At 72.6% G+C, this 113976-nt stretch carries 97 protein-coding genes, 1 tRNA gene and 3 pseudogenes (2 of these 101 cut by a window edge); 45 read left to right on the plus strand and 56 right to left on the minus strand.

Translation table 11 applies throughout. The features are described from left to right. Window positions 1-785: the 5' portion of a dioxygenase gene (locus ACGH7X_RS16675; protein ID WP_399886116.1), read on the minus strand. 1 nt of this gene lie to the left of the window's left edge; 785 of the gene's 786 nt are visible here — the first part of the coding sequence; it begins with the start codon at window positions 783-785; its stop codon straddles the left edge of the window (only 2 of its three bases are visible, at window positions 1-2). A gap of 95 nt (window positions 786-880) precedes the next feature. Here ACGH7X_RS16675 and ACGH7X_RS16680 point away from each other — a divergent pair, with 95 nt between their 5' ends. Continuing rightward, complete coding sequence (locus ACGH7X_RS16680; protein ID WP_399886117.1) at window positions 881-1372, plus strand: MarR family winged helix-turn-helix transcriptional regulator; 492 nt, start codon at window positions 881-883, stop codon at window positions 1370-1372. Between the two features lie 101 nt (window positions 1373-1473). Here the strand turns inward: ACGH7X_RS16680 and ACGH7X_RS16685 are convergent, their stop codons facing one another. Together ACGH7X_RS16685 and ACGH7X_RS16690 are read right to left on the minus strand one after the other, a co-directional pair. Further along, window positions 1474-3018, minus strand: coding sequence for an MFS transporter (locus ACGH7X_RS16685; protein WP_399886119.1), 1545 nt, complete (start codon window positions 3016-3018; stop codon window positions 1474-1476). Window positions 3019-3211: 193 nt separating this feature from the next. Then, window positions 3212-3865: a TetR/AcrR family transcriptional regulator gene (locus ACGH7X_RS16690; protein ID WP_399886121.1), complete on the minus strand. Its 654-nt coding sequence runs from the start codon at window positions 3863-3865 to the stop codon at window positions 3212-3214. Window positions 3866-4204: 339 nt separating this feature from the next. Here ACGH7X_RS16690 and ACGH7X_RS16695 point away from each other — a divergent pair, with 339 nt between their 5' ends. From ACGH7X_RS16695 to ACGH7X_RS16705, 3 genes are all read left to right on the plus strand, one after another. Further along, the gene (locus ACGH7X_RS16695) at window positions 4205-5503 is read left to right on the plus strand and encodes a M6 family metalloprotease domain-containing protein (RefSeq protein WP_399886123.1); all 1299 of its coding nucleotides are present in this window, start codon (window positions 4205-4207) and stop codon (window positions 5501-5503) included. 109 nt (window positions 5504-5612) lie between these two features. Beyond that, complete coding sequence (locus ACGH7X_RS16700; RefSeq protein WP_399886125.1) at window positions 5613-7295, plus strand: IclR family transcriptional regulator C-terminal domain-containing protein; 1683 nt, start codon at window positions 5613-5615, stop codon at window positions 7293-7295. 67 nt (window positions 7296-7362) lie between these two features. Continuing rightward, window positions 7363-7435 (plus strand) — tRNA-Arg (locus tag ACGH7X_RS16705). A gap of 107 nt (window positions 7436-7542) precedes the next feature. On the opposite strand, the pseudogene ACGH7X_RS16710 reads toward ACGH7X_RS16705, so the two are convergent. The 3 genes and pseudogenes from ACGH7X_RS16710 to ACGH7X_RS16720 all read right to left on the minus strand — a co-directional run. After that, a pseudogene (locus ACGH7X_RS16710) lies at window positions 7543-7744 on the minus strand (site-specific integrase); the annotation flags it as partial. Continuing rightward, a pseudogene (locus ACGH7X_RS16715) lies at window positions 7675-7980 on the minus strand (hypothetical protein); the annotation flags it as partial. The pseudogenes ACGH7X_RS16710 and ACGH7X_RS16715, both read right to left, overlap by 70 nt. A 48-nt stretch (window positions 7981-8028) precedes the next feature. Beyond that, window positions 8029-8664, minus strand: coding sequence for an SMI1/KNR4 family protein (locus tag ACGH7X_RS16720; RefSeq protein WP_399886127.1), 636 nt, complete (start codon window positions 8662-8664; stop codon window positions 8029-8031). Window positions 8665-8871: 207 nt separating this feature from the next. Between ACGH7X_RS16720 and ACGH7X_RS16725 the strand changes: the two genes are divergently transcribed. Beyond that, on the plus strand, window positions 8872-8973 hold the full coding sequence (locus ACGH7X_RS16725; protein ID WP_399886129.1) for a helix-turn-helix domain-containing protein: 102 nt from the start codon (window positions 8872-8874) through the stop codon (window positions 8971-8973). Here ACGH7X_RS16725 and ACGH7X_RS16730 read toward each other — a convergent pair. Beyond that, window positions 8934-9149 (minus strand): annotated as a pseudogene (locus ACGH7X_RS16730) (helix-turn-helix domain-containing protein); the annotation flags it as partial. The gene ACGH7X_RS16725 and the pseudogene ACGH7X_RS16730 overlap by 40 nt on opposite strands. Window positions 9150-9219: 70 nt before the next feature. Between ACGH7X_RS16730 and ACGH7X_RS16735 the strand changes: the two are divergent. Further along, window positions 9220-9486: a hypothetical protein gene (locus tag ACGH7X_RS16735; protein ID WP_399886131.1), complete on the plus strand. Its 267-nt coding sequence runs from the start codon at window positions 9220-9222 to the stop codon at window positions 9484-9486. Further along, the gene (locus tag ACGH7X_RS16740; RefSeq protein ID WP_399886133.1) at window positions 9483-9929 is read left to right on the plus strand and encodes a hypothetical protein; all 447 of its coding nucleotides are present in this window, start codon (window positions 9483-9485) and stop codon (window positions 9927-9929) included. Before ACGH7X_RS16735 ends, ACGH7X_RS16740 begins: the two co-directional genes overlap by 4 nt. 56 nt (window positions 9930-9985) lie before the next feature. Here ACGH7X_RS16740 and ACGH7X_RS16745 read toward each other — a convergent pair whose 3' ends face one another. Then, window positions 9986-10882, minus strand: a complete 897-nt coding sequence (locus ACGH7X_RS16745) for an SDR family oxidoreductase (protein WP_399886134.1) — start codon at window positions 10880-10882, stop codon at window positions 9986-9988. 128 nt (window positions 10883-11010) lie between these two features. On the opposite strand from ACGH7X_RS16745, the gene ACGH7X_RS16750 reads away from it, so the two are divergent. Further along, entirely contained in the window at window positions 11011-11604 is a 594-nt protein-coding gene (locus ACGH7X_RS16750; RefSeq protein ID WP_399886136.1) for a TetR/AcrR family transcriptional regulator, read from the plus strand. Window positions 11605-11647: 43 nt separating this feature from the next. Here ACGH7X_RS16750 and ACGH7X_RS16755 read toward each other — a convergent pair whose 3' ends face one another. The 3 genes from ACGH7X_RS16755 to ACGH7X_RS16765 form a co-directional block, all read right to left on the minus strand. Next, the gene (locus ACGH7X_RS16755; RefSeq protein WP_399886138.1) at window positions 11648-12088 is read right to left on the minus strand and encodes a VOC family protein; all 441 of its coding nucleotides are present in this window, start codon (window positions 12086-12088) and stop codon (window positions 11648-11650) included. 283 nt (window positions 12089-12371) lie between these two features. After that, window positions 12372-14120: an oxidoreductase gene (locus ACGH7X_RS16760; protein ID WP_399886140.1), complete on the minus strand. Its 1749-nt coding sequence runs from the start codon at window positions 14118-14120 to the stop codon at window positions 12372-12374. A gap of 111 nt (window positions 14121-14231) precedes the next feature. Next, on the minus strand, window positions 14232-15725 hold the full coding sequence (locus tag ACGH7X_RS16765; RefSeq protein ID WP_399897086.1) for an MFS transporter: 1494 nt from the start codon (window positions 15723-15725) through the stop codon (window positions 14232-14234). A 568-nt stretch (window positions 15726-16293) separates the two neighbouring features. On the opposite strand from ACGH7X_RS16765, the gene ACGH7X_RS16770 reads away from it, so the two are divergent. After that, window positions 16294-17496 carry an IS110 family transposase gene (locus ACGH7X_RS16770; RefSeq protein ID WP_399883154.1) on the plus strand — a complete coding sequence of 401 codons (1203 nt, stop codon included), beginning with the start codon at window positions 16294-16296 and terminating at the stop codon, window positions 17494-17496. Between the two features lie 370 nt (window positions 17497-17866). Here the strand turns inward: ACGH7X_RS16770 and ACGH7X_RS16775 are convergent, their stop codons facing one another. Further along, window positions 17867-18997 (minus strand): PP2C family protein-serine/threonine phosphatase, encoded by a 1131-nt coding sequence (locus tag ACGH7X_RS16775; RefSeq protein ID WP_399886141.1) that lies wholly within the window; start codon window positions 18995-18997, stop codon window positions 17867-17869. A 158-nt stretch (window positions 18998-19155) separates the two neighbouring features. Next, on the minus strand, window positions 19156-20373 hold the full coding sequence (locus ACGH7X_RS16780) for an MFS transporter (protein ID WP_399886143.1): 1218 nt from the start codon (window positions 20371-20373) through the stop codon (window positions 19156-19158). A gap of 96 nt (window positions 20374-20469) precedes the next feature. On the opposite strand from ACGH7X_RS16780, the gene ACGH7X_RS16785 reads away from it, so the two are divergent. From ACGH7X_RS16785 to ACGH7X_RS16795, 3 genes are all read left to right on the plus strand, one after another. Beyond that, window positions 20470-21441, plus strand: a complete 972-nt coding sequence (locus ACGH7X_RS16785; protein WP_399886144.1) for an ArsR/SmtB family transcription factor — start codon at window positions 20470-20472, stop codon at window positions 21439-21441. Window positions 21442-21467: 26 nt separating this feature from the next. Next, on the plus strand, window positions 21468-21998 hold the full coding sequence (locus ACGH7X_RS16790; protein ID WP_399886146.1) for a glutathione peroxidase: 531 nt from the start codon (window positions 21468-21470) through the stop codon (window positions 21996-21998). Between the two features lie 120 nt (window positions 21999-22118). Further along, entirely contained in the window at window positions 22119-23021 is a 903-nt protein-coding gene (locus ACGH7X_RS16795) for a MerR family transcriptional regulator (protein ID WP_399897089.1), read from the plus strand. Window positions 23022-23120: 99 nt separating this feature from the next. On the opposite strand, the gene ACGH7X_RS16800 is transcribed toward ACGH7X_RS16795, so the two are convergent. The 3 genes from ACGH7X_RS16800 to ACGH7X_RS16810 form a co-directional block, all read right to left on the minus strand. Further along, a complete protein-coding gene (locus tag ACGH7X_RS16800) occupies window positions 23121-23312 on the minus strand; it encodes a DUF397 domain-containing protein (protein ID WP_007388670.1) in 192 nt (63 codons plus the stop codon). A 217-nt stretch (window positions 23313-23529) separates the two neighbouring features. Next, the gene (locus ACGH7X_RS16805; RefSeq protein WP_399886148.1) at window positions 23530-24387 is read right to left on the minus strand and encodes a helix-turn-helix domain-containing protein; all 858 of its coding nucleotides are present in this window, start codon (window positions 24385-24387) and stop codon (window positions 23530-23532) included. Between the two features lie 314 nt (window positions 24388-24701). Continuing rightward, window positions 24702-25460: a GPP34 family phosphoprotein gene (locus ACGH7X_RS16810; RefSeq protein ID WP_059301329.1), complete on the minus strand. Its 759-nt coding sequence runs from the start codon at window positions 25458-25460 to the stop codon at window positions 24702-24704. A 189-nt stretch (window positions 25461-25649) separates the two neighbouring features. Between ACGH7X_RS16810 and ACGH7X_RS16815 the strand changes: the two genes are divergently transcribed. The 3 genes from ACGH7X_RS16815 to ACGH7X_RS16825 all read left to right on the plus strand — a co-directional run bounded on the left by ACGH7X_RS16815 (window position 25650) and on the right by ACGH7X_RS16825 (window position 32201). Next, a complete protein-coding gene (locus ACGH7X_RS16815; RefSeq protein WP_399886150.1) occupies window positions 25650-28211 on the plus strand; it encodes a D-alanyl-D-alanine carboxypeptidase in 2562 nt (853 codons plus the stop codon). Between the two features lie 254 nt (window positions 28212-28465). Then, window positions 28466-30397: an MFS transporter gene (locus ACGH7X_RS16820; protein ID WP_399886151.1), complete on the plus strand. Its 1932-nt coding sequence runs from the start codon at window positions 28466-28468 to the stop codon at window positions 30395-30397. A 217-nt stretch (window positions 30398-30614) separates the two neighbouring features. Then, a complete protein-coding gene (locus ACGH7X_RS16825) occupies window positions 30615-32201 on the plus strand; it encodes a sodium:solute symporter family protein (RefSeq protein WP_399886152.1) in 1587 nt (528 codons plus the stop codon). Between the two features lie 275 nt (window positions 32202-32476). On the opposite strand, the gene ACGH7X_RS16830 is transcribed toward ACGH7X_RS16825, so the two are convergent. Both ACGH7X_RS16830 and ACGH7X_RS16835 read right to left on the minus strand, forming a co-directional pair. Continuing rightward, window positions 32477-32887 (minus strand): VOC family protein, encoded by a 411-nt coding sequence (locus tag ACGH7X_RS16830; RefSeq protein WP_399886154.1) that lies wholly within the window; start codon window positions 32885-32887, stop codon window positions 32477-32479. A gap of 81 nt (window positions 32888-32968) precedes the next feature. Continuing rightward, complete coding sequence (locus ACGH7X_RS16835; RefSeq protein WP_399886155.1) at window positions 32969-34084, minus strand: ADP-ribosylglycohydrolase family protein; 1116 nt, start codon at window positions 34082-34084, stop codon at window positions 32969-32971. 237 nt (window positions 34085-34321) lie between these two features. Between ACGH7X_RS16835 and ACGH7X_RS16840 the strand changes: the two genes are divergently transcribed. Further along, window positions 34322-35557 carry a serine hydrolase domain-containing protein gene (locus ACGH7X_RS16840; RefSeq protein WP_399886156.1) on the plus strand — a complete coding sequence of 412 codons (1236 nt, stop codon included), beginning with the start codon at window positions 34322-34324 and terminating at the stop codon, window positions 35555-35557. A gap of 101 nt (window positions 35558-35658) precedes the next feature. After that, window positions 35659-36165, plus strand: a complete 507-nt coding sequence (locus ACGH7X_RS16845; RefSeq protein WP_399886157.1) for a DUF2165 domain-containing protein — start codon at window positions 35659-35661, stop codon at window positions 36163-36165. Here ACGH7X_RS16845 and ACGH7X_RS16850 read toward each other — a convergent pair. Together ACGH7X_RS16850 and ACGH7X_RS16855 are read right to left on the minus strand one after the other, a co-directional pair. Beyond that, window positions 36149-36712 (minus strand): hypothetical protein, encoded by a 564-nt coding sequence (locus tag ACGH7X_RS16850; RefSeq protein ID WP_399886158.1) that lies wholly within the window; start codon window positions 36710-36712, stop codon window positions 36149-36151. The genes ACGH7X_RS16845 and ACGH7X_RS16850 overlap by 17 nt on opposite strands. A 93-nt stretch (window positions 36713-36805) precedes the next feature. Beyond that, the gene (locus ACGH7X_RS16855) at window positions 36806-39409 is read right to left on the minus strand and encodes a bifunctional FO biosynthesis protein CofGH (RefSeq protein WP_399886159.1); all 2604 of its coding nucleotides are present in this window, start codon (window positions 39407-39409) and stop codon (window positions 36806-36808) included. A 207-nt stretch (window positions 39410-39616) separates the two neighbouring features. Here ACGH7X_RS16855 and ACGH7X_RS16860 point away from each other — a divergent pair, with 207 nt between their 5' ends. Beyond that, window positions 39617-41140: a CehA/McbA family metallohydrolase gene (locus ACGH7X_RS16860; RefSeq protein WP_399897092.1), complete on the plus strand. Its 1524-nt coding sequence runs from the start codon at window positions 39617-39619 to the stop codon at window positions 41138-41140. On the opposite strand, the gene ACGH7X_RS16865 is transcribed toward ACGH7X_RS16860, so the two are convergent. Then, a complete protein-coding gene (locus tag ACGH7X_RS16865) occupies window positions 41112-41972 on the minus strand; it encodes an endonuclease/exonuclease/phosphatase family protein (RefSeq protein WP_399886160.1) in 861 nt (286 codons plus the stop codon). The two genes, ACGH7X_RS16860 and ACGH7X_RS16865, sit on opposite strands and share 29 nt — an antisense overlap. A gap of 93 nt (window positions 41973-42065) precedes the next feature. Here ACGH7X_RS16865 and ACGH7X_RS16870 point away from each other — a divergent pair, with 93 nt between their 5' ends. The 3 genes from ACGH7X_RS16870 (at window position 42066) to ACGH7X_RS16880 (ending at window position 45966) form a co-directional block, all read left to right on the plus strand. After that, complete coding sequence (locus ACGH7X_RS16870) at window positions 42066-42488, plus strand: nitroreductase/quinone reductase family protein (protein WP_399886161.1); 423 nt, start codon at window positions 42066-42068, stop codon at window positions 42486-42488. A gap of 107 nt (window positions 42489-42595) precedes the next feature. Next, on the plus strand, window positions 42596-45574 hold the full coding sequence (locus ACGH7X_RS16875; RefSeq protein WP_399886162.1) for a BTAD domain-containing putative transcriptional regulator: 2979 nt from the start codon (window positions 42596-42598) through the stop codon (window positions 45572-45574). A gap of 200 nt (window positions 45575-45774) precedes the next feature. Continuing rightward, a complete protein-coding gene (locus ACGH7X_RS16880) occupies window positions 45775-45966 on the plus strand; it encodes a hypothetical protein (RefSeq protein ID WP_399886163.1) in 192 nt (63 codons plus the stop codon). A 94-nt stretch (window positions 45967-46060) separates the two neighbouring features. On the opposite strand, the gene ACGH7X_RS16885 is transcribed toward ACGH7X_RS16880, so the two are convergent. From ACGH7X_RS16885 to ACGH7X_RS16900, 4 genes are all read right to left on the minus strand, one after another. Beyond that, a complete protein-coding gene (locus ACGH7X_RS16885; RefSeq protein ID WP_399886164.1) occupies window positions 46061-46642 on the minus strand; it encodes a hypothetical protein in 582 nt (193 codons plus the stop codon). 33 nt (window positions 46643-46675) lie between these two features. Then, window positions 46676-47233, minus strand: coding sequence for a hypothetical protein (locus tag ACGH7X_RS16890; protein WP_399886165.1), 558 nt, complete (start codon window positions 47231-47233; stop codon window positions 46676-46678). Window positions 47234-47309: 76 nt separating this feature from the next. Beyond that, window positions 47310-49694 (minus strand): PQQ-binding-like beta-propeller repeat protein, encoded by a 2385-nt coding sequence (locus ACGH7X_RS16895; protein WP_399886166.1) that lies wholly within the window; start codon window positions 49692-49694, stop codon window positions 47310-47312. Window positions 49695-49892: 198 nt separating this feature from the next. Beyond that, window positions 49893-50672, minus strand: coding sequence for a VOC family protein (locus ACGH7X_RS16900; RefSeq protein ID WP_399886167.1), 780 nt, complete (start codon window positions 50670-50672; stop codon window positions 49893-49895). Window positions 50673-50794: 122 nt separating this feature from the next. Between ACGH7X_RS16900 and ACGH7X_RS16905 the strand changes: the two genes are divergently transcribed. From ACGH7X_RS16905 to ACGH7X_RS16915, 3 genes are all read left to right on the plus strand, one after another. Beyond that, window positions 50795-51442 carry a TetR family transcriptional regulator gene (locus tag ACGH7X_RS16905; protein ID WP_399886168.1) on the plus strand — a complete coding sequence of 216 codons (648 nt, stop codon included), beginning with the start codon at window positions 50795-50797 and terminating at the stop codon, window positions 51440-51442. 243 nt (window positions 51443-51685) lie between these two features. Then, window positions 51686-52111 (plus strand): pyridoxamine 5'-phosphate oxidase family protein, encoded by a 426-nt coding sequence (locus ACGH7X_RS16910; RefSeq protein ID WP_399886169.1) that lies wholly within the window; start codon window positions 51686-51688, stop codon window positions 52109-52111. 43 nt (window positions 52112-52154) lie between these two features. Then, a complete protein-coding gene (locus ACGH7X_RS16915) occupies window positions 52155-52847 on the plus strand; it encodes a pyridoxal 5'-phosphate synthase (protein WP_399886170.1) in 693 nt (230 codons plus the stop codon). A gap of 195 nt (window positions 52848-53042) precedes the next feature. Here the strand turns inward: ACGH7X_RS16915 and ACGH7X_RS16920 are convergent, their stop codons facing one another. Then, on the minus strand, window positions 53043-53660 hold the full coding sequence (locus ACGH7X_RS16920; RefSeq protein WP_399886171.1) for a GNAT family N-acetyltransferase: 618 nt from the start codon (window positions 53658-53660) through the stop codon (window positions 53043-53045). A gap of 98 nt (window positions 53661-53758) precedes the next feature. Here ACGH7X_RS16920 and ACGH7X_RS16925 point away from each other — a divergent pair, with 98 nt between their 5' ends. Then, on the plus strand, window positions 53759-54964 hold the full coding sequence (locus tag ACGH7X_RS16925) for a flavin-containing monooxygenase (protein WP_399886172.1): 1206 nt from the start codon (window positions 53759-53761) through the stop codon (window positions 54962-54964). 253 nt (window positions 54965-55217) lie between these two features. Here the strand turns inward: ACGH7X_RS16925 and ACGH7X_RS16930 are convergent, their stop codons facing one another. Beyond that, a complete protein-coding gene (locus ACGH7X_RS16930; protein WP_399886173.1) occupies window positions 55218-55877 on the minus strand; it encodes a hypothetical protein in 660 nt (219 codons plus the stop codon). A gap of 197 nt (window positions 55878-56074) precedes the next feature. Continuing rightward, complete coding sequence (locus tag ACGH7X_RS16935) at window positions 56075-57427, minus strand: MFS transporter (protein WP_399886174.1); 1353 nt, start codon at window positions 57425-57427, stop codon at window positions 56075-56077. A gap of 71 nt (window positions 57428-57498) precedes the next feature. Here ACGH7X_RS16935 and ACGH7X_RS16940 point away from each other — a divergent pair, with 71 nt between their 5' ends. Further along, window positions 57499-58515: a GlxA family transcriptional regulator gene (locus tag ACGH7X_RS16940; protein ID WP_399886175.1), complete on the plus strand. Its 1017-nt coding sequence runs from the start codon at window positions 57499-57501 to the stop codon at window positions 58513-58515. Between the two features lie 347 nt (window positions 58516-58862). On the opposite strand, the gene ACGH7X_RS16945 is transcribed toward ACGH7X_RS16940, so the two are convergent. The 3 genes from ACGH7X_RS16945 to ACGH7X_RS16955 form a co-directional block, all read right to left on the minus strand. Beyond that, window positions 58863-59339, minus strand: a complete 477-nt coding sequence (locus tag ACGH7X_RS16945) for an ATP-binding protein (RefSeq protein WP_399897095.1) — start codon at window positions 59337-59339, stop codon at window positions 58863-58865. 526 nt (window positions 59340-59865) lie between these two features. Further along, window positions 59866-60378, minus strand: coding sequence for a calcium binding protein CalD (calD, locus tag ACGH7X_RS16950; RefSeq protein WP_399886176.1), 513 nt, complete (start codon window positions 60376-60378; stop codon window positions 59866-59868). A 123-nt stretch (window positions 60379-60501) separates the two neighbouring features. Next, window positions 60502-60882, minus strand: a complete 381-nt coding sequence (locus tag ACGH7X_RS16955; RefSeq protein WP_399897098.1) for an STAS domain-containing protein — start codon at window positions 60880-60882, stop codon at window positions 60502-60504. Between the two features lie 351 nt (window positions 60883-61233). Between ACGH7X_RS16955 and ACGH7X_RS16960 the strand changes: the two genes are divergently transcribed. Both ACGH7X_RS16960 and ACGH7X_RS16965 read left to right on the plus strand, forming a co-directional pair. Continuing rightward, entirely contained in the window at window positions 61234-61827 is a 594-nt protein-coding gene (locus ACGH7X_RS16960) for a sigma-70 family RNA polymerase sigma factor (protein WP_399886177.1), read from the plus strand. Beyond that, window positions 61824-63098, plus strand: a complete 1275-nt coding sequence (locus ACGH7X_RS16965; RefSeq protein ID WP_399886178.1) for a zf-HC2 domain-containing protein — start codon at window positions 61824-61826, stop codon at window positions 63096-63098. Before ACGH7X_RS16960 ends, ACGH7X_RS16965 begins: the two co-directional genes overlap by 4 nt. 373 nt (window positions 63099-63471) lie before the next feature. On the opposite strand, the gene ACGH7X_RS16970 is transcribed toward ACGH7X_RS16965, so the two are convergent. The 3 genes from ACGH7X_RS16970 to ACGH7X_RS16980 form a co-directional block, all read right to left on the minus strand. Continuing rightward, window positions 63472-66216, minus strand: a complete 2745-nt coding sequence (locus ACGH7X_RS16970; RefSeq protein ID WP_399886179.1) for a sigma-70 family RNA polymerase sigma factor — start codon at window positions 66214-66216, stop codon at window positions 63472-63474. A 154-nt stretch (window positions 66217-66370) separates the two neighbouring features. After that, entirely contained in the window at window positions 66371-67264 is an 894-nt protein-coding gene (gene purU, locus ACGH7X_RS16975) for a formyltetrahydrofolate deformylase (RefSeq protein ID WP_399886180.1), read from the minus strand. Window positions 67265-67311: 47 nt separating this feature from the next. After that, entirely contained in the window at window positions 67312-67758 is a 447-nt protein-coding gene (locus tag ACGH7X_RS16980; RefSeq protein WP_399886181.1) for a hypothetical protein, read from the minus strand. Between the two features lie 170 nt (window positions 67759-67928). On the opposite strand from ACGH7X_RS16980, the gene ACGH7X_RS16985 reads away from it, so the two are divergent. Beyond that, a complete protein-coding gene (locus ACGH7X_RS16985) occupies window positions 67929-69254 on the plus strand; it encodes an ABC transporter substrate-binding protein (protein WP_399886183.1) in 1326 nt (441 codons plus the stop codon). A 63-nt stretch (window positions 69255-69317) separates the two neighbouring features. Here the strand turns inward: ACGH7X_RS16985 and ACGH7X_RS16990 are convergent, their stop codons facing one another. Together ACGH7X_RS16990 and ACGH7X_RS16995 are read right to left on the minus strand one after the other, a co-directional pair. After that, a complete protein-coding gene (locus ACGH7X_RS16990; protein ID WP_399886184.1) occupies window positions 69318-71063 on the minus strand; it encodes a hypothetical protein in 1746 nt (581 codons plus the stop codon). A 201-nt stretch (window positions 71064-71264) separates the two neighbouring features. Further along, window positions 71265-72650, minus strand: coding sequence for a transcriptional regulator (locus ACGH7X_RS16995; RefSeq protein WP_399886185.1), 1386 nt, complete (start codon window positions 72648-72650; stop codon window positions 71265-71267). Window positions 72651-72969: 319 nt separating this feature from the next. On the opposite strand from ACGH7X_RS16995, the gene ACGH7X_RS17000 reads away from it, so the two are divergent. From ACGH7X_RS17000 to ACGH7X_RS17010, 3 genes are all read left to right on the plus strand, one after another. Beyond that, on the plus strand, window positions 72970-73623 hold the full coding sequence (locus ACGH7X_RS17000; protein ID WP_399886186.1) for a bifunctional DNA primase/polymerase: 654 nt from the start codon (window positions 72970-72972) through the stop codon (window positions 73621-73623). 86 nt (window positions 73624-73709) lie between these two features. Further along, a complete protein-coding gene (locus ACGH7X_RS17005) occupies window positions 73710-74486 on the plus strand; it encodes an ABC transporter ATP-binding protein (protein ID WP_399886187.1) in 777 nt (258 codons plus the stop codon). Next, complete coding sequence (locus tag ACGH7X_RS17010; RefSeq protein ID WP_399886188.1) at window positions 74483-76126, plus strand: transporter; 1644 nt, start codon at window positions 74483-74485, stop codon at window positions 76124-76126. Before ACGH7X_RS17005 ends, ACGH7X_RS17010 begins: the two co-directional genes overlap by 4 nt. Window positions 76127-76260: 134 nt before the next feature. Here the strand turns inward: ACGH7X_RS17010 and ACGH7X_RS17015 are convergent, their stop codons facing one another. Beyond that, complete coding sequence (locus ACGH7X_RS17015; RefSeq protein WP_399886189.1) at window positions 76261-77163, minus strand: alpha/beta fold hydrolase; 903 nt, start codon at window positions 77161-77163, stop codon at window positions 76261-76263. A 598-nt stretch (window positions 77164-77761) separates the two neighbouring features. Beyond that, on the minus strand, window positions 77762-78454 hold the full coding sequence (locus ACGH7X_RS17020) for a metal-dependent transcriptional regulator (RefSeq protein WP_399886190.1): 693 nt from the start codon (window positions 78452-78454) through the stop codon (window positions 77762-77764). Window positions 78455-78654: 200 nt separating this feature from the next. On the opposite strand from ACGH7X_RS17020, the gene ACGH7X_RS17025 reads away from it, so the two are divergent. Continuing rightward, window positions 78655-79410: an SIS domain-containing protein gene (locus tag ACGH7X_RS17025; RefSeq protein WP_399886191.1), complete on the plus strand. Its 756-nt coding sequence runs from the start codon at window positions 78655-78657 to the stop codon at window positions 79408-79410. A 117-nt stretch (window positions 79411-79527) separates the two neighbouring features. Here the strand turns inward: ACGH7X_RS17025 and ACGH7X_RS17030 are convergent, their stop codons facing one another. The 3 genes from ACGH7X_RS17030 to ACGH7X_RS17040 form a co-directional block, all read right to left on the minus strand. Further along, window positions 79528-80931 (minus strand): PAS domain-containing protein, encoded by a 1404-nt coding sequence (locus ACGH7X_RS17030; RefSeq protein ID WP_399886192.1) that lies wholly within the window; start codon window positions 80929-80931, stop codon window positions 79528-79530. A 145-nt stretch (window positions 80932-81076) separates the two neighbouring features. Beyond that, entirely contained in the window at window positions 81077-81949 is an 873-nt protein-coding gene (locus ACGH7X_RS17035) for a GNAT family N-acetyltransferase (RefSeq protein ID WP_399886193.1), read from the minus strand. A 342-nt stretch (window positions 81950-82291) separates the two neighbouring features. Then, window positions 82292-83392 carry a citrate synthase 2 gene (locus tag ACGH7X_RS17040; protein WP_399886194.1) on the minus strand — a complete coding sequence of 367 codons (1101 nt, stop codon included), beginning with the start codon at window positions 83390-83392 and terminating at the stop codon, window positions 82292-82294. A gap of 259 nt (window positions 83393-83651) precedes the next feature. On the opposite strand from ACGH7X_RS17040, the gene pdxH reads away from it, so the two are divergent. Continuing rightward, on the plus strand, window positions 83652-84338 hold the full coding sequence (gene pdxH, locus ACGH7X_RS17045; RefSeq protein WP_399886195.1) for a pyridoxamine 5'-phosphate oxidase: 687 nt from the start codon (window positions 83652-83654) through the stop codon (window positions 84336-84338). Window positions 84339-84374: 36 nt separating this feature from the next. Here the strand turns inward: pdxH and ACGH7X_RS17050 are convergent, their stop codons facing one another. From ACGH7X_RS17050 to ACGH7X_RS17085, 8 genes are all read right to left on the minus strand, one after another. Next, window positions 84375-85013, minus strand: coding sequence for a TetR/AcrR family transcriptional regulator (locus ACGH7X_RS17050; RefSeq protein ID WP_399886196.1), 639 nt, complete (start codon window positions 85011-85013; stop codon window positions 84375-84377). Beyond that, window positions 85001-85744, minus strand: a complete 744-nt coding sequence (locus ACGH7X_RS17055; protein ID WP_399886197.1) for an enoyl-CoA hydratase family protein — start codon at window positions 85742-85744, stop codon at window positions 85001-85003. Before ACGH7X_RS17055 ends, ACGH7X_RS17050 begins: the two co-directional genes overlap by 13 nt. Then, window positions 85741-87309 carry a 4-coumarate--CoA ligase family protein gene (locus ACGH7X_RS17060; RefSeq protein WP_399886199.1) on the minus strand — a complete coding sequence of 523 codons (1569 nt, stop codon included), beginning with the start codon at window positions 87307-87309 and terminating at the stop codon, window positions 85741-85743. The genes ACGH7X_RS17055 and ACGH7X_RS17060 overlap by 4 nt, the downstream gene beginning before the upstream one ends. Window positions 87310-87346: 37 nt before the next feature. After that, entirely contained in the window at window positions 87347-88489 is a 1143-nt protein-coding gene (locus tag ACGH7X_RS17065) for an acyl-CoA dehydrogenase family protein (protein ID WP_399886200.1), read from the minus strand. A gap of 96 nt (window positions 88490-88585) precedes the next feature. Continuing rightward, entirely contained in the window at window positions 88586-90433 is a 1848-nt protein-coding gene (locus tag ACGH7X_RS17070) for a biotin carboxylase N-terminal domain-containing protein (protein WP_399886202.1), read from the minus strand. A 34-nt stretch (window positions 90434-90467) separates the two neighbouring features. Beyond that, on the minus strand, window positions 90468-92075 hold the full coding sequence (locus ACGH7X_RS17075) for an acyl-CoA carboxylase subunit beta (protein WP_399886203.1): 1608 nt from the start codon (window positions 92073-92075) through the stop codon (window positions 90468-90470). Continuing rightward, the gene (locus ACGH7X_RS17080; RefSeq protein WP_399886204.1) at window positions 92072-93742 is read right to left on the minus strand and encodes an acyclic terpene utilization AtuA family protein; all 1671 of its coding nucleotides are present in this window, start codon (window positions 93740-93742) and stop codon (window positions 92072-92074) included. Before ACGH7X_RS17080 ends, ACGH7X_RS17075 begins: the two co-directional genes overlap by 4 nt. Continuing rightward, a complete protein-coding gene (locus tag ACGH7X_RS17085) occupies window positions 93739-94542 on the minus strand; it encodes a TIGR03084 family metal-binding protein (protein ID WP_399886205.1) in 804 nt (267 codons plus the stop codon). Before ACGH7X_RS17085 ends, ACGH7X_RS17080 begins: the two co-directional genes overlap by 4 nt. Before the next feature lie 152 nt (window positions 94543-94694). Here ACGH7X_RS17085 and ACGH7X_RS17090 point away from each other — a divergent pair, with 152 nt between their 5' ends. Then, window positions 94695-95066, plus strand: a complete 372-nt coding sequence (locus tag ACGH7X_RS17090; RefSeq protein WP_399886206.1) for a VOC family protein — start codon at window positions 94695-94697, stop codon at window positions 95064-95066. 36 nt (window positions 95067-95102) lie between these two features. Here the strand turns inward: ACGH7X_RS17090 and ACGH7X_RS17095 are convergent, their stop codons facing one another. Both ACGH7X_RS17095 and ACGH7X_RS17100 read right to left on the minus strand, forming a co-directional pair. Then, window positions 95103-97046 (minus strand): protein kinase, encoded by a 1944-nt coding sequence (locus ACGH7X_RS17095; protein ID WP_399886207.1) that lies wholly within the window; start codon window positions 97044-97046, stop codon window positions 95103-95105. Window positions 97047-97137: 91 nt separating this feature from the next. Beyond that, window positions 97138-98127, minus strand: a complete 990-nt coding sequence (locus ACGH7X_RS17100; protein ID WP_399886208.1) for an EamA family transporter — start codon at window positions 98125-98127, stop codon at window positions 97138-97140. 195 nt (window positions 98128-98322) lie between these two features. Between ACGH7X_RS17100 and ACGH7X_RS17105 the strand changes: the two genes are divergently transcribed. Both ACGH7X_RS17105 and ACGH7X_RS17110 read left to right on the plus strand, forming a co-directional pair. Beyond that, complete coding sequence (locus ACGH7X_RS17105; protein WP_399886209.1) at window positions 98323-98775, plus strand: NUDIX hydrolase; 453 nt, start codon at window positions 98323-98325, stop codon at window positions 98773-98775. 100 nt (window positions 98776-98875) lie between these two features. Further along, on the plus strand, window positions 98876-99493 hold the full coding sequence (locus ACGH7X_RS17110) for a dihydrofolate reductase family protein (protein WP_399886210.1): 618 nt from the start codon (window positions 98876-98878) through the stop codon (window positions 99491-99493). A 19-nt stretch (window positions 99494-99512) separates the two neighbouring features. On the opposite strand, the gene ACGH7X_RS17115 is transcribed toward ACGH7X_RS17110, so the two are convergent. Beyond that, window positions 99513-100040, minus strand: a complete 528-nt coding sequence (locus ACGH7X_RS17115) for a DinB family protein (RefSeq protein WP_399886211.1) — start codon at window positions 100038-100040, stop codon at window positions 99513-99515. Window positions 100041-100295: 255 nt separating this feature from the next. Between ACGH7X_RS17115 and ACGH7X_RS17120 the strand changes: the two genes are divergently transcribed. Then, a complete protein-coding gene (locus ACGH7X_RS17120; RefSeq protein WP_399886212.1) occupies window positions 100296-100937 on the plus strand; it encodes a dihydrofolate reductase family protein in 642 nt (213 codons plus the stop codon). Between the two features lie 49 nt (window positions 100938-100986). On the opposite strand, the gene ACGH7X_RS17125 is transcribed toward ACGH7X_RS17120, so the two are convergent. Together ACGH7X_RS17125 and ACGH7X_RS17130 are read right to left on the minus strand one after the other, a co-directional pair. After that, entirely contained in the window at window positions 100987-102516 is a 1530-nt protein-coding gene (locus ACGH7X_RS17125; protein WP_399886213.1) for an FG-GAP and VCBS repeat-containing protein, read from the minus strand. A gap of 68 nt (window positions 102517-102584) precedes the next feature. Further along, a complete protein-coding gene (locus ACGH7X_RS17130; RefSeq protein ID WP_399886214.1) occupies window positions 102585-102845 on the minus strand; it encodes a GntR family transcriptional regulator in 261 nt (86 codons plus the stop codon). A 156-nt stretch (window positions 102846-103001) separates the two neighbouring features. Between ACGH7X_RS17130 and ACGH7X_RS17135 the strand changes: the two genes are divergently transcribed. From ACGH7X_RS17135 to ACGH7X_RS17145, 3 genes are all read left to right on the plus strand, one after another. Beyond that, a complete protein-coding gene (locus ACGH7X_RS17135; protein WP_399886215.1) occupies window positions 103002-103253 on the plus strand; it encodes a hypothetical protein in 252 nt (83 codons plus the stop codon). Next, window positions 103250-103534, plus strand: coding sequence for a hypothetical protein (locus ACGH7X_RS17140; protein ID WP_399886216.1), 285 nt, complete (start codon window positions 103250-103252; stop codon window positions 103532-103534). Before ACGH7X_RS17135 ends, ACGH7X_RS17140 begins: the two co-directional genes overlap by 4 nt. Window positions 103535-103639: 105 nt before the next feature. Next, window positions 103640-104800 (plus strand): alpha/beta hydrolase family protein, encoded by a 1161-nt coding sequence (locus ACGH7X_RS17145; protein ID WP_399886217.1) that lies wholly within the window; start codon window positions 103640-103642, stop codon window positions 104798-104800. Between the two features lie 36 nt (window positions 104801-104836). Here ACGH7X_RS17145 and ACGH7X_RS17150 read toward each other — a convergent pair whose 3' ends face one another. Then, entirely contained in the window at window positions 104837-107698 is a 2862-nt protein-coding gene (locus tag ACGH7X_RS17150) for an FAD-binding and (Fe-S)-binding domain-containing protein (protein ID WP_399886218.1), read from the minus strand. 111 nt (window positions 107699-107809) lie between these two features. On the opposite strand from ACGH7X_RS17150, the gene serC reads away from it, so the two are divergent. After that, the gene (gene serC / locus ACGH7X_RS17155; protein WP_399886219.1) at window positions 107810-108928 is read left to right on the plus strand and encodes a phosphoserine transaminase; all 1119 of its coding nucleotides are present in this window, start codon (window positions 107810-107812) and stop codon (window positions 108926-108928) included. A 76-nt stretch (window positions 108929-109004) separates the two neighbouring features. On the opposite strand, the gene ACGH7X_RS17160 is transcribed toward serC, so the two are convergent. Beyond that, complete coding sequence (locus tag ACGH7X_RS17160; protein ID WP_399886220.1) at window positions 109005-109874, minus strand: hypothetical protein; 870 nt, start codon at window positions 109872-109874, stop codon at window positions 109005-109007. A 258-nt stretch (window positions 109875-110132) separates the two neighbouring features. On the opposite strand from ACGH7X_RS17160, the gene ACGH7X_RS17165 reads away from it, so the two are divergent. The 3 genes in view from ACGH7X_RS17165 to ACGH7X_RS17175 are tightly spaced (each overlapping or abutting the next) and all read left to right on the plus strand, a layout consistent with a single transcriptional unit that may run on beyond the window. Continuing rightward, a complete protein-coding gene (locus ACGH7X_RS17165; protein WP_399886221.1) occupies window positions 110133-110939 on the plus strand; it encodes a hypothetical protein in 807 nt (268 codons plus the stop codon). Beyond that, on the plus strand, window positions 110936-113209 hold the full coding sequence (locus ACGH7X_RS17170) for a hypothetical protein (protein ID WP_399886222.1): 2274 nt from the start codon (window positions 110936-110938) through the stop codon (window positions 113207-113209). The genes ACGH7X_RS17165 and ACGH7X_RS17170 overlap by 4 nt, the downstream gene beginning before the upstream one ends. Further along, window positions 113206-113976, plus strand: partial view of a hypothetical protein gene (locus ACGH7X_RS17175; RefSeq protein ID WP_399886223.1) — the 5' portion only. The gene runs 870 nt beyond the window's last position; only the first 771 of its 1641 coding nucleotides appear in the window; its start codon is at window positions 113206-113208; its stop codon lies off the right edge, out of view. Before ACGH7X_RS17170 ends, ACGH7X_RS17175 begins: the two co-directional genes overlap by 4 nt.

Consider the following 113976-nt stretch of genomic DNA (forward strand, 5'->3'; position numbering starts at 1 on the left):
CAGCCGAACTGCACGGACCGCTTGGCCAGCCCCATCCAGAACCCGTCGATCACGGACCGCCGCAGGTCCAGCTCACCGGCCGCGTCCGCCGCCCCCATCGTCACGAACAGGGGCGCGAAGTGCTCGGTGCGCGGGTGGGCGAGCCGGCCCGCCGGGGACTTGCGGTCGAAGTCGAGCAGCCCGTCCACGTCACCGGCCTTGAGCGCGCGCCTGCCCCAGTCGTCGAACTCCGCGGACCAGGAGGGGATGCCTCCCTGGCGCAGCGCGGCCAGGTTGTGGGTGAAGAACCCGGAGCCGATGATCAGCACGCCCTCGTCGCGCAGCGGCGCGAGCCTGCGGCCGATCTCCATGAGCCGGGCCGGGTCGAGGGTCGGCATGGAGACCTGGAGGACGGGGATGTCGGCACCTGGGTACATCTCGACCAGCGGCACGTAGGCGCCGTGGTCGAGGCCACGGTCGGGGACGTCCTGCACGGGCGTGCCGGGGGCGCGCAGCAGCTTGCGTACGGACTCGGCGAGCGCGGGGGCGCCGGGGGCCTCGTAGCGCACCTGGTAGTAGTGCTCCGGGAAGCCCCAGAAGTCGTAGACCAGGGGGACGGTCCGGGTGGCGCCGAGGGCGAGCGGGGCCTCCTCCCAGTGGGCGGAGACGACGAGGATCGCCCTGGGGGTCGGCAGCCCGGCGGCCCACGCGGCCAGCTCGCCGGGCCAGACGGGGTCGTCGGCGAGCGGCGGGGCGCCATGACTGAGGTAGAGGGCGGGCATGCGTTCCCGGACGGTGGCGGTCATGACTACTCCGATACTTGAACTCTCAATCTTCACTCGCCATCAATCTATGCCGACTTTGTTTAAAATTCAAGGAATTGTTTCGTACAGTGGGGCACATGAACGACGAACCCCGTTGGCTCACCGCCCAGGAGCAGCTCGTCTGGCGCTCCTACATCGAGGCCGCCACCCTCCTCGAGGACCACCTCGACCGGCAGCTCCAGCGCGACGCGGGCATGCCGCACGTCTACTACGGCCTGCTGGTCAAGCTCGCCGAGTCACCGCGTCGCCGGCTGCGGATGACGGAGCTGGCCAGATACGCGAAGATCACCCGCTCCCGGCTCTCGCACGCGGTCGCCCGCCTGGAGAAGAACGGCTGGGTCCGCCGCGAGGACTGCCCCTCCGACAAGCGCGGCCAGTTCGCCATCCTCACGGACGAGGGGTACGAGGTGCTGCGCCGGACCGCGCCGGGTCATGTGAACGCCGTACGCCAGGCGGTCTTCGACCGGCTCACCCCCGAACAGCAGAAGTCCCTCGGCGAGATCATGCGGATCGTCGCCGAGGGACTTCAGCCGAGCGAAGCGGGTGCGGACCTGCCCTGGCTGCGCTGAGCGCGCGGCCAGGGCAGGTCCGGGGGAACCGTGCGTACGAGGCGTCCCCTCCCCGTACGCACGGGTGGATCAGGGGCCCGAGCGGGTGTCCGGTTCCGGCGTCAGTGGGCGACGACCGGCACCGGCAGCTCGTCCTCGGCCGCGTCGCCCGCACCGGAACCGGTGACGGCGCTGCCGCCCGGACGCCCGGCGTTGACGAAGGTCAGGGCGATCGCGGCCGCCACGACCAGGATGCCGACGGCGACCCAGATCGCGCTGGTGTAGCCCTGCACCTGGCCCTCGAGCTGGACCAGCTGCTGCTGCGACCGGGAGCCCGCGCCGCCGATGTGGTCGGCGATGTAGGACGTGGTGGCCGAGGCGGCGATCGTGTTCAGCAGCGCCGTACCGATCGCGCCGCCCACCTGCTGCGAGGTGTTGACCATCGCGGAGGCGACACCGGCGTCCCGCGGCTCCACACCCATGGTGGCCATGGACATGGCCGGCATGAACGCCGTACCCATGCCGAGGCCGAGCAGCAGCATGCCGGGCAGCAGCACCGCGGCGTAGGAGGTGTCGAGCTCCAGCTGGGTCAGGAACAGCATGCCGACGGCGGCGACCAGGAAGCCGGGGCCCATCAGCAGCCGGGGCGCGACCCGGGTCATCAGCCGGGCGCCGATCTGCGTGGAGCCCGTGATCATGCCCGCGATCATCGGCAGGAAGGCGAAGCCGGTCTTCACCGGCGAGTAGCCCTGCACGATCTGCAGGTAGTAGGTGAGGAAGAGGAACAGGCCGAACATCGCGATGATGGCCAGGCCCAGCGAGAGGTAGATCCCGCCCCGGTTGCGCTCGGTGATCACGCGCAGCGGCAGCAGCGGGGCCTTGACCCGGGACTCGACCAGCACGAACGAGAGCAGCAGCACGGCCGCGCCGACGAACATGCCGACCGTCACCGAGTCGCTCCAGCCCTCCGACTCGGCGCGGGTGAAGCCGTAGACGAGCGCGACCAGACCGAGGGTGGACAGGATCACGCCGGGGATGTCGAGCGGCGAGCGGTTGCGGCCGCCCTTCGGCTCACGGATGACGAGGTACGCACCGGCCGCGGCGACGATCGCGAACGGGATGTTGACGAAGAACGTCCAGCGCCAGTTCAGGTACTCGGTGAGGAAGCCGCCGAGGATCAGACCCACGGCGCCGCCGCCACCGGCGATCGCACCGTAGATGCCGAAGGCCTTGGCGCGCTCCTTGGCGTCCGTGAACATCACGGCGAGCAGGGACAGCGCGGCGGGCGCGAGCAGGGCGCCGAAGACGCCCTGGAGGGCGCGGGAGCCGAACATCATCGCCTCGTTGGTGGCGGCGCCACCGAGCGCCGAGGCGACGGCGAAGCCGGACAGACCGAGGACGAAGGTGCGCTTGCGGCCCCACAGGTCGGCTATCCGGCCGCCGAACAGCAGCAGACCGCCGAAGGCGAGGGCGTAGGCCGTGACGACCCACTGCCGGTTGCCGTCGGAGATGCCGAGGTCCTGCTGGGCGGAGGGAAGGGCGATGTTCACGATGGTGGCGTCGAGGACGACCATCAGCTGGGCGAGCGCGATGAAGACGAGCGCTTTCCAGCGGCCGGCATCCGGGGCGTCGATGACGCCGGAGGCCTTGACGGCTGATTGAGACATGGGGATACCCACTTCGGGACTTCGTGACGGAAAAAGGTGAGTAAAGGGACGACTTGCCCGGGGCGACGGCCGCAGAGGGCCGCCGTCCACTGTTCAGGCGATCAGATGTTCGTACGGTCGGATGTCGCGGAACTGGACGGTCGGGCGTCGTGGAGCTGAACGGTCAGGAGTCGGAACCACTGGCTACTGGTCGCTACTGGTCGCAGGGCCGGCGCAGGTCCTCCAGGGTCACGGCCGTGCCCGGCAGGGCGGAGCGGGCGGGAGCCCGCAGCCCGTCCAGGAACAGCTGCAGATGGCGATGGACGAACCTGTCGGCGCTCACGCACCCCGTACCGGCCGGAGGCCGGCTGAGCTGGGCCGCGGCGATCATCAGATCGCCCACACCCACGTCACTACGGAGCTGACCGGCCGCCTTCGCCCGGTCCATGACCTCGGCGACGAGTCGTTCGACTCGTTCGCGCGCCGCTTCCAGGTCTGGGTGGTGCTGGTCGAACGTGCTGGACACCATGGGGCACAGGGCGCTGATCCGCTCGTCGGCGGATACGTGCACGAAGCGCTCCAGCGCCTCGAACGCGTCGCCGGTCTCCGCGAGGGCCAGCTCGGCCGCCCGTGCCGTACGGTCCATGACCGAGCAGACGACCTCGCGGGCGAGGGCGTCGCGGTCGGGGAAGTTGCGGTACACCGTGGCATTGCCCACGCCGGCCCTGCGGGCCACGTCGTCGAGCGGCACCTCGGGGCCGTGCTCGACGAACATCTCCCGGGCGGCGGCGACGATCCGCTCCCGATTGCGCAGAGCGTCGGCGCGCGGCCGGGCCACCTTGCGCTGCTCGGGGACTGCGGTCTGCACGGCGTACTCCTGGATGAGTGCGATCACCGCGAGGGACTCGCGACGACTGAGTGCGATCCGGGGAGCAAATCCCCGTTTCGCTCGGACACACGTCTAAACGGGGAAACGATCCCCGGTTATTTCCCGGATCCGAGAAACCTCACCGTGACCTGAGTCACACCACCCGTCCAGCCTGTTCCCTCACCCTCCGTGGCCCTGGACGCCCGTCCCCCGGTCGGCGGCTACCGGCGAGAAACCCACGATCGGCCTCTCCAGCGCGCGCCCGCCCACCCCTCGGCACAGGGTGAATCGCAAGGGTGCAGCCGGTGCCGGGCGGCTGCCGTGGTCCGGGAGGTCCGCATGCAGCCGCAGCCGCAGGCGCAGCCGCCGAGCCGGCGCATACGCCCGCGCCGGCTGGCCGCGTTCGGGACCGTCGCCGTCCTGACCCTCGCGCTCAGCACCTCGGCGGGCACCGGCCGGCTCGCGCCGGGCACCACCGGGGCGGGCCCTGGCCCGGCCGCCCTCGCCCGTTCCTCCGCGCACGGTCCCTGCCTGATCAGCGGCGGCTCCGAGATCCAGATGTCCGAGGGCGTGCCGACCTCCGCCGGCTACGCCCGCTCGACCGGCACCGTCCGCGCCCTGAACCTGATGATCGACTTCTCGGACGCGCCCGGCGAGGGCAAGGCGCTCGACCGCTACGCGGAGTTCTTCCCGCAGACCCGGGAATGGTTCCGCACCAGCTCCTACGGCCGCCTCGACTACCGCCCCGAGACACCGATCCGCGACTGGCTGCGCATGCCGAAGTCGTTCGCCGAGTACGGCATAGAGCGCGGCGCCCCCTTCGAACCCGGCTACCGCAAGCTGGTCCAGGACCTCGTCGCCGAGGCCGACGCGAAGGTGGACTTCCGCGCGTACGACCTCCTGAACGTCCTGGTCACCCCGAACGCGGGTCCCTCCGCCCTGGACACGGTCCTGTCCGTCACGTTCGCCGGCAACGCCGAGGCCCCGGTCGCCGACGGCGTCCCGGTGGCCAACGCCTCCTTCGTCTACTCCCGCCAGGACGACGGCTCCGGCTCCTACGACGAGACCGGCTACCGCGTACTCCCCCACGAGAACGGCCACGTCTTCGGCCTGCCCGACCTCTACACCCAGGAGGGCGGGGGCGCCGTCGGCCACTGGGACATCATGAGCGAGGACTGGGGCGCCAACAACGACCTCCTGGGCTGGCACAAGTGGAAGCTGGGCTGGCTCGACCCGTCCCAGGTGCACTGCGCGTCCGCACCGGGGACGACCGACTACACACTGACGCCGCTGGCCCGCAAGGGCGGCGACAAGCTGGTGGTCCTCCCGCTGAACGGCAAGTCCGGCTACGCGGTCGAACTGCGCACCCGCGAGGGCAACGACGAGACGGTGTGCCGCCCCGGCGTACTGATCTACAAGGTCGACGCCGACGTGGACACCGGCATGGGCCCGGTGCGCGTCTACGACTCCCTCCGCGACAGCGGCGGCTGCACCCGCAGCCCGAACGTCCACGCCGAACTCTCCGACGCCGCCTTCACCCCGGGCGAGACCTTCAAGGACCCGCGCCACGGCATCACCGTCAAGGTGTCGGAGGCGGACGCGAAGGGGGACATGCGGGTGCGGGTCACGCGGGGGTGAGGGGCGGGGCGGCTGGGGATCACCGAGGGGTGCGGATCACCGAGAGGCAGGGACGGTGGTCGGGGCTACCGTAGGCCTGCCGTGACCGCCGTACCGGAGAGCCGAGCCGATGCCCGCCAACACCACGAACGACGCCGCCCACGACGGGGGCGCCGCCTCGCCGGCCGCGGATGTGCCGCCCGAGGTGACGGCACCGGTGGAGGCGGCCGCACGGTCGGAGGCGATCGCACGGTCGGAGGCGGTCGCACCGGCCGAAGCGGTCGCGCCGCTGCTCCGCGGGATCGCCGTACTGCGGCGGCTGACCGAGGCGGACGGCGGCACCCTCAGCCTCAGCGGGCTGGAGCGGGCCACCGGCCTGGCCCGCTCCACGGTCGACCGCCTCACGGCGACCCTCGCCCGCATGGGATACGTCCGCCTGGACGGCCGCGACGTAGCCCTGGCCCCCCGCCTGATGGAGCTGGGCAACGCCTACCTCGCCGCCCTCCGCCTCCCCGCCCTCCTCTCCTCCCGGGCCGACGAACTGGCCGACGAACTGGACGAATCGGTGTCGCTGGCGGTCGGCGACCGGGACGGCATCCGCTTCATCCACCAGGCGACGCGCCGCCGCGCGATGTCCCTGAGCTTCCGCATCGGCGATCTGCTCCCCGCCGAACGCACCGCGCCGGGCCCGCTGTTCGCCACCGAGTGGACGCGGTCCGACTGGCACCGCTGGCACGAGCGCCGCGCGACCGACCCGCAGGACCGCTCCTTCCCCGCCGTCCCGCCACGGGAACACGGCACCCCGGACGAGGACTTCGAGCACCGTACGGCGAGCGCGGCGGCCGACGGCTGGGCACTGGACGACCAGTTGATCGAACCGGGCCTGGTCGCGCTCTCGGTCCCCGTACGGGACCCCCGCACCGGGCGAGTGTCGTGCGTGGCGAGCGTGGTGAGCCACACCAGCCGCCACACGGCACCGGACCTGAGGGCGTCGCTGCTCCCCCGCCTGTGCGCGGCGGTGGCGACGATGGAGGACGACCTGCGCACCGCCCCGCCACCACAACCGGGACCGCCCCGCGCCGGCCTGGCCACCTGGACGGGAGCGTCGAAGCAGGAACTGGGCAGGGAGTTCGTCGAGTCACTGGCCCGCGGGCTGACCGTACTGACGGCCTTCGGCGAGGGTCGCTCCGCGTTGACCCTCACGGAGGTCGCGAAGGCGACGGGCCTGGCCCGCGCGACCGCCCGCCGGGCCCTGATCACCTACGAGCACGCGGGCCTGGTGACACCGACCCCGGACCGCACCTTCACCCTCACCCCCCGAGTCCTGTCCCTCGGCTTCCCACCCCTCTCCCGCACCTCCCTCCCCGAGATCGCCCAGCCCCACCTGACCGCCCTCGCCAACCGCGTCCACGAGTCGACGTCCCTCGCCGTCCTGTCGGACTCGGGCAAGGAGATCCAGTACACGGCCCGGGCGTCCACGACCCGCGTCCTGAGCGCCCGCGTCACGGTCGGCACCCGCCTCCCGGCGCACGCGACGGCACTGGGCCACGTCCTCCTGGCCCTCCCCGAGATCCGGGAGCGGGGCTACGCCCTGGTCGACGAGGAACTGGAGGCCGGCCTGCGCTCCGTCGCGGTCCCGGTCCGCGACCGCACGGGCCGGGTGGTGGCAGCGGTGAGCGTCGCGATGCACGCGGCCCGCCGCACGACGGCAGCGTGCGAGACGGAAATCCTCCCGGAGCTGTCCCGAACGGCCGGCCACATCGAGGCGGACCTCCGCGTGGCGGGCCGCTTCGTCACCGTGCCCCCGACCTAGCCCCTCCCCACACCCTCCCCCGCATCCGCTAACCTGTTGGCACCGCCGCCCACAGCGGCACGCCTTCGCCTTCGTAGCTCAGGGGATAGAGCACCGCTCTCCTAAAGCGGGTGTCGCAGGTTCGAATCCTGCCGGGGGCACAGCGATAAGGGCCAGTTCAGGAGGGTTTCCCTCCCAGGCTGGCCCTTCGTCCTGTCCGGGGTCGTGCCACACGCGTGCCACTAATGCCACGCGGATGCCACATCCCCTAGCCGAAGGCCCCTCCCCCACCACCCCGGATCATGGCCCCGAGCCGGTCGGCGATGGCCCGGTCACGGTCGCTGGTCATGTGCTGGTAGATCAGCGCGGCCCGCGAGCTGCTGTGCCCCCATGCGAGTCATCAGCTCCCGCGTGCTGGCCCCTGCCGTCGAGGCCAGCGTGTCGCCCGTGTGCCGAAGATCGTGAAAGTGCCGTGGCGCTGCTGCCCGTTGAACACAGACTCCCACGGCCGGGCGATGAGCCCAGGCAGCGAGACCGGAGCCCCGAGGTTCAGTCCCTCGGAGACACCGCCTTCCGGGACGGTGACCTTGATCAGCGAAGACTCGCCGTCCTCGATGTAAACGACGCCGATGGTCATCAGCGCCTCGCCGCTGACGGCGTCCTTGGCGATCTCGCCGGTCTGCCGGTCACGGACCTTCGGCTCGGGAACTCCCTGCTTGGGTGCACGACTTCAAGCCCTACGCAACCGGCTGAGTCAGGGCGCCGGCCATTGCAGGAAGTCTTGAATGACGGGGTCCGGTTCGCCCGTCGCAGGGTCGAGCCCCGCAAGCCAACGTCGTTGCTGCTCGCGCCAGTGCACGAAAGGAGCCGTTTTACCCCACAGCGAGGCGTCGCCAAGAGGGCACTCGTCGAATTGGGCGCGCATCATTCTGACCAGGAAGTCGACCATGCCACAGTCGAAGAGCTTCCATCGCGAGTCGCCGTAGCTGATTTGTCGACGCCAAACCACCACGGGCCACTTGTCCGGGTCCGGGTCGAGCATGAGCCATCCCAGCTCATTGGCATTGCAACCGGAGCCCCAGGGCAGGAGCGATCCTCCGTCGGCCACGATGCCGGGAACGCCACTCTCGCTGTTCCACAGGTCTTGGAACTCAGGCGCGACCTCGAGGATGTTGTCGGGATCCCATTGCAAACCCTCAACGGGCAGCGGCCCCAGAATGCTGAGGTCTCCGAGGCCACCTGCGCCGTAGACAGACATGAAGGCTGTGTAATCGCTCGGCAGACGCACACCGAGCGCCTCATGGACCGCACGCCAGTCCACTTCCTCGTTGGCCCCATGCACCGATGGCACAAGACTGAGCAGCGGCGCCAACAGCCTCTCAGCAGACACGAACGCTCCTTCGGTCACCTCGGGAGCCACACCGTAACTGCACACACTGACAACCCAGAGTCTAAAACTGCCGATCATCGTTGACACCTGGGTCTCTGATCACTAGGAGATCCACATGTCGAAGACACCCCCGCTCGATCGCGAGGCCAAGCGGCGCTTGGCCGTCATACGCCATGTCGAAGAGGTCACCGGCAACGTCGCCATGAGTTGCCGGTACTCGGCATCAGCCGGCAGGCGTACTACATCTGGTATCGCCGCTACCAAGCCGAGGGCATCGAGGGGCCCTCCATCCGGGAGACCTGCGGCTGAGTCATCCCGGCCCGCTCGGCCAGCTCCGTCTGGGAGATGCCGAGCTCGATCCGCCGGTTGTAGACCGCCTGCCCGAGATCGCCGGCCAGCCGTGCGTCGACGTACTCCTGGTCGTACTCCACCGCCTCACCCGCAAGCTGCCGAGCCCGGCGCGTCTTCCACGTGTTGTGATCCATCAGCTCTCCCTCCCCGTCGGAGCCGACATCTCCGGGAAACCAAGCCATGCCACCATGGCATACTTAAAGTATGGCAACTCGGAAGATCACCATCACCGTGCCGGAAGAACTGGTGGAGTCGATCAAGGAGCGGGTCGACGCGCGTGGGGTGTCCGGCTACATCGCGTCCGCCGCCGCTCATCAGGACGGCATGGACCGACTGCGCGAGTTGGCCGAACGTCTCGAAGAAGAGCACGGCGCCGTGACGGACGACGAACAGCAGGCAGCGCTGGACCGCATCGCCGCGATCGACGGGTGGCACGACGAGCAGCGGTTGAGTTCGGACGACGCCGCGTGAGCCGCACCGCCCGTGCGAAGCTGCACCGGCCGCGCCGGCGTGTCTTCGTGTTCGACTCCGAGGCGCTCTCCAAGGCGGTTCAGGGTGATCGTGAGGTGGCCGCGCTGGTCAAGACGGCTCCGCGGCTCGACATCCCGATCGTCACCTCGGCGCTCACGACCTTGGAGGCATGGGATCCTCGCGAAACGTCGAAGCAGGCACTGTGGAACTGGACGCTGTCCCGGATCCGCGTCGTCCACTCCGACGACCAGGTGATCGCTATGGCGCGCGACATGCTCAGGGCGACCGGCCTGCACGGGCACAAGTACGCCATTGATGCCGTTCTGGCGGCTGTGGCCGGGAGGGAAGCCGCGCAGGGTGCTCAGGCAACCGTCTTCACCTCCGACACCGACGACATGGATCAACTGCTCGCCGGACACTCCGTGCGAGTCGAGAAGGTCTGACGTAGGCGGGTCGCGAGGGTCCGGCTCACGGGGCCGGACCCGTCGCCGCCGCCGCGTCACCGCCCCCCGTACGCCCCCGCGTCGATGTCCTCCAGCAGGGTCGGGCCGGTGGGTGTCCAGCCCAGCAGTTCCCGGGTTGCCGTGCTGGTCGCGGCGAGGTCCAGGCTGAAGAAGGTGCCGAGCCAGCCGAAGTGGTTCTGGGCCTCGGCCGGGTCGATGGAGGTGACGGGGAGGTCGTAGGCGCGGCCGATGGCCTCGGCGATGGCGCGGCTGGTGACGCCCTCCTCGGCGACGGCGTGCAGGCGGGAGCCCGCGGGGGCCTTCTCGAGGCCGAGTCCGACCATGCGGGCGGCGTCGGTGCGGTGGACCGCGGCCCAGCGGTTGGTCCCGTCGCCCGGGTAGGCGGAGACGCCCTTCTCCCTGGCCACCGAGGCGATGATGGAGACGAAGCCGTGGTCGCCCGCGCCGTGCACGGTCGGTGAGAACCGCAGGCTCACGCTGTGCACGCCGCGCTCGACGAATTCCAGGGCGAGGTTCTCCGTGCCGCCGCGCGGCGCGTCAGGGCCGTGCGCCGGGCTCGCGTCACTCTCGGTGGCGGGCCGGCCCGGCGTGAGGCCCGCGACCCCCGACGCGAGCAGGAACGGCCTCCCGCTCCCGGCGAGCGCGTCGCCGATGGTCTGCACGGCGCCCCGCTCGGCCGCGTTGGTCGCGACCTGGTCCGCCCAGTCGTGCTTGTTGGCCAGGTGGATGACGGCCTCGGCGGCCTCGGCCCCGAGCCGGATGCCGTCCAGGTCGTCGAGGTCGCCGCGACGGACCAGGGCGCCCTTCGCCTCCAGCGCCGCGGCGGAGGCGTCGGACCTGGCCAGCCCGGTGACCTCGTGACCGGTGGCGAGCAGTTCGTCGACGACGGCGGAGCCGATCCAGCCGGAGGCTCCCGTGACGAAAACGCGCATGACGTGCTCCTCGGGTTCAGTGTTCAGACGTGCAGTGATGTCTGTGACTGACGTCAGTCACAGACATCACTGTACGCCTCGACGTCAGTCGCTGCCATCACCGCGCTCGCCGTGTCTAGACTCACCGCATGGCGAGATGGGAACCCGGAACCCCCGAGCGGCTGCAGGCGGCCGCGCTGGAACTGTTCGCGACCCGCGGCTACGAGCGCACGACCGCCACGGAGATCGCTCAGTCCGTCGGTCTGACCGAGCGCACGTTCTTCCGGCACTTCAGTGACAAGCGCGAGGCCCTCTTTCACGGGCAGCAGCTGCTGGCCCAGGCGTTCCTGGAGGGGGTGAACGGGGCGCCGCCCGACGCGTCCCCCCTCGACACCGTCGCCCGCGCCCTGCGGTCCGCGGCGTCCCACTTCTCGGCGGAACGCCGCCCCCACGCCCGTGCCCGCAAAGCCGTGATCGACGAGAACCCCGCGCTCCAGGAACGCGAGCTGCGCAAGATGGCCGACCTCGCCACGACGGTCGCCGACTCCCTCCGCGCGCGCGGCGTCGACGAGCTGGCGGCCACGGTGGCGGCACAGACGGGCGTCGCGGTGTTCGGGGTCGCGTTCGGGCGCTGGGTGAGCGACGGCGAGGAGCGGTCCTTCGAGGACATCGTGACGGAGGTGTTCCGGAAGCTGCTGCACCTGGCCGGGGATGCGGCCCCGGCGCCGCAGGAGACGCGGTGATGCCGAGGCCGCGTGGCCCTCGGGGCCGGTCGGCGCCTCCTTCTCAGCGCAGCTGTTCGGCCAGGCCGACGATGATGCCCTCCGGGCCGCGGACGTAGCAGAGGAGATAGACGTCCTCGAAGCGGGCGATCTCGCCCATGATTTCGGCGCCGTGCGGGCGCAGGCGGGCGACGGTGTCCTTCAGGTCGTCGACGGCGAACATGACGCGGTGCGTGCCCAGGATGTTGTGCGGCCGGTTGCGCGGGCTCGCGCTGATCGCCTCGGGGGTGCGGTACTTCGACAGCTCGAGCCGGCTGTGGCCGTCCGGGGTGCGGAGCATCGCGATGTCGCAGTGGACACCTTCGAGGCCGGTGCACTGGTCGGCGACGGGGCCCTGGACCTCCGTCCTGCCCTCCAGCTCCATGCCCAGTTCCACGAAGAACGCGATGGCGGCGTCCATGTCCTCGACCACGATGCCGACGTTGTCCATCCGCTGAATCGCCATGCCGGTTTCTCCCTCTTCCGCGTACGGCTTGTACCTCGTACGGCTTGTACCTCGTACGGCTTGTACCTCGTACGGCTTGTACCTCGTACGGCCGGTGGTGGCCGCCGATGTGCCTGGGACGGAGCCGGTGGTTTGTTCTCGACATCCCCGGGCCGTCGAATTTCGGGCCCGGATTCCTTACTGCGGCAGGATGTGGCCGGCCTCTGTTCCCAGGGCGTTCAGCAGGGCCAGGGTGTCGCAGTCGACGGTGGCCTTTCCGACGGCCCGACGGCGACACCCGCAGTCACTGGCGGCTGAGCGCGCGGGACACGCCGGCCGTGACCGCGGTGGCCAGGATCCAGCCGCACGCGATCAGGCCGTAGGCCAGCCACTGCGCGGTGTCTCGGGGCGCGAAGGCGCCTTCCTGTCCGAAGGTGATGATCGGCACCAGCAGATCGAGGGTGTAGAAGACGGCGTTGAACTGCGGGGCCTTGCCCGCTTCGAGGGGAGCCGGGGGATGCAGGGCGAAGAACAGGGTGCCGCAGGCGAGCAGGGCCGTCAGCCACAGGCCCGCGCGGGCGGGCCGGTAGCCGTAGCCGACGGCCACGTCCTGGACGTGGCCCCAGAGACGGGTGTGCGGGGAGAGGGTGCCGCGGCGGTGGCGCTGTTTGGCGAGGAGCACGGTGCGGGCCTCGTCCTCGTGCCCGAGCCGCCGGTAGGCCGCCGCGAGTTGCTCGTAGGGCTGGGGGAGGTAGCCGCCGGCGGTGCGCCGGATCCAGCGGACCCGTTCGGTGGCGGGCAGGGGGAACGCGAGGGCGTCGTACGTCGCCTCGGCCAGCCGGAGGTCGGCGGGCCAGGTGTCCTGGGCGTCGTACAGCGTCCCCAGCCGGGCGTTGCGCGCGTCCACGACTCCGTCGATCGGCCGGCGGGTGCGCAGGTCGGTTTCCCGGGCCTGGGTCGCGCGCAGGGAGAGGGCGGTGCCGTCGGTGTGGGTGAGTCGGGCGTCGCGGAAGCTGAGTTCCGTACCGACACGTGTGCCGTCGAGTTTCACGCCGCCGTCGACGGTGAGTCCGCGGCCGAGGTCGAAGTTGCGGGCGACGGTGACGTCGACCGCTTCCAGGGCGAGGTCACCGGCGTTGCTCAGGCGGGCCCCGCAGAAGCCGATGGCCGCCGCGACCGTGGCGCCGGAGAGGATGATCCGTCCCTCGGCACTGAAGCCGGGGTGGAAGGTGAAGTCCTCGGTGATGTGGACGTGATAGGCGTCCAGGGCGTGACCGCCGGGATTGTGCAGCGAGGCGCCCTCCAGGTCGAACTCGCCGTCGACGGACGCACCGGACAGGCGGAATCCGCCCTCGAGAGCCAACTTCCGGCACAGCGCGTCGCCGCCCACCCTCACGTGGATGGCGGATATCGCCTCGCCGTCGGGGAAGCTGATCGCGGTGTCCCGGAGGTCCAGGTCTCCGTTGATCTGAGCGCGGGTGAGCACGAGGGGCCCCGTCATACGGCAGCCGGAGAGCACCAGCCGGGCGTCGATCTGCGCCGTGTCGGCGACGAGACCGGGCAGGGCGCAGCCGGTCATCACCAGCTCGCGGGTCCGGGCGCCCTGGAGCAAGGGGGCTTCGTCGAAGCGGCAGTCGGTCAGGACGACCGGCACGGTGATCTCGGTGAATCGCAGGTCCAGACGGCCCGTGATGTGCGCACCGGTCAGGCGCAGTGCGGGGCGGTCGCCGGGGGCCTGGTCGACGGCGCCGAGCAACAGCGCCGCGATGACGTCGGCCCGGATCGCGGCGTCGGCCCGGACCGCCGGGTCGGCCGACGATACGGGACCGGCCGACGATGCCGGATCGGCCGACGGTGCCGGATCGGCCGACGATGCCGGATCGGCCGACGATGCCGGATCGGCCGACGATGCCGGATCGGCCGACGATGCCGGATCGACCGACGATGCCGGATCGACCGACGATGCCGGGTCGGCCAGGACGTCGACGGCGCGCCCTGCGGAGTAGGAGTCCCACAACCGCCGTTCGGGAGCGTTGAGTTCGTTGAGGCGCACGATCGCCGATCTTCCTGCGGCGACGGTGTGCCGGGCAAGTGCTTTCGACGCCCCGGCTGCGCTCGGCGCGGGGAAGTCACGGCGGGGAAAGTCACGGCGGGGACGGGGAAGTCACGAGCCCGCCCGGCCCCCGGGGTGTCGCAGGGCGCAGAAGTATCCGACGGCGAGGGCGATGGCCATGCCGTAGAAGACCCACTGGTTGGCCTCGGCGAAGTCGAGGCGGATGGCGGGCATCGCGTCCCGCATGGCCGTCTCGGCCGGGCCGTCGCCGGTGGGGGTACGGGCGTCCGCGTTGCCCGTGATCGTCTCCGTGACGTCACGGGCCAGGGAGTGCTCGGCGTCCGGCGGCACTCCGCGTGCGCGGAGGGTCTCCGCGACCCGGTCGGTCATGGTGTGCGTCAGCATGGTGCCGTAGATGGCGAGACCGACGCTCGCCGCGTAGTTGCGGACGGTCTGGGTGATGCCGGTGACCTCGCCGTAGGAGGAGTTGATCGAGCGGTTGACGGCGTCCGTCGACGCGGGGGCCAGGACGAAGCCGATGCCCGCGCCGGCCAGTGCGGCGTAGGGCCACTGGTCGTGCATGGACAGGTCGGTCAGTTTGCCGGCCCACAGGGCGAAGCCGACGGCGCCGAGGGCGCAGCCGATCCGCATCGCCGGCCGGGCGCCCCGCTTGTCCAAGATGCGGCCGCCCCACTGGGAGGCGATGGCGAACCCGGCGAAGAAGTACAGCAGGTACAGGGCGGCCTGGTTGGGTGAGGCGCTGAGCGAGACCTGGGCGTAGACCGAGGCGAAGAAGAAGAGCGGGACGAACGCCAGCATGGCGAAGAAGAGCACCAGCATGTCCACCGTGAAGGCACGGTCGCGGAAGACCGCGAGGTTGACCAGCGGGTGGTGGGTGCGCAGTTCGTAGCGGCAGAAGACGTACAGCACGGCCAGGCCGCCCGCGATGCAGGCCCAGGTCGCCGCGCTGTCCCAGCCCCAGGAGCCCGCCTGCTGGAAGCCGAGCACGCTCAGGCCCATGCCGGCGACGATCAGCAGGGCGCCCTTGACGTCCAGCGACTCCTCGCGCCGGCGGTCGGAGATGCCGGCCAGCATGGTGAGGACCAGCGCGACGATCGCGACGGGGACGTTGACCCAGAAGATCGCCCGCCAGGTCCAGGCGATGAGCCAGCCGCCGAGCAGGGGTCCTACGGCGGTGAGGGCGCCGGTGAGGCCGAAGAAGAGGGCCAGCGCGCGTCCCCTGCGCTCGAGGGGGAACACCGCGACGACCACGGCGAGCGCGGCCGGGAAGAGCAGCGCGGCGCCCAGGCCCTGGGTGGCGCGGAAGACGATGAGCCAGGTCAGCGCGTAGTCCCCGGAGGGCACGCAGCCGCAGAGCACCGAGGAGACGACGAAGATCAGGGTGCCCAGCACCACGACCCGGCGCGGACCCCACAGGTCGGCCAGCCGCCCGCCGAGGGCGAAGAAGGCGGCCAGGGCCAGCAGGTAGGCGTTGATCACCCACTGCATGCCCGTGGAGGAGAGGCCGAGTTCGGAGACGATGTCGGGGGCCGCGATCGAGACGATCGTCTGGTCGATGAACGTCATCGCCACCGCGAACATCATGGCGGCGAGCGCCAGCGACTGGGAGGTGGCGTGACCGGCACCGACCGTGCTCTCGTCCCGCTTCGGATGCGTTCCGCTCACCCGCTCAGTCTGCGCTCGCGCCGGTGACCGCGCATCCGGACCCGAGTCCGGGGCACGCACCCCGAACGACGGGACAACCAGGCGCGCCCGTATTCCGCGAGGGCCGGTGTCAGCAGGTCGAACGCCAGTGGCGCCTCCCGCGTCTAGCACCCGCGCGATCTCCGGATTGGCGCGCCCCGCCGACGTCAGTTCCTGGATGCGGGTGAACAGAACGCGGCGGACTCCCCGTTATGTTTTCCGCGGTCCTGCAAGAGGGCCGCTGGCCTCCGAGCCCGGCATGACTGTGTCCCCCTGTTGAACCGTATGACCTGGGGGGTGGTGTTCACCGGGCCCGAGAGGTGCCGTCGGAGACGCTGATGAGAGGTCCGGCCACCGTCCGGTCCGGTGCAATACCGGGCAGTTCACGGGCGGCAGGTCTGCATAACGTGGATGCGCGCGTACGACACCGATGCCCAGGCCAGCCGTGCCAAAGGAAGTGGAGAGCACGATGTTCGACACCGGCGACGTGGACGTCTTCCTCGGCCTGGACGTCGGCAAGACCGCCCATCACGGCCATGGACTGACCCCGGCCGGCAAGAAGGTCTTCGACAAGCCCCTGCCCAACAGCGAGCCGAAGCTGCGGGCCGTCTTCGACAAGCTGGCCGCGAAGTTCGGCACCGTCCTGCTGGTCGTGGACCAGCCCGCCTCTATCGGAGCCCTGCCGCTGACCGTCGCAAGAGACGCGGGCTGCAAGGTCGCCTACCTGCCGGGCCTGGCGATGCGGCGGATCGCCGACCTCTACCCGGGCGAGGCCAAGACCGACGCGAAGGACGCCGCGGTCATCGCGGACGCCGCCCGCACCATGCCCCACACCCTGCGGTCCCTGGAACTCACCGACGAGATCACCGCCGAGCTGACCGTCCTCGTCGGCTTCGACCAGGACCTCGCGGCCGAGGCCACCCGCACCTCCAACCGCATACGCGGTCTGCTCACCCAATTCCACCCCAGCCTGGAACGCGCCCTCGGCCCACGCCTGGACCACCAGGCCGTCACCTGGCTGCTGGAACGCTACGGCTCCCCCGCCGCACTGCGAAAAGCCGGACGCCGCAGGCTCGTTGACGGAGTCCGGCCCAAGGCCCCGCGCATGGCCCAGCGGCTGATCGACGAGATCTTCGACGCGCTCGACGAGCAGACCGTCGTCGTTCCCGGCACCGGCACGCTCGACATCGTCGTCCCGTCGCTGGCCCGCTCGCTCGCGGCTGTTCACGAACAGCGCCGAGCTCTGGAAGCACAGATCGGGCAGCTGTTGGAGAAGCACCCTCTTTCCCAGGTCCTGATCTCGATGCCGGGGATCGCGATCAGGACCGCTGCCACCTTGCTGGTCACCGTCGGCGACGGCACCAGCTTCCCCACCGCCGCCCACCTGGCCTCCTACGCCGGCCTCGCACCCGCGACAAAGTCGTCGGGAACCTCGATCCACGGCGAACACGCACCACGAGGCGGCAACCGGCAGCTCAAACGCGCGATGTTCTTATCCGCGTTCGCCGCCCTGCACGATCCCGCCTCCCGGACCTACTACGACCGATGCCGAGCCAGAGGAAAGACCCACACGCAGGCTCTTCTCCGCCTCGCCCGACAGCGGATCAGCGTGCTGTTCGCGATGCTCCGAGACGGCACTTTCTACGAACACCGAACCCCACGCCTCGCTTGACGAAAGACATAGAGGCACCCCCCCAGCAGGGCCGCGGTCAGCGCCTCCTCCCGCCGGTGGTGCAGGCCCCGCAGGCACGAGGTGAGGGTGGGGGCTGTCGGCGATCATGCGGGTGAAGGCCTCGCCCCGCGAAACCCGCGAAGCCCGCGAAGCCCGCGAAGCCCGCGAAGCCCGCGACGGGGTCCTGGGCCGCCACGGCCGCCAGGAAGGCACGGCGGCGGTGCGTGCGGTGACCTCCGGGTCCCGGCGATCTGGATCAGCAGCAAGGCCCCGAAGCTCGGCCGGTGCCGGGAGGGGCCAACCCGCACACCTGGCTCGGCACGGCGTCCGACGGAGCGCGCCACGCCTGAACGCCGGGCCCGGTGAGCGCTCACGCCGGACCGGTCGCTCCCCCGCCGCCCTGGCCCTGACCGGGGTCTCGGCCCTGCTCCTGACCCTGGCCCTGGCCCTGGTACCGCAGCAGCAGCATCGCAGCGTCGTCGTGGTGAGGCCCCGCCGCGTGCCGCACCAGGTCCTCGCGCAGGGCGTCCAGCGCGCGGTGGACGTCGGGGTCCTTGAGGAGGTGGGCGCGGTCGGCCAGCGGATAGAAGCCGCCCTCCTCGTCCCGGGCCTCCGTGACGCCGTCGGTGTAGAGGAGCAGTTGGTCACCGGGGCGGAAGGGCACCGGGAACGGGGCCGGGCCGGGGCCGCCGTGCGCCGCGAGGCCCAGCGGGAGGGCGTACGCGGGCGGCTCGGGGAAGTCGGCGGTGCCGTCGCCGTGGACGAGCATCGGCGCCGGGTGGCCGTAGTTGAGGAGGACGACCTGGTGGTCGTAGCCGATCTCGGCGAGGATCGCGGTCACGAACTTCTCGTCCTCCAGCTCCCGGGCGACGCTGCGCTCGAGCCGCTCGCCGAGCTTGACCAGGTCCTTCTCGTCGTACGCCGCCTCCCGGAAGGCGCCGAGGACCCGGGCCGCGGTCTCCACCGCCGCCAGCCCCTTGCCCTGGACGTCGCCCACGATCACCCGGACGCCGTGCGGCGAGGCCACCACCTCGTACAGGTCGCCGCCGATCCGGGCCTCGGCGAGCGCCGAGGTGTACGAGACGGCCGCGTGCAGCGGTCCCGCGGTCAGCGGTACCGGGCGCAGCAGCACCCGCTGCGCCGCCTCCGCGATCGAGCGCACGCTGGCCAGTTCCGCCTCGCGGCGCGAGCGCATCACGGCCGCCGCGATGCCGACGCCGGTCACGCCGGCCACCGACAGCATGGCGGTGTAGCCGCGGGGACGGTCGAAGAGCCCGTTGTACATCCCGAGGCCCACGCACAGCAGCAGCGCGACCAGTCCGATCACCGCGGTGCGCCGCCAGCCGCCGACCAGTCCGCCGAACGCCGGTCCCAGCGACACCAGCGGCAGCAGCCCCACCCCGGGCCCCATCGTGAGGTCCACGACGGCCACCACGGCCATGGCCGCGACGGGCATCCAGGACAGCGCCGCGGAACCGGACGGCGACTTCTTCACGGTCATGACTACTCCGGTGTGGCAGCGCTCAGGAGCCGCCCTCTCCCTGTCCTCATCAGGCGTCCCTCCCCAGTCTCTTAGACTATGCAAGGGTCGGAGCGCGCAGGAGTTCCCGAGCGGTCCTTAACCCAATCGAGGCCGAGTCGCACCCTCGGAGGGGCACGTCACGCGGACCGCAGCGCCGCCCGCGTCGGCAGCAGTCCGCCGTCGGTCGCGCCCCGCCGGCTCGCCACCGTCAGCGTGAGCGTCACCGCGAGCGAGGCGAGGGCCATCACGGTCATGGCCGTCGCCGGGGAGCTGAACTGGGCCACCGTGCCGGCCAGGGTCGCGGCGACGCCCTGCATGGTGAGCATCCCGGCGGAGTGCAGGCCGAGGGCGTGCCCGGAGAGTCCGTCGGGGGTCAGGGCGACCAGGCGCTCCTGCTGCACCAGGCTCGAGCCGAAGCCCACCGACGCCAGCGCGACCAGTACGGCCGTCAGCGGCAGCGGCGGGCGCAGGATGAGGACGAGGTACGGGGCGGCCAGCAGCACCAGCAGCGGGATGCCGAGGCGCGGGCGCAGCCGGGCCGGCAGCAGCCGGCCGATCGTCACGTCCCCGGCCAGCATGCCGAGGGCGGCGCAGGCGAACAGCGTGCCCGCGGCGCGGGGGTCGTAGGAGACGTACAGGGACTCGCAGCCGACGACGAGGCCGTTGGGGATCCACAGGGCCAGGTACACGTGGCGGCGCGGACGGGCGGACCACAGCAGGGCGTTGGCGCGCCAGGTGGCCTTCACGGAGGGGCGGCCCGCCGCGCGCGGCGGGCGGCGGGTCAGCCGGAGGGCGAGGACGGCCGCCGCGCCGAACAGAGCGGCCGCGAGCAGCAGGCACAGGCGCGCCGGCAGCAGGGCCACCAGGACGCCGCCGGCCGCGTAGCCGGCGATCTGCATGATGCCGCTCATCATGTTGAAGAGCGAACGCCCCGACAGGTACCCGTCCTTGGAGAGGATCTCGGTCAGCAGGCCCCAGCGGACACCGCCGCCGAGGGAGGCGATCAGGCCCTCGGCGAGGACGATGGCGAGCATCCCCCAGACCGGCAGGCCGGGCAGCGCGAGGGCCGCGGTGGCGACGGCGAAGGAGAGCGAGAGGCCCGCCAGCGTCGCGCGCGGGGCCAGCCGGTCGGCCCCGGAGAGGAAGAGCGTGGCCCCCAGCACCTGGGCCAGCGCGGGACCGAACATGCTGACCGCGGACAGCAGCGGCGAGTTCGTGGCCCGGAACACCAGCGTGCCGAGCGCGAGGCCGCTCACCGTCTGAGCGGCGATGTTGGCCGAGGAGGAGAGGAAGAGAGGACCGAACTCGGGGGTGCGGAAGAGGTCCGCGTAGCTCTTGCGGCTCGTGTCTGGCATGCGGGGAGTGTGAGGTGACGGCGGGAGGGGCCGTTAATGTTTCGCGTGGGCGCGAAAGGTGAGGGGGGAGCGGGGGAAAGTACGGGAAGGGGCCGCATGGGCTGGTGGGAGATCGACGCCGACACGCTCGCCCGCAGCCGTTTCGTCGTCTCGCCGCTCGACGAGACCCTCGCCTGCCTGAAGATGCTGCACGCCGGAGTGGCCGGGCACCCCGGCGAACGGGCCTGGCTCGACACCCACCGGCCCGCGCATCTGCGCCGCATGGCGGCCGACCCGGTGGCCGCGCTGCTCGTCGGCTCGGGTCTCGGCCGGGAGTGGAACGCCGACTTCCTCACCCCCACCCCGTACGAGGGCGAGAGCTTCGAGGAGGGCGTCGCGCGGGTCCGGGCGGCCCGCCCCGACGAGGCCCGCGCGGACCTGGCCGTCTCGCTCGGGGGCACGCTCCCCGCCGCCCTGGACCGCGACGACCTGCCCGAGCGGGCCGCCGCGCTGCTGGAGGACGTCTGGACGGAGGCGGTACGGCCGGACTGGGACCGGCGCCGCCGGGTCCTGGAGGCGGATGTCGTCGCGCGGATCGCGCAGGTGAGCCGGGGCGGCTGGGCGGCCGTGCTGGACGCGCTGCGGCCGGGCACCCGCTGGCTGGGCGCCAGCCGGCTGCAGATCAACCTGAACCCGTACCCGCCCCGCGATCTGTCCGGCGCCGAGCTGATCCTGGTACCGATCACTCCGCAGCGGCACGGCTGGGTGGCGTGGGAGGAGCCCGAGCGGTACGCGGTGGTCTACCCGTGCACGGGCGCGCTCGCGGACGACGGTGCCCGTGCCGTGCCCGCGGCGCTGGGCGCGCTGCTCGGTCCGGCGCGGGCGGGGGTGCTGATCCTGCTCGGCTCCCCGATGAGCACCAGCCAGCTGGTCGGCGTGACCGGGCAGACCCTCGGCTCGGTGGGCCGGCATCTGCGGGTGCTGCTGGACGCGGGTCTCGTGGAGCGGCGGCGGGCGGGGCGGTCGGTGCTGTACTCGCGGACGGCCGCCGGAGAGGTACTCGTCGAGGCGGGCGAGGGGCGGGCGTGAGCCGCGCCCGGACTAGCATCCGTTCCATGACGACCTCACAGAACACGCGCGACAACGGCAACGACGACAGCCTCCCCCTCGACGTCGAGATCGGTGCCCTCCAGGGCGGTACCGCGGACCTCTCCCAGTACGCGGGCCGGGTCGTGCTGGTGGTCAACGTGGCCTCCAAGTGCGGGCTGACCCCGCAGTACTCCGGCCTCGAGCGGCTGCACGAGCGCTACGCGGAGCAGGGCCTCACCGTGCTCGGCGTGCCCTGCAACCAGTTCATGGGCCAGGAGCCGGGCAGCGCCGACGAGATCGCCGAGTTCTGCTCGGCGACGTACGGCGTCACCTTCCCGATGACCGAGAAGGTGGAGGTCAACGGGGAGGACCGGCATCCGCTGTACGGCCGGCTGACCGGATTCGCCGACGCCGAGGGCCACAGCGGGGACATCCGCTGGAACTTCGAGAAGTTCCTGATCGGGCGGGACGGCAAGGTCGCCGCCCGGTTCTCCCCGCAGACCGAGCCGGAGGCGGCGGAGGTCGTGGCGGCGGTCGAGGCACGGCTGGCGGGTTGAGTGCGCGAGTCCGGGCGAGTGCGGGCGAGTCCGGGCGGAGCGCTTGACCTTGACCCTGGGGCAGACCCGAGCGTCGTCGTCGCCGGGCGGACCAGCCGCCCGGTGACGGAGGACTACGACGTGGACGACGCGAACGACGCGAACGACGCGAACGAGGACGCCGACGACGCTCGCGACGACGCGTTGCTGACCATCGGGGCGTTCGCCGCGCGGGCCCGGCTGTCGGCCAAGGCACTCAGGCTGTACGACCGGATGGGCCTGTTGGCGCCCGCTCATGTGGACGAGACCACTGGCTACCGCTACTACCGCGCCGGCCAGACCGAGCGTGCCCGGCTCGTGGCGCTGCTGCGCCAGCTGGACATGCCGCTCGCGAGGGTCGCGGAGGTGGTCCACGCGGACGGGCCGGGGGCCGCCACCGCTCTGCTCGACGCCTACTGGGCGGGAGTGGAGACCCGGGTGGCGGGTCAGCGCACGCTCGCCGAGTACCTCCGTGGACGGCTTTCGGGGAGGAGCTCCGAGGTGTACGGAAAGTTCGTGGTGGAGACGGTGGACGTGCCCGAGCAGGTGGTGCTCAGCGAGACCCGGCACACGACGGCGGCCGAACTGCCGACGTGGATCGGTGCCTCGCTGGGGCGTCTTGAGGAGGCGGCCGGGGGGTGCGGGGGTGTGACGGCGGCGCCGTTCGTCGTCTACCACTCCGAGGTGTCGACGGAGAGCGACGGTCCGGCCGAGTCGTGCGTGCCGGTCGCCGACGAGGCGGCCGCGCGGGCGTGGGGCGAGGAGCGCGGACGCGCCTGGCAGACGCGGGTGCGGGTGGAGCCGGCCGGGCGGCTGGCCTACACCCGGATCACCAAGGCCCAGGTGGCCCATCCGCAGATTCTGGCCGCCTTCGAGGCGGTGGAGGAGTGGATCGCCGGACAGGGTCTGACGGTGGCGGGGCCGTGTCGCGAGGTGTACTTCGCCGACTGGGACGCCGCGGGCCCCGAGGACCCGGTGTGCGACGTGGCGTTCCCGGTGAGGTGAGTGACGGACGGCCGGGACTGAACAGAGCCCTCTCGGCAAGGTCGGCGAACTGGTCGAGAGGGCTCCGTCGGCGGTACTGACGGATGACGCGTGGAGGCGTTACTCCTTGACCGAGGTCACGAAGGTGTTCCACGCGTCGGCGGGGAACGCCAGGACCGGGCCGCCGGTCACCTTGGAGTCGCGGACGGCGAGTGCCGCCACGACCGGTGACCGGACCTCGACGCACGCGCCGTTCCCTCCGGAGTAGGAGGACTTGGTCCACGATTCCTGGGCGCCCTGAAGAATTGCCATGTCTGCTCCGATGGCGAGTTGCTGAGTGCGGTTTACGCCAATGACGTGTGATCTTTGGCGTGATCGACGCTACTCGCTGGCCTTCCCGTGCGGAGCAGCCATTCACTCGACCGGATGGCATATTCCAGGTGAGTCTTCCAGTACATCGTGGCAGGGGTGTACTATCCCGCCCCCACCATCCCGAATGGCCTCAGCGACCGCGCCGGCCTCGCCCGCCTCACCGTGCGTACTCCTTCGCGACGTCCTCGATGCGCTGCCGCGACTGCTCCACGTTCAGGGCCTGCGCCCGCAGGTGCTCGTACATCACCGTGTACTTCTGCACGTCCAGCGCCTTCTCCAGGTACAGGTCGCTGGTGACGCCCTCGATGTACACCACGCTCGAGTCGGCGGCGTCGGCGAACTCCAGGATCGAGTACTGGCCGTTGATGCCCGGGTGCGCCCCGACGTCGAACGGCAGCACCTGCACGGTGATGTGCGGCAGCTGCGACATCTCGGCGACGTGCTCCAACTGCTCCCGCATCACCTGCTTGCCGCCCACCGTCCGGCGCAGGCAGGCCTCGTCGAGGACCACCCACAGCCGCAGCGGGTTGTGGTCGGCGGAGATCCGCTCCTGGCGCCGTATGCGGACCTGCACCCGCTTCTCGATGTCGGCGACCGACGTCTCGGGCAACGCGCCCTGGATGAGGGCCTCCGCGTAGGGCCGGGTCTGCAACAGGCCCGTGATGATCTGGGGTTCGTAGGTGCGCAGCGACTCCGCGTCGGTCTCCAGGCCGATGTAGACGCTGTACGGAATGTCCCCGAAGGCGTGCCACCAGCCCTGCTGGCGCGAGTCCTTCGCCATCTGCATCAGCGAGTCGACGATCCGCTGGTCCTCGACCTCGTACACCCCGCACAGGTCGCGGACGTCCCGCTGGCTGATGCTGCGGCGGCCGTTCTCCAGGCGGCTGATCTTCGACTGCGAGACCAGCAGCCGCTCCGCCACCTCCTCGGCCGTCATGCCCTTGAGCTCACGGAGCCGGCGCAGCTCCTGGCCCAGCCGACGCCGCCTTACGGTGGGATTGACACTCGACGCCACGGGACGTGCACCTCCGGCTGCGTGACTCATACTTGCCACTTTGTGTATCTGCTGCTGAGCAGACTGCCACCAAGGTGCTTTCTACCGCTGGGAAACGGTCGATATGCGCCGCGTACACGCCAGTTCGGGGCGCCACCCCCGCATGCGGCCGCGCGGGGCGGCGGGGGCCTGCCGTCGCCCGGACATGCCGGACGTACGGTCGGGCCCCGCCGCCCCGCGCGGACCTGCGGCTCCCGTGACCGGGCTTGGGGACTGGCGGTGCGGCGGTGCGGTACTGCCTGTACGCGTGTTCGGGTACTCGGGTGTTCAGGTGCTCAATGGGCCACCGCTCGCGCCATGGATCCGTGACGTGGTTGCGCCGGAACACCGCGAGCGGGTTCCGGGGCCGGCCTGGCACCCGGTCCCGGGGCCTGGCGGCCGGCCGGGGCCGGACTGCGGCGTGGCTGGGCCACGGCGCCGTTCTGGACGTCCATCACCGCGTGCGCCACCAGTCCGCCCATGGGGTCGTGCCTGATGAGGTCCCGCAGCCGGGACCGCGACGAGCGTCCTTCGTTGCCCGGGTAGAGGTGCTTGCCGAGACCGACCGCGTGGGCCAGCGCGGCGAGCGCCGCGGTCCGCGGATCCGGCGGGACGCCGGTGCGGATCGCCGAGTCCAGCCGGGCCTTGATCTCCCTGCTGATCGCCGTGTCCGTCGCCTGGTAGCGAGTCGTCGGCAGCACCCCGCACATCTGGCCCTCCACGGCATGCACCATGCCGCATCGCTCCAGATGCGAGAGATAGGTCTGGCGCAGCCCCAGGCGGGGTCCGCCAATCCAGTTGACCGCCCGTACGGGAGCGCCACGCCTTCGCAGCAACTCCAACGCGCAGTCGAGTGTTGGATCTCCTGTCGGCCGTGGGGCCACCACGGCGATACGATCCCCGTCTGGGGCTATCCGTCCGGCCAGCGCCAGCTCCACCAGCTGTGCTCCGGCCAGACCGAGGTCGAGCGACTGCGGCTGTGCGGTGGTACCCGTGGTCGGGTCCAACGCCAGCAGCAGAAGCTCCTCCGGAAGTGTTCTGCGGCTCCTGCCCATCCATGCCTCCCCGCGTGGATGACAGACAGGGTGACCCCTCTCACATTGGTCTGTCGAGGGTGCGTGACCGGTTCGTAGTGGAACCAGTAGGTATGTCGTTCTCGTCTACCGCGTGGGTTCCACCCGTACACAGGACACTGGTAAATGGTTTCGGTACGGGTTCGGTAGCGCGCACAGGACGTGCGGCGCATGGAGGAGGCATCGGTGGCGGGCGAGTCCCCCGACAGTTCGAAGCAGCGCGAGTCGTCGGAAGAACCGACGTCGGGGAGCGCGGGTCCGGTTCCCGAAGCCAGGACCGAGGCGAGCGAGCCGCGTGATCCGCGGCTGGCGGTGGCACGCGAGGACGCGAAGCGCTCGGCGTCCGCCCGGGGCGGCGTCGACACGGCGACGCGCGTGCTGTCGGTCCGCGAGGCGGAGGCGGACGCCGAGGCCGACGCGGAGGCCGACACGGAGACGGAGGCCGCGGACGCCGGCCCGGAGGACGCCGCCGAGCCGTCCGGGACGTCCACCGAGTCCGAGGCGGGCGACATCCCGGACACACCGGATGCGTCGGATACATCAGAGAAGTCCGACACGCCCGAGGGCGACGACGCGGAGCCCGCTGCCGCGAACAACGGCCGGCTGCGGGACGCCGTCGCGGCCTGGGTGGCCACCGCGGACGAGCGAGCCGCGGCCAACGCGCGACTCGAGGACGCGGGGGCCCCGGAAGCCGCGGGAGACACGACGGAGGACGCCGACACCACGGCGAAGACCGCTCGGGACAGCGGCGCCGACGCGCCCGAGGACGCCGAGGACGCCGAGGACGAGGCGACCGGCCCGCAGCAGGGCGCCGCGCAGCGCGAGAAGGCCGACAGTGGCTCCGCCACGGCCTCGGCCGCAGGCTCGGACACCGACACCGACACCGACACCGACACGGACACGGACCCGGCCTCCGGGTCGGGCGCGAGCGCAGCGGTCGGCTCGGGTTCGACGTCGGACGAGGCGTCGGGCTCCACGCCGGACGCTCCCTCGGGCTCGGTCGCGGACACGGCTTCGGACTCCGAGCCGGACGCAGCCTCGGACACGGACACGGACACGGACGCGGGCTCCGGCTCCGGCTCGGACCCCGAGGGCGGCTCCGACGGGGGTGAGGAGCGGCGGGTTGATCAGCCCACCGCCGTGTTCAAGTCGCTGCGGCCCGCGAAGCCCGGTGTCGATCAGCCGACGACCATGCTGAAGCTGGGCGACGCCGCCGCCGCGGCCGAGAAGGCGCCGCGGTCCGAGGGCGATGCCGAGCGGACCAGCAAGTTCGTGGCGCTGCGGAACCCGGACGACCCGTCGACCCGCAAGCCCCCGCAGTCGTCGAAGGCCCCGCAGGCCCCGGCGCCCCCGTCCGAGGCCCCCAAGGCCCCGAAGGCGCCCCGTACCGGGACCACCGCCGCCGTATCGCACGTCGGGCCCGACCGGACCACCCAGCAGCCGCTGCCGCCGAAGCCGCCGCTGGACCTGCTGGCGGAGCTGACGAACACCCCGCCGCCCCCGGAGACCCCGCTGCGGACGACGGTGCGCCGGGTCAAGATCTGGACCCCGCTGGTCGTCCTGCTGCTGATCGTCTTGGGCGTCGCGCAGTCCATGCGCCCGCTGCCCGCGCCGACGCTCGACCTCACGGCGCAGGACAGCTTCACGTTCGACGGCGGCAAGCCGGAGATCCCGTGGCCGTCCAGCGGACAGGCCGCGCTCGACGTGCAGGGCATCGGGACGTTCGGCTCGTCCGGCGACCAGAAGCCGGTGCCGATCGCGAGCGTCGCCAAGGTCATGACCGCGTACGTCATCCTGCGCGACCACTCGCTCAAGAGCGGCGCCGAAGGCCCGAAGATCAAGATCGACCAGGCGGCGGAGGACCAGTCGCAGGCCGGTCAGGAGTCGACGGTCGACGTGTTCGAGGGCGACTCGATCTCCCAGCGCGAGGCCCTGGAGAGCATCCTGATCGCTTCCGCGAACAACGTGGCGCGGCTGCTCGCCCGCTGGGACGCGGGGTCGGAGAAGGCGTTCGTGGAGAAGATGAACGCCGCCGCGAAGGACCTCGGCATGACCAACACGACGTACACCGACCCGTCGGGGCTGAACAACACGACGGTGAGCACGGCCGTGGACCAGGTGAAGCTGGCCAAGGAGGCGATGAAGCAGCCCGCGTTCCGCGAGGTCGCCGCGATGATGTCGTACGACGACTACAAGGGCGAGAACCACTCCAACTGGAACCACCTGGTCGGCCACAACGACGTCGTCGGCATCAAGACCGGCACCACCACCTCCGCGCTCGGCAACCTCGTCTTCGCCGCGAAGAAGGAGGTCGGCGGGGAGACCCGGACCATCGTCGGTGCCGTGGTGCGCCAGCCGGCGGGCGGCGCGGACAACACCATCCTCGGTGCCGCCCTGGACTCCAGCGACAAGCTGATCCGGGCCGCGCAGGACACCCTGAAGTCGTCGACGCTCCTGAAGAAGGGATCCGTCGTCGGGTACGTGGACGACGGTCTCGGCGGCCGTACGCCGGTCGTCGCCACGCAGGACGTCAAGGCCGTCGGCTGGGCGGGACTGACCGTGAAGCTGACGTTCAAGGCGGACGAGGTGCCGCACACGGCGAAGGCCGGTACCAAGGTCGGCACCCTCACGGTCGGCGACGGCGGCACCAGCGGCGCGGTGAAGGTGCCGGTGGCGCTGCGGGACGACCTCGTCGAGCCCGCCTTCGCGGACAAGCTGACCCGCCTGGGCTGACGGCCGGCCCGTCCGGGCCGTAGCGACGCCCCGCGCCCCCGCGGTCACCCGGCCGCGGGGGCGTTCGCGCCCCGGGAGGCGCCGAGGGGTACTGGAAGGGCGCCGGAAGCGTGCGGGAAGCTCCCGCGGGGTCCCGAAAGGGAGGAAGCCACGGTGCGGGCGTGCGTGCTAGCGTCACGAAACGGGGCAGGTCGCCGGTCGCGGGAACGGGACACGGCCCAAGGAAGAAGACGGGACACGGGGAGTGCCTTCAGGTGGCCACTGCGGAGCCGACACGCGCCGACGACGCCGATCCGGGCCCGGGAGCCGGCCCGCGACCACGCGTACCCGCGCCCCGCAGGGACGACGCGGAGGGCGCCGAGAGCCCGGAGTGCCCGGAGAGCGGGCGCGCCGGTCGCGGCCCGGCGGACGGCGGCCGTGAGCCACGGGACGCCGGCGAGCCGGAAGCGCCGTCGGCGGTGAACGCCGCGTTCCTGGCCCTGCGCGAGCGCATGCTGCGCCACCCCGTGCTGTCCGTGACCGCGCTGGCCGGGGTGCTCCACGTCGTCTGGTTCTTCACGTTCGCGAACAGTGGCGGCGACCTCGCGGCGCAGGACGCATGGGCGGAGTTCGTCGGCCGGCACCCGGACTCGGCGTACAACCTCGCCTGGTACGGCGGCATGCACCCGGTGTCGTACAGCGTGGTCTCGCCGTATCTGATGTCGGTGCTCGGCGTGCGGACCACGATGATGATCGCGGGGACGCTGTCGGCCGGGCTGCTGACGATGATCCTGATCCGCAGCCGGGTGGTCCGCAATCCGCTGTGGGCGTCGCTGGCGGGCCTGTTCGCGCTGCTGGGCAACGCGGCGTCGGGACGGGTGACGTTCGGGCTCGGCATGATGTTCGGGCTCGGCGCGGTCGCCGCGGTGTTCTGCTGGCCCCACCGCTGGCGGCACGAGCGCTGGGCCAAGGGGCTGTGCGCGGCGCCGCTGGCCGCGCTGTCCACGATGGCCTCGCCGGTCTCGGGGCTGTACGTGGGCCTGGTGGCGGTGGCCCTGTTCCTGCAGAAGCGCCGCCCGGGGGCCTGGGCGCTGGGCGTGGCGCCGAGCGTGGTCGTCGCGCTGTCGGCCGTGCTGTTCCCCTTCTCCGGCACGCAGCCGATGTCGTTCGGCTCGGCGTCGCTGCCGATCCTGTACGCGGGCCTGGTCTACTGGTTCGTGCCGAGCACCTGGAGGACGGTGCGGATCACGTCGGCGGTCTACGGCCTGTCCGTGCTGCTGGTCTGGCTGATCAGCTCCCAGATCGGTTCCAACATCACGCGCCTGGCGATGCTCTTCGCCGGGGTGGCGCTGGTGGCGGCGCTGCCGTTCACGGTGCCGAAGTCGCGGAAGTGGTACGCGCTGGTGGTCTCGATCGTCGGTTTCGTGGGCTGGATCGGCTTCAAGTCGGCCGACGACATCATCCACACCACGCCGGCCGCCTCCTGGGCGCGCGAGCTGGCGCCGCTGGTCAACGAACTCCAGGAGGTCGGCGCGGAGCGCGGCCGGGTCGAGGTCGTGCCCGCGCGTTCCCACCGGGAGGCCTCGGCGCTCGCGCCGTACGTGAACCTGGCGCGCGGCTGGAACCGCCAGGCCGACATGGAACGCAACCCCCTCTTCTACGACGACACGCTCAACTCGGCGAACTACCACGAGTGGCTGCGCCGCTGGGCCGTGCACTTCGTGGTGCTGCCCAAGGGCGAGCCGGACGGCGACGGCGGTGAGCGGGAGCGGGAGCTGGTGCAGCGGGGGCTGCCGTATCTGAAGCAGATCTGGGGCGACGCCAACTGGCAGCTGTTCCAGGTGACCAACCCGGCTCCGCTGGCGGAGCCCAACGCGGAGGTCCAGCGCGCCGAGCAGGGCGAGTGGACGATCGACGTGAAGGAGCCGGGCCGGATCCTGGTCCGGGTGCCGTACTCGCCGTGGCTGAGCCTCGTCGACGCGGAGGGCAACAAGCTCGAGGCGCCCCAGGAGACGGAGGCCTCCAAGAACGCTCCGGAGGGCACGCCGAAGACGTACGACAACGTCAACGGCTGTGTGACGGAGACGGAGGAGACCGCCGAGGGCGACAAGTGGACGTGGCTGGTCGCGCCGGAGGAGGGCACGTACCGGCTGGCCGCGCCGTACGGGTTGCAGCGGGGCACGCCGTGCCCGGAGGAGCTGAAGTAGCCCGGCGCCCAGACCCTCGATGAGGTTCATGTAGGTGAACCGAGGTCAGTAAGCCGAACCTTTTTACTCCCTCTTGACCTTCCCCTTCCTTGTCGTGCCCGCGTCGACGCAACCACGATGAGCGGGCACTTCGCGCCCTGCCTCGCCCCTACCCCGCTCGTGCGAAGTGCCAACCAGCTGAGCGGAGTTCACAAGGCGGACCCCGGAAGGGGGGCACATGAACGGTCTCGACTGGTCCGTGCTCATCGGCTACTTCGCCGTCATGGTGGCGATCGGCGTGTGGTCGCACAAACGCGTCGGCAACGTCAGCGACTTCTTCACGGCCGGCGGCAAGATGCCCTGGTGGCTGTCCGGCATCTCGCACCACATGTCCGGCTACAGCGCGGTGATGTTCACCGGCTACGCCGGCATCGCCTACACCTACGGCGTCACGTCCTTCGTGACGTGGTCGTTCCCCATCGCGCTCGGCGTCGCCATCGGCTCCAAGCTGTTCGCGCCGCGCATCAACCGGCTGCGCTCACGGCTGCACGTGGCCTCGCCGCTGGAGTACCTGAAGAACCGGTACAACCTGCCCACCCAGCAGGCGCTGGCCTGGTCCGGCATGCTGCTGAAGATCGTGGACGTGGCCGCGAAGTGGGCGGCCATCGCCACCCTCCTGTCGGTCTTCACCGGGATGTCGCTGAACCAGGGCATCCTCATCACCGGCATCATCACGGGCTTCTACTGCACCATCGGCGGCCTGTGGGCGGACGCGCTGACCGAGCTGGGGCAGTTCATCATCCAGCTGCTGGCCGGCGTCGCGATGTTCGTGACCGTGGTCATGGAACTCGGCGACCACGGCGGCTTCTTCGGCGTCTGGGACGAGCCCGCCCTCCAGGGCCACGGCAAGCCGCTGGTCGGCCCGTACGGAACGGTGTTCCTGCTCGCCTTCCTCTTCATCAAGCTCTTCGAGTACAACGGCGGCATGCTCAACCAGGCCCAGCGCTACATGGCCACCCCCAACGCCCGTGAGGCCGAACGGTCGGCACGGCTGTCGGCGGTGGTGTGGCTGATCTGGCCGGTGGTGCTGTTCTTCCCGATGTGGATGTCGCCGCTGCTGGTGGAGTCGCAGAAGGCGGACGGTTCCGACTCCTACGCCCTGATGACCGAGCAGTTGCTGCCGCACGGACTACTGGGCCTGGTCGTCGTCGGCTTCTTCTCGCACACCATGGCCATGTGCTCCTCCGACGCCAACGCGATCGCGGCCGTGTTCACCCGTGACGTGGCGCCCGTGCTGTCGAAGCGGGCGCGGGGCTGGGGGCAGCGGTCCGGGCTGCTGGCGGCACGGCTGACGACGGTGGTCTTCCTCGGTCTTTCGATGGCGGTGGCGACGCAGGTCGACTCGCCGACGTTCAAGGACATCATCACCGTCGTCATCAAGTGGGTCGCCGGGCTGATGGGGCCGATCGCCATCCCGATGATGCTCGGTCTGCTGCGGCCCTTCCGCCGCTCGGGCCCGACGGCCGCGCTCACCAGCTGGGGGCTGGGCCTGGTCGCGTTCTGGCTGGTCAACTACCCGATCAACTGGAGCGTCGAGGGCGGGGTTCCCCTGGAGTACCAGGTGTCCATCCCGCTGGCGGTCTCGCTGGTGCTGTACATCCTGGTCGGCTACCTGAAGCCGGAGGACACCCCGGAGCGGCTCGCGATCATCGAGCGCGTCAACACCGACGGGGACGGCGACGACGCCTCCGGCGCGGCGGCCGCGATCCCCACGCAGAAGGACGGCGCGGCGGACCCGGTCGGCCGGACCCAGGTGGGCGACTAGGGGGTGTCGTTTGGATCAGGACGGCTCCAGGCAACGGTGCCTTGCTGCCGACCCGAGCGGGGTCTGGTGCGTGCAGCTGCAAGGCGGAGGAGGGCGACAGGGCGGAGCCCTGGCAACCGACGACAACGCCGCAGATGTGCGTGCCAGACCCCGCGACCCCGGCAAGATCCAAACGACACCCCCTAGGCCCGTCCTGCCAGGACCCGTCCCGGTACGACCCGTCCTGGTCGAGCGTGAGCGACCGGTGCCCTGCGCGCGCGGGGCACCGGTCGGGCTCAGCGCAGTTCCTGGATGCGGATCTGGTTGCCGGCGGGGTCCCGGAAGGCGCAGTCGCGGATGCCGTACGGCTGCTCGGTCGGCTCCTGGACGATCTCGGCGTTCCCGGCGCGCAGCTTCTCGAAGGTGCCGTCGAGGTCCTCGGTGGCCAGCAGGATCCACCCGTAGGTGCCTTTGGCCATCATCTCGGCGATGGTGCGGCGCTCGGCGTCGGTGATGCCGGGGTCGGCGGCGGGCGGCGAGAGGAGCAGCGCGGTGTCCGGCTGCCCGGCGGGACCGACCGTGATCCAGCGCATCTTGCCGTTGCCGACGTCCGTGCGGACCTCGAAGCCGAGGACGTCGCGGTAGAAGGCCAGGGACGCGTCCGGGTCGTCGTGCGGAAGGACGGTGGTGTGGATGCTGATGTCCATGGCAGCCACGCTAGCCCCGGCTCACCGCCCGCGCTCTCGCAACGAGACCGCCCTTCCGGCACGGCCCCGGCCGGCTCGGTCCTAGCCGCGCGGGTATCGCGCCAGCCACCCCGGGGACGAGCCCGCGGGGCCGTGCAGTGCGGGGCCCTGGGTCATCTCCATGGCGAAGTCGTCGGCCAGTTCCAGGAGGGTCGGGCGGCCCTCCAGCTCGGCCAGCCAGGCCGGGGGCAGCGCCGTCTCGCCGTGCAGGGCACCGAGCAGGCCGCCCGTCAGCGCCCCGGTCGCGGCCGAGGGGCCGCCGTGGTTGACGGCGAGCCGCAGCCCGTGCCGTACGTCCTCGCCGACGAGGGCGCAGTACACGGCGGCGGCGACCAGGCCCTCCGCCGTTCCCGCGCCGATCAGCTCGGTCACCCGGGCCGGGGTCGGCAGGCCCTGCCGTACCGCGCCGAGCGCGTGCTGCAGGGCGTCCGCCACGGGCTCGTGCCCCGGCCGCGCGGCCAGCAGCGCGAGCGCCCGCTGCACCGCGGCGTCCAGGCTCTCGCCGCGCGCGAGACCGTGCACGATCACGGCGTACGCGCCCGCCGTCAGGTAGCCGGTGGGGTGGCCGTGGGTCTGCGCCGCGCACTCCACGGCGAGCTGGGCGACCAGCTGCGGCTCCCAGCCGACCAGCAGCCCGAACGGCGCCGACCGGGCGGCTGCCTCGGGGCCATGCTCACCGGGGTTCTTGGGCGCCTCGGGGGTGCCCATCGTCTCGTCGCCGAGCCCGAGCAGCAGCGTGCGCGGGGCGTCCCGGCGGACGTACAGCCACTCCTCGTGGGCCAGCCAGCCGTCGTCCTTGCGCCGCAGGTCGGGCCCCCAGTCGCGCTGGGTCGCGACCCAGCGCCGGTAGGCCTTGTGCAGGTCGGTCGGCGGATGCCAGGCGCCGGTGTCCCGCCGTACCTGGGCGCGGATCAGCCCGTCCACGGAGAACAGGGTGAGCTGCGTGAGGTGGGTGACGGCACCGCGCCGGCCGTAGGCGGAGGCCAGGTCGGCCAGCCCCTCCGCGCCGTGCGCCTCCCGGATCCCGTCCAGGCCGAGACCGTCGACGGGCGCTCCGAGGGCGTCCCCGACAGCCACGCCCAACAGCGTCCCGCGCACCCGGCTGCGGAAGTCCTGCTGCTCGGCACGCCCCCAGACGGCACCGCCTGTCGCGCCCACCGGGACCTCCCCTCGGCCCTGTCCACACCACTGTCCGTACGTACGACGTCCAGCACTGTATGCGAACGGAAGCGGTCGGTTCAGGGCCGGAACGGGCCGGAACCGTGTGGAAACGCTCACGGCCGGGGGTGGTCCCAGGTACACCCCGTATCCGCCGCCTGGCCCCATCGAGCGGGCGGCCGGACTGCGAAAGGCTCAAGGAGTCGCGAGAACAGCCCTGTTGGAAGGAAACTCCCCGTGTCCGCACGACTCCACACCCCCTCCGTCTCCTCCGTCTCCTCCGTCCCGAACAAGCCGAAGAAGCAGCGCGGGCGCGTGCTCTCCGTGGTCGCCGCGCTGGCGGTCCTGGGCGGCGGCCTCGCCGTGAGCGGCTCGCTGGCCTACGGCGCCCCGGGCCACGCCGGTCACCGCGACGCCGTGCGCGAGGGTGCGAAGGACCTGGTGCGCGAGGACGGTTACCCCGCCGCGCTGGCCGCCGTCGAGGGCCGTGACGGACGCGTCCGCGACTACACGGCCGGCACCGGCGACCTGGAGACCGGCGCGGCCGTGCCGGTGAACGGCCAGGTCCGGGCCGGCAGCAACACCAAGTCCTTCACCGCGGCGGTCGTGCTCCAGCTGGTCGGCGAGGGCAGGGTGAAGCTGGACGAGCCGATCGAGACGTACCTGCCGGGCCTGGTGCGCGGCGACGGCATCGACGGCACCCGGATCACCGTGCGGAACCTGCTCCAGCACACCAGCGGCCTGCCCGACTACGTCCAGACGCTGGGCCTGGACCCCTTCGAGGTCCGCGACACGTACTACAACCCGCGTGACCTGATCGACCTCGCCCTGAGCCAGAAGGCCGCGTTCGAGCCCGGCGCGAAGTGGCAGTACAGCAACACCAACTACGTCCTGGCGGGCCTGCTCGTCGAGAAGGTCACGGGGCGTCCCTTCGGCGAGGAGATCACCGACCGGATCATCCGCCCCCTCGGCCTGAAGGACACCTACTGGCCGAACGTCGGCGAGCGCGGCCTGCGGGGCGCCCACCCCAAGGGCTACGCCTCCACCACTCCCGGCGGGCCGCTGGAGGACATCACGCGCCTCGACCCGTCGCAGGCCTGGGCCGCCGGGCAGCTCGTCACCACCCCGCGCGACCTCAACCGCTTCTTCTCCGCCCTGCTCGGCGGCGAGGTACTGGACGCCGCCGAACTGAAGGAGATGACGACCACGGTCCCGGCGGCCGAGGGCACCCCCACGCCCGGCACCGAATACGGCCTGGGCCTCTTCCGCACCCCCCTGTCCTGCGGCGGCGAACTGTGGGGCCACGGCGGCTCCATCCACGGCTACGAGACCTACAGCGGCGTCACCGAGGAAGGCCGCGCGGCCACGGTGGCGGTCACGGCACTGCCGAGCGCGGTGGCCGCCGAGCCCGCCGACATCATGGCGGCGCACCAGCACGTCTTCGACCTGGTGGACACGGCCGTCTGCGAGTGACCGCGGCCGCGCCCGTCCCGGTGACCCGGTGAACCGAACGGCGTGATCACGATCCGCGAACCCGGCTGCCTGGACCCCTGACGCCTGGAAGCATCCCTCTCATGTCCAACACCCCACGCACCCTGCCCCTCGCGGCCACCGTGCTCACCGCGGTCCTCGCCCTCTACATCGCCCTCGTGGCCCTGGGGAACATCACCGATTTCGACAACAACCAGCAGTACGTGCGTCACGTCCTCGCGATGGACACGACCTTCAAGGACGACGACCTGATGTGGCGCTCGATCACGAGCAAGGGTCTTCAGGACGCCGCGTACGTCGCGATCATCCTCTGGGAGACGGTCGCGGCGCTCGTCCTGATCTACGCGACCTGGCTGTGGATACGCCGGGACCACGCCCTCGCGCGGCGCCTGACCACGTACGGCACGCTCATGCTGATGCTGCTCTTCGGCGCCGGGTTCCTCGCGATCGGCGGGGAGTGGTTCGCGATGTGGCAGTCGGAGGACTGGAACGGGCTGGACGCGGCGACGCGGGTGCTCCTGTTCAGCGGCGTCGTCCTGATCGTGACGCACCTGCCGGTGGGGCAGGCGGAGGCTAGGCGACCACAGTGACCGTCGTGCCGGACGCGCCGAACTTCCAGAGCGCGTCACCGTCCGCCTTGGGCAGCCGTATGCCGCCCGTCTTGGTGCCGGCGGCGGCCGGGGGCGGCGAGGAGCCGTCCACGGCGTTGGAGAAGGCGACCCAGACGCCGCCCTCCTGGGTGAAGTACATGATCTGCTCGACCTGAACCCCGTCGGAACCCGTCGTCGCCTCCTGACGGCGGGTTCCGACGCTGTATTGGCCCGGGTCGGGGTCGACCGTCCCCGGCCACACCTTGAACGACCGCCGGGTGGCGTCGCTGGCGTCGACCAGCCACACCCGGTCCTGACCGACCGAGTAGACGACGCGCCGCCCCGTGCCGGAACCCTCCGGCACCGGGGCCGGCGCGGTCTCCTTCGGCGTGGGGTGCGCGTCCGCCGACGCCGACGGGGTCGGCTTCGTCGCCGCGGCGGTGGGATGGGGCCCCTGGTCCGCCTGCATCGCCAGGACGGTCACCGCCGCGATCGCGCCCACGGTCAGACCGGAGACCCACGCCCATGAGGGAAGTCGGGCAGGCACGGGCACGCATCTCCTCAGCTGTGAAAACCCCGACACACCGGGGGTCCGATCATCTTACTGCGGGTGGCCCCTGCCCCATCCGTCGTACGGCGGTCAGTCCAGCACCGGCAGCAGCTCGGGCAGATGCCCGTCCGACTCCCTCGCCGCCCGCTGCCGCTCCTCGGCCACCGGACCGTACAGCGTCGTGCGCGGCTTCGCCGGTCGGCCCGCGGCGTCGGCGACCGCGATCAGGTCCTTGACCGACTTGTAGGAGCCGTAGGACGAGCCCGCCATGCGGGAGATGGTCTCTTCCATGAGGGTGCCGCCGAGGTCGTTCGCGCCGGAGCGGAGCATCTCCGCCGCACCCTCCGTGCCCAGTTTCACCCAGCTTGTCTGGATGTTGGGGATGTGCGGGTGCAGGAGGAGGCGGGCCATCGCGGTCACCGCGCGGTTGTCCCGGAGGGTGGGGCCGGGCCGCGCGATGCCCGCCAGGTACACCGGCGCGTTGGTGTGGATGAAGGGAAGCGTCACGAACTCCGTGAAACCGCCCGTGCGCTGCTGGATCCCGGCGAGGGTGCGCAGGTGGCCCAGCCAGTGGCGGGGCTGGTCGACGTGTCCGTACATCATCGTGGAGCTGGACCGGATGCCCAGTTCGTGGGCCGTCTCGATCACCTCGATCCAGGTGGCCGTCGGCAGCTTGCCCTTGGTCAGGATCCAGCGGACCTCGTCGTCGAGGATCTCCGCCGCCGTGCCCGGGATCGAGTCCAGGCCGGCCTCCCTGGCCGCGCCCAGCCACTCGCGGATCGACATCCCGGTGCGGGTCGCGCCGTTGACGACCTCCATCGGCGAGAAGGCGTGCACGTGCATGCCGGGGACGCGCTCCTTCACCGCCCGCGCGATGTCGAAGTACGCCGTGCCGGGCAGGTCGGGGTGGATGCCGCCCTGCATGCAGACCTCGACCGCGCCCACGTCCCACGCCTGCTGGGCGCGGTCGGCGACCTGGTCGAGGGAGAGCGTGTAGGCGTCGGCGTCCGTGCGGCGCTGGGCGAAGGCGCAGAAACGGCAGCCGGTGTAGCAGACGTTGGTGAAGTTGATGTTCCGGGTGACGATGTACGTGACGTCGTCGCCGTTCACCGACTTGCGGACGTCGTCGGCCACCCGGCACAGGGCGTCCAGTGCGGGCCCGTCGGCGTGCAGCAGGGCCAGCGCCTCGTCGTCGGTGAGCCGGGTGGGGTCGTCGGCGGCCGTCGCCAGCGCGCCGCGTACGTCGGTGTCGATGCGCTCCGGTGCCATGCCGGGCGCGGCCGCCTCGCGCAGGGCGCCCCAGTCGCCGTACACCTCGTCGAAGTCGTCGCGGCGGTCCGACGTACGGCCCTCGGTGTCGATGGTGGCGTGCAGGTCGGTGCGGCCGGTCGCGGTGAACGCCTCGTCCGGCTCCTGCCACGGGTGGCCCTCGACCTTCGCGTCGGCACGCGCCAGGCCGGTGGCCGGGTCGGCGAGGGCGGCGACGTGCGGACGCAGCCGGGGGTCCAGCCACGGCTCGCCGCGCTGGACGAACTCCGGATACACGCACAGGCGTTCACGCAGTTCGAACCCCACCGCCCGTGACTTCGCGGCGAGTTCGTCGATCTGCGGCCACGGCCGCTCGGGGTTGACGTGGTCGATGGTGAGCGGGGAGACGCCGCCCCAGTCGTCGATGCCCGCGCCGATCAGCCGCTCGTACTCCGAGTCCACCAGGTTCGGCGGCGCCTGGAGGCAGGCGGACGGGCCCATGATGTGCCGGGCGACGGCCACCGTGGCGATCAGCTCGTCCAGTTCCGCGTCCGGCATGCCGCGCATCGCGGTGTCGGGCTTGGCGCGGAAGTTCTGGATGATCAGTTCCTGGATGCCGTGGTAGGCGCGGGAGACCTTGCGCAGCGCGAAGAGGGACTCGGCCCGCTCCTCGTACGTCTCGCCGATGCCGATGAGGATGCCGGAAGTGAAGGGCACGGAGGAGCGGCCCGCGTCCTCCAGGACGCGCAGCCGCACTGCGGGCTCCTTGTCCGGGGAGCCGTGGTGCGGGCCGCCGGGCTCGGACCACAGCCGGGTCGCGGTGGTCTCCAGCATCATGCCCATGGACGGCGCCACGGGCTTGAGCCGCTGGAAGTCCGTCCAGGACATGACGCCCGGGTTGAGGTGCGGGAGCAGCCCCGTCTCCTCCAGGATGCGGATCGAGATGGCGCGGACGTACGCGATCGTGTCGTCGTAGCCGTGCGCGTCCAGCCACTCCCTGGCCTCCGGCCAGCGGTCCTCGGGCTTGTCGCCGAGGGTGATGAGCGCTTCCTTGCAGCCGAGCGCCGCGCCCTTGCGCGCGATGTCGAGCACCTCGTCCGGGGACATGAACATCCCGTGGCCCTCGCGGCGCAGCTTGCCGGGGACGGTGACGAAGGTGCAGTAGTGGCACTTGTCCCGGCACAGCCGGGTCAGCGGGACGAAGACGCTCTTCGAGTACGTGATGACGCCGGGGCGCCCGGCGGCCTCCAGGCCGGCGTCCCGGACCCGGGCGGCGGACGCGGTGAGGGCGTCGAGGTGCTCGCCGCGCGCCTGGAGCAGGACGGCGGCCTCGGCCGCGTCGAGGGCGACGCCGTCCCGGGCGCGTTTGAGGGCGCGACGCATGGAGTTCTCGGTGGGGCCGGTGGGGTCGGCGGGTCCGGTTCCGGAGGTCGCGGAAGTCGTCATCCTTCGAGCATACGAGCGGCGTGATCAGCACGGGCCGCTCGTCCCCGTGACCCGGGGCACGGTTTCCGGCCCTCAATGTGCCGCAATGTGCCACACCCCTTTTCTTGCACCGGAGTTCACGGCTCAATACGAGGGTTGCACAACCACCCCTGCACCACCGATGTCATGTCACTGCCCAAACACACTGACGACACCTGGAGCAGCAGCATGTGCGAGGACGACCACGCCGGGATCGGCAGACGCGCGATGTTCGTGACGGGAGCCGCCGCCGCGCTTACGTTGGCAACCGTGAGCTTCGCCTCGGCGGCACCTCAGGAGCAACGCGGGAGAACGGTGCGCGGCACCCTGCCGCCCGGCTCCCCCGACTTCGTGTACGTCCCGGTCGAAGTCCCCCGGGGCGTCCGGGAGATCCACGTCGCCTACACCTACGACCGCCCCACCGTCCCGGCCGGCACCCAGGGCAACGCGCTCGACATCGGCCTCTTCGACGAGCGCGGCACCGAGCTGGGCGGCCCGGGCTTCCGGGGCTGGTCGGGCGGGGCCCGCACGGAGTTCTTCGTCCGGGCGGACGACGCGACCCCCGGGTACATCCCCGGCAGCGTGCGTGCGGGCCTGTGGCACGTCGCGCTCGGCCCGTACACGGTGGCCCCGCAGGGGCTGTCGTACGAGATCACCATCACGCTGACGTACGGCGAGCAGGGCGAGACCCCGCGGCCGGTGTATCCGCCCGAGCGGGCCAAGGGGCGCGGCCGCGCCTGGTACCGGGGCGACTGCCACCTGCACTCCGAGTACTCGGACGGCCGTTACACCCTCGCCGAGATCGCGGAACTGGCGCGGGCGGCCGGCCTGGACTTCATCAACTCCTCCGAGCACAACACGCACTCGGCACACGCGCACTGGGCGGACCTCGCCGGGGACGACCTGCTGGTCCTGCTCGGCGAGGAGGTGACCACCCGCAACGGTCACGTCGTCGCCCTCGGCACCGATCCCGGCACCTTCGTCGACTGGCGCTACCGGGCCCGCGACAACCGCTTCGGACGGTTCGCCCGGCGGATCCGCCGCGCCGGCGGCCTGGTCGTGCCGGCCCACCCGCACGCCACCTGCATCGGCTGCAACTGGAAGTTCGGGTTCGGGGAGGCGGACGCCGTCGAGGTGTGGAACGGCGCCTACACGCCCGACGACGAGGTGGCGCTGGCCGACTGGGACGGCATGCTGGTCGCCTCGGTGCGCGACGGGCGGGACCGGCAGGGCGCGGGGGGCTGGCTCCCGGCGATGGGCAGCAGCGACTCCCACCGCTCCCCCGACGTGATCGGCCGCCCGCAGACCGTCGTCCTCGCCGACGACCTGACGCGGGAGGCGATCCAGGAGGGCATCCGCGCCGGCCGGTCGTACGTCGCCGAGTCGTCGCGGGTGTCGCTGGCCTTCACCGCGTCCGGCGGCCGGGGCGAGCACGCCGGCATCGGCGAGCGGCTGCGCGTGGACCGCGACACCCCGGTCACCGTCCGCGTGGAGGTGACGGGCGCCCCGCGCTGCACGGTGCGCCTCGTCACGGACCAGGGCGTGCTGTTCACCGGCGATCCGCTGCCGGTGTCCGGTTCGGGTGCCGTGGAGTGGCGGACGACCGCCTCGTACGCGGCCTACGTACGGGCGGAGGTGCGGCACGAGGCGGCGGCGGGTCCGCTGCCGGGGGCGTTGGCGGCGTTCACCAACCCGATCTTCCTGGGCCGGTAGCCGAGGCCGTGTCCGCAGCCGGGGCCGGGGCCACACCGCCGTCCTCCAGGTCGGCGACGACCGCCGCGTGGTCCGAGGGCCAGACCCCGTCGACGGGGCCGGCGCCGGCCCGCCGTACCGCCCGGACCCGGCCGAGTCCGCCGGGGCCGGGCGGGCCCACGTGGACGTAGTCGATCCGCGTGCTCGGCTCGCCGTCCGCGTGCGCGACGTACGGGTTCGCGGTGTCCCAGGTGCCGGACGGCGTGCCCGGCCCGGCGTGCTCCCAGGCGTCGTGGAGCTGCGCCGCCCGCAGCAGGCGGACCTCCGGGGACCCGGGGCGGGCGTTGAGGTCGCCGGTGACGACGGGCGGGTGAACGGTGCCGTGCCGGTGCCCGGCGACGAACCGCGCGAGAGCGGCGGCCTGCTCACGGCGCACGGCGGCGGCGTGGGCGCCGGACGTCAGGTGGACGGTGAAGAAGGGCACCTGATGACCGGGCGCGTCCAGCCGGGTGTGGAGGGCCAGCCGCCCGTCGTCGAGTTCCCCGGGGACGGGCAGCCGCAGCACCGCCCGCTCCACGACGGGCCAGCGGCTGAGCACCGCCGTGCCGATGCCCACGGTGTCGTCCCCGATCCGCCGCTGCCACCGCTCGGGCGCGGGCGAGGGCGCCCAGGCCCAGTGCAGGCCGAGTTCACCGGCCAGCCACTCGGCGAGGTTCTCCCCGTCCCCGACGGCCCACACCTCCTGGAGCCCGACGACATCGGGCCGCAACTCCCGCAGCACGGCGAGGATCGCCTTCTGCCTTTCCGCCCACGGCCCGAACCGCCACCAGAGATTCCAGGTCACCACGCGCACGCCCACACCATCCCTCCGTCCGCCACGCCCCGCCTCTCCCTCTGAGGTTTTCCGGGAACATGGAGACACGAGAGACGGGAGTGTGAACGAACGATGTCGAAGTCGCCCCGCACACAGAAGACGCGGAAGGCCGAGCAGAAGTACCGGACCGTCACCGCCTTCCAGCGCCGCCTCAACGCGGTCACGCGCCGGCTGCCCGGCCAGACCCTCCTGGAGACCACCGGCCGCGTCTCCGGCCTGCCCCGCCGCACCCCGGTGGGCGGGCGCCGAGTGGACGACGACTTCTGGCTGGTGTCGGAGTTCGGTGAACGGTCCCAGTACGTCCGCAACATCCGGGCCGACGCGCGGGTCCGGGTGCGCATCCGGGGCCGCTGGCACTCGGGGACGGCCCATCTCCTGCCCGACGACGACCCGCTCGCCCGCCTGCGCCGGCTCCCGCGGTTGAACAGCACGGCGGTACGGGCGATGGGAGTGGGGACAGGGCTGCTGACGGTGCGGGTGGAGCTGGAGAGGTAGGGAAAGGGAGCAGGTGAGAACCTTGTGATCGGCGTCTCCCACGGCTGACGTGGTCGGCGTGAACAAGGCAAACTGGCCTGGTTGCTCAGGATGTCTAGGGGGACGGCATGGACGGTGTACCGCGGGTTCCGGAGCAGCGGCACCCCGGACCCTCGGCAAAACCGGAGGAATCGGGCGCGCTGCGCTTCGGTGTGCTCGGACCGGTGCGTGCCTGGCGTGGCCGGGAGGCGCTGGCCACCGGCTCCCCCCAGCAGCGCGCGCTGCTGGCCGCCCTGCTGCTCCGCGAGGGCCGCACGGCCACGGCGGCCGAGCTGATCGACGCCCTGTGGGGCGAGGAGCCGCCGTCGCAGGCGCTGGCGGCGGTGCGGACGTACGCGTCGCGGCTGCGGAAGATCCTGGACCCCGGGGTCCTGGTGAGCGAGTCGGGCGGGTACGCGGTGCGGGGCCTCGCCGAGGGCGCGCTGGACCTGACGGCGGCTCAGGACCTGGCCGCCGAGGCCGAGAAGGCCAGGAGCGCGGGGGACCTGCGCCACGCCCGTGACCTGTTGCGCCGTGCGCTGTCGCGCTGGGACGGCGAGGTACTGGCGGGGGTGCCGGGCCCGTACGCGGAGGGGCAGCGCGTCCGTCTGGAGGAGTGGCGGCTGCAACTCCTCGAAACCCGCCTGGACATGGACCTCGACCAGGGCTGCCACGCGGAGGCGGTCTCGGAGCTGACGGCCCTCACGGCGGCGCACCCGCTGCGCGAACGCCTGCGCGAGCTGCTGATGCTGGCCCTGTACCGCAGCGGACGCCAGGCGGAGGCCCTCGCGGTCTACGCGGACACCCGGCGCCTGCTCGCCGACGAGCTAGGGGTCGACCCGCGCCCCGGCCTCCAGGAACTCCAGCAGCGCATCCTGCGGGCCGACCCGGGCCTCGCCGAACCGTCGGCGCCGGCCGAGGAGAAGACCGCGACCCCGGTACGGCCCGCTCAACTCCCGGCCACGGTGCCCGACTTCACCGGCCGCTCGTCCTTCGTCCGGGAGCTGAGCGACGTACTGTCCTCGGCGTCCGGTCAGGGACACGGGGACGCGGGCCGCGTGATGGCGGTCTCCGCGCTGGCGGGCATCGGCGGCGTCGGCAAGACGACCCTCGCGGTGCACGTCGCCCATCAGGCGCGGGCCGCCTTCCCGGACGGGCAGCTCTACGTCGACCTCCAGGGCGCGGGCGCGCGGCCCGTGGAGCCGGAGACGGTACTGGGCTCCTTCCTGCGCGCCCTGGGCACGGCCGACTCGGCCATCCCCGACTCCCTGGAGGAGCGGGCCGCCCTCTACCGCTCCGTCCTGGACGGCCGCCGCGTCCTGGTCCTCCTGGACAACGCCCGCGACGCCGCCCAGGTGCGTCCCCTGCTGCCCGGCACGGACGGCTGCGCCGCGCTGGTGACGGCGCGGGTGCGGATGGTGGACCTGGCCGGGGCGCATCTGGTCGACCTGGACGTGATGTCGCCCGAGGAGGCGCTGGTCCTCTTCACGAAGATCGTGGGCGAGGAGCGGGTGGTCTCGGAGCGGGAGGCGGCCCTGGACGTGGTCGGCGCGTGCGGTTTCCTCCCCCTCGCCATCCGCATCGCGGCCTCCCGCCTCGCGGCCCGCCGCACGTGGACCGTCTCGGTCCTCGCCGCGAAACTGGCGGACGAACGGCGCCGCCTGGACGAGTTGCAGGCGGGTGACCTGGCCGTCAAGGCCACCTTCGAACTGGGCTACGGCCAGCTCGACCCGCCCCAGGCCCGCGCCTTCCGGCTGCTGGGCCTGGCGGACGGCCCGGACATCTCCCTGGCGGCCGCGGCGGCTGCCTTGGACCTCCCCACCGAGGACACGGAGGACCTCCTGGAGTCCCTGGTCGACACGTCCCTGCTCGAATCGGCGGCGCCCGGCCGCTACCGCTTCCACGACCTCGTCCGCCTCTACGCGCGTGCGTGCGCGGAACGGGACGAGCACCCGCCGAGCGAGCGCGGGGCGGCGCTGTCGCGGCTGCTGGACTTCTACCTGGCCACGGCGGCGGGGGTGTACGCGATCGAGCGGCCCGGGGACCGGCTGGTGGACCACTTGGAGGCTACGAGGTACCCCGGCCTGCGCTTCACCGACGGACCCGCGGCACTGGACTGGCTCTACACGGAATCGTCGTCCCTGCTGGCCTGTGTGCGTCAGGCCGCCGGCACCGCGAGACTGCGCCGGGCCGTCGACCTCCTCTGGGCCTCGCGGGATCTGGCGGAGTCGGGCGCCAACTCCCGTCAGTACGAGGCGACGGCCCTGGCCATGCGTGAGGCCACGCAGGCGGTGGGAGACGACCGCGCGGAGGGGAGAGCACGTATCGCCCTCACCGGGTTCCTGCTGGTGTCGGGCCGCATTCAACTGGCCGCCGAGGAGGCGGCTCTCGCCATGGAGCGCGTGATCGCCTCCTCGGACCCCACCGCCGCGAGCTGGGCTGCGCAGGACTGCGGTCTCATCGCTCTCCATCAACACCGTTACTCCGACGGCAAGATGTTCTTCGACCAAGCCATCGAGGGATTCCGGGCAGCCGGGAACGGCCTGTGCGAGGCAACCGCCCTGTGCAACCTCTCGCGTGCCTACATGGGAATGGGCAACACCGCCAAGGCCATCGAGTTCGCGGAAAACGGCCTGGCCGTCCACGTCCGGGTCGGCAGCACCATGCGCCTGGCCAACGGGCACTACGCCTTGGGCGTGGCCCTGACGACCGCCGGCCGGCACATGGACGCCCTCGCGCAGTTCTCCCAGGCCTTGACCATCTTCGTCGACCACAGGCAACGGCTGTGGGCGGGGACCACCCACTTCAGGATCGCCGAGACCCACCTGGCGGCACGACGTCCCGGCCCGGCCGCGCAGCACGCCGAGCAGGCTCTGGCCCTGGGCTGCATCGGCGGCGACCACATGCGCGGCAACGTGCTGAAACTCCTCGGGCAGGCGTTGAGCGACCTCGGACAGGTCGACCGCGGGAGGGCCTGCTGGCGTGAGGCGCTCAATCTCTACGAGGCCAACGACGCGCCTGAAGCGGCCGCCGTACGGGCTCTGTTGAGGCCCGCGGCGGCTGCTTGACACCGCCGGCGAAGGACGTTCAGCGTTCGTTTATCGGCCTCCGGCACTCTCGTTCCTGTCACGCCGTCGCGTCGGGGGGCAGACGGGTGACCAGCGAGCCGACGGGTTAGTGTGCGGCTCCGAACGCCCGTCCGGTGGGCCACGGGGGAGTCACCGGACGGGCGTTCCACACTCGTTCAACATCGCAGAGGAGCACGCGCATGAGCGACAAGAAGGCGGAAGCGGTCGCCACTCCGCAGGACAACAACATGCCCGCCCCGCCGGCCAAGGACGAGGGCGTCACCACGATGGACAACAACATGCCCACCCCGCCGGCCAAGGACACCATCACCACGATGGACAACAACATGCCGGCCCCGCCCGCCCTGGACCTGGACGGCGACGGCAAGTAGACCTTCTTCCCGCACGGGGATCGGCCGCGGCGGCGCGGAGGGGAGCCGCCGCGGCCGACGTGTGTCCGGGGGCGGCCCCGGACTCACCCGTGCCTCACGACCGCCCGCCCAGTCGCGTGAGTTCGTCCGCCCGGCGGTGGTCCTTCGGGCGGCCCAGGGCCCGGCGCATGCGGATGAGGTCGTCGAGTGCGGCGTAGCGGACGGTGAAGCCGGCGGGGTCCCGCGTGGTTTCGGCCCGGGTCAGGCAGGGGGCGACGTTCATGGCGCCCCAGGGGAGGGCGGGGGTGCACAGGTCGCCGTCGGCGCCGGTCACCCGGTAGGCCGCCTGCGCGCGGCCGAGGTCGGGCGGTTCGGCGCAGCCGGACCGGGCGAGGGCCTCACGCAGGGCGTGTGCCTCGTCGGGGGTGCCGTCCCACAGCAGGTCGAGGTCTCCGGTCAGTTCGGTGGAGCCGTGCATGATGCCGGCGACCTGGCCGATGACCACGGCGTGCGAGCGGGCGTCGTGGAGCGCCCGGAGGAAGGGGAAGGGGTCGAAGCCGAGGGCCCCGTCGGTGGCGAAGGTGCCCTGGGAGTCGTCGGCCTCCTGCGGGCCCCGGCCGGTGGGGACGCGTTCGCGCGTGGCGTCCCCGGTCCGGGCGATCGCCTGCCTGAGGCGCAGGGCGGCTGTCGGGTTCATGTCCTCTTCCGCTCGCTCGGGTTCCGGCTCCGGCTAGGAGAGCGGCAGCGGTTCCGTGTCGTCCAGTTCGCAGTGGTCGGGGGCGGCGGAGCCGTCCAGGGGCACGCGGACCTTGGTCACGCCGCGGGCCGGGACCGTGGTCTCCTCGCGGCCGTCGGAGATCGTGGTGTCGGCCGCGTCCTTGAAGAAGACCGTGACGGCGAAGGTGTACTCGGTGGCGTTCGGGTTGGTGATCTCGACGGTGGCGTAGGGGTCGGACTCCGTGGCGCAGGTGATCAGTTCCAGGGTGGCCGGCTCCGCGCCGCCGGTGTTGCCGCCGCTGCCGCCACTGCCCGTGTCGTCGTCGTAGGTGTCGTCGTCGTAGTCGTGGTAGCCGCTGCCACCGCTGCCGTACGTGTCGTCGTCCTTGTAGGCGTCGCCGCCGCCCGACGTGGACGACGAGCTGTCGTGGTCCTGGCTGGAGCTGCTGCAGCCGCCCCCGCCGTCGCCTCCGTGGCCGTGGCCGTGGCGGCCGGTCGAGAAGCCCGTCAGGCTGAGGACCACCAGTGCCGAGATCGCCGTGAACCTTAGTGCCCGCCCCCGTGTTGTCATGAAGATCACGCTAGTGCGTGGATGTCACGGACACGTCACTGGTCGGGCACGGCCCCTCACGCCGTGCCGGGCGCCCTCACGTCGTACGGGCCGTCCCCGTGCCCTTCTCCGCGTCCAGGGCGTACACGCAGCGGTCCTTGCTGCACGCGTACACGATGCCGTCGCGGACGACCGGGGAGCCGGTGATCTCGCCGCCGGTCGCCAGCTTCCAGCGCAGGCGGCCGTCGTCGGCCTTCAGCGTGTAGAGCAGGTGGTCGGTCGAGCCGAAGTGGATGCGGCCCTCGGCGACCGCCGGGGCGCCCACGATGTCGCCGCCCGCCTGGAAGCGCCACTTGGGCGTGCCCGTGACCGCGTCCAGCGTGTAGAGGCCCTTGCCGCTGCCCACGTGGACGTGTCCCGCGGCGACCAGGACCGGGTCGGTCGAGGAGCGGGCCTCGGTCGCGATGCGCCAGCGGTCGCGCCCGTCGGTGGCGTCGAGGGCGTAGACGGTGCCGAGGTAGTCGGCGAGGTAGACGCCGCCGCCGGTCACCGCGGGGCCGGGCACGAAGGTGGGCGGGGCGAGGAAGACTGCGGGCGCCTCGAAGTGCCAGCGGACGTGGCCGGAGGTGACCTCAAGGGCGAGGACCCGGGTGCCGGCCGCGACGTAGACGTAGCCGTCGGGTGCCTGGGCGAGGCGGACCGGGACTCCGCCGCAGGAGGCCGCGTCGCCGATCGGGTACGACCATCTCTCGTCGCCGGTACGGGCGTCCAGGGCGCGCAGCCGGGCGTCCTGCCAGACGTACACCGTGCCCTCGTGGACCGCGGCGCCCGCCTCCGGGGACTCGAAGTCGGTCTGGGCGCCGGTGAGTTCCCACAGCTTCTGGCCGCCCACCGCCTCCCAGGCCTGGACGCCGCCGCCGCGGGTGGCGGTGACGACCGTGCCCCGGTCGGCCTGGAGGGAGTAGACCCAGGCGTCGGTCTGCAGCCGCCAGAGGTCGCCGCCCTCGCGGGCGTCCAGGGCGAAGAGGGTCGGTCCGTCGGAGGCGTGGATACGGCCGTCCGAGACCGCCATCGACCAGGCGACGTCCCGGGTCTTGAAGCGGCGGCGTCCGGTGCCCACGTCCAGGGCGTGCACCTCGAAGGAGGTGACGTAGACCAGGTCCCCGGCGACGCGGGGCGTGCCCCAGACGTCGTTGGACATGCGGAAGCGCCAGGGGCGCCAGCCGGCCGGCGAGGCCTCCGGGGGTGCGGACGTCACGGCCGGTACGGCGGGGTCGGCGCCGTTGAGGCCGGGGCGCGGGCGGGACCAGGACGCGGCGAGGGCGGACTCCGGCGGGGGCGCGGCGACGGCGGCGGCGCGCATGTCGGCGACGCGCGGGCCGGGGCCGATCGGCACCGCCGCGCCGGCCAGCCGGACCGGCCCGCCGTCGGGTGCGCCGAGGGGCGCGGGGACCGCCGGTGCGTGCACGGGCGGCGCCGGTACGACGGGGTCGTGCGCGGGCGGGGACGGCAGCGGGGGCGCGTGGACGGGGGCGCGGGCGCCGGACGGGCCGCGGCCGCCGACCGTCGTGGCGGGCTTGGCCGGGCGGCCGTTGCGGCGCCCCTCGATCAGGCTCACGGCCCGCTCGGGCAGCCACGCCGACGCCGTACCGCTGTCGTCGGAGCCGGAACCGAAGAGGTGCGGGGCGAGCTGGGACTGCAGGTCGGCGGGATTGGGGCGGCCGGTGGCCTCCATCTGCATGCAGGACTCGATGAGCGGGCGCAGCTCGTCGGGGAGGCCTTCGAGGTCGGGGCCCTCGCGCAGCAGCATGAAGACCGTCTCCACCGGGTTGGCGCCGTGGAAGGGCGGGTGTCCGGTGGCGGCGAAGACCAGCATGGAGCCGAGCGAGAACACGTCGCTGGCGCCGGTGACGCTGCGGGAGTCCTTGGCCTGCTCCGGGGACATGTAGGCGGGGGTGCCGACGGCGACGTTGGTCATCGTCAGACGGGTGTTCGACACGCCGGACGCGATACCGAAGTCGATCACCCGGGGCCCGTCCTCGACGACGAGGACGTTGGAGGGCTTGAGGTCGCGGTGGACGAGTCCGGCGCCGTGGATCGACTGCAGCGCCTCCGCGACGCCCGCCGCGAGCCAGCGCACCGCCTGGGCCGGCATCGGCCCGCACTCGTTCACTATCTCCTCGAGGGAGGGGGCGGGTACGTAGGCGGTGGCCAGCCACGGCACCGCGGCGCGCGGGTCGGCGTCGACCACGGCCGCCGTGTAGAAGCCCGAGACCGCGCGGGCCGCCTCCACCTCGCGGGTGAAGCGGACGCGGAAGAGCTGGTCCTCCGCCAGCTCCGTGCGCACCGTCTTGATCGCCACGCGCCGCCCGGACGCCGAGCGCGCGAGATAGACCAGCCCCATGCCGCCGGCTCCGAGCCGGCCCAGCACCTCGAACGGCCCGATCCGCCGCGGATCGTGCTGCGTCAGCTGATCCACCACTTGCCTGCCACCTCCCCGTACGGGCCGCGCCACCCACATATGTACGCGACCGAAGTGCAGCGTCTCACCACCGCACGTCCGTGGCGCCACGCACCCCGATTCTTCCTGTCCGAGGCGCTGGTGGCGAACCTGGGGACAATCGGGGTGTCTCGCCCGATCCCGGGCAAAAGGGAGAGCCGGTGCCCCTCCCGGTCCCGTTCAGCGTCGCAGAAGCGCGAACGACGCCCCCTGACCGTCCGAGACCACGGCCACCCGCCCGTACGACGTCTCGAAGGGCGGCACCCGCACCCGCCCGCCGAGCCGGGTCACCGCGGCGAGCGATGCCTCGACGTCCTCGACCGTGAAGTGGACGAGGAAGTGCGGCGGCATCTCGGCGGGGAAGACGTCCGCGACCGGTGCGCGGCCGAAGTCGGGCGCGGCGTCCGGGCCGAAGAGCGCGTCGTGGAACAGGTCGCCGTAGAAGGCGTTGGCGGCCTCCGTGTCCCGGGTGTACAGCTCGGCCCAGGCGAAGGTGCCCGGCTCGCGCCGGCGTCCGAAGCCGGTAAGGCGGCCCGGCTGCCAGAGCCCGAAGACGGCGCCCTCGGGGTCGGCGGCGAGGGCGGCGGTGCCCAGGTCGCCCACCGGGTGCGGCGGGGTGAGGACCTGGCCGCCGCCCGCCCGGATCCGCCCGGCCAGCGCGGCGGCGTCCGGGGTGTGGAAGTACACGGACCACACGGTGGGCATCCGGCCGTCCGTCTTGCGGACCAGCGCGGCGACCGGCTCACCGTCCAGGTATGCCCCTACCGACTCCTCTCCGGTCGCCTCGCGCGCCTCCCCCTCTTTTCCCGCCTCCCGGAAAGTCCAGCCGAACAGCTCGCCGTAGAAGCGCCTGCCCGCCGCGAGGTCGGCGAGTTGCGCGTCCACCCAGCAGGGGACGCCCTCCCGACTGGCGGACGGACGGGCTGACGCCCTTTTCTCGGATGCCCCGTTTTCGGCCATGCCGCCAAAGTAGCCGTGTCGCCCGCACCGCGCAGACCAGGCACACCAGCCTCTCTCCGCGCTCGCACCCCATTTGCAGTCGGCCGAATCGCGCTCGGATCACCCGTCGGTAAGCTGACGTCATGACAGGACAAGTGCGTACCGTCGACGGCCGCGTGGCCGGTCGGCGTGGGCAGGCGACCCGGCAGAAACTGCTCGACTGCCTCAGCGAAATGCTCAGCTCCTCCCCCTATCGCGATGTCAAAGTCATCGATGTCGCCCGCAGGGCGGGCACGTCGCCCGCGACCTTCTACCAGTACTTCCCGGACGTCGAGGGTGCCGTCCTGGAGATCGCCGAACGCATGGCCGCCGAGAGTTCCTCGCTGGCCGAACTGACGGCGGACCGTTCGTGGGTCGGCAAGGCCGGCTGGCAGACGGCACAGGAACTCGTCGACGGATTCATGGAGTTCTGGCGCAAGAACGACGCGATTCTGCGCGTGGTCGATCTCGGCGCGGCGGAGGGCGACAAGCGGTTCTCCAAGATCCGCATGAAGATCCTGAACTCGGTGAATTCCTCACTCGCGGATTCCGTCGCCGATCTTCAGGCCAAGGGCAAGGTCGACAAGGACGTGAACCCCGCGGCGATCGCCGGTTCACTGGTCGTCATGCTCGCGGCCGCCGCCTCGCACCAGAAGGGGTTCTCCTCGTGGGGCGTGAAGCAGGCCGATCTCAAGCCCAATCTGGCCTTGTTGATGTATCTGGGCATCACCGGAAAGAAGCCCACCAAGTAGTACCCCGCGCGCGGCAGCCTGTCATCCGGGCCGCGCCCCGGGCCGCCGTACCTCCAAGCCCCTCAGCCACCCCGTCGGCCACCCGCTCGAACTCGGCGACCGTGTCCCGGCCCGCCGGCCGCGACGACACGACCTCCAGCGCCTCGAAGTTCAGCCCCGCGGTGGCCGCGAACGGGGAACAGCCGCCCGTCCGGCCGATGTTGTGTTCAGCACCTGTGTCCGTACCCGCTGGAGGAGACCGCCGTGGCCCTGACCCGCGAAGAGCGTGAGACGTTCCTGGCCGAGCCGCACATCGCCGCGCTCGCGGTCGACGCGGGAGCGGGCCGCGCCCCGCTGACCGTGCCGATCTGGTACCAGTACGAGCCCGGCGGCGACGTGTGGATCATGACCGGCCTCGACAGCCGCAAGAACGCGCTGATCCAGAAGGCGGGCCGGTTCTCGCTGATGGTCGACCGGCTGGAGCCCACCATCCGCTACGTGTCGGTGGAGGGGCCTGTTGTCGAGACGGTCACCGCGACCGAGGAGCACCTGCGGGAGCTCGCCACGCGCTACCTCCCCGCCGAGAAGGTCGACGGCTACGTCGCCTTCGCCACCGCGAACCACGGCGACCAGGTCATCGTCCGGATGCGGCCCGAGCGCTGGGTCTCCTCGGATCTGGGCTCCGTCTGACGCCCAGGCGGCCCGGCACCCCTGACGGCACGACAATCGGGGTATGGGAACCGATCTTCAAGAGCTGCTGAGGTCGCTGCGGGTGTGGGATCCGGCGGTCACCGAACTGCCGCCCCTCGACCCGGCCACCGCGCCGGGCGACCCGCTGGACCTGTTCACCCGGTGGTTCGCCGAGGTCGTCGCGGCCGGGCAGCGCGAGCCGCACACGATGTCGCTGGCGACCGCGGACGCCGAGGGCCTGCCGGACGCCCGCATCGTGATGCTGCACGGCGCGGACGCGGACGGCTGGGCCTTCGCCACCCACGCCGACAGCGGCAAGGGCCGCCAGCTCGCCGCCCGCCCCTACGCCGCGCTCGTCTTCTACTGGCCGGTGCTCGGCCGCCAGGTGCGGCTGCGCGGCCCGGTCTCCGTCGCCCCGGCCGAGGAGGCGCGGGCCGATCTGCACGCTCGGTCGGCCGGCGCCCTGGCCGCCGCGCTCACCGGCCGGCAGAGCGCGGAGCTGGTCTCGACGGACGAGCTGGCCCGCGCCTCCGAGGCGGCCTGGGAGCGGGCCGGCCGGGAACCGGACGCGCCGGTCCCGTCCTGGACGCTGTACCGGCTGCGCCCGGACGAGGCCGAGTTCTTCCAGGGAGACGCCCGCCGACGCCACGTACGCCTGACCTACCGACGCACGGAGGTCGCGGACGGCGCGGATACCGCGGACGGCGACTGGCACACCCGCCTGCTGTGGCCGTGAACGGCGACCGCGGTGCGCGGCGGCCGCCCGCGGTGGCTGCGGCGGGCAGCAGCCCTTCGCGGAGACTGCCGGGAACGGCGCGACCGTCCGCAGTGGCTGCGGCGGGCAGCAGCCCTTCGCGGAGGCTGCCGGGAACGGCGGCCCTTCGCTGTGGCTGCCGGTACCCGTGACTCGCCGCCCGTCGTGCCCGGTGTCTCACCGTGGGGTGGGGGCCGTCGGCTCCTCGTCGGTCGTCAGCCGGGCGTGCAGGTGTACGTCCCGGAACGCGTCGTGGCGGCCGGCCTCGAACATCGCCTCGCGCAGGGTCCCCTCGGCGACGTAGCCGCTCCGCTCGGCGACCCGGCAGGAGGCGTCGTGCCCCACCGCGTGCCCCAGTTCCAGGCGGTGGAGCCCGATCTCCGCGAAGGCCCAGCGGGAGGCGAGGAGCAGGGCGCGGGTGGCGACGCCTTTGCCCCGGGCCTCGGGGAGCACCCAGTAGCCGACCCGGGCCACCTTCATCTGCCGGCTGATCTCGTTGACGCCGATGTGCCCCAGCGTCGTACCGCCCACGTCGTCCGTGATCCGGAACGACGCCGACCTGCCGTCCGCCGCGTCGCGCGCCCGTGCGCGCAGGGACTCGCGGGCCCCGGCGAGGTCGGTCCACAGCTTGAGCGGGGTGTTCCAGCGCTGGAACTCGGGGTCCATGCAGCCGCGCAGCCACGTTTCGGCGTCGGTGTCCGAGCCGGCGTCCCAGGCGCGCAGGCGCAGTCCGTGTCCGAGCGGTTCGGTGCGGGAGAGGGCGGGGTCGAGGGTGTGCATGCGTGTGTGGGCCATCCGGCCATTCAAGCCGACGGCGCCAGTCGTGACCGATCCGCAACCGATTTCGGTCTTGACCGAGACCCATCAACGGGGAGCGCGATTACGCTCGCCGCATGGCCGACTCCCCAGCGTCCGCAGAACCGCAGCAGCCCGCACCCGCCGCGGACCGCCCCGTGTACGTCATCGGCGCGGGCCCCGGCGGTCTCGCCGTCGCCCACGCGCTGCGCGCCCGCGGTCTGCGCGCCGTGGTCCTGGAGCGGTCCGACCACGTCGGTTCCTCCTGGCGGCGCCACTACGACCGGCTGCGGCTGCACACCACGCGCCGGCTGTCGGCGCTGCCCGGCCTGCCGATGCCGCGCCGCTTCGGGCGGTGGGTGGCCCGGGACGACGTGGTGCGGTACCTGGAGAAGTATGCCGAGCACCACCAGCTGGAGGTCGTCACCGGCGTCGAGGTCTTCCGCGTCGAGCGCGCGCCCGACGGTGCCGGCTGGCTGCTGCACGCCTCCGGGGGCCGGGAGTTGACCGGCGCCGCGGTGGTCGTCGCCACCGGCCACAACCACACCCCGCGCGTGCCGGACTGGCCCGGCCGGGACACGTACACCGGCGAGTTCCGGCACGCCGCCGAGTACCGGGCCCCGGCCCCGTACGCCGGCCGTGACGTCCTGGTCGTCGGCGTCGGCAACACGGGTGCCGAGATCGCCGTGGACCTGGTGGAGGGCGGGGCCGCCCGGGTCCGGCTCGCGGTGCGCACGGCGCCGCACATCGTCCGCCGCTCGTCCGCCGGGTGGCCCGCCCAGTACACCGGCGTCCTGTGCCGCAGGCTCCCGGTCGCCCTGGTCGACCGGCTGGCCCGCCCGCTGGCCCGGATCAGCGTCCCCGACCTGTCGGCACAGGGGCTGCCGCGCCCCGACACCGGTCTCTACAGCCGGGTGTCCCAGGGCGCCATCCCGGTCCAGGACGTCGGCCTGATCGACGCGGTGCGCACCGGCCGGGTGGAGGTCGTCGCCGCCATGGACGGCTTCGAGGACGGCAAGGTCCTCCTGTCCGACGGCACCCGCATCGCCCCGGACGCGGTGATCGCGGCCACGGGGTACCGGCGGGGCCTGGAGGGGCTTCTCGGGCACCTCGGCGTCCTCGACGACACCGGCAGACCACTCGCGCACGGCGGCCACACCCCGGCCGGCGCTCCCGGCCTGTACTTCACCGGCTACACGAACCCCATCAGCGGCATGCTCCGCGAGCTGTCCCTGGACGCGGAACGGATCGCCAGGGCGGTGACGAAGCGCGAGGCGGGACGGGTGTCGCGGCTGCCGGGCTAGGAGGTGTCGTTTGGATCAGGCCGGCTCCAGACAACGGTGTGGTGTTGCCGACCCGAGCGGGGTCTGGTGCGTGCGGCTGCAAGGCGGAGGAGGGCGTCGACGCGATAGGGTCCCCCCGCGCGAGCGAAGCCGAGCGTGGGGGAGTCGGCAACCGACGACAACGCCTGGGGGTCCCTCCCACGCCCTTGAGGCAGTGGGGGAGTGCGGCCCGGGGCCCGCGACCCCGGCATGATCCGAACGACACCCCCTAGGCCTAGTCCCGGGTGAGGATGCGCAGGTCACCTGCGTCCGGGTCGCCGAACAGCACGAAGAGTTCGGGGTGCTGTCCGGTGCCGCCGATCGTCCAGTACGTGTCCTGGCCGCAGTCGCCGTCGAGGCGTACGAGCACCCCGTCGCGGTGGGTGTCCTGCCACTGGCTGCCCTCTTCACGCGTCCACGCGCCGGTGCCGTCGCACAGGGTGAAGTCATCGTCCCCGTCGACGCCGCCGTGGGGTACGCGGGTCAGCTCGGCCCGGCCGCCCGGTGCCAGCCGCAACACGGCCCCGTTCGCACTCTGCCAGTCCCCGGCGAGCTGCCCGGCGGACAGCTGAGGGGGTTCGTAGTCGTCGGCCAGGGAGGCCGCCGCCACTCCGCACACCACGAGGAGGGCGAAGCTCGCGCCCGCCGAACCGAGCCAGACGCCGCATCCTCCCCACGGTCGTCCGCGCAGGGCGTGGAGGACCAGCACCGGCAGGACACCGACCCCGGCGCACCACGGGAGGGTGTCGGCGACCGGCCACCCCCGCAGCACGCGTCCCAGCACCGACCAGCCGGCGCCGATCAGTACGGACCCTGCCAGGTGCCAGGCCCACTCGGGGCCGCGAGAGGTACGGGGCCGCAGGCGGGCCAGGGCCGCGGCGGGTGCGATCTGCACGGCCGCGTGGAGGAGGCCGACAAACGTCGTCCCGGCCCGCCTGCGTGGTGAACCACCACGCCAGCCACACCAGCGGCACCTGCCCCGCGCACAGCGCGATCGCCCGGTTCCAGTCGTCGTCCTGCCGGGTGGGCCGCTGACGCCCGCCGGGCTCCCCCGTCCTTTCCCGCCCCATGCCCCCGCACCCTACGATCCGCTCAGGCAACCCCCGCCACCGGAGTCGGCCGCCGCCGGATCACCAGCGCCATCAGCGCCGCCGCCGCGCACAGGGCGCCGGAGGCGATCCAGACCACGTCGTAGGAACCGAAGCGGTCGCGGGCGAGGCCGCCGAGGAAGGCGACGAGGGCGGCGCCCACCTGGTGGGAGGCGAGGACCCAGCCGAAGACGATGGCGCTGTCTTCGCCGTAGTGCTCGCGGCACAGGGCGAGGGTGGGCGGCACGGTGGCGACCCAGTCGAGGCCGTAGAAGACGATGAAGAAGATCATCGGCGGGTGGACGCTGGGCGCGAGCAGCATCGGGAGGAAGAGGAGGGAGACGCCGCGCAGCGCGTAGTAGACGGCGAGCAGGCGGCGCGGTTCGAAGCGGTCGGTGAACCAGCCGGAGGCGATCGTGCCGGCCACGTCGAAGACGCCGATGACGGCGAGCAGCGAGGCGGCGGCCGTCAGCGGCATGCCGTGGTCGTGGGCGGCGGGCACGAAGTGGGTCTGGATCAGGCCGTTGGTGGAGGCGCCGCAGATCGCGAAGCTGCCGGCGAGGAGCCAGAACGGGCCGGTGCGGACGGCGGAGAACAGGACCGTGAGGGCGCGCCGGGCGGCGCCGGGGACGGGGGCGGGCTTGGGTACGAACTCCTCGGCGCCGTACGGCTTCTGGCCGACGTCGGCCGGGTGGTCGTGCAGGAGCAGCCAGACGAAGGGGACGACGGCGAGGGCGGCGAGCGCGACGGTGACGGCCGCCGGGCGCCAGTCGTACGTCTCGACGATCCAGGACAGCAGCGGCAGGAAGATCAGCTGCCCGGAGGCCGAGGCGGCGGTGAGGACGCCGGTGACCAGGCCGCGCCGCTCGGTGAACCAGCGGTTGGTGACAGTGGCGGCGAAGGCCAGGGCCATCGAGCCGGAGCCGAGGCCGACCAGCAGGCCCCAGCACAGGATGAGCTGCCAGGCGGAGTCCATCCACACCGTGGCGCCGGAGCCGAGCGCGATCACCATCAGGGCGACGGCGACCACGCGCCGGATGCCGAAGCGGTCCATCAGCGCGGCGGCGAAGGGGGCGGTCAGCCCGTAGAGGGCGAGGTTGACGGAGACGGCGGCGCCGATCGTGCCGCGCGACCAGCCGAACTCCTGGTGCAGCGGGTCGATGAGGATGCCGGGCAGGGAGCGGAAGGCGGCGGCCCCGATGATCGTCACGAAGGTGACGGCGGCGACCCACCAGGCGCGGTGCACCCGGGCGCGGCGGCGCGGTCGGGTGGGCTTGGACCGGCCCGTGGGCTCCGGCCGGCCCGTGGGCTCCGGCCGGCCCACGGGGGATGCGGCGGCGTCGGTTGTCTGGCTCACGTCACCGAGTGTCCGCAGCGGGGGCCGGTCGAACGAGTGGCCCGGAAGACATGGTTCGCTAGGATCGGGCCATGACGTCCGAACACCCGCCCCGCGCGGACCGTCCGCACCGTGTCGTCGTCCTGGCCCTCGACGGGCTGCTCCCCTTCGAGCTGGGCATCGCGCCGCGCATCTTCGGCCTCGCCCGCGACGAGCGAAAGCGCCCGTTGTACGAGGTCGTCACCTGCTCGGTCCGGCCGCCGGGGCCGGTCGGCACCGACGCCGACTTCGCCGTCCTGGTCGAGAACGGCCCCGAGGCGCTGGCCACCGCCGACACGGTCGTCGTCCCGGCCTCCTACGAGTTGGGCCCGGTCTACGAGGAGGGGGTGCTGACGGAGGAGCTGGCCGCCGCGCTGGCTCTCGTCCGGCCCGGCACCCGACTCGTCGCGATCTGCACGGGCGGCTTCGTCCTGGCCGCCGCCGGCCATCTCGACGGCCGCCCGGTGACCACGCACTGGGCCTCCGCCGAGCACTTCCAGCGGCTGTTCCCAAAGGTGCGGGTGGACGCCGACGTGCTGTTCGTCGACGACGGCGACGTGCTCACCTCGGCCGGGGTGGCGGCCGGGATCGACCTGTGCGTGCACATCGTGCGCCGGGACCACGGCACCGCCGTCGCCAACGAGGTGGCTCGCCGCACCGTCGTACCGCCCCATCGGGACGGCGGGCAGGCGCAGTACATCGAGCGGCCGGTGCCCGATCCGCAACAGTCCTCGACGGCCTGTGCCCGCGCCTGGGCGCTGGGTCGTCTCCACGAGCGGATCCAGCTGCGGGACATGGCCGCCCAGGAGTCGATGTCGGTACGCACCTTCACCCGCCGTTTCCGCGAGGAGGTCGGTGTCAGTGCGGGCCAGTGGCTCACCCGGCAGCGCGTCGAACGGGCCCGGCACCTGCTGGAGTCCACCGCCCTGTCCGTCGACCAGGTGGCCCGGGACGCGGGATTCGGCACGGCGCAGTCGATGCGACAGCATCTTCAGGTGACGCTCGGCGTCACGCCGACGGGGTACCGGCGGACCTTCCGCGCGGAGTTGTCCACAGCCTGTGGAGAATGAGCGGGGCCTGCCCGGAATTGCTAGCCGGGAATTGCTAGCCGAGAATTGCTTGCCGGGATTTCCCCGGCCGACGGCGCGGCGCTGTCCGCCCCGAGCACGACACCGCGCGCCGCCGGCCGACTCCGGCGCTCCCGCCCGGCTCCCGTCGCCCCCGAGGGAACCGCCGCCGAACACGACCCACGCTCGCCGAGGGCCCCGTCACCGGGCCCTCGTCGTCCCCTCGCGGCGAATCGTTGCCTACAAGCGTGAGGAAGCGGTCACGATCCGTCAACCGGGAGCAGGCGTTTCATCACTTGCGTCCCGTTTCGCGCGGACGCGCACGGAAGCACACCCCGGCGCACCAACGGCTACACCGCTTCGTACGCGAACCCCTCGTACGCCACCGCGCCGCCGCCGCTCCCGCAGACCGGGGCGGTGTCCTCGCGTCCCGTGCAGCGGTCCAGTTCGCACCAGATGCGCTTGCCGGTGCCCTCCCGGCTCCAGCCCCAGCGGTCGGCGAGGCCGTCCACGAGGGCGAGGCCCCGGCCGCCCGTCGCCTCGCCGTCCACACAACGGGGCACGGGGGCACGGTCGCTGGCGTCGTCCACTTCGAGGCGGACGGTGGCCTCCTTCGTCTCCTCGGTCACCGCGCCCGGCAGCACCAGCCGCAGCACGGCCGAACACCCGGTGTGCACCACGGCGTTGGTGACCAGCTCGGAGACGAGCAGGACCAGCGTCTCGGCGAGTGGTTCATCGGCCCGTATCCCCGACCCGGCGAGCCGTGAACGCGCCCACCGCCGGGCACGCCCCACTTCCGAGGGGTCTGGACGGACCTCCAGCTGCACTTGAAGCACCTGCACCGCTCACACCATCCGAACCGGCGGACACAAAGGCTCGCGCCTCATGAGGGCCACGATCGTAGCCATTTCCAGCATGGCCAGAACAACGGCCGGGGCGGGGATCACGGAACGTGAATCCGCTGTGGGACAGCATGGTTGACGTACAGTCACGCCAACAAGCGCTTCGGGCATATTCCAGCGCGAAGGAGTACTCGTGCGGCATACTGTGCGACGCGCGTTCCGGGGAGTCGAACAGGCGGTGGCCGACGGCCGTTCCGCCCTGCGGGGCAAGGCGCACACCGCCGGTTGCGAAGCCGCCCCAGGGGCAACTCCGGCACGGCTGGCGCTCGGGAGCACTCGCATCCCACACAAGGTACCGGAGCGTGGCACCGACTCCGGGCCGTGACGGGTCACACGGCGGACACAACCCGGTATCAACGCTCTGTGATGCCGCTCCGCCACGATCCGCGACATCCGCCCGTGACGCCGGAGCGGTCGAGGCCTCGGCCTCGACCGCGCACCGGACGGGGCGCTACTCGGGCACGGTGAAGTAGCGGGCGAAGGCCGGGACGATCTCCGCCTCCCCCACCTTGTCGTCGCCGTCCGTGTCGAGCGCGGCGGCGACGGACCGGGCGAGGTCCTCGGGCACGCCGAACGCGGTGAGCGCGCGTGCGGTGTCCGCGACGGTGACCGCCCCGTCGCCGTCGGTGTCGGCGACGCCCAGGGCGGCGTGCAGGAAGGGGCGGGCGATCTCGGCGAACCGGTCCGGCTTGTCCCGCAGCCGCTTGACCGCTCCGGTGACGAACTCCTCGCGGGTGATGCGCTGGTCGCCGTCCCGGTCGGCGATGCCCGCGAGACCCTGCCAGAGCGCCTCCGCGCCGCCGTACAGCGACTGCCCCTTGTCGGAGCGGGCGGCGACGCCGAACTCGGCGAGCAGGGCCTTGGCCGCCCCGCTGAAGTCGGAACGGTCGATGTGGCCGTTGCCGTCCTGGTCGAAGGTGGTGAACCGCGCGGCGATCCTGCGCTCGTACTCGCTGTTGACCATGGTTCTCTCCGGCCGCCTCACGTCGGTGTCGGGTGCGTCTCGCCCGGAGCGTACGTCGCCGGGCGCCGCCGCGGGCGGGACTTGCCGCGACTTGCCACCTCCGGCGCGGACGAGGGCCGGGCGCTACGCGGACAGGGGCCGTGGCTCGTCGCCGGTCGCCGAGGCGAGGTCGGGGTGGCAGTCGAAGAGCCGGCGCACTCCCAGCGCGCCGAGGACACGGTTGACGTGGGAGCCGTCGACGGCGCCCTGGGCGGGCAGTATCAGGCGCAGCCTGCCCTGGCAGGAGCGGATGAGCCGCCGGGAGGCGATGAGCACGCCGACCCCGCTGGAATCGCAGAACAGGACGTCGGAGAGGTCCAGGACGAGGCTGTGCCGCCCCTCCGCGACCTCGTCGTGCACGCGCTGCCGCAGCACCGGTGACGTCACCAGGTCCAGTTCGCCCGACACCTGGAGCACGGCCCACCGGCCCTGCTCGCCGCCGGTCACGTTGAACGTCACCACCATGCCCTTCATTCGTCGGAACGTCTGGAATCTTCTGAAAGCTGCTGGATTCACCCAAAACGGAAGCCATGCTTACGCTTCTTGGCCGCGCGCCTGCCCACCGGCCGTGCCCGCAAACTCCGGGCCGGAAACGGTGTTCGGTCAGAAGTGGCTTGTTTCAGATGGTTTCGATCCTGTTCGATCGAATTCGGTCGCACGATAGAGCGTAGTGGAGGCGCATATCACCTCCGACCGGCCGGGGGCGCGCATTGAAACAAAGGGGCGTGCGCTGTCGGACGTGCCGACTACATTCGGGGAGAGGGTGACCCCAGGCTGGACGGGGCACAGGGACCGAACAGGGGGTGGAGGGACCGCATGGCGAAGAGGGACGTGCCGCTGCGCTGGGACCGCAAGATGCAGCAGCGGCTCGCACGCGGCGAGGCCGCCGCCCTGGGCGAGCTGTACGACCGGTTCGCCTCACTCGTGCACGGCCTGGCGCACCGCGTGCTCGACGACGAACGGGCCGCCGACCGCATCACACGCGACGTCTTCGCGCACGTCTGGGAGCATCCCGACACCTACGACCCCCGGCAGGGCCCGCTGCGCACGTGGGTCGCCACGCTCACCCACCGTTTCGCCGTCCAGCGGCTGCGGGCCACCGAGACGGCGGCCCTCGCCCGCGGCGGTTCGGGCACCACGGAGGAGCTGGAGACCAAGGTGCGCCACGCCTCGGTCGCCGCCCGCGCCGACTACATCGTGCAGTCCATGCCGGCGCCGCTGCGCGCCGCCCTGGAGCTGGCCTACTTCCAGCGCCGCGACTACCGCCAGACCGCCGCCGACCTCGGCGTCACGGAGGACGAGGCGCGCCGCCGCCTCCGCCTGGGCCTCCAGCTCCTGTCCACGGCCCGCGACGCCCACACCGCCCCGCACACCCCCGGGGCCCCGCCCGGATACGGGGGTGCGGCATGAAGGCCTACGACGAGGACGACGGGAACGACAAACACGACAAGCACGACGGGACCGACGAGCACGCGGCGGACGATGACGGGGGAACCGGCACCGGGGCGCGTATACCGATGCCGCGTGTGTCCGTCGAGGACGGCGGGCGGGCGTTGCCGGAGGTGGGGGCGGTCACGCTCGAGCACCAGGTGCTGACCTCGCTGCTCGGGGCGTGGGCGCTGGCCGCCTGCTCGGCGCAGGAGGCGGCGGCCGTCGAGGAGCACCTCGGGGAGTGCGAGGCCTGCGCCGACGAGGCGCTGCGCCTGCGCGAGGCCGTCACGCTGCTCCAGCGCCCGGAGAGCCTCGACCTGGACCCCGCCCTGCGCACCCGCGTCCTCGACGGCTGCCTGGAGCGGCGCCCGCCCCGCATCCCGGTGCCCGAGTGGGCCACCCCGTACGACGCCGAGACCGCACGCCTCGACGCGCTGCTCCAGGACATCGGGGACGCCGAATGGCACGCGCCGGTCCGGCTGCGCTGGTTCGAGGCCGACAGCGCCGCGAGCCGCCGTACCACCGTCGCCGGGGTCATCGCGCACCTGCTGACGGTCGACGGGACGGTATCGGTCTCCCTGGGCCTCGCCGACCCGATGGGCGACATCACCGCGCCCTCCCGCACGCCGGCCGTCCGCACGGAGGCGTACTGGCGGGCCTCGCACTACCCGCCGACCCGTGCGGTGCGGGCGCCCTGGCGCGAGCAGAGTCACGGCATCGTGCGGACGGTGTCGTTCACCGGTGACGCGGGCGGGCTGCCGGTCTCGTACGGCGACTTCGAGCTGCCGCTGCGCGACGCGATGCTGGACCGGGCGTTCGAGTGCTGGGTGCACGCGGAGGACATCGCCGAGGCGGTGGACTATCCGTACGAGCCGCCCTCCGCGCGCCATCTCAACCGCATGATCGATCTGGCGGCCCGGATGCTGCCGGGCGTCCTGGCGGCGCGCCGCCGGGCCGGTCTGGCCGCGCCGGGCGAGCGCCCGCACCTGGTCGCCGCGGGTGAGCCGGGGCGCAGCCTGCGGCTGGAGATCGAGGGCACGGGCGGCGGCGAGTGGCTCATTCCGCTCGACTCGCCCGGCGCGGTGGGCTCCGCCGAGTACGAAGTGGCCCATGTCGCGCTGGACGGCGTGGAGTTCTGCCGGCTGGCGGCGGGCCACGTGCCTCCGGCGGAGGCGGCGGCGGGGCAGGTCGGGGACCGGGAGGCGATCCGGGACGTGCTGTTCGCGGCGGCGAGCTTGAGCCGGATGTGAGGGGCGGTTGGTGTTTCGTCGGCGGCTGCGGGCCGGTGGGGGCTGGTCGCGCAGTCTCCCGCGCCCCTGAAAGACGGGCGTCCGGCGAACGTTCCCGAAGGGGCGCGGGGCTGTGCTGAATATGCGGCTCCGCCGCGTGGGCGCGACCGGCCACGACATACTCGCGGCCGCCCGCGAAACGGAACCCCACGCCCCCTGGGCCCTGTCGTCGAACTCCCGTCGTCCGCCGGGGGGCGGCGGCGTCAGGTGCGTGCTCTCGGCGTGCGGGGCCCACTGGGGGAGCGTGCATGGCGTCGCCAGGCTGGGGCACCTCCCGGCCGATGGCCGGGGGAGGGAGTTTGACGACAGGGCCTGGGAGGGTGGCCCGGACGGGTCAGGAGGAGCGTCGGCGCCGGACGAGCACGAGCAGGCCGGACCCGACGATCAGGACGCCCGCGGCGATGCCCAGCGGCAGCACGGGGTCGGAGCCGCCGGTCTCCGCCAGCGGTTCGCTCCCGCCCTGGGCCGCAGGGCCGGCGCCGTCGTCACCGGCCGCACCGGACGTCGCGCCCTCGTCACCGGCCGCACCCGCGCCGGCCGGGGAACCCGCGTCCGTGTCACCGGACGTTTCGCCGGCACCCGCGGCGGGGGCTCCGTAGCTGTAGGCGCCCCGGTCCGGTGCGCCGGCCTTGCGGGCCGCCCCGGTGAAGTCGGTGGTCACGGCCGGGAACGGGGTGCCGGAGCCGATGGCGGGTGAGCCCTTGGCGAGCCGGAAGTCCGCGTCCGGGCCCTTGCCGGGGGCGGTGAGCTTCGGGTCGGCGACGACGTCGTGCGGGCCCTTGGTCTCGGGCGCCTTGCCGCCGAAGTAGACGTTGTAGTCGTACGTGACGTCCACGTTCCCGGACTTGCTGTTGGTGGCCTGCCCCGGGCGGCCGTAGGCGATGTTGTTCAGGAGCCGTACGTCGGTGCTGTCGTGGGCGAAGATGTTGGCGTAGGGCTTTTCCATGCGGGTGCTGCGGCCGTTGAGGTAGGCCGTGTTGTGGACGATGTCGACGTGCTGGCTCTTGTAGGCGTGGATGCCCGAACCGCCGTTGTCGTAAGTGACGTTGTTGGCGACCAGCACCCGTCCGGCGTAGGCCGGCCGACCGCGCCCGGGGTCGCCCTTCGTCGTGTCGACGATGATGCCGTTGCCGTCGGAGTAGCAGCCGCAGCCCTCCCACTTGACCTTGGTCTCGTTGTCGTGGACGCGGTTGCCGGTGATACGGATGCCGTACGTCTGAGGGTCGGTGCCGCCGTTGCCGCGGGGGGTGAGGACGGAGATGCCGCTGGTGCCGTAGACGGTGTACCAGGCGTTGGAGTGGACGTGGTTGCCGGTGATGTCGACGTGGTCGGCCTCGATCGCGGAGATCCCGCCGCCCGCGCAGTCGTGCACCAGGTTGCCGGTGATCTCGACGTGGTGGGCGAACGCGCCGGACTCCCGGTTCTTCTCCACGGATATGCAGTTGGTGTTGTACGTCGGGTCGGTCTTGCTCGACGAGCGTTCGGCGTCGGCCAGGGACAGGGCGGCGTTGTTGCCCTTGACCTCGAGGTTCTTGATGACGATGTGGGACGCGCCGTAGACGCTGATGCCGTTCCAGGCCGTCTTCGGGTGCAGGACCGGCCGGTGTCCGGGATACGCCGTGAAGGTGATGGGGGCTCCCGGCCGCCCGGAGCGCTTGATGGTCAGCACGTTGGAGCCCTTGCGGGGCTCGGTGTAGGTGCCGTTCATGACGGCGACGATGTCACCGGGGTCGGCCAGGTCCGCCGCCTTCTGGAGGGTGCGGAACGGCGATCCGGCCGACGTGCCGGGGTTGGAGTCGCTGCCGCCGGTGCTCACGAAGTAGGTGGGGGTGGGGGCCTTCGCGGGCAGGGACGTACGGACGACCCGCGCGGCGGCGGAGGACGGGGCGGGGGTACGCGGGCGCGGGCTCGCGCTCGTGTGCGCGGTGGGGGCGGGCGTCGTCGGCGCCGGACTCACCTTTTGGGAGGCGGTGCTCCGCGCGTCGGCGGAACTCTCCGCCCCCGCCGGGACCATGACGAGGCTCGTCACGACGAGCGCGGCCATCCCGGCGACGACGGTCGCGCCCGTGGCCTTGGCGGAGAGTCCGCCGAGCATGCCGTGGTCGCTCCGCGGGCGGCCGGGCGCGCGACGGCCGTGCCCGCGGGGCGCCGGCCGGTGCGCGGTGTGCCGGACGGCCGCGGACGGGTCGGGGTGGTCCCCGGCACCGGTGGTGTCCGCCGGGCTCCCCGTCCCGCCGGGCGTCGGCTGCCCCGCCGACCCGGTCCATCCCGTCGCCCCGGCCGTTCCGGCGTCTGCCGTGCGGCCCGGTACGAGCAGGGGCAGGCCCGCGAGCAGCCGCTCGGGCGGGACGAGCCGGCCGGCGAGATGACCGCAGGGCTCGCAGGAGCGCAGGTGCCGGGTGATGCGCTTGCGCAGCAGGGGGCTGGGGGCCGGGTCGCCCGCGCCGGCGAGCTGGGCCAGTTCGGCGCAGCGCGGGGTGTGGGACAGCGCCCGGACGACCGTCCGCGCCACGTCCAGCTGGGTCTTCATCCGCTGGACCTGGACCGCCAGATGGGCCGTCGGAAGGTTCAGGGCCGTCGCGATGTCCTTGCGGGACAGCCGTCCGCACGCCTCCAGCCACCACAGCGACAGCAGGTCGCGGTACGACGCGTCGAGCCACGCGGTGGCCGCGGCGACCTGCCGCTGCTCGGCGGTGAGTGACTGCCGCAGCAGGAAGAGGGTCGCGAAGTCGGGTTCCGGCGCGTGCCGTTCGTCGGCGTGCTCCAGCGTCGTCAGCCGGCCGGACCGGGCCCGGCGCCGGGCGTCGGTGAGCTGGCGGACCGCGATGGCCACCAGCCACGAGCGGAACTTCGCCGCGTCCCGCAGGTCCGGCAGCGCGCGGATCACCGCGACCATCGTGTCCTGCACGATGTCGTCGACGTCGAGGTCGCTCTCCGCCGCCCGCCCGACCACGTTGTAGACCAGCGGCAGGACACCCGCGGTGAGCCGCTCGACGGCCCCGGCGTCCCCGGCGCGGGCCGCCTCGACCGTGAGGCGGTCCGGAAACGTGTCGGTCCTGTCGGACCCGTCATGTCGCATGCGATACATCCTCGGACAGGAGCAGGTGTGGCTGCTCTGCTGGGCGGTTGTCGCAGCAGGAGACGGACGGGCGCCCCGGGCATAACACTTTTCGCGCCCGGACCGCGGCGCCCGGACCGGAGGGACGCCCAGCCGTCACGCGAGGACGACCAAGTTACGCGAAGACGACCGTCCGGCGTCCGTTGAGCAGGATCCTCCGCTCCGCGTGCCACTTCACGGCCCGCGCCAGCGCCTGGCACTCCACGTCCCGCCCGATCGCGACCAACTGGTCCGGCGTGACGTCGTGGCCGACCCGCTCGACCTCCTGCTCGATGATCGGCCCCTCGTCGAGGTCGGCCGTCACGTAGTGCGCGGTCGCGCCGATCAGCTTCACGCCCCGCGCATGCGCCTGGTGGTACGGCTTCGCGCCCTTGAAGCTCGGCAGGAAGGAGTGGTGGATGTTGATGATCCGGCCGCTGAGCCGCTTGCAGAGGTCGTCCGAGATGACCTGCATGTAGCGGGCCAGCACGACGAGTTCGACGTTCTCCTCGCGCACGATCTCCAGGAGCCGCGCCTCGGCCTCCGCCTTGGTGTCCTTCGTCACGGGGATGTGGTGGAAGGGGATGTCGTACGACCCCACCAGCTCCGCGAAGTCCGTGTGGTTGGACACGACGGCCGCGATCTCCACGGGCAGCGCGCCGATCCGGGCCCGGAAGAGCAGGTCGTTCAGGCAGTGCCCGAACTTGCTGACCATGAGCACGATGCGGGTCTTCTCGTCGGCCCGGTTGACCTGCCACTCCATGTGGAAGGCGTCGCCGATCGCGGTGAAGCTGGCGCGCAGCTTGTCCAGCGTCACCGGCGACTGGGCCGAGAAGTGGACCCGCATGAAGAACAGTCCCGTGTCGTGGTCGCCGAACTGCTGGCTGTCCTCGATGTTGCAGCCGGTCATGAACAGGTAGCTCGAGACGGCGTGCACGATGCCCTGCTTGTCGGGGCAGGACAGGGTGAGGACGTACTGGTCGGCCGGGGCGCCGGCCGAGGGGACGGCGGCGGAGGACTGCTCGTTCATGCAGCACAGGGTCCCATATCCGGCCCTGCGCCCCGGGCGCCGTCCCGTCAGGCGGACCGGGAAAGGATCTGCAGCACCTCCAGCGTGCGCGGCTCCGCCTCCGGGTCCTCGCCGTCACTGGTGGCCAGCCGTACGTGCGCGTCGCGCGCCGCCCGCACCGCCTCCGGCCAGTCCGCGTGTTCCAGATACGCGGTCACCGGCGCGTCCGGCCCCACCTGGTGCATGATCCGCAGGACCCGCAGCACGGCGGTGTCGACGAGCGCCGCCTCCTGCGAGTCGCGGAAGACCGTGCCCACGTACTTCTCGGCGGACCAGTGATCCAGCCAGGTGTCCTCCACCAGGCGGTACACGGCGTCGGTGACGTCTCCGTAGCCGTCCACACCGGCCAGCCAGACGTCCCGCTGGAAGGCGGGGGCGGAGAGCATGTGCAGCGCGGAGCGCACCTGGCTGCGCCAGCGCCACCACGGCATGTCGTTGAGTGGCATGCCGCCCATGGTGGAGGAGCGACGGCCGCGACGGGAAGAGTTCTCCGAACCTTGCACGGTCGTCGATCCTACGTTCCTCTCTCCCGCGCCTCACCGGCACCCGCAATTCACCTCCGCGTCACCGAACGTTGACCGCGGGTCACGCCCAGGTTGGCCGGGTGACGGAATCGTGCGGGTACATGACCGGCAGGCGACCCATCCGCAGCACTCCCCCCGGCGGCCTCCGCGGCCGCTCCCGGGCCACCCGGGCCACCCGCACCGGCGTCCTGTCCGCGGGCGCGCTGGTGGCGTGCGCGTCGTTCGCCGCCGGCTGCGGGGTCGTCCCCGGTGCCACGGGGGGCTCCGGGGACGACCCGATCACCGTCATGACCTGGGCGCCGCAGGACACCGGCGCGACCAACAAGCCCGGCATGCCCGCCCTCGCCCAGGCCTACGCCCGCTGGATCAACGCCCAGGGCGGCCTCGGCGGCCGCGAGCTCAACGTCCTGACCTGCAACGACCACAACGACAGCGTGGCCGCCGCGAAGTGCGCCCGCCGTGCCGTCAAGGAGGACGCGGTCGCCGTGGTCGGCTCCTACAGCCAGTACGCCGACTCCTTCTTCCCCGTGCTGGAGGGCTCCGGCATCCCGTACATCGGCGGCTACGGCATCACCAACACGGAGTTCACCAGTCCGCTGTCCTACCCGGTCAACGGGGGTCAGCCCACGCTGCTCGCGGGCCTCGGCAGCACGCTCGCCGACTCGTGCGGTCCGGTCACGCTGATCCGCCCCGACACGATCGCGGGAGACCAGTTGCCGGTGCTGCTGGACTCGGGGCTGACCTCGGGCGGGCACGAGCGGGCCCACGACCAGCGGGCGGCGGAGGACGCCACCGAGTACGACGGCCAGTCCGAGCAGGCGCTGGTGCGGACGAGCGCCGACCCGGAGAAGCCGGGGTGCGTGGTGCCCGTCCTCGGGGACCGCACCGGCACCTTCATGGACTCCTTCCGGCGGGCGCGCGAGGACCACCCCGGCGTACGGACCGCGACCGTGCTCGGCAGCGTCGACCAGACGACGGTCAACGCGAGCGGCGGCGCGTCCGGCCCCTACGAGGGGGCGTACGTCACCGGCTGGTACCCCTCGGTCGACGACCCGGCCTGGGCCGGGATGAAGGAGCTGATCAAGGAGCAGGCGTTCGGCGACAACAACGTCGACGCGGCGGACGCCGGGGTGCAGACGACCTGGATCGCGTACACCGTGTTCCAGGCGGTCGTCGAGTCGCTCGGCGACGGCGAGGTGAGCGCCGGCACCGTCAGGCGGGCCCTCGACGGCGGGCTGAAGGTCGGCACGGACGGGCTCACGCCGGACCTCCAGTGGACGTTCGCCGACAAGCTGGCCTCGGTGGGCTTCCCCCGTCTGGTCAACGCCGACGTCACCCTCCAGGTCGTACGGCAGGGCCGCCTGGTCTCGGCCCGCGAAGGCGCCGTGGACACCACGCGCACCCTGCAGGACGCGGACATCGCCTGAGCGGACCCACCCGCCCGGACCGCCCTCTCTGGGCGGCCCCCGGGGCTGGCCCGCCCAGGGCGGTCACAGCTGGGTCGGCTGCCGTTCGGTCAGGCCGTACTGCTTGGCGATGGCGTTCCAGAACTTCGCCGCCTCGGCCTTCTCCTTGCTGGCCGTGCCGCTCGCCCGGTTGCCGGCCTGTGCCTGGCCGGTGTTGCGGGCCTTGCCCTTCTTGCAGCCCTTCTTGCCGGCCGCCTGGTCGGCCCAGGCCGCGTAGTGGTTGTCGGCCGACGCCGAGGCCTGCCACGCCTTGGTGAGGGCGGTGGTCAGCTCGGTGTGCTGGGGCAGCTTGTCCACGGACAGCTTGGAGAGGCTGTCGACCAGACCGCTGCGCTGCTTGGCGGCCTCACGCAGGTCCTTGGCCGCCTGGGGCAGGTTGTCGCAGGTCTTCACGTCGCCCACGGCGTTGATCACCGTGGTCCGGCCGGTGCCGCTCTCGGCGAGCAGCTTGTCCAGCTCGACGGCCTGCTGCCGGGCCGGATCGACGGACGGCGAGGCCGAGGCGGAGGCGGACTCGGAGGCGGGGGCCGTGGCGGACACCGTCTGGTTGCCGCCCTTGTCCTCGTCCTCTCCCCCGCCGGCCATCATCGCGCCGGCGCCGACCCCGACGACGGCGATGCCCACGCCGACGGCCGCGAGGAGCGGCAGGCGCGAGCCGGTACGCCCGCCGCGGCCGCCCCGGCCGCCGCCGTCGTTCCCGCGCCGCCTGCCGCCGCCCCCGCCACCTCCACCGCCGCCACCCGGGCCCTGCGGGGCGTACACGGGCTGGCCGGCGGGGTGCTGGGGCTGCGGAGCGTCGAACCGGGGGAGCTGCTGGGTGGCCGAGGCCGGGCTGTCGGCGCCGGGTGCGCCGCGGAAGAGGTTGTCGAACTCGGCGGGCGGCTGGCGCCCCTCGTCACCGCCGGGTGCGGCGCCGTACGGGGCGCCGACGGGGCCGGGGCCGCCGGGCACGGGCGCGATGAACTGCGTGGCCTCGGCGTCGGGGTTGTGCGCGGGGGCGGGCGCGGCGGGCGGGGGCTGGTGCCCGGCCGAGGGCTGCGCGGGATACCGCGGCGCCTGGCCGAGGAACTGCGTCGACTCGCTGTGCGGCTGCGCGGGTCTCTCCGGCGGCAGCGCCCCCGGACCCACGGGCGGTATGTACTGGGTCGCGCCCTCGTCCGCGGGCATCCCGACCGGCGGGAGGTACTGGGTGGCGCCCTCGTCGGCCGGCGGCAGCGGCGCGGCCACCCGGCCGTGCTGCTGCTGGTGGTGCTGCTGCTCGTGTGACTGGTGGTTCTGCTGGTGCTGCCCGTACGGCGGCTGGGCGCCGTAGGACTGGCCTCCGTAGGACTGATCGCCGTAGGACTGGTCTCCGGCGGGTGCCCCGTACGACGGTGCCTGCGCGCCCTCGGGCGGCAGCGGGCCGGGTCCTGCCTGGGGCGGCAGGGCGCCGGGGCCCTGCGCCGGGTCACCCTGCGCGGGCGGCCAGGCCTGCGGCGCGGTCGGCGCGGTGGACGGCTGGGCGGTCTCCGGAGCCCCCCACGGCTGGGCGCCGGGCGGCGTGGGCCAGCCCTGGCCGGGGGGCGGGCTCTGCTGCTGCTCGGGGCCCCAGGGCCGGTCCCAGGCCTGACCGCCGGGCGGCGCCGAGGCGGGCACGGGGCCACCGGCCTGCGGGCCGACGGGAGTGCCGGCCAGGCCGGGCAGCAAGGGCTCGCCGCCGTCCGAGGGCAGCACGATGCCTTCGTGCGCTTGCCGCGCCGAGGGCTCCTCGCCCTGTCCACTCTGCGTCACCGGGACTCCTACGAATGGGGGACCTTCGGAATCGTCGGCTCACGCTACCGGGTCCCCCGAGCCCACTGCCACGCCGCATGGGGCGTCGACTCCTTCCCTGTGACGGCAGTAACAAAACCGGGCCGCGCCACGCTGTTGATGCCCCTTTCCGCTCACCGCGGCGAAGTTTCACGCGTGTTCACGCACGCGCGCCCCGTCCGTTCACGCGGCGGCCTGCAGATCGAGCCGGGCGCCGAACTCCCTGACCACCGCTTCTTCCCGGTACGGCTCGAGCCGCGCCTGGAAGTCGTCCAGGTATTCGGCGCCCCGGTTCGAGCGCAGCGTCTCCAGGAGTTCCACCGCCTTCGTCGCCGTGTGGCAGGCCTGTTCGATCTCGCGCTGCTGCACCTGCGCCGTGGCCAAGAGCACATGTCCGATGGCCCGCCGGCGCGCCCTGGACTCGGGATGACCGTCCAGGGACTGCCGCGCGTACCGCGCCGCCGCGTCGGCCTGGCCGAGGTCCCGGTGACAGTGCGCCAACTCGTCGGCGAGATAGGCCTCGTCGAAGTGCGCGATCCACACCGGGTCGTCCCCGGAGGCCGGATCGGCCGCCTCCATCGCGCCGACCGCCCGCCCGGCCGCCTCGTGCGCCGCCCGTACGTCGCCCAGGAGCGCGTGGCCGCGGGCCTCGGCCGCGTGGAACATGGCCTCCGCGCGCGGCGTCACCCGCCCGCGTGCGCCCTCCTGGGCCGCCCGCGCCAACTGGGCGATCTCCCGCGGGTTTCCGAGCTGCGCGGCCAGGTGGCTCATGGACGCGGCGAGGACGTATCCGCCGTAACCGCGGTCCCCGGCGGCCTGCGCGAGCCGCAGCGACTGGATGTAGTACCGCTGGGCGAGGCCGGGTTGGCCGGTGTCGACGGCCATGTATCCGGCCAGCTCGGTCAGTCGGGCGACCGCGGCGAACAACTCCCGTCCGACCGCCTCCCGGTAGGAGCCGGCCAGCAGTCCGGAGACGACGCTGTTCAGGTAGTGCACGAGGACCGGGCGCACGTGCCCGCTGCCGTACTGGTGGTCCAGGTCCACCAGTGCCTGCGTCATCGCCTTCACGGCCGCCACGTCGGAGTGGCCCACCCGCGGCCCCGCCGAGCGCGACACCTGTGAGTCGGGGGCGGAAATCAGCCAGTCCCGGCTCGGCTCGACGAGCGCGGAGGCGGCGACCGAGGAACCGGACAGGAAGTCCCGGCGCCCCACGTCGCTGCGCCACAGCTCGCAGACCTGCTCGATGGCTCCCAGTACCGTCGGCGAGAACTGGAGGCCGACGCCCGACGCGAGGTTCTTGCCGTTGGCCATGCCGATCTCGTCGATCGTGACCGTGCGGCCGAGCTTGCGTCCGAGCGCCTCGGCGATGATCGCCGGTGCCCGGCCCCGCGGTTGCTGTCCGCGCAGCCAGCGGGCCACGGAGGTCTTGTCGTACCGCAGGTCGAGACCGTGCTCGACCCCGCACACGTTGACCCGGCGGGCGAGGCCCGCGTTCGAGCAGCCCGCTTCCTGAATGAGCGCCTGCAGTCGTTCGTTCGGCTGCCGCGCGACGAGAGGCCTTGCGGCCATGGCGTAACCCCCATGCGGTCTCATGCGGTCTCGATGCTGTCCCGGCGGAAAGAGAAGATCCGGCCGTGAAGATCAATGCCCCGTCGATGTGCCGACAATGCGAGACTTGCGAAGCTTGCGAGGATTGCCGGGGCGACGGCAGGCGTCGGTGGTTCGGCCCGTCGGCCCGTCGGCCCCAGACGTGGCTACCCAGCTCCCGCGGTGAATCCTCCTGCGCGCCCCCACGTATGCACCCATGCGCCCCGAATGCGGTGTCGATGCACCTCCCCCGCGCGCACAACCCCCGTAACCCCCGGTGAGCACGGGAGTTGAGTTCCTCGTGGAAGAGACCATCCCGGGCACCGAAGCCGCTCAGATCCCGCAGCAGCGCGGCACATCGCTGCTGGAGACCGCCGTACGCTACGCAGAGGAGCGTCACTGGGACGTGTTTCCCGGCACCTGGCTGGTGGCCGCCGACGGGGTGCAGCGCTGCTCCTGCGCGGACCCGGCGTGCGCCGCCCCGGGCGCGCACCCGGCGCGCGAGGACTGGGCGGCGCAGGCGACGGGCAGCGCCACCGTCGCCCGGCGGCTGTGGCAGAAGCAACCGACGGCGTCGATCCTGCTGCCCACGGGGCGGACGTTCGACGCGATCGACGTGCCCGAGACCGCGGGGTTCCTGGCGCTGGCCCGGATGCAGCGGATGGAGCTGACGCTGGGGCCGGTGACGCTGACGCCGGACCGGCGGATGCGGTTCTTCGTTCTTCCGGGTGCCGCGGTGAAGGTGCCTGATCTGGTGCGGCGGTTGGGGTGGTCGCCCCGGGTTCTTGATCTGGGCGTGCTCGGGGAGGGCGCGTATGTGGCGGCGCCGCCCACGCGGCTCGGGGTGTGGGGGGCCGTCCAGTGGGCCTGCCGGCCCACGCCCGCGAATCGGTGGCTGCCGGATGTGGAGGAGCTGATCTCGCCGTTGACGTACGCGTGCGGCAGGGATCGTTAGGGGCGCCTGTCGCCGCATGTCGGCACAGTCCCGCGCCCCTTGCCGGCGCTACTCCCCCGTAGGGTGCGAAGTCGACGGAGGGAGACGTGGTGAGTAGCAGCGCTGTGCGTGTGCAGGGGCTCTGGAAGCGGTTCGGGCAGCAGGTTGCCGTGGGCGGGATCGATCTGGAGTTGCCCGCGGGCAAGTTCATCGGGCTCGTCGGGCCGAACGGGGCCGGGAAGACCACCACGCTCTCCATGGTGACCGGGCTGCTGCGGCCGGATCAGGGGTCGGTGGAGGTCGTCGGGCACGACGTGTGGCGTGATCCGGTCGAGGTGAAGGCCAGGATCGGGGTGCTGCCCGAGGGGCTGCGGCTGTTCGAGCGGCTGTCGGGGCGGGAACTGCTCGGCTACACGGGCCGGTTGCGGGGGCTGCCCGGCGACGAGGTCGACAAGCGGGCCTCGCAGCTCCTCGACGTACTGGACCTGTCCGGCGCCCAGCACAAGCTGGTCGTCGACTACTCGACCGGCATGCGCAAGAAGATCGGGCTCGCGTCCGCGCTGCTGCACAACCCGGAAGTGCTGTTCCTGGACGAGCCGTTCGAGGGCGTCGACCCGGTCTCCGCGCAGACCATCCGGGGCGTTCTGGAGCGCTACACCGCCTCCGGTGCCACCGTGGTCTTCTCCTCCCACGTGATGGAGCTGGTGGAGTCGCTGTGCGACTGGGTGGCGGTCATGGCCGCCGGTCGCATCCGGGCCACCGGCACGCTCGCCGAGGTGCGCGGCGAGGCGGCCTCGTTGCAGCAGGCGTTCCTCGAACTCGTCGGCGCCGGGGCCCGGGACGCCGGGTCGGACCTGGACTGGCTGGGCGGCGGGTCCCGATGAGCACGCAGGCCGCTCCCGTCACGTCCGGCACGCCCGGTTCGCCTGCCGCCTCCGCCCCGGCCCTCACGTCCGTCTTCGTGCGGCTGAAGCTGTCCCTGCTGCGCAACGGGCTGCGGCAGTCCGGCGGGCGCCGCGCCGCCTACATCGCCTCGGCCGTCGTCGTGCTGCTCTTCGCCGCGCTCCAGCTGGTCGGCCTGATCGCGCTGCGCGGTTACGCGCACGTGGACTCGCTGGTCGTGCTGCTCGCCGCGGTGCTCGCCCTCGGCTGGGCGGTGATGCCGCTGTTCTTCCCCGGCGGCGACGAGACCCTCGATCCGACCCGGCTGGTGATGCTGCCGCTGCGGCCGGGCCCGCTGGTCCGGGCGCTGCTCACGTCCTCGCTGGTGGGCATCGGGCCGCTGTTCACGCTGTGCATGTTCGCCGGTTCCGTGGTCGCGGTGGCGCACGGCGGGGCGGCGTACGCCGTCGGTGTCGTGGGCGCCGTGCTGGCGCTGCTGGTGTGCGTGACCCTGGCGCGGGCCGTCGCCGCCGCCAACGTACGGCTGCTGACCAGCCGCAAGGGGCGCGACCTTGCGGTGCTCAGCGGCCTGGTCATCGCGGTCGGCGCGCAGCTCGTCAACTTCGGTGCGCAGCGGCTGGGCTCGTCGGGGCTCGGAGAGCTCGATCCGGTGGCCGACGTGGTGCGCTGGATTCCGCCCGCCTCCGCGATCGGCGCGATGGACGCGGCGAGCGACGGTTCGTACGGTGTGGCGCTCGTCCAGCTGGCGCTGACCGCGGCGGCGCTGGTGCTGCTGCTGTGGGTGTGGGCGCGTCATCTGACGCGGCTGATGACCACGCCCGACGGCTCCACGATCCAGAGCGACACCCGGCCGGTGCGCGAGCGCGGCCCGTCCGGACTCGCCCGGTGGCTGCCGGCGGGCCGTACCGGCACCACCATGGAGCGCACGCTGCGCTATGTGTGGCGCGACCCGAAGACCAAGGCGGCGTGGGTGACCTCGCTGGCCATCGGGCTGATCGTGCCGGTGTTCAACGCCTGGCAGGGCACCGGCTCGGTGTACTTCGCCTGCTTCGCCGCCGGGATGCTCGGCATCCAGATGTACAACCAGTTCGGGCAGGACACGTCCGCGTTCTGGATGGTCGCGATGACGATCTCGTCGACCCGGGACGCCTACGTCGAGCTGCGCGCCCGCGCGCTGGCGCTGCTGCTGATCACCCTGCCGTACGCCACCCTCGTCACCGTCCTGACCACCGCGATGCTCGACGACTGGCGGACCCTGCCCGAGGCGCTCGGCCTGTCCTTCGCGCTGCTCGGCGCGATGCTGGCGACCGGCGCGTGGACCTCGGCCCGCTTCCCGTACTCCATCCCGCAGGAGGGCTACAAGAACGTCGCCCCCGGTCAGGTCGGGCTGGCCTGGATCTCGATCTTCGGCGGCATGATCGGCGCGGCCCTGCTGTGCGCGCCGGTGATCGCCCTGACGATCTGGCTGAACGTGAGCGAGGGCGCCGACGACCTGGCCTGGCTGCTGCTGCCGGTCGGCGCGGTGTACGGCGCGGCGCTGACGCTGGCCGGCCTGCGACTGGCGGCGCCGCGCACGGCGGCCCGGCTGCCGGAGATCCTCACGGCGGTCAGCAAGGGGTGACGGGCCCTCCCGGGCGGGGGCGCGGGGGGGCGACGGCCCTGCGGGCGGGGGATGACCCTGGGCGCGTGGCGGGTGGCCATGCGGCCCCGAAGGCGAGGCGCGTGGCCCAGGCGGACCGGGGACGGCGCCCGTGGTCAGACCGCTCCCAGGGTGTCCAGGAACGGCTCGATGGCTGCCCGCCAGGCCTCCGGCTGGTCGTAGTGGACGAGGTGACCGGCGTCGGCGACCTCCGCGTACTGGCCGCGGGGCAGGACGCGGACCATCTCCTGGGCCTCGGCACGGCCCAGCTCGCCGTCGAGGCCGCGGACGACCAGGGTGGGGCAGCGCACCTGGGCCAGCTCCTCCCAGTGGGCGTCGTAGACCCAGGTCTCGCGGGACCTGAGCATCTGCTCCGGTTCGAAGACGGGCCGCCAGCCGTCCGGGGACTCGGCCATCACCTCGGCGTAGAACTCGCCGCGGGCCGGGTTCGGCCGCTCCACCCAGGGGTCGTCCTCGCCGAACCACTTGCGGACGTCGGCGAGCGTGGCGAAGGGGACCGGCCAGGCGCGGAACCACTCGGTCCAGGTGTGCTGCGAGGCGCTGCCGAGAGCCGAGGCCCGCATGTCGCAGATGATCAGACCGCGGACCAGGTCGGGGCGTTTGGCCGCGAGCTGCCAGGCGGTCAGCGCGCCCATGGCGTGGCCGATCAGGACGGCGGGGCCGAGGCCGAGCTGCTCCAGGGCGGCCTCGACGTCCTCGACGTAGGCCTCCCGGGTGTAGGAGGCCCGCGGGGGCTTGTCGCTGCGGCCGTGGCCGCGCTGGTCGAGGGCGACGGCGCGGTGGCGGGCGGAGAGCCAGCGGGCCGTGGGGGCCCAGTGCGAGGCGCGGCCCATCAGCCCGTGCAGTAACAGCACGCCCGGCGGGTCTCCGGCCCCGGTCGCGGGGGGCGTGCCCGCCGGGGGTGTGTCGTGCGTCCGGTCGGTCTTGGGAGGGTCGCCGAACTCCCAGGCCGCGAGGCGTACGCCGCCCGCGCCGGTCACGTCGATGCGCCGCGCCATAGGTCCTGGCACCCCCAAGCTCCGCTCGGATCTGCCCGCCCCTTCCGGGCCGGCCGGTCCTGTGAACCGTGTCCTGCCTGCCGTACTGCCGTTCCCGCCGTCCTGCCGTCCTGCCGTGGTGTCCAAAGATGTTCGACGTCCGCAGCGTATCGAATACCCATTCGAAAATGCCGTCCCGGTGAGCAACACCCCTCATTCGAGTGACACCGCTCAGGGATTGATCGCCGCCGCCCAGGGGAGATCTTCAACGGGAGGCGGACCGCTCGGGGAAAACGGTCCGAGGGGATTGACCTTGAGAGCTCGGGGCTCCAGGTCAGCACAGGGGAGGACAGGCCCCGGCGCCACAAGGCGCCGGGGCCCTCTCCGTCTTTCCGGCGTCCGTCTTTCCGGCACGTCCCTCCCCCTCTCCGACCGGGCGACATCGCTGTCGCGCCACGGCCAAGAGCCCCTTACGTCATATGCCTCACGCCACAGCCTCGCACGCGAAGCGTCCGGGCGCTGCCCTTCGGCGCACTGGGCCCCGAATCGACGCGATCCGTGCGCCGGCGCGCGGATCCGCGCCGCACGGCGCGCGGTTGACCGCCCGGCGGCTCTCCCCTCAGCGCTTGGCGACGAACACGTGGGAGGCGGTGTCCGTCTCCAGCTCGGCGGCCTCACCGCCGCTGCCCACCAGCACGCCGCCCGCGGACTCGGTCACGCTCACCACCGAGCCGGGCTGCACCCCTGCCCGGCGCAGCGTGTACATCAGCTGCGCGTCCGTCTGGATCGGCTCGCCGATCCGGCGCACGACGACCGTCTTGCCCTCGAGGCCCGGGTCGAGGTCGGCGAGGGACACCATGCCCTCGTCCAGGAAGGGGTCGGCCCCGTCCGTCTCGCCCAGCTCCTCCAGGCCCGGGATCGGATTCCCGTACGGCGACTCGGTCGGGTGCCGGAGCAGCTCGAGCACGCGGCGCTCGACCGCCTCGCTCATCACGTGCTCCCAGCGACACGCCTCGGCGTGCACCTGCTCCCACTCCAGGCCGATCACGTCGACGAGCAGGCACTCCGCGAGCCGGTGCTTGCGCATCACGCGCGTCGCCAGCCGCCTGCCCTCCTCGGTCAGCTCCAGATGGCGGTCCGCCGCCACGGACACCAGACCGTCGCGCTCCATGCGCGCCACCGTCTGGCTGACCGTCGGGCCGCTCTGGTCGAGCCGCTCGGCGATCCGGGCGCGCATGGGGACCACACCTTCCTCCTCCAGCTCGAGGATGGTGCGGAGATACATCTCCGTGGTGTCGATCAGTCCGGACATTCGTGCCCCTTGATGAGATTGCCGGAGGCTACGGCCCACCGGCGCGTGCGCTGGCCCTGAACCCAATTCTGACGCATACCACTGACAAGCGTGCCTTGCCGCGGAAAGCCGGGCCCGCCGCCCCCGCAACGCCGTATTGACACCGCACTGGTCCAGACCGCACCGTGATCCGCGACGCAGCCACACCGAAGGGGTCCCGCATGAGCGACCGCAAGCCGGCCGGCCAGTTCCTCGACGCGGCGATCGACCTCCTGCGACGTGTCCGCGACGAGGAGGCGAACAGTATCGAGGCGGCCGGCACGCTGCTCGCCGACACCGTGCAGCACGGCGGCCGGCTCTTCGCCTTCGGCGCCGGTCACTCCTCCCTCGCCGCCCAGGACGTCGTCTACCGCGCCGGCGGACTCGCCCTGATGAACCTGCTCACCGTGCCCGGCGTCGTCGGCGTCGACGTGATGCCGGCCACGCTCGGCTCCGCCCTGGAACGCGTCGACGGCCTCGCGAGCGCCGTACTGGACTCCTCGCCGCTCCGCGAGGGCGACGCGCTGGTGATCATCTCCCTGTCCGGGCGCAACGCCCTGCCCGTGGAGATGGCCATGAACGCCCGCGCGCTCGGCGTCCGGGTCATCGGCGTGACCTCGGTGGCGTACGCGTCCGAGACGACGTCCCGGCACACCTCCGGCACCTTCCTCAAGGACCACTGCGACATCGTGCTGGACTCCAAGATCGCCGTCGGGGACGCGGAACTCACCCTCGACACCGTCCCGGCGCCCTTCGCGCCCGCCTCCACCGTCGTCACCAGCGCCCTCGTGCAGGCCATGACGGCCACGGCGGCCGCCGCCCTCGCCGACCGCGGCATCGAACCCCCGCTGCTGCGCTCGGGCAACGTGGACGGCGGCCACGAATGGAACGGGCGCGTACTGGAGCAGTACGGGGACCGCATCTTCTACCGGCGCTGAGCGGCGGGTGCCGGGTCCGCGCCCGTCCACGGCGACGGCGGCACCCGGCCACGCGCACAAGCCGCGCCATCGGCGGCTACATCGGCCGCGACACCGCCCAGGCACCGCAGGCCCCCGCTACCGCTTGTCCACCGCGCCGGCCAGGTCCAACGCGGTCGCGATCCGGACCGCGACGTCCTCGGCGTACATCGCGTCGGACCGCTCGAAAGCGCTCCGCCCCGCGCCCCGCAGAAACGTCACCACGCCCAGCGTCCGGCCCCGGCTGCGCAGCACCGCGCACAGACCGTGCACCGTGTCCGCCGGCCACTGCCGGGCCGCCGCCCACTCGCGCACCCGCTCGGCCGGCACCGCCCGGACCCCGGCGCTCGCCCGCACCGAGCCGGCCCGCGCCACGCACTGCACCGCCGGATGCCCCTCGCCGTAACGCACCGGCATCCCCGCAGTCCCGGACGGCACGCTCGGCCCCGGCGCGCCGGACGGCGTGGCCGCGACCCGCTCCAGCCGGACCGGCTCCGCCGCGTCGGTGTCCACCACCGCCCCGCCCACGACCCGGTCGATCAGGGCGTGGTCGGCGAACCCGGCCAGCGCGAAGTCCAGGTGGACGGTCGCGGACTCGGCCGGGTCCTCGCACTCGGCCGCGGCACGCGCCGCGCGGTGCAGCTGGTTGGCCCTGAAGCGCAGCAGCGCCGCCTCCTGCTCGCCCTGCTTCGACTCCGTGACGTCCTGGAACAGCCAGCCGACGCCCAACGGCACCGGCTCCTCGGCGAGCGGCGACGCCAGCCGCACGAACCCACTGCGCCAGCAGCGGCGCCGCTCCCCCTCCGGCGTGCGCAGGCTCACCCACACCTCGGCGGGCGCGGGCGGGGCACCCTCGGCCAGGACGTGCGTCAGCGCGTTCTCCAGCTCCTCGACGCCCTGGGCGAGCAGATCACCGAGCGGCCGCCCCAGCACCGACGTACGACCGGCGCCCAGCGCCCGCGCCGCGTGCGCGTTGACCACGGCGGGCCGCAGATCGACGTCCACCAGCACGACACCCCAGCCGGCGTCCTCCAGCAGGGCCTCGCTCAGCGCGATGGACCGCTCCAGGTCGATCTGCGCGTGCACCTCGCTGAACGCGCAGTACACCCCCGCGGGCCGTCCGTCGGGGCCGCGCACCGCCGCGGACTGGGTACGCACCAGCACCCGGCCGCCGTCCTTGGTCAGCAGCGCGAACTCGTGCACCTGACGGCCCGGCGCGCGCATCGCGGACAGCAGCCGGTCCTCCACCTCCCCGGCGTCCGCGCTGCGCACGGCCCACCCGGCGAAGCCCTGCCGACCCACGGCCTCGGCCGCGCTCCAGCCGAGGACCCGCTCCGCCTCGCGGTTCCAATGGGTCACGACCCCGTCCGCGTCGAAGGCGCACAGGGCCGCGTCCATCCCGTCGAGGAGCGCGGCCAACAGGTCCGCGCCGTCCCGCTCGGGCTGCTCCGGCTCGTCCGGCCCCAGCTCGTCGGTGGTCCCACTACGCCGGGAAGCACTCACCTGGACCCCCTGCAGGCTGCGTCCGCCGTACGGTACGTCGGTTCGCTCACTGGCCTTCATTCAACTCGAACGTGATGCAGCACACACCGAGTTCCCGCAAGATTGCAGAAATCGTTGTACTGCGGAAACTCGGCATACGCCCCCGTCATGACGGGGGCGCGGCGAGCCTCAGATCGACCCACTCGTCGCGCTCGCCGTCGAGCACGTACCGCTCGCTCTCCACGAACCCACGCGCCGCGGCGAACCGCAACCCGTCGGCGTTGGCCGCCAGCGTCACGGTCTCCACCGCCCCGGCGCCCAGCCCGCGCGCGTGCGCCAGCCCCGCCTCGTAGAGCGCCGTGCCGATCCCGCGCCCCCGGTACGCCGGCAGCACCCGCGCGATCACGGTCGCCACCCGCTCCTCCCCCTGGGGCGGCCGCACGGTGGAGCAGCCGACGAGCACGTCCCCGAGGTAGGCGTTCTCCAGCCGGTAGCGCCCACTGCGCTCCCGCACCTCGTCGAGGGTCATCGCGGCGGGCGGCACGATCACGTTGTGCACGTGCCGCCACTCCTCCACCCGGGCGTCCCCGTCCACCGGCTCGATCCGCAGCGGTGAGTCGGCACCGGCCGTGACCGGCCCCCGGCGCGCGTACACCTCGATCTCGATCCGCATCCGCTCGTCCGCGAGCCCGCACACCATCATCGTCGCGGCCGGCCGCACCTGCCCGAACGTCCGCCGCAGCGCGGGCCAGCACGGCTCGAAGTCCTCCCGCGCGGGCAGCAGGTAACGCACCCGCACCACGTCCGCGAACGTGCACCCCGCCTCGGCCAGCGCGGCCCCGACGTTGCGCAGACACTGCTCGGCCTGCTCCACCACGTCCTCGGAGATGGTCATCGCCGCGTAGTCGAACCCCGTCGTCCCCGACACGTGCACCCAGTCCCCGTCGACGACGGCCCGGGCGTACCCGATCCGCTCCTCGAACGTCGAACCACTGGCTATCGCCCGCCTGACCGGCGGCTCCCCACGTCGCTTCGTCATGGGCGAAACGGTAGGTGAGCTGCGAAGACACGTCCATGGGAGATCAACAGGGAATCGAGTCGAAAAAAGGGATTGATCGGCGGCCGACCGGTTCCTAGGCTGTGCGGTACATGAGAAGGGAGGTGGTTCGGCAGATGTATGAAACCCGGACGCGTGAGGTGGCTGCGGGCTAGCGGCCCGGCACCACACGGAGTGCGGTGCCGGACCAGCGCGTGACAGACGCGTGCAGCCGGCCCAATCCCAAGCAGTCACCCGACCCGCGAGTCGCCGGTACGTCCGGCCGGCTCCTCCACTGGAGGAACCAGACTCGCGGGTCGCCTGCGTTTTCGGGGCTGCCGACCGTCAGCCCGCGATGTCGGTGTAGCCGTCGATCTCGCGCGGGTCGCGGGAGCCGGGGCCCACGTAGTGCGCGGAGGGGCGGACCAGGCGGCCGGTGCGCTTCTGCTCGAGGATGTGGGCGGACCAGCCGGCGGTGCGGGCGCAGGTGAACATCGAGGTGAACATGGGGGCCGGGACCTCGGCGAAGTCCAGCATGATGGCGGCCCAGAACTCGACGTTGGTGGCCAGGATCCGGTCGGGACGGCGGGCGTGGAGTTCGGCGAGGGCGGCCTTCTCCAGGGCTTCGGCGACCTCGTAGCGCGGGGCGCCCAGTTCGCGGGCGGTACGGCGCAGGACGCGGGCGCGCGGGTCCTCGGCACGGTAGACGCGGTGGCCGAAGCCCATGAGGCGTTCGCCCGCGTCGAGGGTCTTCTTGACGTACGCCTCGGCGTCGCCGGTGCGCTCGATCTCCTCGATCATGTGCAGGACGCGGGAGGGGGCGCCGCCGTGCAGCGGGCCCGACATGGCGCCCACGGCTCCGGAGAGGGCGGCCGACACGTCGGCGCCGGTGGAGGCGATGACGCGGGCGGTGAAGGTGGAGGCGTTCATGCCGTGCTCGGCGGCGGAGGTCCAGTAGGCGTCGACCGCGGCGACGTGCTTGGGGTCGGGCTCGCCGCGCCAGCGGATCATGAAGCGTTCGACGATCGTCTCGGCCTTGTCGATCTCGCGCTGCGGGACCATGGGCAGGCCCTGGCCGCGCGCGGACTGGGCGACGTAGGACAGGGCCATGACGGCGGCGCGGGCGAGGTCGGCGCGGGCCTGCCCGGCGTCGATGTCCAGGAGGGGTTTGAGGCCCCAGGCCGGCGCGAGCATGGCGAGGGCGGACTGGACGTCGACCCTGACGTCGCCGGAGTGGACGGGGATCGGGAAGGGTTCGGCGGGCGGCAGGCCGGGGTTGAAGGCTCCGTCGACGAGCAGGCCCCAGACGTTGCCGAAGGAGACGTGCCCGACCAGGTCCTCGATGTCGACGCCGCGATAGCGAAGGGCGCCGCCCTCCTTGTCCGGTTCGGCGATCTCCGTCTCGAACGCGACGACTCCCTCTAGCCCGGGTACGAAGTCGGACATCAGGCGGCTCCTCGTGATCGTGATGTATGGCGACGTGGGCGGAGGCGGTGCGGCGCCTCCATGGATCCACGGTCGTGTCCTCGACTCGCGGTCCTGCCGGTCTTCCCTCTGATGCCCCGTACGGCCGTCGGTCATCCGGCCGGAGCGGGAGCAAGCACGATATCCCCGAGTGCCAGCTTTGGGGAGTGGTCGCGGCACTCAGTGCCAGGGCGTGACGTAGGACACCGCCGCGCGGGGGCCCGGGAGCGGATACGGCAGGATGGGCGGCGTGACCGACCGCGAAGCCGCCGCCGCCGTTCCCTTCGATCTGGCCTCGATGCGCAAGCAGTACCGGGCCGAGGGGCTGTCCGAGACCGAGCTGGCGGCGACGCCCGTCGAGCAGTTCGCGCGCTGGTTCAAGCAGGCCGCGACGGACGGCGGGCTGTTCGAGCCGAACGCCATGGTGGTCTCCACGGCGGACGCCGAGGGGCGGCCCAGCTCCCGCACGGTGCTGCTGAAGCACTTCGACGAGCAGGGGTTCGTCTTCTACACCAACTACGACTCCCGCAAGGCGCGCGAGCTGGGCGAGAACCCGCACGTCTCGCTGCTGTTCCCCTGGCATCCGATGGCCCGGCAGGTGGTGGTGACGGGCGTCGCGCGGCGCACCGGGCGGGACGAGACCGCCGCGTACTTCCGGACCCGGCCGCACGGTTCCCAGCTGGGCGCCTGGGCCAGTGCGCAGTCCACGGTGGTCGCCGGGCGGCGCGCCCTGGACGCCGCGTACGCGGAGCTGGTGGCGCGCTATCCGGAGGGCGAGCAGGTGCCGGTGCCGCCGCACTGGGGCGGGTTCCGGGTGGTGCCGCAGGCGGTGGAGTTCTGGCAGGGCCGGGAGAACCGGCTGCACGACCGGCTGCGGTACGAGGCGGTGGCGGGCGGGGGCTGGCGGGTGGAGCGGCTCAGCCCGTGATCCGTGAGCCGGCGGCGGCTTGTGAGCCCCGTGGCGTCAGTGCGGCTCCCCGTCCAGTGCCTCCGTCAGCAGCCGGGCCCACTGTGCCACGACGCGTTCTCGTCGGGCGCGGTCGTCGGTGAGGAGGTTGGCCAGGCCCAGGCCGCGGGCCATGTCCAGGAAGCCCTGGACGGTTTCGCGGGCGCCGGGGCGGCTCTCGTCGGCGCCGAGGAGGTCGACGGCCGTGCGATGGCTCTCGCGGCCTACGCGGGCCTCCAGCTCGGTGACCCGGCCGCGCAGCTGCTCCTCGTTGGAGGCGGCCACCCACAGGTGCAGGGCGGCGCGGAAGAGGGGCCCGGTGTAGAGGTCGACGAGGGCGGCGACCACGGCCCGGCGGTCGTCGGTGCCCGCGCCTTCGGGGAACAGGGCGCGCAGCGCGACGGAGCGTTCCTCGGCGACGTACTCCACGGCCGCGGTGAAGAGGTCCTCGCGGGTCGGGAAGTGGTGCTGGGCGGCGCCGCGGGAGACGCCGGCGTGTTCGGCGACGACGGAGACCGTGGAGCCGGCCCAGCCCCGTTCGGCGAGGCAGGCCACGGCGGCTGCCAGGAGCCGCTGCCGGGTGGCCCGGCTGCGGTCCTGCTTGGGCACGCGCTCCGCGCGGTCCGCCGCGTTCACGGCGCCGCTCACACCACCCATTGCGGATCCCGTCGTTCGAGGAAGGCCGTCATCCCCTCGCGGGCCTGCGCGGAGGCGAACAGCCGGGCCGAGAGCGCGGTCAGGTCGGCCGCGTCCCGGTCGAAGGCCTCCAGCACCCTAGCCGTGAGCAGCCGTTTCGTCTCGGCCAGGCCCTGCGGTGAGGCACGGCGCACACCGTCGAGGACGGGTTCGAGTACGGCGTCCACGTCGTCGCCCGCCGCCGTGACCAGGCCGATCCTGGCGGCCTCGGCGGCGTCGAAGCGCTCGCCGGTGAGGTAGTAGCGGGCGAGGGCGCGGGGGTCGGTGCGGGGCAGCAGGGTGAGGGAGATGACGGCGGGGGCCACGCCGATGCGGACCTCGGTGAAGGCGAAGGTGGACCGGTGGGACGCCGCCGCGATGTCGCAGGCCGCGAGCAGACCGAGACCGCCCGCGCGGACGTGCCCGGCGACGCGGGCGACGACCGGTTTCGGTACCTCGGCGAGCTGCCGGAAGAGCCCGACCAGCGCGTCCGGGTCGGGCGGGTCGCGCAGGTCGGCGCCGGCGCTGAAGGTGTTGCCGGTGTGGGTGAGGACGACGGCGCGGACGCCCGGGTCCTCGCCCGCCTCGGTGAGGGCGTCGGACAGCTCGCGGACGAGGGCCGCCGAGAGGGCGTTGCGGTTGTGCGGGGAGTCGAGGGTGAGGGTCTCGACGCCCCGCGCGCGCGTGCGGTCGATGCGAACGGTCGGGGTCATCGCTGCTCCCTCAGCTGCCGGCGCAGGATCTTGCCGGACGCGGCTCTCGGCACGCCGTCGACGAAGGTGACCCGGCGGACGCGTTTGTAGGGGGCGACGCGTTCGGCGACGTACATCATGATCTCGCCCTCGGACAGTTCGGCGGCGGCCTGCTGGCGCACCACGAAGGCGTGCGGTACTTCGTTGCCGTCGTCGTTGTAGGCGCCGATGACGGCCGCGTCGGCGATGCCGGGGTGGGTGAGCAGGAGGGCCTCCAGTTCGGCCGGGGCCACCTGGAAGCCCTTGTACTTGATCAGTTCCTTGACGCGGTCGACGACGAACAGCCAGCCGTCGGCATTGGCGTGCCCGACGTCCCCGGTGTGCAGCCAGCCTTCCTCGTCGATCATGGCGGCGGTGGCGTCGGGGCGGCCCAGGTAGCCCTTCATGATCTGGGGTCCCCGGATGAGGATCTCGCCGGACTCCGCGGTGCCGAGGTCCTTGCCGGGGTCGGTGAGGGAGACGACGCGCATCTCGGTCCCGGCGATGAGCTTGCCGACGGTTCCGGGCGGCGCGTCGTTCATGGCGTTCAGGGGGACGACGTGGGTGCCCGGGGACAGTTCCGTCATGCCGTAGGCCTGGCCGACGGGCGGCAGGCCGAGCCGCCGGGAGCAGGCGGCGGCGAGCCCGGCGTCCAGGGGGGCGGCGGCGCTGACGATGTACTTCAGCGAGGAGAGGTCGTAGTCGGCGACCAGGGGGTGCTTGGCGAGCGCAAGGACGATGGGCGGGGCCACGTACAGGCTGGTGATGCGGTGGTTCTGGATGGCGGCGAGGAACTGCTCCAGGTCGAAGCGGGGCAGCACGACGACGGTGGCGCCGAGCCTCAGCGGGGCGTTCATCAGGGCGGTGAGGCCGTAGATGTGGAAGAACGGCAGTACGGCCAGGACGCGGTCGCCCGGCGCGGACGGCATCAGCGGTTCGAGCTGGGCGAGGTTGGTGGCGATCTGCCGGTGGGTGAGCATGACGCCCTTGGGCGTGCCGGTGGTGCCCGAGGAGTACGGCAGGGCGGCGACGTCCTCGGCGGGGTCGATGGCGAGCTCGGGTTCCGGCGCGGTCGAGGCCAGCATGTCGATGAGCGAGCGGTGACCGGGCGCGCTGTCGCACACCAGGATCTCCTGGACGCCGCCCGCGAGTTCGGCGGCGCGGCGGGCGGTGTCGAGCAGCGGTGAGACGGTGACGATCCAGCGGGCCCGGCAGTCGCCGAGTTGTTTGGCGAACTCCTCCGCCGTGGCCAGCGGGTGCACGGTGGTGACCGAGGCACCCGCGCGGGTCGCGGCGTAGAAGGCCAGCGGGAAGGCGACGGTGTTGGGGCTGTGCAGGGCGAGGACGTCGCCCTTGCGTACGCCGGCCTCGGCGAGGGCGGCGGCGACGCGTCGGTGGAACCGGTCGACCTGCTCGTAGGTGAGGGTGGTGCCGTCGGTGCCGTCGATCAGCGCCGGGGCGCTCCCGAAGGCGGCGGCCCCGCCGAGCACCGCGTCGTGGATGGGCAGGTCGACGGGCGGGACGTCTGCGTACTCGCTGCGGAACACGGTTCCTCCAACGCCGCTTGGACACGGCCTAGTGCGACTAGTACGACTTGGGCAGGCCCAGGGTCTGGTGGGAGACGTAGTTGAGGATCATCTCCCGGCTCACGGGGGCGATACGGGCCACGCGCGACGCCGTTATCAGCCGGGCGAGCCCGTACTCGCGGGTGAGGCCGTTGCCGCCGAGGGTGTGCACGGCCTGGTCGACGGCCTTCACACAGGCCTCCCCCGCCGCGTACTTGGCCATGTTGGCGGCCTCGCCCGCGCCCACGTCGTCGCCCGCGTCATAGAGGTGGGCGGCCTTCTGCATCATCAGGCGGGCGAGTTCCAGGTCGATGTGTGCCTGGGCGAGAGGGTGGGCGATGGCCTGGTGGGCGCCGATGGGGGTCTTCCAGACGGTGCGCTCGCGGGCGTACTCGACGGCCTTGGCGAGCGCGTGGCGGCCCATGCCGATCGCGAAGGCGGCGGTCATGACGCGCTCGGGGTTGAGACCTGCGAAGAGCTGGAGGAGCCCCGCGTCCTCGTCGCCCACGAGGGCGTCGGCGGGCAGGCGTACGTCGTCGAGGGTCAGCTCGAACTGCTTCTCCACGGCGTTGAGTTCCATGTCGATGGGGCGGCGCCCGAAGCCCTCCGCGTCGCGCGGGACGATGAACAGGCAGGGCTTGAGACTGCCGGTGCGTGCGTCCTCGGTGCGGCCCACGATGAGGGTGGCGTCGGCGATGTCGACCCCGGAGACGAAGACCTTGCGGCCGGTGAGGATCCAGTCGGTGCCGTCGCGGCGGGCGGTGGTGGTGATGCGGTGGCTGTTGGAACCGGCGTCCGGTTCGGTGATGCCGAAGGCCATCAGGCGGGTGCCGTCGGCGAGGGACGGCAGCCAGTCCTGCTTCTGGGCCTCGGTGCCGAAGCGGGCGATGACGGTGCCGCAGATCGCCGGGGAGACGATCATCATCAGCAGAGGGTTGCCGGCGGCGCCCATCTCTTCGAGGACGAGGGAGAGTTCGGTGATGCCGGCGCCGCCTCCACCGTATGCCTCCGGCAGGTTGACGCCGATGTAGCCGAGCTTGGCTGCGTCCTGCCAGAGGCGTTTGCCGTCTTCGGGGTTGCTGGTGTGGGGGTGGGTTTTGGCGAAGGCCGCGACCGCTTCGCGGAGGGACTTGTGCTCGTTGGATTCGATGAGGTTGGTCACGGGGCTCCTTCGGTCGTTGTCCGGGTGCGGGTCCGCTGTGGCTGGTCGCGCCCACGCGGCGGAGCCGCAAATTCAATGCAGCCCAGCGCCCCTAGGTCAGCTGGTCTCGACGACCGCCAAGAGGGTGCCCATCTCCACTTGCCGTCCCAGAGCCACTGGCAGCGCGGTCAGCTTCCCTGTGACCGGAGCCGAAATCCGGTGTTCCATCTTCATCGCCTCCAGCCACAGCAACGGCTGGCCCGCCTCCACCGTGGAGCCCTCCGTCAGGCCCTTCGCGACGCGGACGACCGTGCCCGGCATGGGGGCGAGGAGGGAGCCCGGGGCGTGCTGGGCGGTGGGGTCGGGGAAGCGGGGCAGGGCGGTGAGGGGGGTGGTGTTGACGTGGACGCGGTCGCCGTAGCGGGCGACGTCGAAGCGGCGCTGGACACCGTCCGTTTCGAGGACGACCCGCCCGGCGTCGGCGTGGACGACGCGTACGCCCTCGGCGGTGAGGCCGGTGCGGGTGTGCTGGTAGCGGACCTCGTGTTCCTCGCCCGCCATCGCGTAGCGCTTGGCCTGCGCCTGTGAGGGCAGGTTGCGCCAGCCGCCGAAGCGGGAGCGGGAGGGCGCGCTCGCGTCGGCGAGGGCGGCGGCCAGCGGGGCGAGGGGATCGGGGGCGGGCCCGGACAGTTCGGCCAGGTGGCGGTCGTAGAAGCCGGTGTCCATGCGGCCGGACGTGAACTCCTCGTGGCGCAGGGAGCGGACGAGCAGGTCCCGGTTGGTGACCGGGCCGTGGATCGCCGCCCGTTCCAGGGCGCCGGCGAGGCGGCGGACGGCCTCCGCGCGCGTGGGGGCGTGGGCGACGGCCTTGGCGAGCATCGGGTCGTAGTGGACGCCGATGTCGTCGCCGTCGGTGTAGCCGGTGTCCAGGCGGATGCCGTCGGGCATGGTGAGGCGGTGCAGGCGGCCGGTCTGCGGGGCCCAGTCGTGCGCCGGGTCCTCGGCGTACAGGCGGGCCTCGACGGCGTGGCCCCGCGCGCGTGGGGGGTCGTTTTCCAGGGCGTGGCCCTCGGCGATCCGCAGTTGGAGGGCGACGAGGTCGAGGCCGAAGACGGCTTCCGTGACGGGGTGTTCGACCTGGAGGCGGGTGTTCATCTCGAGAAAGTGCGCCTTGCCGTCCGCGACGAGGAACTCGACGGTGCCCGCGCCGACGTAGTCGACGGCGCGGGCGGCACGTACGGCGAGGTCGTGGAGTTCGGCGGTGAGTCCGGGCGACAGGCCGGGTGCCGGGGCCTCCTCGATCACCTTCTGGTGGCGGCGCTGGAGGGAGCAGTCGCGGGTGCCGAGCGCCCAGACGGTGCCGTGGGTGTCGGCGAGGATCTGCACCTCGACGTGACGGCCGTTTTCGATGTACGACTCGGCGAAGACCTCGCCGTCGCCGAAGGCGCTCGCGGCCTCCGCGCGGGCGGCGGTCAGTTCGGCGTCGAGGTCGGCGAGGCGGCGTACGACGCGCATGCCGCGGCCGCCGCCGCCCGCCGCCGCCTTCACCAGCACCGGCAGGTCGGCCTCGGTGACCTCGCCCAGGGGCGCGATGCCCATCAGTTCCTTGGCGCGGGTCTTGGACGCCATCGCCTCGATGGCCTCGGGCGGCGGCCCGATCCACACCAGCCCCGCGTCCCGTACGGCGCGCGCGAAGCCGGCGTTCTCGGAGAGGAAGCCGTAGCCGGGGTGGACGGCGTCGGCTCCGGCGGCGATCGCGGCCTTCACGATCAGGTCGCCGCGCAGGTAGGTGTCGGCGGAGGCCGCGCCCGGCAGTCGTACCGCCGCGTCGGCCACGCGCGCGTGGAGGGCGTTTTCGTCGGCGTCCGAGTGCACGGCGACGGTTCGGATGCCCCACTCGCGGCAGGTGCGGAAGATCCGGCAGGCGATCTCGCCCCGGTTGGCGACGAGGACGGTGCTGATCAAGGCGCTTCCCTCGGATTCGGTCACGGTGATCCCCTCACATCCGGAAGACGCCGAAGCCACCGCGCGCGCCCTCGTAGGGGGCGGTGTGGACGGCCGACAGGCACAGGCCGAGGACGGTGCGGGTGTCGCGCGGGTCGATGACGCCGTCGTCGTAGAGCCGCCCGGACAGGAACATGGGCAGCGACTCGGACTCGATCTGCTGCTCCACCATGGCGCGCAGCGCCGCGTCGCCCTCGTCGTCGTACGGCTGTCCCTTCGCGGCGGCGGACTGGCGGGCCACGATGGACAGGACGCCGGCGAGCTGCTGCGGGCCCATGACGGCGGACTTGGCGCTGGGCCAGGCGAAGAGGAAGCGGGGGTCGTAGGCGCGGCCGCACATGCCGTAGTGACCGGCGCCGTAGGAGGCGCCCATGAGGACGGACAGGTGGGGGACGCGGGAGTTGGAGACCGCGTTGATCATCATGGCGCCGTGCTTGATGATGCCGCCCTGCTCGTACTCCCTGCCGACCATGTAGCCGGTGGTGTTGTGCAGGAAGAGGAGCGGGATGTCACGCTGGTTGGCGAGCTGGATGAACTGGGCGGCCTTCTGCGACTCCTCGCTGAACAGCACCCCCTGTGCGTTGGCGAGGATGCCCACCGGGTAGCCGTGGAGTGCCGCCCAGCCGGTGGTCAGGCTGGCCCCGTACAGCGGCTTGAACTCGTCGAAGTCGGAGGCGTCGACGATCCGGGCGATCACCTCGCGCGGGTCGAAGGGCGCCTTGAGGTCGCCGGAGACGATGCCGAGCAGTTCGTCGGGGTCGTACTTGGGCGGCTCGGCGACGGGCGGATCGGCGTACGCCTTGCGGTGGTTGAGGCGGGCGACCACGCGGCGGGCCTGGCGGAGCGCGTCCGGTTCGTCGAGGGCGAAGTAGTCGGCGAGGCCCGAGGTGCGGGCGTGCATCTCGGCGCCGCCCAGCGACTCGTCGTCGCTCTCCTCGCCGGTGGCCATCTTGACCAGGGGCGGCCCGCCGAGGAACACCTTGGCGCGGTCCTTGACCATGATCACGTGGTCGGACATGCCGGGGATGTAGGCGCCCCCGGCGGTCGAGTTGCCGAAGACGACGGCGAGGGTGGGGATTCCGGCCGCCGACAGCCGGGTGAGGTCCCGGAAGATCGCGCCGCCGGGGATGAAGATCTCCTTCTGGGACGGCAGGTCGGCGCCGCCGGACTCGACGAGGCTGATGCAGGGCAGCCGGTTGGCGAGCGCGATGTCGTTGGCGCGCAGGGCCTTCTTCAGCGACCAGGGGTTGCTGGCACCGCCGCGCACGGTCGGGTCGTTGGCGGTGATCAGGCACTCCACGCCCTCGACGACCCCGATGCCGGTGACGAGGGAGGCGCCGACGGTGTATCCGGGGGCCTCGCTCCCCCAGGCCGCCAGCGGCGACAGCTCCAGGAAGGGCGTGTCGGGGTCGAGGAGCAGCTCGATGCGCTCGCGGGCGAGGAGTTTGCCGCGCTTGCGGTGCCGGGCGACGTACTTCTCGCCGCCGCCGGCCAGGGCCTTGGCGTGTTCGGCGTCCAGGTCGGCGAGTCTGGCGAGCATGGTCTCGCGGTTGGCCCGGTGGTCGGGGGCGGCGGGGTCGAGGGCGGAGGCGAGGACGGTCACAGGAGAACCTCCGGGATGTCCAGGTGCCGGGCGCGCAGCCATTCGCCGAGCGCCTTGGCCTGCGGGTCGAAACGGTGCTGGGCGGCGACGCCCTCGCCGAGGATGCCCTCGACGACGAAGTTGAGGGCGCGCAGACGGGGCAGCGCGTGCCGGGTGACGGGCAGGTCGCGGGCCTCGGGGAGCAGCTCCCGGAACCGGTCGGCGGTCAGCTCGTGCGCGAGCCAGCGCCAGGCCTCGTCGGTCCGCGCCCACACGCCGACGTTGGCGTTCCCGCCCTTGTCGCCGCTGCGAGCGCCGGCCACAAGGCCGAGGGGGGCGCTTCTGCGGGGGCCCGGCGGCAGCGGCTCCGGCAGGGGTGGTTCCGGTACGTCGTCCAGTACGGCGGTGTCCTGGGCCGGTGGCACCGTCACCCGCCGCCCGTCGTGGAGGACGGCCACATGGTCGACGGTGTCCCGGGGGACGTGGAGGGCCTCGAACACCCCATACGGCGCGCCCTTTCCGGGTGGCGCGAGCACATGGAACCCGGGGTAGCTCGCGAGGGCCAGCTCGACGGCGGCGCCGCTCAGCGCCCGCCCGACGGCCTGCTGGTCGGCGTCCCGGACGACGAGCCGCAGCAGGGCGCTCGCCGTCTCCTCGGTCGGGGCGTCGGGCCGGTCGGTGCGGGCCAGGTCCCAGCGGACGTCGGCGATCTTGCCGAGCGAGGGTTCCATCTGCGCCCGCACCAGCGCGGCCTTGGCGTCGATGTCGAGGCCGGTGAGCACGAAGGCGACCTCGCCCCGGAAGCCGCCGAGGCGGTTGAGCCCGACCTTGAGCGTGGGCGGCGGCGCCTCGCCCCGCACCCCCTCGATCCGTACCCGGTCGGGACCGTCCTGCGTGAGCCGTACGGTGTCCAGCCGGGCGGTGACGTCCGGCCCCGCGTATCGGGCGCCGCCCGTCTCGTACAGCAGCTGGGCGGTCACCGTGCCGACGTCGACGAAGCCGCCGGTGCCGTCGTGCTTGGTGAGGACCGAGGTGCCGTCGGCGTGCAGTTCGGCCAGGGGAAAGCCGGGACGCCGCACGTCGCCGTCCTGGAAGAAGGCGTAGTTGCCGCCGGTCGCCTGCGCCCCGCACTCCAGCAGGTGCCCGGCGACGACCGCGCCCGCGAGCCGGTCGTACTCGGTCGGCGCCCAGCCGAAGTGCGCGGCGGCGGGCCCGGTGACCAGGGCGGCGTCGGTGACCCGCCCGGTGACGACGACGTCGGCGCCCGCGCGCAGGCACGCGGCGATGCCGAAGCCGCCGAGGTAGGCGTGCGCGGCCAGCGCCCCCGGGTGGGCGGCGGTGAGGTCGTCGCCCTCGACGTGCGCGACGCGTACGGGGATGCCGAGCCGGTCGGCGAGCGTGCGTACGGCGTCGGCGAGTCCGGCCGGGTTGAGCCCGCCGGCGTTGGCGACGATCCTGACGCCGCGCTCGTGGGCGAGGCCGAGGCACTCCTCCAGTTGCCGCAGGAAGGTGCGGGCGTATCCGGCGTCCGGGTCCTTGAGCCGGTCACGGCCCAGGATGAGCATGGTCAGCTCGGCGAGGTAGTCACCGGTGAGGACGTCGAGGGGGCCGCCGGTGAGCATCTCGCGCATGGCGTCGAAGCGGTCGCCGTAGAAGCCGGAGGCGTTGCCGACACGGAGCACGGTCACCTGGGCTCCCCGTTCGGTGCCTTGGGCTCGCGTCCGGCTCCGGGCGGCCCTGCGAAGGCCTGGGCGATGTCCAGCCAGCGGTCGGCGTCCGGGCCCTCGGCGGTGAGCGCCAGGTCGGTGCGGTGGGCGCGCTGGGTGGCCAGGAGACAGAAGTCGAGCGCCGGACCGGTGACGCGTTGGGCGGCGTCTTCGGGGCCGTACGTCCACAGGTCGCCGCCCGGGCCGGTGAGTTCGACGCGGAACTGCCCGGCGGGCGGGGTGAGTCCGCGGGCGGCGTAGGCGAAGTCCCGGGCGCGGACGCCGATGCGGGCCACGTGCCGCAGGCGGTCGGTGGGCGGGCGTACGACGCCGATCGCGTCCGCGACGTCCAGGCCGTGGGCCCAGGTCTCCATCAGGCGGGCGGTGGCCATGGACGCGGTGGCCATGGGCGGCCCGTACCAGGGGAAGCGCGCGCCGGGTGCGGCGGTGCGCAGCGCCTTGTCGAGGGCGGCGCGGTCCTCCCGCCAGGCGGCCAGGAGCGCGGCGGGCGCCTGCCGGGCACCCTCCTCCGCGCCGTCGTCGACGTACCGGTCGGGCGCGGCGAGGGCCTGCTCGATCAGCCCCTTGAATCCGTCCTCGTCGGTGACGGCGACCAGGGTGGCCCGGTCGGTCCAGTGCAGGTGCGCGATCTGGTGGGCGATCGTCCAGCCGGGCGCCGGGGTGGCGAGGCGCCACTCCTCGGGGCTCAACTCGGCGACCAGTGCGTCGAGTTCCTCGCTCTCCTCGCGCAGGTCGTCGATCACGGGCGTCGGGTCGGACACGGGCGCTCCCCTCGGGCACGGCGGCGTGCGGCGCGGTGTGGTGAGGAGCATGGCAGCGGCCCCAGAAACAATCAAGCATGCTTGCATGGATAAAGCGCGGGGCGCTGAAAAATCCCGGGCCGTCCGTGCGGCCGTCGGACACACTGGACGGCATGCCTGCCTCACTGCATCACATCGTCATCGACGCCCACGACCTTCCCACCCTCGCCCGCTTCTGGGCCGCGGTACTGCGCTGGCGGATCCTGTCCGAGCGAGAACGGGAGATCGTGATCGGGCCGGACGTGAACGCGGCGACGGGCATCTGCTTCATGCCGGTGACCGATCGCAAGGTCGTCAAGAACCGCCTGCACTTCGATCTGACGTCCGGCGCGGAGGACCGGGACGCCGAGATCGAGCGCATCCTCGCGCTCGGCGCCGTCCGGGCCGACGTCGGACAGACCGGCGAGGAGTCGTGGACCGTGCTGGCCGATCCGGAAGGCAACGAGTTCTGCATGGTCCGCACGAAGGAGACCCTCATCGGTTAGGACCGGGCCGAGGCGGAGTCCTGGGTGGGGCGGGTCTCAGTCCGCCGCCCGCCAGATCGTCATGTCCGCGGTGACGAAGGCGGCCTCCGGCATCGCTGTCGACTTCACCTGGAGGACGAGCAGGGCGATGTCGCCGTTGCGGTGCCTGACGCAGATCTCGGTCCCGGCCGACGCCGCGGCCAGCGGGAGATGATCGCCGTCGGTTTCGGCGTCGACCGTCATCTGACGGCAGTCCTCGTACGTGGCGCCGGGCTCGCCGAGCATCATGGTGAAGACACTGGTGTCGCTCTCCAGCGCGCACGTCTGCGCACAGGTGAAGCGGATGTCTCCCTTGCGGTTCTCGTCCGTCTCCCCGTCGCTGATGCTGACTGAGTTCTTGGCGTCCAGCCACTGTGGACCGTAGGCGTGGGCCTTCGGTGTCTTCGAGCGGGCGGCGTCGCCGTCGGCCGCGGCATCCGGAGCGGCCGACCCGCCGGCCCCCGACGCGGATCCCTCCGTGGCGGCCGCCGCGCCGGACGTCTCTCCTCCGGACGCCGCGTCACCGGGCGCCGACGATCGTGCGGACGGGCCGGGGGTCCCTGACGCGGGTGCGGACGCGGACGTGTCCCGGGCGCGGTCGCGGTCGCGGTCCATCGCGTCCCGGAGCGTCCACGCCGCCGTGAGCAGCAGCCCACCCGCGGCCAGGGCGGCGGCCGCGATCAGGGCGGCGCGCCTCCTGCGGGTCCGGCGCGCGTCCGGTCCGGCCGGCCGCTGCGGTGTGGCCGGCCCCTGTGGACCGGCCGGCCACTGCGGGCCGCCGGGCCATTGCGGTGCGGCCGAGGCGTGCGGAACGGCCGGGGCGTGCGCGGTGGACGACGTGTGCGGGGCGGTCCACGGGCTCGCGGCGGCCGGCGGCTGTGCACCGACCGGCGACTGCGCGGCACCCGAACCCTGCTCAGGGACCGGCGACTGCGCCGCGTCCGCGGCCTGCCCGGCGACCGGCGACTGCGCGGCACCCGACCCCTGCCCGGCGACCGTAGTCTGCGGGCCGGTCAGGGGCCGGGTGTGCACCGCGGTGGGGCCCGGGGGCGCGGGCGCGGCCGGCGGTGGCACCGTCACCTCCGGGCCCGCGACCTCGCGCCAGACGGCCGGGCCCGCGCCCGTGTCGGCGTCGCGGCCCAGTTCCCGCCGGCACCACTCGACGACCTCCGCGGGGCTGAGCCGCTCCGCCGGGTCGGCGGCCAGGCAGCGGGCGATCGGCCCGCGCAGCCGCTTGGGCAGCCCGGACAGGTCGGGCTCCGAGTGGACGATCCGGTACAGCACGGTGGCCGCCGGTCCTTCGCCGTACAGCGGCCTGCCGAGCGCCGCGTACGCGGCCGTCTGCCCGAGCGCGAAGACGTCGGTCGCCGCCGTGACGGCACCCGCGGAAGCCTGCTCGGGGGCCATGTACTGGGGCGTGCCGATGGTGGTGCCCGTGGCGGTGTGCGTGGTGCTGTCGGCGGCGAGTGAGATGCCGAAGTCGATGACCCGCGGTCCGTCGGGGGCCAGCAGTACGTTCGACGGTTTGAGGTCCCGGTGCACGATCCCCGCGCCGTGGATGGCCTGCAGCGCCTCGGCGACCCCGGCCATCAGCCACAGCACCGCGGGCACCGGCAGCGGTCCGTTCCGCGCGACGGCCTCCGAAAGGGAGGGGCCCGGCACGTACAGCGTCGCCAGCCAGGGCGGCGTCCCGTCCGGGTCGGCGTCGATCAGTTCGGCGGTGTACGCGCCCTTCACCTTCCGGGCCGCCTTGACCTCCCGGGCGAAACGCCGACGGAAGGTCGGATCCTCGGCCAGTTCCGACCGTACGACCTTGACGGCAACCGGCCGACCGCCCCGGGTGTGCGACAGATAGACCCGCCCCATGCCGCCCGCACCGAGCCGTGCCACCAGGCCGTAACCGGCCACCGTGCGTGGATCGTCGTCCTGCAAAGGCTGGAAGACCTCGGCCGTGTGATTCATCGGTTCCCTCCCCGTGATCCCGATGAGCTGACCAGGTCGGCAGCCTATGTGTTGGGCACGACCCCCTGCCCGCCCGGGGCCGCCACGGCCCCTAAGGCACGTCCGGGAGCGCCTTGGCCCGGCGTCGTCCCACCTGGGTCCGTACCGCGCCCATGCTCGCCGCGACGACCAGGGCGATGGCGGCGGACTGGGTGGCGGACAGGGCCTGGTCGAGGATGAGGAAACCGGCCGCCGCGGCAATGGCGGGCTCCAGGCTCATGAGGACGGCGAAAGTCGGCGCGGGCAGGCGGCGCAGGGCGAGGAGTTCGAGGGTGTAGGGCAGGACCGAGGAGAGCAGCGCGACCCCGGCGCCCAGCGCGAGCGTCACCGGGTCGAGGAGCCTGCCGCCCGACTCGGCGATGCCCAGCGGCAGGAACAGCACCGCTCCGACGGCCATCGCGAGGGCCAGTCCGTCGGCCTGGGGGAAGCGGCGTCCGGTGCGGGCGCTGAAGACGATGTACGCCGCCCACATCACGCCGGCCGCCAGTGCGAAGGCGGCACCGGCCGGGTCGAGGTCGCCGAAGCCGCCCCCTCCGAGCAGGAAGACGCCGGCCAGGGCGAGCGCGGCCCAGACCAGGTTGACGGCGCGGCGGGAGGCGAAGACGGACAGGGCGAGCGGGCCGAGCACCTCCAGGGTGACGGCGGGGCCGAGCGGGATGCGGTCGACGGCCTGGTAGAAGAGGCCGTTCATGCCGGCCATGGCGATGCCGAAGACGACGACCGTGCCCCAGTCGGCCCGGGAGTGGCCGCGCAGCCGGGGCCGGCAGACCAGGAGCATGACGACGGCGGCCACGGCCAGCCGCAGGGTCACCACGCCGAGCGCCCCGGCCCGCGGCATCAGGCTCACCGCCAGCGCGGCGCCGAACTGCACGGAGACCCCACCGGCGAGCACGAGACCGACCGGGCCCAGGGATCCGAACCGGCCGCCCGGAGCACCGTCCGGCACGGGCGCGTGGCCGGTGGCGGCGGCGCCGGTGGCGAGCGCGGCGTCGGGCACGACGGCCGGGGACGAGGTGCCGGGGGTGGCGCTGGGGGTACTCACGGGGGCTCCGGGACGGTGTGCGGGTGGACGGCGTTCATCACGCTGTACGGCATGGTCCAGAGTAATGGACCCTGTCAGGCATGTAGCTCTCTTACGCAACTGTCGGGGCCGGGGCACACGGCTGTCAACGCACGTCCGCCAGGCGAGCGCTACCGCCCCGCCGGGGCCGCGGACCGACCGGGTACCGTCCGCTCTGTGAGACCACTCCTGACCCGCCTCTGGCGCCTGCTGCGCCCCGTACAGAGCCGCGTGATGTGGCTGGTGAACGCCAAGTTCGTGGTCGGCGTGACCGGCGTCGTACGTGACGACGAGGGACGGGTCCTGATGCTGAAGCACCGGATGTGGCCGCCGGGGCGCCAGTGGGGTCTGCCGAGCGGCTTCGCGCACAAGGGCGAGGACTTCCGGGAGACCGTGGTGCGCGAGGTCAGGGAGGAGACCGGCCTCGACGTGGAGGTGGGCCGGCTGGTCATGCTGAACAGCGGCCTGCGCACCCGCCTCGAGGTGGCGTACGAGGCCCGGCTGCTCGGCGGGGAGCTGCGCATCGACCCGTTCGAGATCCTGGAGGCCCGCTGGTGCCGCCCGGACGATCTCCCGGAGGACGCCCAGCCGGTGTGCCGTCCGCTGGTGCGGGGCGAGACGGCGCTCTGATCCGCCTTCGCGGACGGGTGTCGAAAACGCGGGTTCCCGATCGACGGGGAAGTGAAGGCAGGACGACCACCCCCGCACCCACGACCCCCGGGAGCCCCTCATGACCGTCACCGCGGACCTCGCCATCACCCTCGACGGCTACGTCGCCGGCCCGAACGTCACCCTCGACAACCCGGGCGGCGACGGCGGCGAGCCGATCTTCGAGTGGATCCACTCCCTGGCGAGCTGGCGGGAGCGCCAGGGCATGACGGGCGGGGACGAGAACCGCGACTCGGAGCTGATCCGGGAGTGGTTCGACGCCACCGGCGCGGTGGTCATGGGCCGGACGATGTACGACACGGGCGAGGAGTTCTGGGGCGACAACCCGCCGTTCCGGACCCCGGTCTTCGTCCTCACCAACCGCCCCCGGCCGACGCTGGTCAAGGAGGGCGGCACCAGCTTCACCTTCGTCACCGACGGCATTCACAGCGCCCTGGAGCAGGCCGAGGCCGCCGCCGGGGACAGGAACGTGGACATCGGCGGCGGGGCGAGCACCGTACGGCAGTACCTCGCGGCGGGCCTCGTCGACGAGCTCCAGCTGCACGTGGTGCCCACGCTCCTCGGCGACGGGCTGCGGCTCTTCGAGGGGCTGGGCGGCCCGGGGCGGCGCGACCTGGAGCAGATCAGGGTCGTCGAGACACCGCCGGCCACCCACCTGAAGTACCGCTTCTTGAAGTGACCCGCCCGTAAGCCGCCGGTCAGCCCATGCTCTTGGCGCCGTCCAGGGACTCGCGAATGATGTCGGCGTGGCCGGCGTGCTGTGCGGTCTCGGCGATGATGTGCATCAGCACCCGGCGGGCCGACCACCACGCGTCGGCCTCGAACCAGGGGGCCTTCGGCAGCGGCTGCGTGGCGTCCAGGTCGGGCAGGACGGCGACCAGGTCGTCGGTCCGGCGGGCCACCTCGGCGTATCCGGCCAGTACCCCGGCCAGCGTCTCACCGGGCAGCATCCGGAACTCGTCGGCCCGCTGGGCCAAGTCGGCCTCGGTCATGGCCGTGAAGTCGCCCATCGCGGACGGGCCGTTCACGATGAAGGCGGCCCAGTTCCGCTCGACCGCGGCCACGTGCTTGATCAGGCCGCCCAGACAGAGTTCGCTGGCGGTGCTGCGGAGCCCGGCCTGCTCATCGGTGAGGTCCCGGGTGGTGAAGCGCAGGAAGTGCCGGTGCTTGGCCAGCATCTCCAGCAGATCGGCGCGCTCTCCGGTGATGGACTCGGTGGTGGTCATGGTCTCCGCCTTCCGGTGTTCCTGTTCCTTCGGTCGAGGACCACGCTACGAGCCATTGAGGTCAGGCTGTGTCCTAGATCGTCGGCCTTCCGGGAACGGCCGGAAAGGGACGGCTGAAGTGGCCTGAGAAGTGCACGACGCGGCGATGAGTTTCCCCGGCCAGGCCGGTCTACGGTTCGGATCAGTTCGGATCGGCTCGGATCGGTTCGGATCGGTTCGTCAAGTGATCAGAGAGCGCGAAGCAGGAGGAGCGATATGAGCCAGTTGCTGCGAGTCCAGAACTTCACCGTCTCGAGCGATGGGTTCGGCGCCGGCGAGGGCCAGAGCCTTGAGAGGCCCTTCGGCCACGCCGATCCCGGGAAACTGCTCGCCTGGGCCTTCACCACCGACCACCCGCCCGTCGGCCGCGGGGGAGGCAGCCGCGGGCTGGACGACTACTTCACACGGGACTACGCCCGCAACATCGGCGCCGAGATCATGGGCCGCAACAAGTTCGGGCCGCAGCGCGGGCCCTGGCAGGACCACGAGTGGCAGGGGTGGTGGGGCGACGAGCCCCCGTTCCACACGCCGGTGTTCGTCATGACGCACCACGAGCGCCCGTCGTTCACGCTCTCCGACACCACGTTCCACTTCGTCGACGGCAACCCGGCCGCGGTGCTCGCCCGGGCGAAGGAGGCGGCGCGGGGCCGGGACGTCCGGCTCGGCGGTGGGGCCACGGTCATCCGGCAGTTCCTCGACGCCGGCCTCGTCGACACCCTGCATGTGGCGGTCGCGCCGACGAAGCTCGGCTCCGGGGCCCGGCTGTGGGAGTCCCCCGACGAGCTGCTCGACCGGTTCCACCGGGACGTCGTGCCCAGCCCGAGCGGCGTGACGCACCACCTGTTCTGGCGGAAGTGAGCCCGGAGCGGTCGGCCCCGCCCGGCCACCACCGACGCGCGGCACGGGACTAGTGGGCGACCTCGCCACCGCCCATCAGCAGGCCCAGCCCCTCGGTGTCGTCGAAGGTGTCTCCGGACAGCCGGGTGACACCGGTGTCGGACAGCCCGTCCGCGGTGCCGCGCAGCAGGTGGGCGACACCGTCGACCGTGTCGCTGCCCGGCGCGGTCACCACGAGGTCGGCGTGGCCGTCGCCGTCCAGGTCGGTGAGGCCCACGGCGCTGCCGAAGTCGGCGTCCCCGCCCGGCGCCGCGCCGAGGTCGTCCCCGTCGAACAGCCGGGCGCCCGCACCGCCGAGCCCGTCCGGGCCGCCCGCCAGGAACAGCACCTGCTCGGGCCCCGGTTCCCCGTAGATGTCCCACCGGGGAGCCCCGGCGACCACGTCCGCGTACCCGTCGCCGTTGACGTCCCCGGTGTCCAGACTGGTGAAGACGGCGTCCTCGTCCTGGGGCTCCTCTCCGGGCACGCCGGGAGTGTCCCGGTCGACGGTGGTCGTACGCGCCCCCGGTCCGCCCTTCGACCCGTACACCACCGTCACCGAACTGCGGCTGGCGTCGCCGCCCCGGGGGCTGAGGACCAGGTCGTCGACGCCGTCGCCGTCCACGTCGCCGATCGCCCCCTCTCCCGCGTCGGGGATCCGGGTACCCTCGGGCTGCGTGAAGCCGCCCCGGCCGCCGCGCAGGTAACTCACCGGCTGGGTCCGGTCCCGCCAGGGCACCTCGAGTCCGGTGTCGGCGTTGTGGATGCTCACCAGGTCGTCGACGCCGTCGCCGTCCAGGTCCCCGGCGAGGAGGTCGCCGTAGTTCGCGTCGCCGACGTCGGGGGCGGGCCGGCGCGGGGCGGGGACGCGGCCGGTCCCGGCGGGCGTGCCGTCGCGCCCGAAGGGTCCTTTGAGCAGCCCCTTGTCGGAGCCGAGCCCGAAAACCAGGTCGGGGTGACCGTCCCCGTCGAAGTCCCCGGCGGCGAGCTGCTCGTCCAGGATCGGATCGTTGTCCCAGGCGACGTGGCTGACGTCCGTGCCGGGTACCCGGGTCGCGCGCTTCAGCCCGTCCTCGGACCCCCACACGATGATCACGCTCGGCTTCCAGTCGAAGACGGAGGCGGCGAGGTCGGTGTACCCGTCCCCGTCGAAGTCGCGGGCCACGACGTCCGTCCCGAAGAAGGCCTCGTCGCGGTTGCTGCCCGGTATCCCGGCATCGTCCTGCGTCAGGTACTGGCACCGGGAGATCCTCGTCCCGTCCCCCGCCCCGTACGCGACCTCGACACTCCCCCCGCCGGCCCCGCCCGCCACGCTCCCTCCCGACCCGAGGGCCAGATCGGGATGCCCGTCCCCGTCGAAGTCGGCGGCGCCTTCCGCAGCGGGCCGGTCGGATGCCGGCGCCGCGGTGCCACGGGCGCCGCCGGTCCCGCAGCCGTACGGCGCGGCGATGTCGGCCGGCCCGTCGTCGGCGATCACCATCCCCGCCGCGACCGCCAACGCGACGACGGCCGCGCCACCCCCGATCACCCAGGGCCGCTTGTGGACCCGTCGCCGCGCCACTCCTGCTGCCTTATCACCCGAACCGTCCATGAGAACGATCACGCGACGACGGCGCCACACGGTTCCGATCAGGCACCCGAGGCAGGGTCGCTGCCCTGCGACCCCTGGGTTACAAAGGAGCCGAGACCGGGCTCCGTGTAAGTCAGCCCCTCCTCGCGCAGCGCCCGCAGGACCTTGTGCGCCGTCGCGTTGGCGATCCCGAACTCCGCGGTGAGCTGTACGACGGAAGGAACGCGCGTACGCGGCGGGTAGGTGCCGTCGGCGATGCGACCACGCACCACCTCGGCGACCTGTCGCCAACGGGGGATGTCGGGAACAAACTCGATCACCAATTCAGCATGAGCATACTTAGCGCGATAGGCGATACATAGAACCCCTAGCATGCCTAGAATGCTCAGCGTATGGTCTAGAGCCGACAGACCCCCGCGACGGGTGGAGCCGTCCGGGGGCACGGCCACCAGCTGTACCTGATCGGAGCTGATGACATGACCGACCTTATCGGCCGCCTCCTCGCGCGGCTGGGCCTGATGCCCAAGCCCCGAGGCACTCACCGCCGAACCAGCCCGCGCCCGGCTACCCGCACCGCACCGCCCCCTCCGTCCGCCACCGGCGTCGTCCCCCTCCCCTCCCACCGCAGCCCCTACGGCCTGCCCACCGCCATCGACGGCGCCGAGACCGTGGCCATCCGCCCCTACCTCCTCACGTACGCGCTGTACGAACTGGAGGCGGCGGCATGACGACACCACGCGAGCCCCGTCTCCTCCCCTGGTCCGGCCCCGAGGGCAAGCCCTGCTACCTGATCACCGACGACAACGGCGGCCCCGTCTCACGGCTGGCCGACACCACCGAGGTCACCCAACTCGGCATGGGCGCAGAACTGCTCGCCCACGCCCACGACCTCCTCCCCCGCGCCCCGCACGGCGAACTCCGCTACCTCGCCGAGCGCCTCACCGAAGCCCTCGCGGACGCGCTACGGGTGGCCGAGAGCCGGGGGCGCAGACTCCGGGACCTGAACTGATCCCACGGTGGCATCCGGACTCGTGGGGACCATTCTCCGGACGTACGCCCAAGTACCGCTCAGTGCCGACGCGTTGAGCGGCACTCGGCGCCTAACTTCGGCTTCATGACCGGCAGATCAAGCACCCCACGCAGAACCGTCCTGACCGCGCTGCTCGCAGGAGCCTTGTCCGTACCCCTCCTGGGTGCCGCGCCCGCGTCGTCGGCTCCCGTCGGCGTACTGGAACTGCCCTCGCCCACCGGCCCCCACCCCGTGGGCCGCCGCACCCTGCACCTCGTCGACCGGCATCGCACCGACCCCTGGGTGCCGGCGGCGCGGGGCCGGGAGCTGATGGTGTCCGTGTCCTACCCGGCACGGTCGTCCGGCGGGGCCCCGGCCGCGTACATGATCGAGGGCGAGGCGCAGCGCCTCCTGGAGGCCAGGGGGCTCGCCGGGGTCGTACCGGCAGCGACGGTCGCCGCCGTGCGTACGCATGCGCAGGCCTCCGCACCCCCCGCGCCGGGTCGCTTCCCCCTGGTGCTGCTGTCCCCCGGCTTCTCGATGCCGCGCACCACGCTCACCTCGCTCGCCGAGGAACTGGCCGGTCGGGGGTATGTCGTCGCCGCCGTGGATCACGCCTACGAGTCCGTCGGGACGGAGTTCCCCGGGGGGCGGATGCCGCCCTGCCTGGCCTGCGATCGTGTCGGCGTCGACGTCGAGGAGGCGGCCGTCGTGGCGGGCCGGGCGGCTGACCTGTCCTTCGTGATCGACGAGTTGACGGATCGGCGTAGGGCCGGGGCAGTCTCCCGCATGATCGACCCGCGTCGTATCGGGATCGCCGGGCACTCGATCGGCGGGGCCGCCGCCGCGGCGACCATGGCCGCCGACCCCCGCGTGCGGGCGGGGGTCGACCTCGACGGGGACTTCTTCGTCGGCGACGCCGGGGCCGGGCTCGGGCGGCGCCCGTTCATGATGGTCGGCGCCGAGTCCACGCACAGTCCCGGCAGCGGCGGCACCGACTGGCCCGATACCTGGAGCCGCCTGCACCACTGGAAACGGTGGCTGACTGTGGCCGGGGCCGAGCACTTCTCCTTCACCGACCTCCCCTGGGTGGCGGGGCGGCTGGGGCTGGCGGACCCAACGGTTCCGCTCTCATACGAGCGGGGTTGGTACATCACCCGCGATTATGTCGGCGCCTTCTTCGACCTCCACCTGCGCGGCATCCCCCAACCGCTCTTCCAGGGCCCCACCGCCTCCCGCCCCGAGGTCGAGTTCCACCGGCCGTAGGAAACCGGACCGCCCCGCAACGTCACCCCCGCACCGTCACCCTCGCTCCAGCGCCTCCGCCAGCGCCTCCGCCAGATGCCGCCCCCGCACCCCCGCCAGCTGCTCCAGCTGTGTCCGGCAGGAGAAACCGTCCGCCAGGACCACCGCCCCGGCCGGTGCCTCGCGCACCGCCGGGAGCAACTGGTCCTCCGCGCACGCGGCCGACACCTCGTAGTGGCCGTCCTCGAAGCCGAAGTTGCCCGCGAGGCCGCAGCAGCCGCCGGTCAGTTCGCCGGTCAGGCCGGCCGCCTCGCGCAGGCGGCGGTCGGCCGCGTCGCCCAGGACCGCGTGCTGGTGGCAGTGGGTCTGGCCGGTGACCGGACGGTCGAGCGCGGGCGGGGTCCAGTCCGGGGCGTGGCGCTCCAACACCTCCGCGAAGGTCAGCACACGCGCCGCGAGCCGGGCCGCCCGCGGGTCGTCGTGGAGCAGCTCGGGCAGGTCCGTGCGCAGGGCGGCGGCGCAGCTCGGCTCCAGGACGACGACCGGCGCGGGCGTCTCCAGCACCGGGGCCATCAGGTCGAGCGTGCGGCGCAGCACCGCGCGGGCGCGGTCCAGTTGGCCCGTCGAGACGTACGTCAGCCCGCAGCAGACCCGGCCGCCCCGGCGGGCCGTCAGCAGCGCCAGGGCCGACTTCGACGTACCGTCACCGACCACCCCGCGCCCCCGCAGCGTCGGCGGCAGCGCCACCCGCAGCCCCGCCGCCTCCAGCACCCGTACGGCCGCCCGGCCCACGGAGGGGGAGAGGTGCTCGGTGAAGGTGTCCGGCCAGAGGACGACCAGGTCGCCGCCACCGGCCGGTCCCCGACGCCGCCCGCGCCACCACCCACTGAACGTCTCCCGCGCCAGCCGCGGCACGTCCCGCTCCCCCGCGATCCCGCCCAGCCGTTTCGCCACGGCCGCCAACGGGCCCACGGACGCCAGCGCGTTGACGACCGGCGCCATCCTCGCCCGCGACGCCCAGCGCAGCCACACCGGCAGCCAGCCCATCGCGTAGTGGGCGGCCGGACGGCGGCGCCCCGCGTAGTGGTGGTGCAGGAACTCCGCCTTGTACGTGGCCATGTCGACCTCGACCGGGCAGTCGGAGCGGCAGCCCTTGCAGGACAGGCACAGGTCGAGGGCGTCCCGGACCTCCGTCGACCGCCAGCCGTCCGTCACCAGCTCCCCGGCGAGCATCTCGTGCAGCAGGCGGGCGCGTCCGCGGGTGGAGTGCTGCTCGTCCCCCGTCGCGCGGAACGACGGGCACATCACCGCCGGCCCGGACACCGACGTCGTACGGCACTTGGCGACCCCCACGCAGCGGCGCACCGCCGCCGAGAAGTCGCCGCCGTCGGACGGGTAGCCGAACTCCACGTCCACCGGCTCGCGCGGCAGGACGGAGAAGCGGAGGTTCGCGTCCAGCGGGGCCGGGCGGACCAGCATGCCGGGGTTGAGGAGGTCGTCCGGGTCCCAGACCGCCTTCGCGCGCTCGAACAGCGCGACCGTCTCCTCGCCGTACATCCTCGGCAGCAGCTCCGCCCGCGCCTGCCCGTCCCCGTGCTCCCCGGACAGCGAACCCCCGTGCGCCACGACCACGTCCGCCAGCTCCTCCGAGAAGCGGCGGAAACGCGCGATCCCCGCGTCCGTCAGCAGGTCGAAGTCGATGCGTACGTGGATGCAGCCGTCGCCGAAGTGCCCGTACGGCGTGCCGCGCAGCTCGTGGGCGGTGAGCAGCCGCCGGAAGTCGCGCAGGTAGGCGCCGAGCCGGGCCGGGGGCACCGCGCAGTCCTCCCACCCCGGCCACGCCTCCGCACCGTCCGGCATCCGCGTCGCCGTGCCGCTCGCGTCCTCCCGGACCCGCCACAGCGTCCGCTGCCCGGCCGGGTCGGTGACGACGAGGGCGTCCACGACGTCCGCCGCCCGCACGACCGCCTCCGCCCGCGCCCGCGCCTCCCCCTCCGTGTCGCCGCCGGTCTCCACGAACAGCCAGGCACCACCCCTCGGCAGCCCCTCCGTGGACGGCACCAGGTCCGCCGCCATGCCCTCCACCGTCAGCGGCCCGAGCGGCAGCAACCCGGCCGCCGCCTCCGCCGCGCCCGCCTCGTCGGCGTAGCCCAGCACCGCCAGCGCACGCGCGCGGGGCGGCTCGACCAGCCGGACCTCCGCCTCGGTCAGCACCCCCAGCGTGCCCTCCGAGCCGCAGAAGGAGCGGGCCACGTCCGCGCCCCGCTCCGGCAGCAGGGCGTCCAGCGCGTAGCCCGAGATACGGCGCGGGAGGTCGGGGAAGCCCGTGCGCAGGCGCGCCAGGTCGCCGTCCACCAGCTCGCGCAGGCCCTCCGGCGCCCCGGACCACTCCCGCCCGAGCCACAGCCGCCGCCCCCGCGCGGTGAGGACCGTCAGCACGCTGACGCTGTCGGCCGTCGTGCCCCACGCCACCGAGTGGGAGCCGCACGAGTTGTTGCCGATCATTCCGCCGAGCGTGCAGCGGCTGTGGGTGGAGGGGTCGGGGCCGAAGCGCAGACCGTGCGGGGCGGCGGCGTCCTGGAGACGGTCGAGGACCAGACCCGGCTGGACCACGGCCGTACGCGCCTCCGGATCAAGGCCGACCAGCCGGTTCATGTGCCGGGTGAAGTCCAGCACCACGCCCGTGCCCGTCGCCTGCCCGGCGATCGAGGTGCCGCCGCCCCGCGCCACGACCGGTACCACGTGCTCCCGGCACACCTCGAGCACGGCCGCCACGTCGTCGGCGTCTCTCGGCGCGACGACCCCGAGCGGGACCCTCCGGTAGTTCGACGCGTCCATGGTGGTCAGCGCCCGGGACGTGACGTCGAACCCGACCTCGCCGCGGACGGCCCTGCGCAGTGCTGCCTCCAGATCGGTCATGCCCTCCAGCATGGGCGCTCGTAGCTCCGTACAGGTCCGCCGGGCGGAGATCTCGTCTCATCGGACGGACATGGCTTCGCCCGGTTTGGCCGACGGGATACCCTCCGGCACGTGGCTGAGATCCAGATTCCTGCTGACATGAAGCCCGCGGACGGTCGATTCGGCGCGGGTCCCTCCAAGGTGCGGGTGGAGGCGCTGGACGCCCTGGCCGCCACCGGTACGTCCCTGCTCGGCACCTCCCACCGCCAGGCCCCGGTCAAGAACCTGGTCGGCAAGGTCCGCGAGGGCGTCCGCGAGCTGTTCCGGCTCCCCGACGGCTACGAGGTGATCCTCGGCAACGGCGGCTCCACCGCGTTCTGGGACGTCGCGACCCACGGCCTGATCGAGAACAAGTCGCAGCACCTGAGCTTCGGCGAGTTCTCCTCCAAGTTCGCCAAGGCCGCGAAGCTCGCCCCGTGGCTGGCCGAGCCGACCGTCGTCTCCTCCGACCCGGGCACGCACCCGGATGCCCGCGCCGAGGCCGGCGTGGACGTGTACGGCCTCACGCACAACGAGACCTCCACCGGCGTCGCCATGCCCATCAAGCGCGTGGCCGGTGCCGACGAGGGCGCCCTCGTGCTGGTCGACGCGACGTCCGGCGCGGGTGGCCTCCCGGTGGACATCGCCGAGACCGACGTCTACTACTTCGCCCCGCAGAAGTCCTTCGCCTCCGACGGCGGCCTGTGGATCGGCGTCTTCTCCCCGGCCGCGATCGAGCGCGCCGAGCGCATCCACGCGTCCGGCCGCCACGTCCCGGAGTTCTTCTCCCTCCCCACGGCGATCGACAACTCCCGCAAGAACCAGACGTACAACACCCCGGCCCTCGCCACGCTCTTCCTCCTCGGCGAGCAGCTGGACTGGATGAACGGCCAGGGCGGCCTGGACTTCACCACCGCCCGCACCAAGGACTCCTCGACCCGCCTGTACACGTGGGCCGACGAGTCCAAGTACGCCACCCCGTTCGTCTCCGACCCGGCCAAGCGCTCGCAGGTCATCGGCACCATCGACTTCGCCGACGACATCGACGCCGCCGCCGTCGCCAAGGTGCTGCGCGCCAACGGCATCGTCGACACCGAGCCGTACCGCAAGCTCGGCCGCAACCAGCTGCGCGTCGCCATGTTCCCGGCGATCGCCCCGGCGGACGTCGAGGCGCTCACGAAGTGCGTGGACTACGTGATCGAGAAGCTGTAGTCGCTTCTTCCCGTACGACGACGACGGGCGCCCGGCGGATTATCCGCCGGGCGCCCTCCGCGCATCCGTGGGATCTCTACTCTCCGTCGAACAGCTCCTCGGCACGCACCGCGCTCAGAGAGCGGTCGATCCAGGTGCCCAGCACGTCGAGATCGGTGCAGGCGGTGACGCGCTCCCGGACGGAGTCGGAGATCTCGACACCCCGCACGTCAAGAATGCGCAGAATGGTCTCGGCCTTGCCCTCGGCCTTGCCCTCGGCCTTGCCCTCAAGCCAGGACTCCTCGACGATCGAATTGCTGCCCGGAAAGTTCGGGGTGTACGTGGCCATCAGATTCCTCCAGTACTCACGACCCGGACCATCACCCAGTCCGATTTCGACGATCTCCGCCCAGTCCACCCGGTCCAGGTCCCCGGACCCGGACTTCCCTGCGTCGTCCGCCACTCCTGACGCCAGCGCGTCCAGTATCGCAGTCAGTCCCGGGTCCGAGGCGTAGGCGAGTGCGGAGAAGACGGCGACTCCGAGGTCTCGCGCCGCCTCGTCCGGCTCAGTGATCACAGGGAGGATTCCAGGCCCCAGGACCAGCGGGAAGACGACCATGCTGGTGTGGAAGCCACGCCCGACCCGGATCGGTTCGGACGCCCAGGCCGCGGTCGCCTTGTCCTTGCAGACCACCAGAAGGAACGGCGGCAGCCGGTACTTGGCGTACATGTGGGCCAAGTAGTAGGTCCAGCTGTTGTGCTTGTCCGGGTCCGGCTTGCCCTGCGACTCGACGGCGAGCACGAAGCCGCCTTCCTCACCGGGCACGTGCACCCGGAACACGCTGTCCACGCGGCGCTCAAGTGGCCTGATCTCGGTGAGATCGGTGTCCAGGGGCTCGATCGCGGTGTGCTCCGGAAACCCGATGCCCGCCCGCGGCAACAGCCGGGCGAACAGCCCCGGATCCACGCGAAAGATCCGGTGCAACGCTTCATGCGGTGAACTGACCATGCAGCGGAACGTAATCGCATGGGCACACTGCGCGCGGAGATTCAGTTCGGGCTCAGCCATACGAGTGAACATGCCAGCGGCCTATGCCAGCTCTGACGGCTGGAAGATGCCGGGAGGGAGCGGCCCGAGCGGGTGAACGTCAAATGTGACGTGTTTGACTTCGCCCTTTTGGGAAGGCGAACGCTCATGGCTGGTCACGGGAGTTGGGGGACAACGATGATCAGATCCGGGGCGGTGCCCACGAACGGGTTGTCACCGGTCTACGACGAGACCGGTGCCGCGTCCGCGAGGTTCCTGCTGTGGCTCCGCGAGGAGACCGGGGGAGCCCATGGGCACCGCGTGGCCAGCTCCGCCTACGCCCACCACGAGCGCTGCACACTGGAGCTGGTCGAGGACGTCGTGGAACGCCTGGCCACGCTCGGCTGGATCACCGTGCACAACGACTCCGGCGCCGTACCGCCGCTGGTCAGCCCCACCGCCAAGGGTCTCGACGAGGCAGGGGTCTGGGACGAGGCGTACGCCGACCGCGAGTCCCGCCGCCGCTACGCCAAGGCGGCCCTGTTCGCCTGGTGGGACCGGGTCGGCCAGTACGGCGACGCAGGGGCCGGTGCCGAGGACTTCCTCTGGGCGCGGGAGGCGTTTTACTGCGGCCGGCAGCTCGCGTTCGAGGACCTGGAGTACGCCAAGGACCACCTGGAGCTGCCCGCCCCGGTGCACGTCGGCGTCATGGAACGAGGCGCCGGAGTGTTCCTCTCCTTCGAACAACTGGCCACGCTCGTACAGGCGTCCCGCCCCGATCTGTCGGAGAGCGACAGCGAGCTGCGGCAGGTGCGCGAACTCGCCACCGCGCTGACGGACGCCTCGCGCGGCGGCGCCGAACCCGACGCGGGCGCCGTGGAGCGCTTCCTGGAGCACAGCCGGGAGCTCGTACAGGCCGGTTCGAGGTCGGTGGGTTCCATGGGCCGGGACATGGCCTCCGGCATGGTGTCGGACCTCATCGGCTCCCTGCTGAGGCTCGGATGACCGCCCCCTTCGGCCCGGCGCCGATGACGGACGGTCAGATCCCGGAGGTGTACGCGCGCCAGCCCGTGCTGCACCGGCTGGTGCCGCGGATGGTCGGCCTCGACCGCGACCACCACCGCAGACGTGCGCACCACGAGTTCGCCGACGACCTGCCGGTGGTCCTGCTCAGCGGGCGGCACGGCACCGGCAAGAGCGCCATGCTGGACGATCTCCAGCAGGCCTACGCGCCCGAGAGCGGCCTCTGGCCGGGCCCGCGCGTGCCGTTCGCCCGGATCAACTGCACGGAACTGCAGGAGCAGGCCAGGGTCGGACCGGAGATGTCCAACAATTCCTACGCGGTGGAGATGCTGGTCGAGCTCGTCGCCCAGCTGTCCCGTCCCGTCGCCGGGTTCGGCGGGCTGCGGTTCCCCCGTACCACCGCCGGGCTGCTCGCCGTGGTGTCCGCCCGACGCCCGGGCCACGACGGCGAACTGCGGGTGGCCGACCGGCACTCGGCCACCCTGATGGGCTTTCCGCCGGACACGCGGCCACGCCGTACCTGGGACACGCTGTTCCGATCGGCGCTGCCCGCGCCCCCCAACGGCGGCTCCCCCGACCCGGCGGCGTTCCCCGAGGCGGCCGTGCGTACCTTCCTGGGCGGACAGCGCCGCGGGCACTCCCGGCGACTGGCCTCCCGCCGGTTGGTCGGCTGGTACGAGACCTACCGCAGCGAGGCCGACAACCGGCTGCGCGGACTGCCGCCGGGCGCCTCCGGACAGCCGCGCCCGGTGCCGGCCGCGGAGCGCTCGTCGGCCGTGGCCCGGCTGTGCCAGGAGTTCCACCAGGGCCGCGGCTTCCGGCGCGGCGTCGAACGCATGCTGACGGCCGCCTTCCTGGAGGACGTGCGCTACGGGCGCTTCCGGCGCGCGAACCGTGCCCCGCGTCCGCTGGTGCTCCTCGACAACGTGCACACCGACGCCGGCCGCGACTTCCTCGATCTGCTCCTGGAGCAGCGGGCACTGTCCGGCCGGGGCGCCCGCGACCGGATGGTGGTGATCGCCACCGAACTGCACGGCGACGACACGCCGGACACCCGGGGCGACGGCCCCGCAGGAGAGGACGCCCCCTACCCGGAGGCGGCGCGGCGCTCACTGCACGACGTCGGCACGGACTCCGGTTGGGCCCGCGAGGGCACCGTGCCCTCGGCGGGAGTGCTGCTCCTGCCGCTGCCCGCGCTGGAGTGCGAGCACCTGGAGCGGATGCTGCGGCGCGACGACCGCGCCTCCTTCGACCCGTACATCGCCAGCGCCGTGCACGACCTGACCCGGGGGCATCCGATGGGCGCCCGCAGGCTGTGCGAGGCGGTGGTGGACCGGTCCCGTACCGAGGAGTGGGTGGCGGCCGAGGAACTGCTCGACCTGACCCATTCCAGCAGGGCCGGAGAATCCATCGTCTGGGGGCTGCTGGACACCCTCGTCGGCAGCGAGAACCACGACGAGCTGTGCCTGTTCTCCCTGGCCTGGGACCGGGAGGCCGCCGAGCGGCTGGCCGAGCGATGGGTGCCGCGCCGCATCGACGGGCTGCCCGCGGCCGACGGCGTTGCCGCCCAGCTGGAGCGGGAGCGCTGGTCGCGCGGACCGGGCAGCCGGCCCTTCATCACGGACCGCTTTCTGCGCGCCCTGCTGGTGCACCAGATGCGCAGCGGACGCGGCGGCCGGGGCGTGGACTGGTCCGGCGCGCACGCCCTGCTCGCCGAGCACCACCGGCAGCGCGCCGAGAGCCGCTCGGGACGGTCGGCGCGCGACGAGTGGTCGCGCTCCCTGTGGCACCGGCTGGCCGCGGGAGAGGCGCTGGAGGTCGTCGACCGGCTGCACGCGGAGTTCCTCCGCCACGACGGCGACGCGGTCGACTGGCTGCACGTCCTGCGCACCGTCGCCCATGCGCCGCGCCCGCCGGGAAACATCTGGTTCGAGCAGTGCCAGGAGGTCGCCCGGGGACGCCGGGACCTGCTCCAGCTGAGGGCCGACCCGGGTACGGACCTGGAGAAGCAGGCCGTCAACCGGCTGCTGCACGCCCTGTGGTACGCGGCGGACGAACTGGCCGAGGCGGACCGGCCCCTGGTCGACCGGATCGGCCAGGACCTGTCCTTTCTGTCCGCCCAGCACCTGACCGGTCGCGCGGTCCTGGCCCAGGCCGCCATCCGCTGGCCCCGCGCGGTCAAGGACGGTGAGGACTGGCCCCTGGACCACCGCTGGCAGGGAGAAGGACCGCGCACGGGAGGGGCGGCATGACGGGGCTGCGGGACCGGCGGACCTGGCGCTGGCTGCCGCGGCGGCTCCGTTTCCGGGTGCTCGGCCTGGTCGACGTGGTGGCCCTGTGGACGCTGGTCGCCGTCCTGACGGCGGGCGGTGCCTGGTGGGGCCTGGACAGCTACCGGCATCACCGCGCCTACTGCACCGCGGACCGGGAGCTGCGGCGTGCGGGCCAGGAGTGCATCGGCGTCACGGCCGAGGCGTATCCCTTCGCCTCGGACCTCGACGACATACTGGGCCTCATCGAGGACGAGAACGAGGCAGCGCGGACGTCGGGCAAGCCGGTGGTCAGCGTCGCCGTCGTCATGCCGTACACCGCGAAGAGCCCCGGCGCGGCCATGTCGCCGGACCTGATCCGGCACTCCCTCCAGGGCGCCTATGTCGCCCAGCGCGCCCACAACCACGGGCCCACCACCGGCGACACCGCCGTCCAGCTGCTCTTCGCCAACGTCGGCGAGGACCTGAGCCAGTGGAAGACCGTGACCGCCGCGCTGGCCGCCCGGGTCACGGGCGACGCGCCGGTCGTGGGCGCCATCGGATTCCCCAACAGCGACGAGGCCACGCTCGCCTCCGTGCGGGACGGCCTCGGACCAGCCCGGATCCCGGCGGTGAGCGCCGTGCTCAGCTCCCGCGACATGGAGGACCCCTACCTGTTCAAGGTCTCGCCCTCCACCGACCAGTTCGTCGACGCGCTCCAACGCTATGTGGGCGCCAACGGGGTCGACCGGAAGAACACGTTCATGATC

Origin of the sequence: Streptomyces sp. BBFR51, from assembly GCF_044591655.1 — a bacterium.
In the GTDB taxonomy this organism is placed as follows: domain Bacteria; phylum Actinomycetota; class Actinomycetes; order Streptomycetales; family Streptomycetaceae; genus Streptomyces.

Coding starts and splice junctions, on each gene's coding strand:
- ACGH7X_RS16680 (WP_399886117.1), top strand. CDS start 881: ATGAACGACGAACCCCGTTGGCTCACCGCCCAGGAGCAGCTCGTCTGG.
- ACGH7X_RS16685 (WP_399886119.1), bottom strand. CDS start 3,018: ATGTCTCAATCAGCCGTCAAGGCCTCCGGCGTCATCGACGCCCCGGAT.
- ACGH7X_RS16695 (WP_399886123.1), top strand. CDS start 4,205: ATGCAGCCGCAGCCGCAGGCGCAGCCGCCGAGCCGGCGCATACGCCCG.
- ACGH7X_RS16700 (WP_399886125.1), top strand. CDS start 5,613: ATGCCCGCCAACACCACGAACGACGCCGCCCACGACGGGGGCGCCGCC.
- ACGH7X_RS16735 (WP_399886131.1), top strand. CDS start 9,220: ATGGCAACTCGGAAGATCACCATCACCGTGCCGGAAGAACTGGTGGAG.
- ACGH7X_RS16745 (WP_399886134.1), bottom strand. CDS start 10,882: ATGCGCGTTTTCGTCACGGGAGCCTCCGGCTGGATCGGCTCCGCCGTC.
- ACGH7X_RS16750 (WP_399886136.1), top strand. CDS start 11,011: ATGGCGAGATGGGAACCCGGAACCCCCGAGCGGCTGCAGGCGGCCGCG.
- ACGH7X_RS16755 (WP_399886138.1), bottom strand. CDS start 12,088: ATGGCGATTCAGCGGATGGACAACGTCGGCATCGTGGTCGAGGACATG.
- ACGH7X_RS16765 (WP_399897086.1), bottom strand. CDS start 15,725: ATGATGTTCGCGGTGGCGATGACGTTCATCGACCAGACGATCGTCTCG.
- ACGH7X_RS16770 (WP_399883154.1), top strand. CDS start 16,294: ATGTTCGACACCGGCGACGTGGACGTCTTCCTCGGCCTGGACGTCGGC.
- ACGH7X_RS16775 (WP_399886141.1), bottom strand. CDS start 18,997: ATGACCGTGAAGAAGTCGCCGTCCGGTTCCGCGGCGCTGTCCTGGATG.
- ACGH7X_RS16780 (WP_399886143.1), bottom strand. CDS start 20,373: ATGCCAGACACGAGCCGCAAGAGCTACGCGGACCTCTTCCGCACCCCC.
- ACGH7X_RS16785 (WP_399886144.1), top strand. CDS start 20,470: ATGGGCTGGTGGGAGATCGACGCCGACACGCTCGCCCGCAGCCGTTTC.
- ACGH7X_RS16790 (WP_399886146.1), top strand. CDS start 21,468: ATGACGACCTCACAGAACACGCGCGACAACGGCAACGACGACAGCCTC.
- ACGH7X_RS16800 (WP_007388670.1), bottom strand. CDS start 23,312: ATGGCAATTCTTCAGGGCGCCCAGGAATCGTGGACCAAGTCCTCCTAC.
- ACGH7X_RS16810 (WP_059301329.1), bottom strand. CDS start 25,460: ATGGGCAGGAGCCGCAGAACACTTCCGGAGGAGCTTCTGCTGCTGGCG.
- ACGH7X_RS16815 (WP_399886150.1), top strand. CDS start 25,650: ATGGAGGAGGCATCGGTGGCGGGCGAGTCCCCCGACAGTTCGAAGCAG.
- ACGH7X_RS16825 (WP_399886152.1), top strand. CDS start 30,615: ATGAACGGTCTCGACTGGTCCGTGCTCATCGGCTACTTCGCCGTCATG.
- ACGH7X_RS16830 (WP_399886154.1), bottom strand. CDS start 32,887: ATGGACATCAGCATCCACACCACCGTCCTTCCGCACGACGACCCGGAC.
- ACGH7X_RS16845 (WP_399886157.1), top strand. CDS start 35,659: ATGTCCAACACCCCACGCACCCTGCCCCTCGCGGCCACCGTGCTCACC.
- ACGH7X_RS16855 (WP_399886159.1), bottom strand. CDS start 39,409: ATGACGACTTCCGCGACCTCCGGAACCGGACCCGCCGACCCCACCGGC.
- ACGH7X_RS16860 (WP_399897092.1), top strand. CDS start 39,617: ATGTGCGAGGACGACCACGCCGGGATCGGCAGACGCGCGATGTTCGTG.
- ACGH7X_RS16870 (WP_399886161.1), top strand. CDS start 42,066: ATGTCGAAGTCGCCCCGCACACAGAAGACGCGGAAGGCCGAGCAGAAG.
- ACGH7X_RS16875 (WP_399886162.1), top strand. CDS start 42,596: ATGGACGGTGTACCGCGGGTTCCGGAGCAGCGGCACCCCGGACCCTCG.
- ACGH7X_RS16880 (WP_399886163.1), top strand. CDS start 45,775: ATGAGCGACAAGAAGGCGGAAGCGGTCGCCACTCCGCAGGACAACAAC.
- ACGH7X_RS16885 (WP_399886164.1), bottom strand. CDS start 46,642: ATGAACCCGACAGCCGCCCTGCGCCTCAGGCAGGCGATCGCCCGGACC.
- ACGH7X_RS16890 (WP_399886165.1), bottom strand. CDS start 47,233: ATGACAACACGGGGGCGGGCACTAAGGTTCACGGCGATCTCGGCACTG.
- ACGH7X_RS16900 (WP_399886167.1), bottom strand. CDS start 50,672: ATGGCCGAAAACGGGGCATCCGAGAAAAGGGCGTCAGCCCGTCCGTCC.
- ACGH7X_RS16905 (WP_399886168.1), top strand. CDS start 50,795: ATGACAGGACAAGTGCGTACCGTCGACGGCCGCGTGGCCGGTCGGCGT.
- ACGH7X_RS16915 (WP_399886170.1), top strand. CDS start 52,155: ATGGGAACCGATCTTCAAGAGCTGCTGAGGTCGCTGCGGGTGTGGGAT.
- ACGH7X_RS16920 (WP_399886171.1), bottom strand. CDS start 53,660: ATGGCCCACACACGCATGCACACCCTCGACCCCGCCCTCTCCCGCACC.
- ACGH7X_RS16925 (WP_399886172.1), top strand. CDS start 53,759: ATGGCCGACTCCCCAGCGTCCGCAGAACCGCAGCAGCCCGCACCCGCC.
- ACGH7X_RS16940 (WP_399886175.1), top strand. CDS start 57,499: ATGACGTCCGAACACCCGCCCCGCGCGGACCGTCCGCACCGTGTCGTC.
- calD (WP_399886176.1), bottom strand. CDS start 60,378: ATGGTCAACAGCGAGTACGAGCGCAGGATCGCCGCGCGGTTCACCACC.
- ACGH7X_RS16955 (WP_399897098.1), bottom strand. CDS start 60,882: ATGGTGGTGACGTTCAACGTGACCGGCGGCGAGCAGGGCCGGTGGGCC.
- ACGH7X_RS16960 (WP_399886177.1), top strand. CDS start 61,234: ATGGCGAAGAGGGACGTGCCGCTGCGCTGGGACCGCAAGATGCAGCAG.
- ACGH7X_RS16965 (WP_399886178.1), top strand. CDS start 61,824: ATGAAGGCCTACGACGAGGACGACGGGAACGACAAACACGACAAGCAC.
- ACGH7X_RS16970 (WP_399886179.1), bottom strand. CDS start 66,216: ATGCGACATGACGGGTCCGACAGGACCGACACGTTTCCGGACCGCCTC.
- purU (WP_399886180.1), bottom strand. CDS start 67,264: ATGAACGAGCAGTCCTCCGCCGCCGTCCCCTCGGCCGGCGCCCCGGCC.
- ACGH7X_RS16980 (WP_399886181.1), bottom strand. CDS start 67,758: ATGGGCGGCATGCCACTCAACGACATGCCGTGGTGGCGCTGGCGCAGC.
- ACGH7X_RS16985 (WP_399886183.1), top strand. CDS start 67,929: ATGACCGGCAGGCGACCCATCCGCAGCACTCCCCCCGGCGGCCTCCGC.
- ACGH7X_RS16995 (WP_399886185.1), bottom strand. CDS start 72,650: ATGGCCGCAAGGCCTCTCGTCGCGCGGCAGCCGAACGAACGACTGCAG.
- ACGH7X_RS17010 (WP_399886188.1), top strand. CDS start 74,483: ATGAGCACGCAGGCCGCTCCCGTCACGTCCGGCACGCCCGGTTCGCCT.
- ACGH7X_RS17015 (WP_399886189.1), bottom strand. CDS start 77,163: ATGGCGCGGCGCATCGACGTGACCGGCGCGGGCGGCGTACGCCTCGCG.
- ACGH7X_RS17020 (WP_399886190.1), bottom strand. CDS start 78,454: ATGTCCGGACTGATCGACACCACGGAGATGTATCTCCGCACCATCCTC.
- ACGH7X_RS17025 (WP_399886191.1), top strand. CDS start 78,655: ATGAGCGACCGCAAGCCGGCCGGCCAGTTCCTCGACGCGGCGATCGAC.
- ACGH7X_RS17035 (WP_399886193.1), bottom strand. CDS start 81,949: ATGACGAAGCGACGTGGGGAGCCGCCGGTCAGGCGGGCGATAGCCAGT.
- ACGH7X_RS17040 (WP_399886194.1), bottom strand. CDS start 83,392: ATGTCCGACTTCGTACCCGGGCTAGAGGGAGTCGTCGCGTTCGAGACG.
- pdxH (WP_399886195.1), top strand. CDS start 83,652: ATGGGCGGCGTGACCGACCGCGAAGCCGCCGCCGCCGTTCCCTTCGAT.
- ACGH7X_RS17050 (WP_399886196.1), bottom strand. CDS start 85,013: ATGGGTGGTGTGAGCGGCGCCGTGAACGCGGCGGACCGCGCGGAGCGC.
- ACGH7X_RS17055 (WP_399886197.1), bottom strand. CDS start 85,744: ATGACCCCGACCGTTCGCATCGACCGCACGCGCGCGCGGGGCGTCGAG.
- ACGH7X_RS17090 (WP_399886206.1), top strand. CDS start 94,695: ATGCCTGCCTCACTGCATCACATCGTCATCGACGCCCACGACCTTCCC.
- ACGH7X_RS17095 (WP_399886207.1), bottom strand. CDS start 97,046: ATGAATCACACGGCCGAGGTCTTCCAGCCTTTGCAGGACGACGATCCA.
- ACGH7X_RS17110 (WP_399886210.1), top strand. CDS start 98,876: ATGACCGTCACCGCGGACCTCGCCATCACCCTCGACGGCTACGTCGCC.
- ACGH7X_RS17115 (WP_399886211.1), bottom strand. CDS start 100,040: ATGACCACCACCGAGTCCATCACCGGAGAGCGCGCCGATCTGCTGGAG.
- ACGH7X_RS17120 (WP_399886212.1), top strand. CDS start 100,296: ATGAGCCAGTTGCTGCGAGTCCAGAACTTCACCGTCTCGAGCGATGGG.
- ACGH7X_RS17135 (WP_399886215.1), top strand. CDS start 103,002: ATGACCGACCTTATCGGCCGCCTCCTCGCGCGGCTGGGCCTGATGCCC.
- ACGH7X_RS17140 (WP_399886216.1), top strand. CDS start 103,250: ATGACGACACCACGCGAGCCCCGTCTCCTCCCCTGGTCCGGCCCCGAG.
- ACGH7X_RS17145 (WP_399886217.1), top strand. CDS start 103,640: ATGACCGGCAGATCAAGCACCCCACGCAGAACCGTCCTGACCGCGCTG.
- ACGH7X_RS17150 (WP_399886218.1), bottom strand. CDS start 107,698: ATGACCGATCTGGAGGCAGCACTGCGCAGGGCCGTCCGCGGCGAGGTC.
- ACGH7X_RS17165 (WP_399886221.1), top strand. CDS start 110,133: ATGATCAGATCCGGGGCGGTGCCCACGAACGGGTTGTCACCGGTCTAC.
- ACGH7X_RS17170 (WP_399886222.1), top strand. CDS start 110,936: ATGACCGCCCCCTTCGGCCCGGCGCCGATGACGGACGGTCAGATCCCG.